Raw genomic sequence first — 87,679 nt, forward strand, 5'->3', positions numbered from 1 at the left:
CGGATGGCTTAATAAATTCACGCGTCCGGTGATAATAGTCCACATCGGTCGAAATAAGCACCTTTTCCGGGCCATGCACAAGACAACGCTTGAGCATATACATACGACCATTTTCCTCGATAATTTTCGCTTCCGCTTTGCGATAACAAGTAGAACAAATGCTGTTCGTCAATTCATGGTATAAATACGGACGGTTTTTAGCCATTTTTTATTCCTCCTTTATACTGGTCGATCCGTTGGCAATCACTTATAAATAGTTATGAAACGGTTTTAATTTCTGTCGTTCGGCGCCGAAATATACCCCCACGCCCTCTCGTAAGCAGCCAGCCGTAATAAAGCAGACCGGCGATGCAAGCAAGTTGAATATTGTTCATCCCCCAATACGGATGTAGCGTCGGCTTAATATAATCGATCAAAAACCGGAATGATAAATAACCGAACATAAACCACTGAAACAAGCGCCCTGATACATAGCTGCTCGCTGAAGCGACAACCGCTACGTTCACTTGTGACGACTTATTCCAGCTTGCCCGACTTTGACGATAAAGCGGATACAGCGCAATGCCAAGCAATAACAAAAAGCCAATCTCATATAACTGTGTCGGATGCCGCAACACCCCATCGCCAAAGTCGACACCGGTAAACCAGGTCGTTGCGATCCCATATGTATGATCTTCCAATCCGGTCAAAAAACAACCAATCCGTCCAATCGCGATCCCGATCAACAGCGGATAAGCGAAATCATCTCCAGTTGAACGATTCCAACCCGCCCATTTTTTGGAAAGCTCTACGCCGATTAGTCCACCGAGCAGACCGCCAACAATCGTTTTGCCGCCCCATAACCAATGCCCCTGGCTAAGCGCTGTCCACGTCGCCGCCGGGTCTTCTAGCCAAAATAGCAGCTTGGAACCAAGCGCTGCACCCAAAATCGTCCCTGCGAGAATTTGCAAGCTAACCAGCTTAGACATACCGCTCGGTCTACGTGTCCACAAATAGATGCGAAAACCGATAAAATAAGATAATGTCTCAAACAGTACATGCGGATGAATGCGCAATGAACCGAGATGAATATACACCGGAAACTCCATAGCGTTCCTCCTTTAATAAGAAAAGATCATCGCTCCGCAAATCGCCAGAAACAATAAAGTAGCGCCGCCGATTACCGCCAAAATCGAGACGATAATTTTCCAAGCGATCTCGCCCGGTCGATCTCTCGGCGGAGGAGGTGGTGGTTGTAATGGCTGCAAAGCACGATTTGCCTGCGGTGTGATCGCATGATTGCCGTCACGACAGCCTCCGACTGCCGGATCATAACATTCCGCACATAGCGTTTTGCCGCATTGTATGCATTGATGCAGTGCCGCTCGATCCGGATGATTGACACAACGAAACATCTCCATCATTTGACCTCCTTGACTGTTTCCGATTGATAAATAAGCAGAAATGGTCTTCATTTACATATTCGCTTTATGTAAGGGTTTACCTTCTAGTTATTGCCAAATAAGATTAACTTTATAACATAAAAGAACTCCACAAAACTACAAAAAAAGCAGCCTATATCGGCTGCTTCTCCTTCCATATATTCGACGACACTTCACGCCGGATAATCGGCGCTACTTCGATCGCAAAACGTTCCAACTGCTCTTGCTGCTCGCTCGCAGTCAATCCGTCCACACTAATGCCTAACACTTCGTGTCCAAACCACTTTTGATAACGCAAAATTTTCTCAGCTACCTGCTCGGCACTGCTTACCAATGCAGGGCCATTTGCAATATAATCTTCTAAGCTATCAAATGGGCTAGCATTATGTTTTGCCGTATCTGTACTTTGAAAAGAATCATAATACGGACGATAGCGGCGAACCGCTTCTTCCGCTGTATCGGCAATGTATAGCGCTCCCGCTCCTGCGCCCACAATAGCGCTCCCAGGATCATAACCGTAATATTCCAGCCGCTCACGATAATGATCGATCAACTGTTTGTACTTTTCCGGTCGATGAAACGTGTTGGAGGAGAAAATCGGTTCGCCATACCGTGCAGCAAGCTCGGTTGAACGAGCGCTTGAAGCGCTGCCGTGCCAGATCGGAATCGGCGCTTGTAGCGGACGCGGCTGACTTGTAAATTGCCGCAAAGCTGGACGATATTGTCCTGACCAATCGATCGCTTCCTCCCTCCACAATCTGCGCAACAACTCATAACGCTCTTGCAGTGAATCCCATTGTTCCTCCTCACGCAAGCCGAATAGCGGATAATGACGTGGATCATTACCTTTGCCAATAATTAATTCCAAACGTCCACCTGAAAGCTGATCAAGTGTCGCATAATCTTCTGCGACCCGTACTGGATCAAGCACGCTAAGTACAGTTACTGTCGTCAGCAGCCGTATATGCGATGTGTGTGCAGCAATCGCGGTTAGCATCACTGCCGGCGATGACGACAAAAACGGCTCACCATGCCGCTCTCCAATCCCATACGCGTCATAACCAAGCTGTTCTACCCATTGTGCCTGCTGTAAGACGCTGGCAATTTTTTGCCCATCCGTCCAGCGCTCGCCGGTAATAGCATGCGGCAGATTAGCCATTAAGCTAAAGACGACAAATTTCATAGACTTCTCCTTCGGATCGGATGATTGCTACTCGTAAGCTGCTCGGTACACAAACGTACGAATAGCTTGACCGCATTTACTATTTATTTGGAATCTACTGCACGCTCACAACGAACAGTTATTCAGAACCGTCGAAACGATAACAATTGCCGTTGTACAGACCGACTACCACCAGATGCCGCTTGCGCCAATTCGGCAGGCACATCAGCATTCGATGATGCAGCTTGTTTTAGCTCCTCATACAGCGCAAACCGCTCTGGATTGACGATTTTGCGCAATAAGTGCATAACGCCATCTCCTTTGCCGGCATCAAAAGCAAGCAGTCGTTCATAGCCCCAGCGCTCATACATCGGTAGCAACCACGGATGCTTCTCAGCTGTAGCAAGCGTCACCGCAGGCGCGCCCAGCTCCTTGTTGATAATCTCTTGCTCTACCCAGTGTAGCAACTTGCGTCCCCAGCCGCTTCCTTGCCGCTCCGGGTCAACCGCAAACCACATCACAAACGGCAAATCCATCTGCTCTGCCAGCAGCTTTAGCCGCTGCGGGTCAGCTAACGTTACGGTCGCTACGATCTGTCCATTGTGCTCAAGCACATAGCATTTGTTGGCTATAATATTAGCGCGAATTTGCTCCACATCGGCATGCGCAGCAGGCCACTGCAATTGCAGTTCACGAATCGTTACATAAGCGGCATGTGTAATGCGCTGCACGTCAGGTGCATCGTCCGGTACAGCTAGACGGTATATTTCGGTCATATTGTACACTCCTTATTCCGACTATTTCAATCTATTTTATATGATTATAATTTAACACTAGACATGGATCGTGACTAATCAAAGTTTTCTATAACATTGTATAGAAAACTTCGATTGGTATATTTCGCTTCGTATAGACACTCCATCACATCCGTTGCTGTCTATTTTTAAATGATCGCCGATTGCATGGACCGCTTTCACTATTATCTTTACATCCACAATCTCTCCTTATTCGATCTCTCCTTATTTATAGTTGAAACCTATGCAACGTCAAATTGTATAGTTCAAGCGGTCGGCGTACTATGCGTTCATCATCCGACTGTACAACGAATAAAAACACCGCCACTGCTATGCAAACGGTACTTGCAAATGTATACCCGTTCACCAATAAGATGACGACTATACATCCAAAACGTACCGTTCACAGCAATCGCGGTGTTTGCCTGTAAGCTCTATTCGATTCCATTCAATCTATTCGATCAAAAAGCCATTCTCTTTATCGAGTTTCAGCTTTTCAGGAGTAACATCATTGCCTTCAGCGTCCACAACGGTCAGACGGGAAAAGGTATGGAGCACCTGTCCGCGAATTTCGCGCAAATATTCTTGACGAAGCACATGTTGTTCTTCTTTTTCAATATCGGTCAGGCCCTGCTCACGTTGTTTTTTGGCGAGTTCGTTAATTCGGGTTAAACTTTTGATCATCATTATAATTATTCCTCCTTCGCAGCGAGCCTGTGGCAACTGCTTGGTAAATATCTCAAATTAAACAATTATCTATTTAAGATATTTTCAGTATAGCAGATTGACTGGAAAATGCAACCAGTGAGTGTTAGCTGGGTTAATACAAACCAGTTGACGATTGAATCCTAATATCGTAATATTACGATATTAGGATGTAGAGAGGAATGATTGCAGTTGGAAGCAGAACGATTTGATCTCAAAGATATGAAGCAATACGATGAGCCTGCCAATTTGCTCAAAGCGTTATCACATCCGGTTCGCTTGTGCATCGTCCGTGGGCTAATGCGCAAACCAAAATGCAATGTGTCATTTATGCAAGATTGTCTCGGTATGCCGCAATCGACCGTATCTCAACATTTGCAAAAGCTACGCAGTGCAGGCATTGTAACTACTGAACGCAACGGTCTGGAAGTTAACTATATTTTGGCGAACGAGCGGATCGCCCATATCGTGACTATTTTACTGGGAGAGGAAGATGGTGAGCATGAGTAAAAAGGTTATTATTGTCGGTGGTGTGGCAGGCGGCGCGTCTGCCGCTGCTCGTCTGCGTCGTCTCGATGAACACGCAGAAATTATTATGTTTGAAAAAGGGCAGCATATCTCGTTTGCCAATTGCGGATTGCCGTATTATATCGGTGGAGCGATTACAGAGCGTGAACGGCTGCTCGTACAAACGCCACAAGCAATGAAGGATCGCTTCCGGATCGATGTGCGTACCGAAAGCGAAGTTATAGCGATCGATCCGACAGCACGCACTATCACCGCCAATCATCGTGAACACGGACAATATACCGAATCGTATGATGAGCTGCTGTTGTCACCTGGCGCGCGTCCGATCGTTCCAGCAGTTCCTGGTTGTGATCATCCGCTGCTGTATACGGTGCGGAATGTGACCGATATTGATCGTGTCAAACAACAGGTACAACGGATTGCTGGCGGCACTGCAATCGTAGTAGGCGATGGATTTATCGGTGTGGAGATGGCGGAAAATTTACGTGCAGCCGGTCTTGCTGTGACACTCATTGAAGGCAATTCACAGCTACTCGCTCCATTCGATCCGGAACTGGCTGCGGCATTGGCGGAAGAAATGCAGCATAATGGCGTCAACATTGTCTTTTCAGAGCGTGTGCAAGGCTTTACATCGCCGCCGCATGGCATCGGCGTACAGCTTACAGATGATAAAGTGCTGGAAGCGGATATCGTTATCGTTGCGATTGGCGTGACACCGGATACCGCCTTTTTACAGCATACTGGTATTGCGCTTGGCGCACGTGGTCATATTATCGTTAATGAAGCGATGCAGACGAATGTACCGCATATTTATGCAGTGGGCGATGCGGTGCTGACCCGTGATTTAGTGCTTGATATGCCTGCTGCGATCCCGCTTGCTGGGCCTGCTAACAAGCAAGGTCGTATCGCTGCTGATCAAATCGCCGGTATCCATTCCACCTATAAGGGTTCACAAGGAACAGCGATCATTAAAGTGTTTGGTCTTACAGGCGCTTCCACTGGCAGCAATGAGAAAACGCTACAACGTCATCACATCGACTATCAATCGGTTATCGTGCATCCAAGTTCTCATGCCAGTTATTATCCGGGGGCAAGCTCAATGATGCTGAAGCTGCTATTTGCAATAGACGGTCGCATTTTGGGCGCACAGGCGGTCGGTTATGAAGGCGTAGACAAGCGGATCGATGATATTGCCGTGGCGATCCGGCTAGGCGGTACAATAACCGATTTGAGCGAGCTAGAACTAAGCTATGCTCCACCGTATTCATCCGCCAAAGACCCGGTCAACATCGCCGGCTATGCCGCTGAAAATATCCTTAGCGGACGCAGCGACGTATTCACTTATGATCAACTTGCCGATTATGATGCCGAGCGACAACAATTGCTCGACGTACGCAGCAGCTTAGAGCATAGCAACGGGCATATTCCCGGCTCACAATCGATTCCAGTTGATGAGCTGCGTCAGCGCCTACATGAGCTGGATCAAAGCAAAGAACTGCTCGTTTATTGCCAGGTCGGTCTACGCGGTTATACAGCTGCCCGTCTGTTAAGCCAGCACGGTTATCGGGTGAAAAATTTAAGTGGTGGATATAAAACATACAAACAGGCACAGTTTAAACCGGACGATATTTTCGCGGTAGCTACTGACATTACGCCGTCAAAAGATTTCATGACCACGATGAATACGACACAACCAGTAACGGCTACGTCACCGCTTGCTACAAGCATCAGCCACGAGCTCAACGTATGCGGCTTAAGCTGCCCTGGCCCACTCATTCAAGTGAAGCAGAAAATCGACAGCATTGCCGATGGACAAACGCTGCGTGTGCTCGCCTCTGATCCCGGCTTTTATGAAGATGTAAAAGCATGGTCACAGATGTCCGGTCATTCACTGCTGCAATTAGAACGCGGCAAAAGTGGCACGATCGCAGCGACACTCGCCAAAAACGCCAAGTCGCCAACCGCTACTAGCGCAGCTCATCGATCACCAGCAGAACCTGCCAGTACGATGGTCGTGTTTAGCGGTGATCTGGACAAAGCGATCGCTTCGTTTATTATCGCAAACGGTGCTGCCGCCAGCGGACGCAAAGTGACGATGTTTTTCACTTTCTGGGGTTTGAATATTTTGCGTAAACATGAACCGTTACCAATACCCAAAAATATCATTAGCCGCATGTTTGGCATGATGATGCCGCGTGGTAGCCAGCGACTTGGTTTATCGAAAATGAATATGCTCGGCATCGGACCAAAGCTCATTCGCGGCATTATGGGCAGTCAAAATATCGCTTCATTGGAAGATTTAATGCGTAGTGCAGCCGAACAAGGCGTCGAAATGGTCGCCTGCCAAATGTCGATGGATGTGATGGGCATCAAGCATGAGGAACTAATCGACGGCATCAAAATCGCCGGTGTTGGCTACTATCTCGGACAGGCGGATCGTGCGGGTCATAATTTATTTATTTAAGCAACGTACTGGAACAACAAAGCAAACGAAATAAAGCGTGCAGTCGCTCTCTAGTAGAGGTGTGCACGCTTTTATGATGTTAAATCGATAGTATTCAACAGGATCGATACTGCTCCTTCAGCCGCTCATTCCGGCTTTATTATTCATATCCACTCATTTAAGCTTATTGCATTGCAAAATAGCTTACACGTATACGATCAAGCACAGATGCATGTCGCCGCTATACTGTTTCATTTTACTACCCGTCTTGCGGTCACATAACGTTTGGCAAAATAGGAGTCGGACAGGCTGCTGATCGTTACGCCTGTACTACTGCCAGCATGAATAAAATGGTTATTACCGATATAAATACCAACATGCGAAATACCATAACCCAACGTATTAAAAAAGACCAAATCGCCAATCGACAAATTTCCTTTATATACAGGCATGCCAACATGCGCTTGCTGACGCGCTGTACGCGGCAATGTTTTATGCATTTTTTTGTATACGTATCGGGTAAAACCAGAGCAGTCAAAGCCTCTCGTACTTGTACCGCCCATTACGTACGGTGTGCCGATGACTCTGGCAGCTTGAGACTTAATTTCACTTTTAAATGAGGCGGTGCTGGCCGATGCGCCGGTTGGTTGTGCTGTACAAATGACAGCCGCAGCCAGCAGAGACAATATCGTTTTCTTCAAAAAAATACTTCTCCCTTCGGTGCTTGCGGAGTTGATTCCAGAGAGTCCAGGTACTGACATGGCTATGTATTGCCCAATCCCGTATGTGACCACCCGCTGCAAAATAATGTCATGTCTAGAACGTCGTTATTAACAAAATAAGATTCATTTTATATGGTCGGTATATAACTTGAGCAAAAATGAAACACTTATTAATATTTTGTAACCTTTATCACCTTAAAACATTTCGAGTACATTTGTCAAATTCCGTCGTAAATCGTTCGATTCCGGTTATAGGTACTATTTACGTATTTATGTGCTTAAGACCTATTTAAGACTAACAGTCCTGTATCGTTTTCGCAACTTTACGCATTTACGCCATTATTTTAAGGCAAAAAAAATCCTGTCGCACGGTAACATACGACAGGATTAAGGCATCATTATAATTAAAATTATTGGTATAGCGCAGCATACTAATGTGCCGATTATTATAACATTTAAACATCAGCAAATTATCGACGGAAGCGAACTTGCTCCTGAAGGGCGTAGCGAATGATATGATTGCGATGCTGTTCTTTGATATCACTGTATTTTAACGCGATCTTGTAACGATCGTCATCTACCTGATTCATATACACTAGATCGGCTTTGAACGGCAGCAGCAGTTCGTTATTACCTTTGTACAAGTAGAGTGTGCCCACATATTTATTATTTTGGATAGGCTGACGACTGTAAAAAGACAATCCGCCACCGCTAATATCATGCGTATAAATTTGCAGTTGTAATTGTTCTTCTGTCTCTACTGCATTGAGATCACAGCGAAGCGAGCTGCTAATCCGCAAATAATCACGGTTTTGGATTTTGATAATATCGTCTACTTCCGGACTTTGCAAATGAATCTGAAACTGCTCTGTGTCCGCACGCGTAACGACCGTTCTAAACTGATACTTCATCTTGTCATTGCCGACAAAAACAGCATATGCTTCTTTGTTCAACATTTTGCTCAGCGGTATTCTTTCCTCCGCGGATGTCATCCTATCAAGCCGCGTAATATTCGCCAGCGTAATAACTTGTTCATCAAATGTATCGACACGACCGACAAACATATTGCCTTCATCATCTTGCACATCCAAATACTGATTGGCAAAAATATAGTTTTGCAGCTTCATCGACCTACTCCCCCTATTGATAACATGCTTATCAATATCAACGTACGGAACCGAACGCTATATTTCTAACACGTTTACATTGCACTGCCGTTTATATTTATTGCCGACGCAATTTGTCTGTTATTACTTATATAAGCCAGTAAATATGTTATACCAATAATAACACAAAAGACCTAATAAGCGAATAGAAAAAATGTATATTTATGGTTAAAAAGAACTATTTAACATATCGTATTCATTTTAAAATAAACTGCATATGTATTGAAAATGTAAAAATAAAGCCCTCATTCATAGCTCTTATGGGCTACTTATTTACTGTATTTGTTAAAACCAAGTTTACGATCCCGTCGCAAGTACTATCACAGTATACAATAAAATAGTTCTGCATGTAATCAAGTAGCAGTTTATAATTTCAATTTCTTTACAATTCTGTTGTTAGACGAACACGATATGCCAAAAAAGCTTTTGCAACTATCAAGCATGCAAAAGCTTTTTAAAGCGAAAATGACGGATCGTACACGCTAAAATTTCAGTTAGGCTATCGATGTGCTGTTATGGTCTAATCCGGATGATCGTTTGCGCAGCCGCGAACTGTCCAAACGCAACACACGCATCGCATTCAGTACAGCGAGCAATGTAACGCCAACGTCGGAGAACACCGCTTCCCACATCGTCGCAATGCCAAAGGCACCGAGCAGTAAAAATACCGCTTTAATGCCGAGTGCAAACATAATATTTTGCCATACGATCCGACGGGTACGACGAGCAATCTCGATCGCAATCGGCAGACGGGACAATTCATCATTCATAATGACTACATCGGCTGCTTCGATTGCCGCATCCGAGCCAAGTCCACCCATCGCTACACCGATATCCGCCTGCGCCAGCACAGGTGTATCGTTAATACCGTCACCGACAAAAATAATTTTCTCTCCGCGCGCTCGCAGCTCAGCCAGACATTCCAACTGCATCACTTTGTCCTGTGGTAACAACTCCGCATGAATCTCGTCCACACCAAGCTGCCCTGCTACCTGCTCTGCCGTCTGCCGTGTATCTCCTGTCAGCATCACGATGCGATGTACGCCTTGCTGTTTTAACTGACGAATCGCTGCGGCAGCATCGTGTTTAATTTCATCAGCAATGACGATCGTTCCGGCAAACTGTCCGTCAACTGCCAAATATACAACCGTTCCGCCTAACGATTCCAGTGCCGCTTCAATCCCTGCCCGCTCTAGCAAACGATAATTGCCTGCCAATATATGCTGTCCATCCAATGTCGCCTCAATCCCATACCCTGCCGCTTCGCTATACTGCTGCACACGCGCTTCGTTCAGCTCGCCCGCATAAGCGTTACGAATGGACTCTGCAATCGGATGACTGGAATGCAGCTCGGTATGAGCAGCCATTTCCAGCAGCTTTTGTTCCGTATAGCCAGCAGTCGGATGAATAGCGGTGACGGCAAACGTGCCTTTAGTTAGCGTACCGGTTTTGTCAAACACAACGTATTTGACATGATTCAATGCTTCCAAATAGTTGCTGCCTTTGATGAGAATACCGTTTTTCGACGCAGCGCCGATGCCGCCAAAAAAGCCGAGCGGAATCGATACGACTAGCGCACACGGACAGGAAATGACCAAAAATACAAGGGCACGGTATACCCAATCACTAAATGTCGCTCCACTAACTAGCAACGGCGGTACGATAGCTAACAAAGCGGCGATGATGACAACTGCTGGTGTGTAATAGCGAGCGAACCGGGTAATAAACTTTTCCGTCTGCGCCTTTTTGCTGCTCGCATTTTGTACGAGTTCCAAAATTTTGGCTACCGACGATTCGCTAAACAAACGCTCCACTTGCAACGTCAGTACACCGTTTTTATTTACAAATCCAGCTAGTACTTCGCTGCCTTGTTTCGCTTCGCGTGGCACCGATTCACCGGTCAATGCCGACGTGTCTAGCATCGAGCTTCCTGCAATTACAATACCATCCAATGGCACCTTCTCGCCCGGGCGAATTACGATTTGATCGCCAATCCGAACGTGTTCAGGGGAGACTTGACGAATGCCTTGCGATGTTTGCAAATTGGCATAATCGGGGCGAATATTCATCAGTTCGGCAATCGAGCGACGTGAACGCTCCACCGCTGCGCCTTGAAACATTTCGCCTAGCTGATAAAATAACATAACCGCTACCCCTTCCGGGTATTGCCCGATCGCAAACGCACCAATCGTCGCCACCGACATGAGGAAGTATTCGTCAAACACTTGTCCGCGTGCAATATTACGTAGCGCCTGCCAGACGATATCGCCACCAGCGATCACATAAGCGGCGAGAAATACGGTCAATTCCAGCGCCGGAGACAGCGGTAATAACAAACCTGCTGCCATCAGTGCACTACCGCTAAGCAAACGGATTAGCAGCTTGCGCTGCTGTCCTCCATCATGATGATGCGTATGTCCGGCATGCTCATGCCCTTCGGCATCATCATGCTGATGTCCATGTTCACGATGTTCATCGTTGTTAGTTTCGCCATATTCGTATGTGCCTCCATCGTCCGCCTGCGTCTGTCCTACATGTGTATTTAACTTTGCTTGTGCCGATGAATAGGCGCTATTTGCAGTAGATGACGTCATTGAAGCTGCATTCCTAGCTATATGTGTAGTGGAGCGCTCGCTTGCGGGCAGTTCAGTAGCGGTATGACTTGCTATTGGCGTTGTTCCCGCTACTGGCTTTATCCGAACACGGATATGCGGCTCGATCCGCTTTACCGTTCGCAGCGCTTCGCCAGCAATATGTTCCGCCTCTGTTGACTCGGCTTCTAATGTTAACGTTTTGCTGACAAAGTTGACCGAACATGCAGAGACGCCTTTAATTTTGCCGACTCCTTTTTCAATTTTCATCGCACAATTTGCACAATGTAGTCCATCGAGTGTTAATTCGCGTTTACTTAATGCGGCTGCGTGTCCCATATGTAGCCCTCCCTTTGCTCGTCAGTAGTCGAAGTGATCGATTGTAAGCGTGAGTGATAAGCATCTGCATGTATAGTTGCGATAACATAGTGAAGCAGGATGCTGATTGATCGTAATCATAATCATTTAAACAAACACATGAGTAATTGTTCATATATTATACCCAGTATAGTCCGATTTATAACCGTTGTCAAAATAGGATCGATTACAAGTTCACTTGATTACTTACGTGCGCTGGGCTGCCAATCATCGTTATTAGTCAGCAACCAAAAACTCCGGCTTACTCTGTAGGAGCATAAGCCGGAGTTATAGTGCTACATGAATTCAAGAAGTGTACAAACATAAACAATGCGGGTCAACTGCTAGTTCACTACAAGTCAATCGCTATATGACTTAAACATGCTTGACTAGACCAAATCGCGATTAGTGCGTTCGATCCTATGTTATTATCCCGACAATCATCATTTTAGCAGCGCTTCGTACATTAGCCGCCTTATGTTTATCCATATTTAACGCCCTACGACTTACCCGACGATAAGCAGCCATACATACAGCCCCAACAGCGTAAAAAACAGCGTCGGAATCGTCAAAATCAAGCCGATGCGGAAATACGTGCCCCATGAAATGCGAATGCCTTTATTGCCGAGCACATGCAGCCATAACAATGTGGCGAGCGAGCCGATCGGCGTAATTTTCGGCCCGAGATCAGAACCGATCACATTAGCATAAATCAGACCTTCCTGAATTATACCTTGTGCACCAGAGGAATGAATCGAAAGCGCCCCGATAAGCACTGTTGGCAAATTGTTCATCACCGATGATAAAATGGCGGTCAAGAAGCCCATACCCATCGTTGTCGCTAACAATCCGTGTGCCGAAAACGCTTGAATCCAATTGGCGAGAATAGCCGTTAGTCCTGCATTACGCAAGCCGTACACAACGACATACATGCCGATTGAGAAAAAGACAATCGCCCACGGCGCATTACGGATCACTTCACGCGCCTGTACGACCGTACTGCGATTCGCCATAATAAGGAAGAAAATCGCAATCGCGCCTGCGACGACCGATACCGGAATTTTCAAAAATTCACTCACAAAATAGCCGAATAGCAACAAGCCAAGCACCCACCACGACAGGCGGAACAGCTTCGGATCGCGAATTGCCGCAACAGGCGGTTTCAATTGACTCTCGTCGAAGGTGCGTGGAATGCTTTTGCGAAAATATACATACAGCACGCCAATACTCGCCGCAAGCGCAAACAAATTCGGTACAAACATGCGACTCGCATACTGCATAAACGTAACTCCAAAATAATCCGCCGAGACGATATTAACCAGATTGCTCACCGTCAGCGGCAATGAAGTCGTATCCGCGATAAATCCGCCCGCAATAATAAACGGGAACACATACTTTTCCTCCAAATTAAGCGCTCGTACCATCGCCAGCACGATCGGCGTCAAAATAAGCGCAGCGCCATCATTAGCAAACAGCGCCGATACGACCGCACCGAGCACAGAAATGTAAATAAACATCCGCACTCCATTCCCATGTGACAGACGTGCCATATGCAAAGCCGCCCATTCAAAAAAACCGATCCGATCTAGCACAAGCGAAATAATAATAATCGCCACAAAAGCAAGCGTAGCATTCCAGACGATGTGGGTTACATCGATCACATCTTGCCAGCCGACCACACCAGTCAATAGCGCTACGGCAGCACCGCCGCACGCCGACCAGCCGATCGACAAATGACGCGGTTGCCAGATTACTAGCGTCAGCGTCAACACAAAAATTACAATTGCAAGTACAGTCATTACCACGTCAACATCCTCCAGATCATCTGTTATCCATTTTGCCAGTGGTCATCTGTATACGATCCAATAGTGAACAGTAATGCAGCCAGCAAGCAAAAGAACGACCTATTGCTTTCAAACTCCTATTGCCAAGCATGCTGTAGACGATCGTCTGTCAAAAATAGATAGTGCATTGTCTTACTCTAATTGTAGGTATAAGCATCTCATTTGAAGTTTATGTTGTAGCTTCTAATGAATATGTTTAAGAGCGCCCAAACCCGCTATTACAGTGAGGCAATTTACCAGTAGCTTTGACCAACTCCAATTGAAAGTCTGATTTATTTTAACTTATAAAATATACCACTGTATCGCAGCATACGCTCGTCTTTGCTATGCCATATCAAACTTTATAGTTAGCTTGGTCAAAGTAAGCAGAGGTGATCGCATTCTATCTGTCTTTCTAGTACAGCCTGTCTACAGCATAAAGCATAGCTGCACAATATGCGTCTATTCGTTTACACAAGACGGCATATAGAGCACGCTATGCTATTATTTACATCCTAAATGCATACGCTTGAATCAGCAAGACGTAAATTATTATCGATTTTACATTATAGCAAGCAATCAGCTATTATTTGTACAAAATATCGATTAAAATAGGCGAAAACTAGGCGGTATATCAATCGATATACTAATCAGTATAATCGATCAGCTATCCGAAACGAGTGCTATCCATCAATCCGTCAGAAGCAATATCACTCTGCTGATCAAATTGATCGTGCAAACTAATCCTACTATACATCAATGGATCATATTGTGCATAAATGGAGTAATCTACAGCTATGTTGTGTATAGTATCGGATGTAGAGATGACGGGTAAGCGTTTATTATAAAGCGTACAAGCGGTATGAACAGTCATACCGTACGTCATCAGCGTCACAGATGAAAATGAATATTATTGGACCGAAAGCGAAGGTTCGCCACAGTCGCAGCTAACGATTTTATCGTAATTGCGCAGCAGTTCCTCACGACCGGGTAAATGGCGCAATACCGCTTGAATATGCGGCTTATCGTCGATATTAAGCGAATAATATACCCATTGTCCGCGCCGTTCTTCCTTCACAATCCGGTGTGATTTGAGCTTGCGCATATGCTGACTAATCCCTGGCTGCGAAATATCAAAAATTTCCACAAATTCGCATACACACCATTCTCGTTCCTGTAATAACGCTAGCATCATAAGCCGATTTTTGTCTCCAAGCAACTTCATTTGCTCTGCCACTTCTTCTATATGATGCAACGCCGAAACGCCCACTTCCGTTTTCATCATGTTTCCTCCTATTTGCTCTCCTAAAACCGGAGCAGGATCAATCATCAGCTTTGCTGCTGCTCCAGGGCGATGTCCTACTAATAATAAGGAACACCGTGCAGTAGCGATCAGCTGATATGCTTTGATTGTACATGGTCAGCAGCGTATCGTCACAGTTTAATATAAGAATATACTTATGTATCAATAAATGATACAGTCGGTCAAAAATTTTGTTGTGCTGCTGGATCGCTTAACTGTGCTAACACAAATGGAGTAACACGATAACATCGCTATAGCAGCTAGAGCAGTACGCTGACAAAGTTAAATTTCAATTTTGATTGTGTACTGACATTGTTAGTTAATAAGACCTTAAACTAGCTTCAAAACTTAAATTAATCCCGGTCGATACAGTAGTATGCTATCTCAAGTGAAAGTCTACTAGTACCTTGACCAAATTAAATTTTAGGATAGAGGTGTTTGAGTTTCCCTCGGGCTTGCTTGTTCGTAAAGTGCCATTCCACTCCCTTGACCTGGTGGTTGCGCTCGCGAGCCCACGTCGTCACTTCCTGTTGTAACCGCTCCATCGAATCGATGCGACGATGTAAGCACTGAATGGTAAGTGCACTGAGTTCAATTTCAGCGATGTTGAGCCAACTCCCATGTTTTGGGGTGTAATGAATCTCTAAACGCTGGGCTAAAGCAAGGGCAATGTCGGGCGAGAACGCTTCATAGAGCGATGAAATCGTATGCGTATTGAGGTTGTCCATGACCAAACAAATCCGTGGGGCTTGGGGATAGTGAATCTCCAGTAAGTCTCGAATTTGATGCGCCCAATCGATTTTGGTTCGTCGCGCACTCGCGGTCACCAGACGCCATCCAGCTAACGGCTCCGTGAACATAAAGAGGCTGCAACTTCCTTTGCGTTCGTATTCGTAATCTTCTTTTTGGACGTTTCCTGATTTCATCGGTTGAGGGGGACGCGTGTGCGCGCAAAGTTGAACCGGTTGCTCATCCATACAAATCAGCGGACAATCCGGATCATACGGGCGGGCATACGTCTCCAAAATGTCTTCCATCCGCGCGACAAATTCAGCATTGGCTTTCGGCGGGATGCACCACTGCTTTTTCACGTGAGGTCGAAGTTGTGTTTTTTTAAACAGGTTCGAATGGTTTCACGTCCGATTTGGTCGACGATGCGAAGTTCAATCGTTCGGTGCGTGAGTAAGCGTACCGTCCAGCGCGCATAGCCTTCGGGCGGTTCCGAACAAGCTAAAGCGATGATTCGCGCTTCTTGTTCGCCCGTCAGGATCGCCGGATGACCCGGACGTTCGCGCTTTCGGTACGTTAACGTGGCTTCTAAGCCGGACGTGCTATATTGTTTCACGGTAGAATAAACCGTCACTTCGCTGACTCCGATTCGCTGAGCGACTTCCGCTTGTTTGGGAACGATTCCTTGGCTTTCGTCCATCCACAACAAAATGAGCCCGCGATTTCGGATACCTTGAGCCGTTCCCTTGCGATGAAGCAGCTGCTGAATGTGTTGACGTTCCTGTTCTTGGAGTTCAACTCTATATTTTTTGTTCATGAATAACCCCTCCTATTGGATCGTATAGAAAGAGTGTAAAACTAAGATTAATCTCGGTCAAGGTACTAGGGCGTGTCTTCAAACGACTTTACAGATCGTTCGATACGGGTAAATTGCGTCAGACTAAGCTGTACAGGGTCTTATTTCTACCCTTTGTGAACAATAAATGATACGTAGAACAGTTGGAAGACACCACCTAGTATTACGTTAACAAACATAAATTTAAATGTTGCACTATAGCAATGTCAGCACATCATCAACATGAATATGTACCACGGTTAATGTAGTAGATTGTCTTCAGAATAAAGCGATCGTAAAATAGGCATACTATAAACTAACTGGACACTAGATAGTCGTAACATAATCTCTAGCGTTCCCATCGTGTTAAGGTGTTTCAACGTGCTATTACATCGCTGTTTTCGCCAGTTATAGCACTGAATAAATCCGCTATTCGTAATCACAACGATTTTTGGTATAATCAAATTATGACGTTACACGAGGAAGGTGATTTTCGTGAAGCAAGAAGCTTTAATTGAACAATGTGGACATTGCCTGAATGCCAATGAAGCTTCACAGCAGGCACTTGCTCGTATGAAGCAGGAGCTAGTTAGCAATGATACGGCTTTATCGATGGCTGAAATGTTTAAGGCACTCGGTGATCCGACACGTGTGCGACTGATTTACGCCCTGCTCCAGCAAGAGCTATGTGTGCATGATATATGCGAAGTGCTAGATATGACCCAATCTGCTGTCTCACACCAACTGCGGTATTTGCGCAATATGCGGATCGTAAAACCACGTAAAGTAGGCAAAACGGTCTTTTACTCGCTCGATGATTATCATGTAGAAGAAATTTTCAAGCAGACGTATCAGCATTTGAATCATAGTTAAGAAGTCTCGTCTGTTGCATACATGGATAGGTTTTAACAACAACAAAGCTCCAAAGCGTGGTTATCCATGCTTTGGAGCTTTTATCAGATTAGGTAGAGTATAGTTGCCTAAACGGGCAAATTGCTGTTATACAGCCAGCTTAGTTGTACATATTGCGGTTGCACATGTCTTCTATCTACACTCTATGCATTAGATTGAACAAGTTAACTATTGATTTTAATTGAGCACTTACATCTTTATAACTAAAAGCTTGAGCCAACTTCAACATTCAAATTAATATTGGTCAAATTACTATATTGCTCTACAATCCGGTTAATGTTGATTGGTCGTGCAGGCGATATCCGCTGTTTCCAGTTGAATCGTGACATGACCGATACGATACTGTGCTTGCAATAATGTACGTGCTGCCTGCAACACCGCTGTTCCTTGTGCCATATTGTCGATGCGCAGATGACAGCTAAGCAGTGGTAACTCGGATGTGAGTGACCATACATGCAAATCATGCACGCCAAGTACATGCTTGATCTTTTTCAAATCAGACGTCATTTGCGTCGTATCGATATTTACCGGTGTACCTTCCATCAAAATATGAATCGAATCCCGTGTCACTCGATAAGCGCTAAAGAGCACAAGCACTGCTACGATCACACTAGCAATCGGATCAGCCAAATTCCAACCAAACGCCATAATGAGCAAAGCCGCCGCAATCGCGCCGACCGAACCAAGCATATCGCCCATCACATGCAGCAAAGCGCTGCGCATATTCAGATTGTCAGAAGACCCTTCCCCTCGCATTAGCACATACGCAGCAGCAATATTAACGAGCAGCCCGATGACCGCAATAATTAGCATACCTGTACTAGCAACACCCGGCGGATTGCCAAACCGCTGAAAGGCTTCCCAGAAAATATAAAGCGAGATTACCGCCAACGCAATTCCGTTAATAAACGCAGCTAGCACTTCAAAGCGTTTATACCCATACGTTTTGCTAGTGCTCGCCTGCCGTTGTCCCCAAATCATCGCTAGCAAACTAAGCCCCAGCGCCGCCGTATCACTAAGCATATGCCCAGCATCGGACAATAAAGCAAGACTGTTCGTTACAAATCCACCGATAACTTCCACGACCATAAAGCTGGCGATAAGGAAAAAGGCGATAGTGAGTGATTTTTTGTTACTAGTATGGGCGTGAGAATGATTGTGCCCGCCATGACCGTGACTATGTTTGTGGGCGCTTTTGCCAGTGTGCTGGTGAGGATGGTCATGGGAGTGGTCGTGATCATGGAAATGCTCATGATCATGCGTCGATGTGGAGGATGGAGTTGGACTGGTGTTGGAGGATGGCTCATTAGAGTAGGTTGTATTTTGGGTATTAGATGGCATAGGATCAGCTCCTTTGTATAGGTTTTTTTATTTTCATTTTAATATATGAGCAATTGTTCATGTGTTTATTATAGGAGTTGTTGATAAGGATGGCAAGTGTGATTGGGTGAATAGGCAGCTATTTCGTTGAGAGAAATTATAATAAATGTATGAATAAGCCCAATGTAAATTAACTTAACTATAGCTAGCTTATGGAGAGTAACTATGTATTGTTTTGAATTACTTATATCCGATCAAAATGTATTAAACTCCTAATGGTTAGGATGAGTACGCTACTAATTACATAATTTTATACTTATCTTGAACTATAGTGGCTACCAAGTGACCAGAAAGATTTCAATCCACACTCCCGCACAGGGAGTGACTGTATCCCCTCTCAACCGTTGCGCATTAACAAAAAATGAATCTGAAGCACAAATTTCCCTTCTAGCCTATTCAAAATACACTCAAAAACAACAAAAACCCCCGCCCCCTTACTAGGCGCAGGGCACGAACCTCCCAAGGATTGGATATAAGCTTGGGCGGTTCGCGCTATAATCCAGAAAAGAAATACTCTTTTGTAGCTCCACCTTATCTCCGCGAAGCAACATAAATCACATCATCTGCAAGCCGATCCGGCTGCTTTACGCCGATCATCTGTACATGATCAAATACAGTTTCTAATCGCGCCTGAAACTCCATTGAAGGGGCAGCACTCCAAAACGAGACGATTCCACCCTCATACAAACGGTCATGTAACAGTTCCAGCCCATTACACTCATACAGTCTATCATTTGAAGTAAATACCGTCCAGTCTGGGCCATTATCGATATCCAGACAGATCACATCAAACATTGCCGTCGTCTGCGGTAGCCATTCCAGCAGATCGGCATGAATGATGTTCGTTTTGGGATCGGCAAGCGCATTGCCGGAAAATGGAGCGAGCTCCCGACGATTCCAGGCGATGATGCGCTCCTCAATCTCAATCACGGTAACTGCCGCAACGAGCGGATGGCGCACAGCGGCACCAAGCGAATAACCGACTCCGAGCCCACCGATCAATACGCTGCAATGTTGTTTGCCGCACGCGTCGACAGGCGTATCGACGAGCAAGCGCTCGGATTCGCCATTGTATGTAGCCATCAGAAAAGTACCATTACTAATAATTTCATAATCGTTATGACGGCGCTGCAACTTCAATTCTCCACGCACAGTTGTACAACGTTCAATCGTTTCCGCTTGATTCAGATGCAACATATTCCCACCTCATCTATTCATTGGAATCGTTATTGGATGTATTGTAGCCGAACTGAAGCGTGGATTCAATATGTAGGCGGAGCGTTATTTGCACAGTTGGCTTCAGCAGCAGAGTAAATTGAATCGACGTGCCACTGACAACAGAAATAAAATGGATCGAACTTACAAATGAATCATCTGATAAAGCTTAACACCTATAGTCTATTTAAATTTTCGTCTCAGCAATACACAATGTTTTCAGATGACAATATGCAGTGTAATGGGTATGGAGGTTTTATTTTACATATTTATTTGCTAATGTTTAAAATGCAAACGTTATGTAGCAAGCAACCGCATGCGAAGATGCGTGCGATTATAAAAGAAACTAAGCTGCAAACTAAACGCACGCAACAGAAGATACAGTATGCCCCCATCTATCGGATGACAACTTCTACTAACTTCATCCCAAATGAGAGCCCTATCACCAAGCTCAGACTTATCCGTTCTTTAACAATCGCTTTTAGTTCAATGACAGGAGTGTGAACGTACATATGGTCGAATTCCTTACCGGTATGCCACCGATGTGGCAAGCTTTTCTAGCTACTTTGTTCACATGGGGCATGACAGCGCTCGGTGCTGCACTCGTCTTCACCTCGAAAAAGCTTAATCAAAAAGTGTTTGACAGTATGCTTGGCTTTGCCGGTGGTGTGATGATTGCTGCCAGTTTCTGGTCGCTGATCGCGCCGGCGCTGGAAATGGCGGAGCAAAACAGTACGTTACCTGGCTGGATTCCAGCGGCAATCGGTTTTATGCTCGGTGGGTTATTTTTGTGGGGCGCGGATAAAGTCATTCCTCACCTCCATCCTACACTGCATCCAACTACCGATGGTCATGCACCGGAAGGGATGGGCACACGCAACAGACGACGCAGCACATTGCTCGTATTTGCGATTACATTACATAATATACCGGAAGGGCTGGCAGTTGGCGTCGCTTTTGGTGCCGTCGCCAACGGTACATCAGGTCAATCATTAGCTGCTGCCATTGCGCTAGCAATTGGCATCGGGATTCAGAACTTTCCAGAAGGGCTTGCCGTATCGATGCCACTGCGCGGGGAAGGGATGAGCCGGCGTAAAGCGTTTTTCTATGGTCAATTATCCGGTATGGTAGAGCCGATTGCAGCGGTCATCGGTGTACTTACCGTAACGCTCGTTACGCCGCTGTTGCCATATGCGCTTTGTTTTGCCGCTGGTGCGATGATTTTTGTCGTGGCAGAGGAAGTTATTCCCGGTTCGCAGGAAAATGGGAATAAAGATTTAGCTTCGATGAGTCTGATGATCGGGTTTACGGTGATGATGGTGCTGGATGTGGCGCTCGGTTGATCCGTGTAGATGAAGCTAGTACTTTGACCGAGATGAATTGGAGTGTTGAAGCTATTTTAAGGTCGTATTGATCACGATTTCAGTACACAGTCCAAATTAACATTGAACTTGGTCAGAGTACTGCTACAAATAAGGACATAAAATGGATTCAAAGCAAATATTGAAAGCAGTCAAGGTACTAATAGCTTGTCTCCAATAAATTAACGGTATGCCTAGTTCATAATTGCTTGACAATGAACACGTTTAGGTAGGTGCGAACCTGATTTTATTTGAGACAGCGTACTAATGGTCTGTCTCAAATGGAAATTGTGTTTAAACGTACCTTAACCGATTCATCATCAAGCAATGGTTAGATCGACAAACCGTAAATGTATTTGATGCAAGCTACTAATAGGCTGACCGAGCTAAATATGGAGTTTAATGTCATCCAAAAAGCTTACTTCCCCATACCTAATAGCCTTTGGCATCGTCTCCCACATGGGACGGCGCCGAAGGCTATTACTTTGACTACTTTAAATATTTATTTTGAATTCGCCTGTATGTCGTTATAAATGGTGAAGACACGCTTAGCTTATTTCAAATAAATGATAATGTGTTGATCGAATTATCGCTTGATCTTAAATACGCTCATTTACGTTCAAACTTGGTTTCCACTTAGGACAGCCTATTATTCGGTCTCACTTTAATTGATCGTATGCGTATCTCATTTCATAGTTAAGCTGAACACAGCTTAGCACCTTCAATCGATAATTAATGAAACACCAGCCACACAACTAGCGGCGCAATGACCGATGCTACAATCGCACTAATCGTCATCGCGATCGAGCTAAGCGATGACGCGCGTTCACCGATTTCTAGCGCTTTTGCCGTTCCGAGTGCATGGCTGGCGCTGCCCAGTGCGATGCCGCTGCCGATTACATGGTGAATGCGGAACCATTTGAGTACTGATAAGCCTACAACAGCACCGGTAAAGCCTGCAATCATTACAAATACCGAAGTCAGCGAGGAGTCGCCGCCGAGATGATTGACGATCTGAATCGCTACCGGTGTGGTGACCGATTTGGGTACGACTGACAAAATAAACGGACGGCTAAACCCAAGCATAAGCGCCAGCAACATCCCGCTTAGCATACCGGCAAACACACCAGCGAGCGAACCGCCCACGATCGGTAGCCAGTTGGCGAGTAACTGCTGACGCTGTTTGTACAGCGGATAAGCGAGCGCAACGACCGCCGGGCCGAGCAATTGATTGATCCATTGTCCGCCGATCATATACGTCGAATACGGAATATGCAGTGCGAGCAATACAATTACAATTGCCGCTGTCGCTGTTAATGCAGGCATTAGAACAGGTAGCCGATAACGCTTATACAAAATCGCCATCAGCGCATACATGAATACCGTACCTACCACGATCACGATTGCTAATAGGATCGTCATAGCTATGTTCCCTTCTTTCCGTATAATGTGGATGTGCTGTTGTGATGGGTGTGCGAGGTGGACGATGTTTGTGAAGGCATTGCGGTTGGCGCATTCGTCACGCTCACTTTACCTTTCGTCTCGCTCACTTTGCTATCGTCTGAATCGGTCTGTTCGATCGGATTAGCACTGCTGTGCGTATTACCCGCCCCAGTTGTCTGTTGCTGCGTTTCTGCTTCTGTCCACGCGTGCTGTCCACGGCGATGACCGCTCTGCTGACCGCGCTCGCTCCATTTTGCCAGCGACTGACTGATATGACCAGCTACGATAATCGTAATGATCGTACTCGCAATAATGACCGCTACGAGCAGCAACCCTTTGCCTGCAAACAGATCAAGATGATTCATAACACCAACCGTCGCCGGCACGAAAAATAACGGCAAATAAAACAAAATCGTCTTACTGCCCGTTTCAATCCATGTAACCGGCACGATCCGACAGACTAGCAGCACAAACAGCAACAGTAGCCCGATAATGCTGCCGGGAATCGACAAATGCAGCCATTGCTGAATCGCTCCGCCTAGCCACGCAAATGCATATAATAGCGCGATTTGGATCATTATTTTCATAAACTTCATTGCCTCATGTCCCTTCCATCCTGTCTCATCATTGCTCTCTATTGGCTGTCCTTATGCATATGTATATATAGCTTAACAGATTTTGCGCATCAGCCATATACGAGCGATACATTGATAACGCTTACGTGTTACAAAATATTGTCGGTCGATGTGTGTATGTTATGATACGCGTCGGCTGTATAGCTAACGTTAGTTGTGGCACTCCAATACAGATTGATCCAGCAAAACATAGCAAAAGCCGCCCTGCTCCATATGGAATCAAGGCGGCTTAAAAAGGATAAAACATTTTATAGCTTGCAACTGTCATCCTACACTTACACGTTCACCATTTACGCCTTATCTGAACGGAGTGGCTTGACAGATGCAGTCGGATTCGACTTACGCTTTTTGGATGACTTAGACGGTTGTTTTGGCGTATTTTGGGCAGCATCCGCTTCCACCGTCGCCAACACTTCCGCCTCAATCGCCTTGGCTTCCTCCACTACAGGAGCGGAATCTACCGGATACATGCGCTGGAACAGCAGCGTTTGCAAAATAAGGAATATGCCGCTGACCATCCAGTACAGCGGCATCGCTGCCGGTGCGCTAAACGAGAAAAACGCCATCATCAACGGCGAAATATACGCCATCAGCGCCATTTGCTTTTGCTGCTCTGGTGTCATCGTTTTTTGCGATAACTTTGCCTGTACAAGGTACAATAAAGCAACGATAATCGCCATGATCCAGTCCGGATGGCCGAGCTTGAACCAGAGAAACGAGTGCGTAGACAGCTCTGGCGTCAACCGAATTGCCGTATACATGCCCGACAAAATCGGCAACTGAATTACAATCGGCAGGCAGCCGATATTGAGCGGGTTAAACTTATGCTTTTTGTACAGCTCCATCATTTCCTGCTGCATGTTCTGCTGATCTGCGCGTTCTTTTTTGTTTTCGTATCGTTTTTTCAGCTCATCGAGTTCAGGCTGCATGCGGCTCATAATTCGTTTCATCGCCTGCTGTGATTTGGACTGTCGCATCATTAACGGCAATAGCGCAACCCGCACGATCAGCGTTAGCACAATGATCGCCATCCCGTAACTGCCACCGAACCAACCGGCAATATGCTGCATGCTGTAAGACAGCGGATAAACGACATAATGATTAAAAAAGCCTGGTGTGCCTGCATCAATTTCGGTCACATTGTTACCACAGCCTGCAAGCAACATCATCAATAGCATGACGAGCATTAGCCCGTAAATGCGACCTCTTTTTGCTGTAATTGCAGTGAATCCCTTAAATACGTCCATATTGTTCCTCCTCGTTGATGTATAGAACTCGTTGCCATCAACGGAGAGCAGCAGTCCGAGCCATCATCATCGGGCGCTTCTTTGCGGCGTATCATTCGGGATAGACGAAGCGGTGCCGGATGACTCGTAATCGAAACGATAAGCGGAAATACGATATGCGCTTGGATGCGATTGCCAATCAGCCAAAAACGTGCCACATCACAATACAACCGCAACATGAGCGAGCATGTGAGCACGACGATGAGCATAATCGACAGCACATAAGGCAGCCAATCTTGAATATCCTCCACGGGATTCACCTCCTGTTCCGTAGCTTATTTATGAATATATCGAGTATATCATTTTCTACACATGAAGTAGAAGACAATTTTCGACAACAGTAGCGGCAATCTTGTGAACGAGCGACATATTATGCGCAAAACTTGAAAACGCTTTTAGCATCGTATACAATATAATGAGCAACAACAACATATCAGAGGATTGTTACTGGTGATGCAGGCAAAACCTAAATTGGCAACAAAACCGGCATATCGATGCTGCTTTTGTTCCGGTTTAGGTTTTTTTTCGTTTCATCGGTCATTCCTTTATCCATCTTACACAGAAAGAGGTTATGCAGATGGCACCAACAGGATTTCCGACAAACTTTCTCTGGGGCGGCGCTACGGCAGCGAACCAGCTGGAAGGCGGTTACAACGAAGGCGGCAAAGGCTTGTCCAGCGCGGACATGATCGCTTACATCCCCAAAGCTGAACGTAGCCAAGAGCTTTCGCATGCGATGGAAATTACATCTGAACGGATCGAAAGCATTTTGAGCGGCGAGTTCGAGGCACGTTTTCCGAAGCGTGATGGGATTGATTTTTATCATCGTTATAAAGAAGATATCGCTCTGTTCGCTGAGCTTGGCTTTAAAGTGTTCCGGTTGTCGATCCACTGGTCACGCATTTTCCCGAACGGTTATGATGAGCAGCCGAACGAAGCAGGCTTGCAATTTTATGACAATGTGTTTGATGAGCTGCTCAAGCATGGTATTCAGCCGCTCGTAACGCTGTCTCACTACGAAACACCGCTCGGTTTGACACAAAAGTACAATGGCTGGGTCGACCGTGAAGTCGTTGGACATTTTGCCCGTTATGCGGAAACGGTATTCAAACGTTATAAACATAAAGTCAAATACTGGCTCACTTTTAACGAAATTAACGTCATTACGATTAGCGCCTTCACTGGTGGCGGCGTTGTGGTTGACCGTCTGGACAATAAGCTGCAAGGCATGTACCAGGCGCTGCACCATCAGTTTGTTGCTAGCTCTATTGCTACGAAGCTCTGTCATGAAATTATTCCAGATGCGCAAATAGGCTGTATGTTGGCACGGATGGAAACGTATCCGAATAGCTGTAATCCGGAAGATATTCGCAAAGCACAGCTGTCCAACCAGATGAATCTGTTTTTTACCGATGTGCATGCACGCGGCGAATATCCGAAATTTATGGAGCGTTATTTTGCAGAAAACAACATCGTGCTGCATAAAGAAGCAGGTGACGATGAGCTGCTGAAACAGTATACTGTTGATTACATTTCGTTTAGCTACTATATGACGATTACCGTTGCTGAAACTCCGACAGGTGAAGCAGGGGTCGGCAATCTTGTCGCTGGCAGTGTCGTGAACCCGTATTTGGAATCGTCCGATTGGGGCTGGCAAATCGATCCGATCGGTTTGCGTGTCACATTAAATACGCTGTATGATCGTTACCAGAAACCGCTGTTTATCGTGGAAAATGGTCTGGGCGCATATGATAAAGTGGAAGCGGATGGCTCGATTCATGATCCGTATCGCATCGAATATTTGCGCAAACATATCGAGCAGATGAAAGAAGCGGTTCGTGACGGAGTTGATCTGATGGGCTACACTGCATGGGGTCCAATCGATCTGGTGAGTATGTCCACATCTGAAATGTCAAAGCGATATGGCTTTATTTATGTCGACCAAGACGATGATGGCAACGGTACACTCGCTCGTTCGAAAAAGGATTCGTTTCACTGGTACAAAAAGGTGATCGCTTCGAACGGCGAACAGCTGTAATCGTACATCGTTCGCTGTCTGTATTCATTTATTTCATCAACCATCCGAAACAGGCGACAGCTCCGGTATATCCGGTACTGTCGCCTGTTATCGTTAGGTGAGCGGGTGATTTGATATCATTCGCTGCGTATCTAATATCATTTCGTGCGTGTTGGCATCATCTGATTCGTATTCGTATCGTTTGCCTTATACGCCATCCATTGTATCATTTGTGCAAGCTATGCCGTTCATTAGTAGTAAATGGCACATTGGTATCACTGGAATGAGTAACATCGCGATTATGATGATCGTCATCGTCTCTATGTTCTCGATTGCGCTCGTCTGCGCCTGTAATCGGAACGATACGCTGCATAACCGATTTATGAATCCATAGCATAAGTTCGATCACTAGCAATATCGCAATGACCCATGCTCCTATATTTAAAACAAGACGGTGCAATAACTGGGTAAACGGCATCGCCGCCGCAGCCTGAGCTGTATGCAATGTAAGAAAATAAAACATCCCTAGCGTAAACAATCGTGTCCACTGCGCTGTATGATAACGCCCTACACCGCTGCGCCAACCGTGCTGGCGCATACGTTTTGCTCCGTAAATTGCTTCGATACTTTCGATACCGATTAATAGCATCAATGCAGCCCACCATAACGCATACGCAACACTTTCACTCCATGCCCCAGTTAAGCTAATCGCCGCCCCGCTGATCGCCAGCGCTCCGTATACGATGCAATTCGTCGCTTTCCATGTCTCCATTCCCCATGCGGAGGAACGACCTCTGCGCTGAATCATAATGATGATCCCGACGACATAACATAATAACCCTAACATAATAAAGCTGCGCGTAAACCATACATTAACCGATAGCGCAAACACCTCATGACAGAGCAATACGATCGATTGCGTAGCGACCGCTGGCAGCAAAATCGTACCGTCAATGCGTGGCGCTTGTGCATCGGTTGCTAATCCATACCAGCCGATGACAGCCAGACACATATAAAATAACCATAGTCCAATATTAAGGGTCGCCATAATATGAACGGTTTCATTTAGCCAGTCCGAATTAAAGCTGGCATACAAATTAATAAGCACGGTCGATGTGCCTGCTACCCACGTTCCGACCGCAAAGCGCTGCACCGGATTAGCAATATGATCCCGGTAAAAAGTGGAGCGACGAATGGAAGGTAAATAACTGGCAAGCAAATACAACCATGCGAGCACGATGCCAATCATCAGCACGCGCGAGGCGACGCTATATGGAGGCTGACCGGATAAATAAACCCAGCTTCCTTGCATAAAAATGCCCAGCGCCATGACCATGCTGCCTGCTGCGGTAGGGGCGGCAGGCAGTTTTTTGCCAAGTGCAATCAACACGATAATGATGCAGCTAAGCAATAAAATCATAAACATAATTTTCTATCTCCTTTATTATTCAACAGACACTTCTCCTTACAAACGGTAGCCGTTGCGGTTAAAACGGGTATTGCACGACGACAACCACATTTTCGAGCGCCTTGCGTACCTGTTAGCGATTCGGTAACGACACCATCGAGTTTGTTCCTATCTTCCAGTACAAGGTCACGTTACACAAGTGATGTTACAATTTTATCATCGTTGACGGCAATATAACAGCTATATCCGGCAGAACAACTATTACAGATGCTGTACACCCAGCGATCTGCCTTGTCCTGGCTGTAACAGTCATATCCGTTCCGTTCTTGTTGCCAGCTTATACGTTCACCTCTGGATCGGTATAGACAGATAGGATTACAAACTTTAACGCCGTTTGTCCGAACGATTGTACAAGCTATGCGCCGGCGGCTGACTTGTAAGCGCTAGTGGACAGCGTTAAAACGGTGTTGGATATCATCATTCGCTTCCGTGTCAAAGGGCGTTATCCAGTGTGCTGCCTGCACCTATGCACGCACGGTTAGTTCGCTTATTTACTAGTAGGCTGACCGCATTAAATAAGTAGTTTGATATTGCAGAGCAGCGATGTTCTGAGGCTACAATTCCAGTGTTTCTTTCATAAGACGTAGTCAATCAGACACCGAATTTAAGCTGGTCAGCCTACTAGTAGATTGTCTCAAATACATTTACAGTTTGTCGATCTAACCATTGCTTGATGATGAATCGGTTAAGGTACGTTCAAACACAATTTTCATTTGAGACATCCTACTAGGCAGTGTCTTCAAACCTTCCGCGTGGTCATTTTATTATTCAAGTGGGTCGCGTTTTAAGTGAGTTAAGCTGCGTATACAAGCGTAATCTAATAAAAAAAACGCAGCGAACTGCCTGCGAAGCCGTTTGCAGACACGCCCTAGTTTGGATACAGGTTCGATCGTATCCAGCCAAAGCGAGTGCTCTGTCATTTCGGCGCAGTCTGACACGATTAACATTGCGTTTATAAGCTATTACCCTGTTTGTAGGTTATGTATGCCTAAACATAAAACACATCCATCTGCTTAGGCGGTAATATAATCTTCACTACCTCGACAACGATCAACTGCACTTGAAAATAACGTTCACTTCACGCTCCGCCTGCAATTGCACACTTATATACTTTCTCATCCCGCTGTTTTGTACAGGCACATCTACGCCATCAATCGAAGCGGTTAGCCACGGTATGCCTGCGCTCAGTTTAAGTGTATTTTCAGCAAGGAGCGCATATAAACGCACCTGAATGAAACCGGAGTCGATATTCCATACTAATTCATTCACTCTTATTTGCGAACGTGCCATCAGTCCGTTAATGCTGCCTGATGTCCAATCGGGAATAAGAGCTGGCAGTACTTCAATCTCGCCTGTATTGGAATAGAGCAATGCTTCATGAATTGCCGCCACCACACCAAAAGCGGTGTCTGTACAATAACAATGATTGCGGCGATTCGTATCGTGATCGGTCATTAGTGAAGTGTAATAACCGTCGCCAGTCATCATCGGCAGTAAAGCTTGCTGGACGCCTGCGCCATTTTTTAGCCGTGCATGTACAAGTGCTTTATGCATCCAGCCATGCCCTGCTGTAGCGTCTGCGGTGTTAAAGCGGTCACGGTTTTGCAGTGCGATCGTGGCAGCTGTGGCAAGTTCGGGATCGGTCTGTGTGTCATAAGCAGGCCATGCGGCATATAGATGGCTAAGATGACGATGATTGTTATTTTCGAGATAATTGGGCATCGCCCATTCGCATAATGCACCGTCTGTATCATACGTATAGACTGGTAGCTGGACGAGCAATTGTTGCCATTTTGCTATAGCCTGTTCATAACCTGGACGTTTCAGTGCTGTTTCCGCCTGTATGATCATCTGTAAGCCGTCGCGTGCTGCTGCAATATCCATCGTGACATTGGCGGTAATCGTACTGTTGTATCCGATCGGGTAATTTTCAGGCGAATACGCAGGCAAAATAACATAATGTTCACCAGGCTGTAAGCTTGTTTTGCCCGGTTCATAACATACTTGCCCATTTTTATTCGTAAAGTATTCCGGTGTACAAATCTGTTGCCAGAAATTAGCTTGCTTAGTGAGCAGTGGCACCAAAATATGCTGGAGCAGTTTTAATGAACCATGCTCCTTTAACATATGAAATTCCTCATCAGACAGACCATTATTGTCTGGCGATAACAGCGATTGCAGACGATCGATATTCATCTCGTCCACGATCGGCAGCTCCATATCGCCAAAACATTGCCAGTATTCAAACATAGGCAACAAACACCAGCTTGCCCCCGCATTCCAATATTGGAACGGATAGTCATTATCATATTCCACATGCATCGCCCGATCGCCGTCGGAGTTAACACTCACTTGAATCGCATCGTGCATACCGTATGCCATCTCAGCGTTCCGCTGAAAATCCGGTGCATTACGTAGAAAAAAGCAAATATACCCGCGCTGTGCTGCGGTTAGCTGTCCGGTATTCATCGCTGCTACTTGTAAATTCACATTCGCATCAAGTGTGTATATGCCTCGCCAGCCCGGATTCCATTCCCCTGTCCACATGCCATACAAACGGGGAGCACTCGCTCCGCTGCAACAGATCATCGCATAACGCCCTTGATTGTAAACCTGCTCCAAAAAAGCAGGCTCGATGCGGCTCAGCGCAGCTTTCTGCAATTCAATCAATGTTAGATTATCCATCTGTTTGTCAGGCTTATCTTCAGCTAGTGACAACTGTACGGCATTAAATTCAGCTCGCTGCCATGCGCTATGAGTGGCGAGCGCTGCTTCATAATCGAACGAACCGTCTGCCGTTTTATATTGCTGCACGACTTGATCTGTCTGCTTGAATAAATGATCGATCAGTTCATAATGCGAACATGCGGCAAAATGTGCAATCGTGCCCAGCGTATGCGTACGTGCCGATGCCGTAATAAGATATATAGCATCTACATTGTTAATTTCAATAGCAGGGTTTGCTGGCTGTCCTACATTCATCGTCTCACCGGAATCTGGCAGTATGATCGCTCGCTTGGTGCCGTTTACGACTACGACCTGTGTCACGCCTGCATAACCTCCATCACGCAGTTCACTGCCTGGATAGGACGGATAATGTGCAATTTGCGCGATATATCGAGTTTCAGCATCGACTATTTTTTTGTATTGCAGCGCATGCACGTCGGACATTCCACCCTGCGCTCCACTCATATGCGCGATATCATCGATATACAATGTCATATTTAATGGGCTGCCTTGATCGGAATGTTGCAAACGGGTAATCGAAACATTATCCCGCCGGGATGTAAAAGAAGTTCGCATCCATACTCCTTGTTCATTACGATAACGGACACCGGTCTCGGCTGTCTCATAATTCGTCCAGCGTACATAATCCGAAACAGCTCCGCTGTTGACAATGCTTAGACGAAGCTGGTGACCCGGATGATAGCTGTAATAAAATGTTCTGTTGCGGCGTTCACCATTGGCGTGTTTGATCGTCCATCCATCATTGTGCTGCCATACATTTTGTCTTGCTTCTTGCAATTGCGCGGTCAGTTCTGTCGGAATATGCCGCGGGTCTGCGGACGGGAAATTAAACCACATATGCTGAAAAATAAAGCTGTCATAGTAAGGCGAGCCGGATGTAATGTACCCGTTCGTTCCATTTCCACTCACCATGCCATCTCGCCAGGCAGCAGCCGGTTCATGGATGCCGATCTCGGTATAATGAAACGCATGATTTCCTTGGTGATATAGCGGTATTGTCCAATTATTCATCGCATTGTCCTCTTTTCCTAATCGATGCGGATTGCTTATAATTATAAAGGTGAGCAGCCATAGACGATATGACAGAAGCTGACTCGAATGAGATCATTATGTCGCATCATGACAGAGGAGAATGGATGCTAAACTTGCCCCCGCTGCAGCTTGACGATATCGATATGAAGCTAAAGTTAGATGAACTTGTGTTGAATGTATTGTATGTAAAATTCGGTTATTTTTATCAATCAATGCCTAAGCATAGCCATAGCCAGGGCAGTTACGAGCTGCATTATATTCCAAGCGGCAAAGGCATTTTGATTGCTAATGGCATACAGTATACGCTAACACCGGGTACGCTGTTTATGACCGGGCCGGAAGTAGAGCATGAGCAAATTCCTGATCCTGCCGATCCGATGGCGGAATATTGTATCTTTTTTGAAATCATATCCGGTCAAGCTTCGCTTTATGAACGTGATGGCAGCAAAGGCGAACGGTTGTCTCAATGGCTAGTTAACTATCCATTTTGGATCGGTGTGGAGCGGGAAAATATGCTGCTTTTATTCGAACTGCTTGCTCGTGAGGCTGGGCTACGGCAAATTGGCTTTCATGCGATGATAACGAATCTATTGGAGTTGATCATTACGCGTACGATTCGGCAATATCATGAAGATCGTCTGACATCCGCCCCGATCCCGGTCAAAACATTGGACGACAGCAGACTCGTCACGATCGAAAACAGCTTTTTGTATGAATATCATTCCATTACACTCAAACAGCTTGCCGACCGGATCGGCTTAAGCACAAGGCAAACCGAACGAACGGTGTACAAACAGTACGGCATATCCTTCACCGCCAAAAAGCTACAGGCTCGCATGGAAGCTGCCGCACAGTTGCTGGCGACGACAGAGCAAACGATTCGTGATATTGCGAGTGCAATCGGGTTCACTACGCCAGAGCGGTTTAGTCATTCATTTAAACGATATTTTCAACGCTCCCCTTCCCAATATCGCCGTGAACAGGGGCATGACAGTTAAAGCTTCCGATCGATCAGTTGATTGGCGGCATACAGTTGACAATATAATTGGCTTGCTCATCCGGATCGTTTATGTGCACCTTATTCGATTCATGCAGAGTTATTACAGTTGATATATTCATGCAAAAAGCGCCCGAATCATCGGGCGCAATAAGCATACGATAGCAACGAATAGGTGAGAACTATCCAACTATACGAGCAATTGAAATATGAAAAGCGACAATACCGTTTGACCGGAATAGCTTGTGCTGCTTATTTGACATTTTCTTTTGTTATTAAATTAAGCGGTGCCGGAATGAACGATGCAACCTTTTTGCCTTGTAGTACATCACGTGCAGCCTCCACTGCCATTTGACCGATTAGCTTCGGCTGTTGGGCAACGGTAGCGGTCAACTGACCCTGTTTGATCGAATTAATCGCATCTTTGCTTCCGTCAAAGCCAATGACTGGAATATTTTTACCTGCACTTGCAATCGCTTCAATTGCACCAAGTGCCATTTCATCATTTTGCGCAAATACACCCTGCACATTCGGATAAGCTTGCAACAAATTTTCCATCACATTTAATCCTTCGGTACGGTCAAAATCAGCTGACTGGCTAGCGATCACATCCAGCTCACTATCTGCCACTTCGTGGAAGCCTTTGCCACGTTCACGGGTCGCTGATGCGCCTGGTACGCCTTGCAGCTCGATCACTTTGGCGCCTTTGCCGAGTATTTTCACCAGATATTCGGCTGCCATCTGTCCACCTTTGACATTGTTAGATGCTACGAGCGTTTTCACTTCGCCTTTATCGGCAGAGCGATCGAGCGTAATGACTGGAATGTCCAAATTGTTCGCCGCTTGCACAGCCGACGAGATCGCTGCGGAATCAGCCGGATTGATCAGCAGCGCATCGACGCCTTGTTGCAACAGATCGTCCACATCATTGTTCTGTTTGGCAGAGTCATTTTGCGCATCAACGACGATCACTTTCATCCCCAGCTTTTGCGCTTCGGCAGTTACGCCATCTTTTAACGATACGAAAAATGGATTGTTCAGCGTCGAAATCGATAACCCGATCGTCATCTCTCCGGTAGTTGCTTTTTTCGGTTTTGCCCATTCCGGCGGCTTCATCGAGCAGCCTGCCAGCAATAACACAGTCAATATGACCGCTAGTAGCCCATTGATTTTTTTCATACAATTCCCTTCTTTCTGTAAAATCATCTTCATCTTATTACAAAAATAACGAACTGATGACGACTAAGCCGAACGCTTACGGTCGATCAAAACAGCGATAACGATCACGACACCTTTAACGACCATCTGGTAAAAGGACGATACGCCAAGCAAATTCAAGCCATTGTTCAGTGTGGCGATGATCAGCGCACCGATCAGTGTGCCAACGATGCGTCCACGTCCACCGGACAGGCTTGTCCCGCCGAGCACTACCGCAGCGATTGCATCCAGCTCATACGATGTGCCCGCTGTTGGCTGTGCCGAGTTCAAACGCGATGTCAAAATTGCACCTGCGAGCGCGGCAAACATGCCTGCGAGCGAATAAATCCATATTTTAATGCGTGTCACTTTAATACCAGATACGATCGATGCTTTTTCATTGCCGCCGATTGCATACGTTTTGCGTCCAAATGCCGTTTTATGCAAAATGACCCACAAAACCGCAAATGCGATCATCATCGTAATCGCTGGCACTGGAATACCGAAGCAATAGCCGCGTCCAAACAATTGAAATGCCATACTATCGCCCAGTCCAGTGATCGGATTACCACCGGTATAGACAAACGTTAAACCGCGAAATATAGTCATCGTTGCTAGTGTAGCGATAAACGGTGCCATTTTGCCTTTAGTGATCATTAGACCGTTGACCATGCCCATCACCCCACCGGCAAGACAGCCGATCACAATTGCCAGCACTGGGTCCATACCTGACAACATCAAATTCGCCATAAATGCGCTCGATAATGCCAAAATCGAACCGACCGACAGATCGATCCCCCCGGTTAAAATAACAAATGTCATCCCAAAGGCGATCAACGCATTAACCGCCACCTGACGCAGCAAATTCAAAATATTAAGCGGTTCCAAAAATGCCGGATTCAAAATCGATACGATCATAACGAGCATAATAAATCCGAGCAGCGGACCAAGCTTTTGTGTGAATTCGGACAAGGTACGGCTGGCAGATTTCGTTGGTGATGCAGTTTGCATATTATTGGCCTCCTGTAGCTAAAGTCATAATCTGTTCCTGTGTCGCCTGTTGCCGTGGTAGTTCTCCGCTAAGCTTACCTTCATGCACAACGATAATCCGGTCGCTCATGCCCAAAATTTCCGGCAGCTCGGACGATACCATAATGATCGCTACACCGCGCTCGGTCAGCTCATTCATCAACTGGTAAATTTCTCGTTTTGCACCCACATCGACGCCACGTGTCGGTTCGTCCAGAATGAGCAGGCGGGGACCGATGCCGATCCATTTGGCAATTACGACTTTTTGCTGATTACCGCCGGACAAACTGCGCGCAGGCATTTCCACTGATTGCGTTTTGACTTGCAAACGCTTGATCAACGTATCGACAAATTGCTGCTCTTTTTTGTCGGAAATAAATCCGTGTGACGTGAAGCTAAACAGATTCGGCAATGCCATATTATCGCGAATCGAAAAGTCGAGAATCAAACCTTCATTTTTACGATCTTCGGTAATAAAACCGATCCCATGCCGTACCGCATCATCCGGGCGGCGAATGCGCACTCGCTTGCCGTGAATGCAAATCTCACCGCGATCTAGCGCTTCCAGTCCGAATAGCGCACGCATAATCTCGGTGCGTCCCGCCCCCATCAAGCCGGAAAAGCCGACGATCTCGCCCGCTCGCACCGTAAAGCTTACATCGCTAAATTGCCCCTGTTTGCTTGCACCTTTTACTTCCAGTACGACTTCGCCTAGTTGGGCTGTGCGCGCCGGATAACGCTCGGTCAAGTCGCGTCCGACCATTTTGCGTACAACCTCATCAAAGTTGGTCGCCGCAATGTCGGCCGTATCGACCGTACGTCCATCACGCATGACCGTAATGCGATCACATAACGCAAAAATTTCCTCCATCCGGTGCGAAATGTAGACGATCGACACGCCTTCTTTTTTCAGTGCACGAATAACGGCAAACAGCTTCTGAATTTCACGCTCGGTTAGCGCTGCCGTCGGTTCGTCCATAATGATCACTTTGGCGTTAGTCATTAACGCTTTGGCGATTTCGATCATCTGCTGCTGACCGACCGAGCATTGCCCAGCTTCTTGCTGTAACGGTAAATTGACGGACAGACGTGCAAACTGCTCTTTTGCTAACGCTTTCATTTTGCGGCTATTCAGCCAACCAGCCGCTGAAGTGAGCTCCTTACCGATAAACAGATTTTCCAGCACCGTCATATCGGGCCATATGTTCAGCTCCTGATGAATAAAAGCGATACCTGCCTGCTCCGCCTGTTTGGGATTAGTAAAATACGTTTCAGTGCCGTCGATGACAATCGTGCCTTGATCACGCTCATGCAGACCGACAACAATATTCATCATCGTCGATTTGCCAGCGCCATTTTCGCCCATTAGCGCATGAATTTCACCGTCTCGCAGCTCAAAATCAACGCCGCTGAGCACCTGATTCGTGCCAAATGCTTTGTGGATGTTATGCATTTGAATGTGCATCCTTGCTCCTCCTTGTTCGTTTTGTCATGTTACTATACACAAACCGGATCGTTTTGATGTAAGTCCATTGATGTGCAGACAACGACGTATAGGCTATATGCGATGGATCAGCATATCATGTATGAGTATATGTTGGAAAGATCATCTATCTGTTGTTACAAGATGATAATTAACCAAAATACACACCGGATTGTAAAATACAGTTCGCATACGGCTTCGCTTCCCCTGTACGAATGATCACTTTAGCGCTGCGTGTGAGCTGCTTAAACTGCTCATGACTGCATTGCTGTTGCTCTGCTTGCGCAAAGCGGCTGTTCATATAGTGAAATGCTGGCGCATTATGCGTTGCCATCTCGGTAGCGATGATCACCTTTTCCACTTCCATATCAGCAGCGATCGCTTCAACGACCTGTTGGAAGCTCGGTACGCCCAATGTTAGCGCCAAATCGATTTTGGGTACGCCTTCCGGCACAGGCAAACCGATATCGCCAATGACGATATAGTCGGTATGCCCGAGGTCTGCCAGTACTTTGCTAATATGGCTGTTTAATATACCATGCTTTCTCATAATAGCGCTGCCTCCACTTCTGCTCGTGTTGGCATGCCACCTTGTGCACCAAATTTAGTTACCGACAGCGAAGCGGCACGATTGGCAAAACGCAAACTTTCCTGAAGCGATTGTCCTTCGGCAAGGGCGACAGCAAGTGCCGCATTAAATGTATCCCCTGCTCCGGTCGTGTCCACTGCATCCACTTTAAATGTCGGCACGACACATTCTTGTTCACCATCATAATAACGAACCCCATTGCTGCCTTCGGTAACCAAAAGTCGCTTCGGATAGCTGCATAGCGCTTCCTGTAAGCTCATACCGTCAAAAATTACCGCTGCTTCATGTTCATTAGGCGTAATATAGGCAGCATATTGTAACACCTCAGCATCCACCGTGCGTGCTGGTGCCGGATTCAGTAACAGCGGAACGCCTGCATCCGCGCAGATGCGGCTCACTACAGCGACCGTTTCCGCAGGAATTTCCTGTTGAATCAACACGATATCCGCATTGCGAATCGCGGCAGCAGCATCTTCCACATAAGCCGGGGTCACTTCATTGTTCGCTGCCGGCACGACGATAATGCTATTATCGCCTTCGGCAAGTATAATATGAGCGGTTCCACTTTCCATATCTGTAACCGGTTTCACATACTCGGTACGAACTTGATTTTCTTTGAAATTGTGTAAAATCGCTTCGCCCAGATGATCATCGCCTACCCGTCCAATCATCGTCACATAAGCACCAAGTCGTGACGCCGCCACCGCCTGATTCGCACCTTTACCACCGGGAACCGTTTTAAAGCTTTCGCCCATTACCGTTTCCCCGGCACCCGGACGTCGGGACGATGTAACGACAAGGTCCATCGAACAGCTGCCGACGACGCAAACTTTCGCTTGCTTGGATTGTGAATTTGTCATATATACAGCTCCTTATGATGTCATTTTATCGATCTGTTATGTGTCGATGCTACTGCGCCAAACTTGGCGCTGACAGCGAATTTGTTTATTCAACCATTAGTTTAGCCATTGGGCTGAAGGATCATTACCCGCTCGTGCGATCGATTGTATTTACGTATAAATGTCCTGAACACGATTCATTTGTTAACTTAAACGAAAGTTCCCTAATGCGGCACAGCTACACGTAACCGACTCTATTATGCCACAGAGTCGGTACAAGTGCTGACTGCATCCTGACATTGTACATTTCAATTCATAATTGCTTCTATTCCAACATTCGCTAATGCGGTCATATTCATGTACTCTATGTACCGTACCGATCAGCTGTATGGGTAACTACGCAACTATCGTTATTTTACGGAACTTTGTGTGTCGTCTCCCGCTCTACAAAAGCAACCGGCATTTGGATCGTATGCTTGATCACCGGAGCGCCTTCCACCAGATCGATCAGTAGCTGGGCTGCCGCACGTCCCATATCATAAGCGGGTTGCCGAATCGTCGATAGCGCTGGTGACAGCAAACTGCTAAGCGGAATATCGTCAAAGCCGACTACTTGCACGTCATCTGGTACTTTTTTGCCGAGGCGAAGCGCTTCATGCAGCACAGCGGTCGCCACAATATCGTTACTGGCGATCACCCCATCGGTGTCGGGATGACGATCAAATAGCTGATGCGCCCATTTTTCCGCCTCGACAAATGCAAACGATTCGGTGCGCACGATATCATAATGAATCCCCATCCCCTGCAACCATTCCGCCGCTCCACGAAAGCGATCCTGTGCAGTTCGAATATGTTCCGGCCCTTGCAAAATCGTAATCCGCTTACTGCCACGCTGTACAAGCGCTTCGGCAGCAAGCCGTCCGCCTTCACGCCCATCCGCATACACCGACGGACGATCACTCGCAATCCGATCCAAAAACACAACCGGCAAATTCAGCTCGGCATACACCTGACTATCAGGGTCATTCGTTGAGCTAATCAAGCCGACGACATTGTTTTGAATAAAGGTTTGGATATAATCTTGCTCTTTCTCCTTACTCTCGTCGCTATTGCCGAAAATAAGGCGAAACCCGCTTTCCTGCATCCGATCTTCTACCCCACGTGCCAACTGTGGAAAATACGGGTTCGTAATGTCCGGCAACAGCAGTCCAATCAAACGCGACTTGCGTTTATACAATGAACGTGCCACTTCATTAGGCGTATAATTCAGCTCACGCACCGCCTGTTCCACTTTGCGGCGTGTATCTTCGTGCACATATCCTGTTGCGTTAATGACACGCGATACGGTCGCAACCGATACCCCGGCATACTTTGCTACATCTTTGATCGTTGTCACTAATTGTTCACCTCAATGTGTAACCGGTTACAGTGATAAATTAACATATGAATTATGTTTTGGCAATCTTTTTTTGCGCGTAAATGCGTTTGTAAGGTTAGTAACATACACAAGCCGCAGACGATAATCAAATGATCGTCTGCGGCTTGTGTGCACAATAAGTAATAGATCAACCTACAAACAGCTTATATCTGTCCGACCCAACCCGCTTCAGCGATCTGGAACCAGCGCTGACGGATGCGGTCAAACTCCTCTTTGGACAGCTCGCCTTCCTCAAGCAAAGCGGCATTTTCCGCCCAGCGCGTTGGACGTGTCGTACCGACAATCATCGTATCTACACCCGGAATGCTCAATGTAAAACGTAACGCCTGCTTAATGCTCGTCTGTACATCCTGTTCTTCTAGAAACGGATAATTCAGATCGCGTAAACGGTTCCAATAAACGAACTCGTAATCGTCCGCTTTGACGTCATCTTTGGTCCATGCTGCATTCGCAAGTGGACGTTTTGCCACAATGCCCATACCGCGTTCACGTGCTTTAGGTAGCGTCAGCGAAATCGCTTCTTGATCGGCAATATTGACCGACGTTTCCAGGCTATCGAATGCACCTGTCTCAATCGCATACAGCGCATCTGTACTGTCACCGCTATAACCGATATAACGCGTTTTGCCCTGCTGTTTAGCACGTTGCAACACTTCGATCACATCGCCGCGCCGCAGCACTTCTTCCGAGCAGCTATGCAGATGGATGACATCTACATGATCGGTTTGCAAACGGCGCAGACTGCGATCGATACTTCGCTCTAGCATCGTTTTATCCCAATCTGAAGCGTCAAATCCGGCTGCATGTCCGCATTTCGTAAACAAATAATAATCGTCACGTCGGTCGGCAAGCGCATTGCCGATCAGTTCCTCGCTATCACCATAACATTCCGCCGTATCGATCACATTCAAGCCCGCATCCAGTGCACTATGCAGCAGCTCGTTCACATCTGCTTGCGCTACACCTCTGCCAATTTCAGAACCGCCAAAGCCGAGTATGCTTACTTTCATATCTGTATTGCCGTATTTACGCTGTTCCATAATTTGCCTCCGTGGATAGATGGATTTGAGTCTGCTTGCAGGCTCAGAGCTATCGCGCTGTATATGTATTACCCGCTTTGAAGCCATTTGCGGCAGATGGATCGATACATTATTCCGTTTGTTCCATTTTGCCTATAAATAGCCAATGCATAAACACCTCCAAAACCCGTGTCAACATCGTATCCGCTAGCAAAATATATTCCCCGATCGCAAAGCTCACTTCAATCTGTATCGTTCTCATTCATCGTATAGGTATCGTCTGACCGTCTAACGATAAAATGGTTTAGCTACACATCACTTCACACAGCAAAAAGACGAATTCCAAACGGAACCCGTCTTTTAAAATTTGTTATTCTAACCTAGCTCGACATCCAACATCATCGACGCTGCTCGGCAGTCTCTGACGGATGGCGTGCCATACTAATTACATACCCGCCAAGCGCACCGATCACCGCTGGCAACACCCAGCCCATCCCGATCGTATACATCGGAATATAACCGCTCATAAATGTATCTAGCCAGTTCAGATGGATTGGTGTTTCGCGCAATCCATCCGGAATGCTAACGAGAAATACGAGCAGCATACTGCCTTGATAAACCAACCGATTGCCTTTGAACAAATGATGACAAAATGTAAGAATCATCAGCACAATTGCAAGCGGGTAAATAATTTTCAAGACGGGCACCGAAATCTGAATCAGCTCATTCAAACCGATGTTGGCGATAATCGCACTGAATATACACATGCCAACAACGAGCTTTTTGTACGATAAGCGCGGCAGCAGCTTGTGGAAATAACTGGCACATGACGTAATCAAACCGATGCTTGTCGTCAAACAAGCGATCGTAATCATCAGCCCGAGAAATACGCCGCCTAATGTGCCAAAATAATAGCTCGACATACGCGCTAATATTTGCCCGCCATTTTCAAGATAACCAAATGCGGTTACACTGGATGCGCTAATGTATGACAGTGATACGTACAGCACTGACAATATAAGCGCCGCGATGCCTGCCGCTTTCATCGACACCGTAATGACCTGCTTGCGACTCGTTGCTCCACGCGCACGAATCGCCTGAATGACGATAATGCCGAATACAAATGATGCCAGCGCATCCATCGTCAAATAACCTTCCTGAAAACCTTTGAATAGCGCATTGCTCGCATACTTCGCTGTAGGCGGCTGCAATGCACCGATCGGATACAACAATCCCGCAATAATCAAAATACTAATAAAAGTCAGCTTGATCGGCGTCAACACTTTACCGACCAGATCAACGATACGCGCCGGATTAAGCGAGAAAAAGCAAGTGATCCCAAAAAACACGACCGAAAACATAATCGATACTAGCAAATGCGAGCCGTCAGCGAGAAATGGCTTCACCCCAATTTCAAACGATACATTGCCCGTGCGCGGAATTGCAAACAGCGGTCCAATCGCCAAATAAAGCACCGTCGTAAACACGACACCAAATACCGGATGCACCCGGCTTGACAGCGACTGCAAATCCTGTTTGCCAGATACACCAAGCGCAATCACGCCAAGCGTTGGCAAACCGACACCGGTAATAAGAAAGCCAATATTTGCCGCCCAAAAGTTCGTACCTGACGATTGCCCAAGCAATGTCGGAAAAATCAGATTACCCGCTCCAAAAAAGAGCGCAAATAGCATTAATCCGATCACGACGATAAATGAAAAAGGTACTTTTTGCTCCAACATATAAACCCCCGATCCATTGTGCCTTTACATAATTAATAATAAAATAATTCTTTGCCACGAAGACGCAGCAACGCGAAAAGCTATAAACAAACATAGCTGATATACCAATCCGTTCCCTTCCACATGAAAACAAATGAAAATATCTCACGCACAGTGATATATTTTAGCGTAATTTTCACAATGTCACAACGATAATGAGCAACAATCTTTTGAACGATACATTATAATCGTGTCAACTATGTGACAGCAGAACGATATTGGACAATTAGGCAGCATTACAAACTCTAATCTATAACCATTTTCGCCTTTTAGCCAAATTATATTTAATTTAAGCATGTGATAGCTGTACAAAAGAGTAGGCTTGCACATATCCGCCGCTTTCAAACGAGTGCACACCTATCTACATACAAACAGGCATACCTGCTTTATCGCCAAGTACGCCTTAAAAGTTCTCTATCCCAGCCTGCAATACTCATAATTACTGCCAATGCTGTCAATCGCTCCGTCCAAAATGCAAAAAGTACAGCTTCCCATTCGTAAAAAACAGAAAGTCATCCCATTCCAACTCGTAAAACGAATCCGGTTGGCTATCCACACGAAAAGCGGTCGTTGTGCTGCCTTCCCTGCTTAACCATTCTTTTAATATATGTATAAACTGGCGGCTCGCCTGCTCTTGATCATCGTACAACATACTGCTGTCGACCGCGCGAGCTTGTTCATCATAGCGTCGGTAAAAAAACCAATGTGGCAGCAGCTCCAACAACGTCTGCTCCCATGCACTCAAGCGATCAAGACTCACCTGTGTCGGTGCAAGTTGCATATATGCACAAACGCTTTCCACCAACGTACCTGTAGCCGGAATCTCATCCAGATCATAATCAAGCGAGCAATGTGCACCCATATTCAGCTGGGCAATGCCTTGCAAATACCCTTTAATATAGTCTTGTGTCCATCCCATATCCCTTTTCCTCCTGCCACCGCTTCTGCACCCCAGCTTCACCGCTGGCGAATATTGCTGCTGATTGGATCACCATGTTTATGTTTCTAACTGATCCACTCCTACAGCATATCGGTATCGGTGTGTCTGTTGTCTAACGCATATTGTAGCATGCGTCTAATTATGATGTCTGTTTTATTTATCGTAGTATGATATGTCTACAAAGCGCAAACGCTACAAGTTGTCTGTCCATTGTGCATAGTTCCTTTTCAAAGTCATATTCAGTTCGTCTATTTTAGTTTGCCTATTTCAACAGCATATTCATCCTTTGTATATAAAATGATGAACGATATTCAAATTAATATTGTATACAAATTAATTTAGCGCTATAATCATTATATAGACAATATACATGGACGTAAGCGGGATAAAATAATTCATGTTGGACAAGCAAATGATCGACTCTCGTTTCTTGCGCCCGTATAAATTGGTTAATACAAAGTATACCTATTATCGATAAAGGACAGGTGAGTGCAATGAGAATCCAAGTATCCGAATTGGCAGACCGCAAACTAAGAGCACAGTTGCAAGATCAAACAGGCATGTACAAACTGCTGTATGATACCGGTGAAGGCTGTGGTTGTGACGGTATTCCGGTGCTGCTTATCGTCGACCGTCAAGATGCTAACGATGAAGTGATCGATACAAACTCCGTTCCGATTCTGATTGATCGGCAGCATGAGATTTATTTTGAAGCTTCGATGTCACTTGATGCTGAACTGAACTTTACCTCATTTAAATTGCGCAGCGATTCCATGACGTACAGCAACAATGTGAAAATCCGCGATTTACGCGGTCTCGATGTGCCGAACACTCAAGCGTCTAACTCTTGTGCATTGCGTTGATTACTTATACATTGCGTTAATCAATCGTTAGTACGGATAAAATCAATGTCCAGTAAATGCTCCACACTTCAGTTCCATTTATAAAATGAGCAAAGCGGGAACCGTGTTACACGGTTCCCGCTTTGTTGTCGTTCGTTTTGGTTGATTTGGAATCCGCTGATTACGCCTCGTCCGGCATCAGCTGATCTAGCACTTGCAGCAGATCAGTAGCGGTTCCCGGCTTATAACCTTGCACCGCAAAACGTACACGTGCCTGCCTATCGAGCACGAGCACAACCGGACGCTGCTCGCCTAGCACAGCAAGCTGCTGTGCCAGCGTACCGGATAACGCATGTAACGCCTGTAGACGCTCATCCAAGCGAATGACAGACTGCTCGGGTAATAGATTATGCTCCAATAGCCCCTGTTCAGCGGCGCTTTGCAGCAGCAATACGATCGGCTCATAACGCCCGCTAAACAGTTGCTGCAATTCGGCAAGCTCGCGCAGCACATGCTTGGTCGGTTCGCGTTCCGGTTCCAGCCATGCGATAACTGTAGGATAAGCTAGTGGCTTAAGTTCTGTACCCGCCGCAGCGATATCATACTGCGCTTCGTCTCCCCACACTTTCGCCAGCACAGCCGTCGGCAACGTTTGCGCCAAAATCGGCACCGCTTCCTCCGCCCGCCGCAGTTGAAGCTTGATCTCAATCGTCTGTCCAGGCTGCACTTGGAAAAATGTAAATCGTCCGAGCACGCTTCCATCGCGCAATCTCGTGCCTGTCGTCAAACGATAACTGCCTGCTAACACTTCATGCGTCTGATCGGTCATCATCTGATCCCCATACGGAAATTGCAATGTTTCATACAGCCCATTGTTCAGCAGTGCCAGCGTAAAATCCTGATAATAAGCAACAGGTGCCGTCTGCATGCCGGTAGCAGGTTGTTCCAACTGCACACAAATATATCCTCTGTTACTCGCACCAGCTTCATTCATTCCCCCCGCAACAGCGGGCGTTGCATGTGCTATGCCGAGCAAATTCTCCTGTTCAGTAGCCGTCTCGGTAAGTAATGGCAGCTCATTCGCGGCATCTTCGGCAACGCCACGGTTTGAATGACGGGATCGTTCATCGGTAAAATGGGCATCTTGCCAGCGACCTTCCTGCCAATATTGCGGCAATAGATAAAGCGGTTCAAGCCGTGCGGCAATGCCGAGCGTACGTGCAGCAGCGACAAACAAAATCGCACGGCTTAACGAATCAGCGACACCTAGACGATGGCTACCGACTGGTGTTGCCATCCCACTATACCGATCGATATCGTTTAGCAGTGTGACTTCTTGTTGCAATTGTGCGGCAAGTCGCTGTGGCTCAGCGCGAAATTGCTGCTGCGCTGCCATTTCCCAGCGCGAGGACAAATATTCCCGATACGGCGCAATCATCTCCACATGTACACGCGGACAGAGTATATAACGTTGAAATGATAGCGCCGTTTGCGCTGTATGTTCATGCTGTACATACGGCACAGCTCCACGCAGATGATCATTCAATGTGCGACAATTCGTATCTTGCCAATCTTTCGGGCGTAACGACTCTAACAATTGTAAAGCAAGAAGCCGCTGCTCCGGCTTCGTTTGCTCCAGAAAAGCAGATAGCTCGGCTCCATTGCCACGCGCTGTCTGCAATACAGTCAGCAGTCGCTCGGCAGGCAATTGCCAGCGTGTAGCGAGTTGTACAATCGCCTCAGCCGTTAGAAACGTTTGCTCATATGCAGTACGCATTGCCGTTCCTTCCTGTACACGTTGTTCCTGTACATGACGTGCTGCTTCGCTCACAGCAGGACCAGGTTCCGGTGTAGGGGCAGGGGGCGGTTGCACGATCCAATCCATCGTGTACGGTTGTGTTGGCGAATCCGATAATGGTGTTGTTGTGTCTAGCTTTTCCAGTTGTTCCGGTGCGACTATAGCGGCTGTAGCCAATCGCTTAAGTGTGAGCGTCATCGAAGTTTGTCGTGACGATACAAAGCTCGCGCCGCCATAGGCTCCGTCTGGCGTACGAGCATGCAGCAGCAAATCGCCATAGCCGGTAGTGAGCGCTGTTTTGCCGCTCTGATCCGTTTGCAGCGTTGCTAGCGGATGAAACTCGGCTGCATTGTATTGTTGGAATTGTACTTCTGCCACGATCGGTTGCCCGTTTTCATCATTCGTTTGCACGTGTAGACGTTTAGTGTCAGCATAACTCGTCAACAGATTAATTTCCGTATACCACGGATGAGAGGAGCAGACTTCTTCCGCGCCGTCATAGTCGGCAGGCACACGGGTATGAATTAGCATCGCGCGTTTGGCAGGTAAACGGAACCAGCCTTCATTCAGTACCGCTTCCGGCTCGCACGCGCCGAGATAATGCCATTTGCCATCTGCCCATGCTTCCACCCAGGCATGATTGGAATCACAATGTGCCCAGCGCGGCGTGTAACATTGGCGTGCCGGAATGCCGATGCTGCGCAATGCCGTCACCGTCAATGTCGATTGCTCGCCACAGCGACCTAGTGCTGTGCGCAGCAGTGTAAGCGCAGATACCGTCCGGATATCGGTGCCTGTATAAGTCGCATGCTCATGACACCAGTAATTGGTTTCAATAATCGCATCTGTCATCGATAACGAACGGACACGGTCTACCAGCAAATGATAAATCACCTGGCGGCTATCATCGATATTTTCATTGTTGACACGATAGGGCAATACATATTGAACGAACAGCTCATCCGGTATCGTTTGTCCCCAGTGCATGTGCTGGCGCGTTTGCAACACATGGCGCACATGTTTGGCATAAACGTCACCATCATAATCCGCCAAATCATGCAGCGGCATATATGCATACAAATAGGCGAGCAGTTCGCGTTCCTCCGGTTCTGTCATCTGATCCAATACAGCGAACAGCTCTTGCTCACGCTGTGATGCCTGCTTGCGCTTCCATTCCAGTCGCTGCTGGATGTGGATGCGTTGTGTATCGAGATATGCGGTGATGTTACTCATGTATAGATGTGCCCCCTGCTTCATTATGGTCAATGCTAGCCTAGCATAAGCTCTATTGTACCCACTGAGGCAAGCAGCGTAAATATGGCATATTCATACCGCCTAATATGTAAAATATGCCATCAACTCATTCCGATCCACCGCGATAAACAACATAAAAGCATAATTAGCAGCACACCATCCGTAACAACACGATCAGCACCAACAGCCGCAGCCTGATCGACTGCGACTTGTACTATAAAAACCTGCGCTAGTCTGCCCTACACTACAGCGCCGTAATTTTCAAAACGATCGCTGGCTGCTCTGCAAGCTGCGGCGGCAAAGGTACTTCAAGTCCAGCTTCCGTACGTTGCCATACCGGTTGCTCATCCACGCCCAAAATATGCACACTGGCGATCTGCCCTTCATACCAACCTGTTATCGACAAACTGGTGATTACAGCATTTCCATCTTGCGGCCAACCGAGCAACAGCACATACAGATAACCATTACGCGTCGTAAACCGAATATCCGCACCAGTATAGGCAGTACGCCGTGTATCATTAAATGTGCCGTCGACGACTTCAGTCGGTCCTTCACCATGTATTTTCCACGGTTTGGTGCCATAGATCGCCTCGCCGTTTACATGCAGCCATTTACCGATATCAAGCAAAATATGTTGCTCCTCCTGCGCAATCGTGCCATCGGCACGCGGCCCGACATTGAGCAGCATAACGCCATTTTTGCTCACAATATCAATCAGATCGCCGATTAGAAATGCCGCTGTTTTGTAATCCGGGTTGCTAATATGACACCATGCGGTTTTGCCGATCGATGTGCACGTTTGCCATACATGCGGCTGGATACTAGCAAGCCCGCCTCGCTCTATATCATACACCGCCGTCCCTTTTTCAAACGCGTCAAATTTATAATTAATAACGACCTGACGATTAGACTCGGCAGCCTTATTGTAATAATAAGCAGCAAGTCGCTGTAAATAAGGCTTAAATTCCGGTTGCTCAATCCACCAGTCAAAATAAAGCAACTGCGGCCCATACCGGTCAATTAGATGACATGTACGCAGCAACCAATCTTCCAAAAACTCATCGTTTGGCGGTAGCATCGCCACCGGATTGTTGCGCTCATCAAAGCATGGCTGCGCCGCACCATACAAATCGGTATATCGATAATCTTGCACATCGCTCGGAAATTCACGTCCGCCATTGTAATACCACCAGTTTTCTGCCCGATGCGTCGACACGCCAAACGTCATATACCGTTTGCGCACCGCATCAGCAAGCTCACCGATCACATCACGCTTCGGGCCCATCTGAGCCGCATTCCAATCGGAAAAAGGCGTATCATACATCGCAAACCCATCATGATGTTCTGCCACCGGCACGACAAATCCAGCTCCGGCACGTTTAAACAAATCCGCCCACTCGTCCGCATCAAAACGATCCGCCGTAAAACGCGGAATAAAGTCTTTATAACCAAACTGATCTTGCGATCCATAGGTGCGCCGATGATGCTCATATTCCGCTGACCCTTGTATATACATATTACGCGCATACCATTCCGTTTGAAAAGCAGGCACAGCGTATACGCCCCAATGCACAAAAATACCAAATCGCGCCTGCTCATACCAGATCGGCGCACTATAAGATCGCAATGAATCCCAGTTCGCTTGAAACGGTCCCTGCCCAATCGTCTGTCTGACTTCGCTTCGCCACTCTTTACGTAATGTATCCCGTGCTGACATGCTATTCTCCCCTTTACCTGATCAGCTAAGCTCCGGCATAAGATCGCTTTGCATCGAAGGCGAATGGTTATGATGAAATACTCGCCGCAACTTGTCCCCTTTCGGGTTGGAACCTATTTTAGCGTAACCTGATTACATCGCAATCCATAATGTGACAGTATAGTATGTTTTTAGGTAGATTATACGTTATATTTCCCGATTTTTATTTAAAAGTGAACAGACTTCGGTTTTCTTTTATTATGATTGCATGCTGTCCAGCTGGCGTAAAACTGCTGTTTACCAATTACCTTCCAATGTTAAACGATAGCCGTGCCGAATTAGCATCCGATCCGCTTCTTCCCACATCCGCAGTTGGCTAAGACACGATTCAACCGTATGGTCTAGCGTTTCGATCACAGTGTCCCAATCTAATATTTCTAGCGGCTGTTGCTCGGCTTGCTGTTGTGCCGTTTGAATATCGGCTTTAAGATCGTCAACCAACTGCGGCAAACATGTTAAATCCGCCTCCGCCATTGGCAACACTTTATGCTCCAAATCGGTATAAAGCAGCTGATAATGTCGCATTAAGCGTCCACCTAGACTGTTCAGATCACGTTGATAACATTCTTTAACATCCGTACGCAGTAAATGAGAGGCATGCTGAATAGTAGGGATATATATTCGTTTGATCCACAGATCATCTGCCAATAAATGAAAATAATAGCCGATATGAAATAACGATCGCTGCTCACGCAAATAGCGCGCCACAAATCGCTCCAAATCAAAAAATCCTTCTCCTACCGAATCCAGTCGTACAAAGTGCGACAAGCGCTTATTCTGGTCACGTACGCCATATTCCGCAACATCAGGTGCGAGATTTCCAAGCATAAATTCCGGGCTATGCCAGCCCAGTCGACTCTCGATCAGTGCAGCAATACAGTAATGCATCAGGCGCGAACCCATCCGCATCCCTCCTTCGTTATGTATACGCTCACTTACGCTCTATTCATCTTTGACGGTTGGTAACTGTAAAATATCATACCACGTTATTTTAATTTGCACATATCCTATCGTCAAAAAGAAGCGCTTATTCCCGCAGGAACAAGCGCTTCTTTTTGACGATTACAATATAAAAAGGCGAATCCGCAACGACCCGCCGGAACCAAAGTTAATGGTCGTACAAGCCTGTTTTCATATTCCAATGATCGTGTAACCCGTTTAGCAGGCATGCAGCAAAGCATAAACAATCTTCGCAATCCGACCAGACATAGCCAACTAACAACAATGCATCTATATGAAAGGCAGAAGTGCTTTGCCAGAGCGCTACCGCCTGAACAATCGTTTACTTGAAAATAGTGATGCTGGATCGAACATGCACCGACCTCGCTGCGCCAGCCTCCTACACACTCGCAGAAAGCTTTCAGCCTATATACGCTCCATATGGATCATATTGATCAAACTGTACACGTAAGACTGTACATTTCCAAATCCATTTATTCACAATTTTATCCCCTGCCCTTAAAATGGCAACGATAAATTTGCATACAAGCTGTATAGGGGCAAACAAAGTCGCAGGAGTTATTCCTGCAACTTTGTTTTGCGGTTACTTGTCGGACAGTCTCCACATCGTAATGAAACGAAAATGTAACATGCTGACTATTCATATTAACCGTATCGTGTATCGATTATTAACTTTTAATTTTACTAATAATTTGGCGGATTTGACGATTTAATTGTTCCACTTCTTCCGCACTAAGCCCGGTCGATTGCAATAACGACTGCGGAATGCAACCGGATTGCTCACGCAATGAAAGCCCCTGCTCGGTAATACGAATTTTGACGACACGTTCATCTTCAAGCGAGCGTTGACGCGTAATTAAGCCGGATTCTTCCATCCGCTTAAGCATCGATGTCATCGTACCCGAATCCAAATAAATTTCTTTACCGAGCTCTTTAATCGTACATTCCTTTTTGTCCCACAACACAACGAGCGCCAAATATTGAGGATACGTAATGCCCATTTCCTCTAGCATTGGCCAATACATGCGTGTTATCGCTCGTGAACCTGCATACAACGAAAAACAAAGATGTTCATCTAATGATAATGCTTTTTTATCTTCCACTGTTCTCACCCTTTAGTTGGTACAGTTCTTAGTTTGCATACGTACTATTTGCTTTCATTTATCATATCATATTCATATATATTGTCAACAATTAATTAGTAAGAAATTATTATAGCCTCTATATAATGGTGGCGTAATTATAACGATGTAGGCGATGGAGTTAACCGTTTCCTACACGAAAAAGCACAGCCTTCATCACGAAAGCTGCACTTTCCTTTATGAGCATACATTGAACTACACGCTGACCACCATTACCATTTTCAAAAGCCAAAGATCGACATCCCACCATCTACCATCAGCGTCTGACCGGTCATATACGCTGCCGCATCGGAAGCGAGAAATACGACCGGGCCGACTAGCTCCTCCATCGCACCAATCCGCTTTAACGGTGTACGATTCAAAATATCTTGCATATACTGCTCATCTGCCAGCACCGATTCAGTCAACGGGGTACGGAAATACCAAGGGCCGACACCGTTAACTTGAATTCCATAATCCGCCCATTCCAGCGCCAAAATTTTGGTCATCTGGATCAGCGCTGCTTTAGTAGCACCGTAAGCAACACCGGTGCGCATCGCCATATGTCCGGCGACAGATGCGATATTAATAATTCGACCACCGCCATTATTTTTCATGCCTTCGGCGGCAAGCTGGGATGCGATCAATGCGGAATGCAAATTTGTTTTGACGATCATATCCCATTCCATATCAGTTACATCAAGCGCACGGCTGCGAATGTTCATGCCTGCATTGTTTACCAGAATGTCGGGCGTACCAAATGACAGCTCAAATCGTGTAAACGCTTCCTTCATCTGCTGCCGATCAGTCACATCGGCAACTAAACAAATCGCTTGGCGACTACTATGCTTTTGAATCAATTGCTTGGTCGCTTCTAGATCAGAGCCGGTACGCGAAATCAAGCCCACATCCGCTCCCGCCTGCGCAAGCCCGATTGCAAGCGCTTGTCCAATGCCTTTGCCTGCGCCTGTAATAATCGCTTTTTTATTGGATAACGAAAATGTCGGTAAGTACATAATGTGTACGTCTCCTTTGCAGATTATGTCCTGTTTGCGGTTTCAAGCTTGATGTTATTTACACAACAAGTCATACATGTTAAGCAGCTAGACGCTTTTAATGTCAACATCGGTCATCCCAGCTCACGAGCGGACGTAAAATACTGGCTTGGCCCGCCATGATCCGGCTCCAGCTTTTCCACATACCGCTCTCCGGTATACTCACCGATAATACACCGCCAAAATGCCTGCGCAGCCAAATTATTGCTCACCTGCGTCACTTTCCAGCGCCCCGGATAACGTCGAAACAACTCATATGCCGCCCATTTGCCAACACCAGCACGTCGATATTTATGCAAAATAAAAAACTCGGTCATATAATAATCGACTTCCCCATTATCCAGTCGATCGACCAGCGCAAAACCGGCAATATGAAAGCCCGAATAAATCAAAAACGGAAATTTGCGTCCCGGTCGACTCCAAAACTCGTCCAAATCAGGATACTCGGGAAATCGTCCTTTCTCCGTCAATTCAATATTTAAATAATATGTAAAATCATATAAATAAAATTGCATCATTTCACGGATCACCCGCTTTTTGCTTCGCGGTACTAATTCCAGTGCCAGCGCCATACCTGTCCCTCCGTCGTCGAAAAATACACTGCCTCTAAATGGAGCAGGCGGCAACATCCAGAATGGATGTTCTGCCTTCCTATCACTATATACCCTATTCACAGGGGGAAGCAAATCATACATCCATTTTATGATACAATCGGAACATGAGGTGAATGAACGATATGACGATACAAAAAATACAAGATCGACGTAAGCTTGATGAAAAGCTGCCGACCATGCCTTGGTATGTGGAACAATTTATCAATTACAAATTGCCTGATCTCTCGCCTTCCACATTGCTCGAATACATACGGGATTATGAGTCATTTTTGGGCTGGATGATCGCTGAAGGGTTATCGAACGCAACGCAGGTTGGCGATATTGCGCTATTGGAGTTAGAAACGCTACGTATGGAAGATGTGACCGCCTATCGGCTTTATTTGACAACACGTGCTGAAGGTGCGAATACGCGTGTCACCGTATCACGCAAACTGTCCTCACTGCGTTCATTATTTCACTATTTAAGCCAAATTGCCGAAGATGACGACTTTTACCCACTGCTCAAACGCAATATTATGGCAAAGATTGAAGTAAAGCGGCTGCATAAACCGAAAGATACCGCTGCCAAGCTAAAAGGTAAAATTTTGGAGGATGAGGAGCTGCTCGAGTTTGTCGGGTATATTTTGGAAGGTCATCGCGAGACGATTGCTGGCAACAAGCAGGCACTATACTCGTATGAACTAAACCGCGAACGGGATGCGTGTATTGCCAGCTTAATTTTAAATTCAGGGCTGCGTGTGTCCGAAGTGGTCAATCTGAATTTGCACGATCTGGACGTCAATCAGAAAATGCTCTACGTCTCCCGCAAAGGCAACAATGACGAGACATTCAAAACACCCGTCTATTTCCGTGAACAAGCGCGTGATGAACTGGTCAACTATTTGCAACTGCGTGATACACGTTATCGTACGCCACGCAGCGAACCGGCGCTATTTGTCGCCAAACCAAACGGGCAATCATCCGGCAAACGGATGACCAAACGCGCCATACAAACGATGATTATCAAATACGCCAAATCATTCGGCAAACCTTATTTAACCGTACACAAGCTTAGACATTCATTTGCAACCGACTATTATTTGCAAAATGATATTTATAAAACAAAGGAACAGCTCGGACACGCTTCCACCGAGACGACCGAAATTTACGCCCATCTCACCGACAAAACGATGTCCGAAGCGATCGAGCGGCGTAAAGATTAATGCATTGAGCATATGCTCACACCTAAACACTAGCGCATCCGACTACAGTACGCACTAAAGGTGCATACTACGTCTTGTACATTACAAACATATAGACTGCGATTAATTTTAAGTCTGCTGTAATCTCTAAAATAGGGCAATATCGGCACATAACAAAATGTCAAATCGTCAATGTAACGGTATCTAATAAGTTGGAGTAACCGCTATGGCTAGAATAAGTTACAAGTTCAAACATAATAAAACCGCCTTTTTCACAATAGAAAAGGCGGTTTTATTATGTTTACGCTTGACGGTATCGTATAATAAATCTACTTTTACCGATCAAAAAGCAACCTACTAGCTTGACTGAATACCGACATTCATCATTAAGCTGCAAACCTAAACGTATGCATTCTTTCCGCTCAAGCAACGCGTCTCATCACCGTTCAGACCTTTACGCTTAAAATACTTGGTTCAGCTTTTCAGCCAGTTCGGCAAATGCAGCTACCGCTGTGCGAATGCGCAGCTCTGCACCTTCATCTACAGGTGCGCCCTCTGCATCAAACTCGCGCTGCGCGCCACCGATCGAAATCCATTCCGGGCAGTTAATGCCGTGCAAATTGCGTACGATCGTTTGCAAATGCAGCAATGATGCTGTACCTACTAAGCCACCGGCAGAGTTGGCAGACAGTACCGCTTTGTTGTTAAAAAAGTCGCTGTTCAGAAAATCGAGTGCATTTTTCAGCACACCAGACAATGAGCCATGATATTCCGGAGTGGCGAGTACGAGTGCATCTGCGCTTTTGGCGGCGGCAGACAGCTTTTGTACTTGTTCATGACCGTAAGCTTCGCCCGGGCCATACAGTGGTAACACATGTTCCTGCAAGTTGAACACTTCGGTTTCATGCCCTTTTTCATGCAGCAAGCTGGCGATATAATGGCATAGCTTTGTCGTTGATGCGTCAGGACGTGTACTTCCGGCAATCAATGTTACTTTCATTGTTGTTCTCTCCCTCTCTATTATGGACTGGACATTGCTGCTTTTGGAGCCAACGAGCAGGCTACATTCATCATCGACTGGATTGTATGTAAGCATATAATGCAATGAACAAATCCATAATACCATCTTTTCCGGCTGAAATAATAGGTATCTGTCTTAAATTTAAATCATCTGTATGTTTGCAAAATGCGGCGACTTCCAGCGGTTCAAGACGAGTATACGTCCAGCGAATGTCCGTCAGCTTCTGCAATAGCTCCATGTCCTGCTCATGCGCGACGAGCACAACTTTCGGATAAGCTTCATATTTGAAGCCTTCAATCAAGATCAGATCATAAACGGCGCTGCTGCCACCTAACAACTCATCGATCAACTGCTCTAGTGATGCCGGTTGCTCACGAATAATCGCTGTTCGCAGCGGCGAAGTAATCGCAATCGCAGCGGCACCAGCTTCGGTATGTGCATACGTATCCGTACCGGGATGATCCATCTGAAATTGGTGGGCATCATGTTTGATCACTGCCACCCGCAAGCCTTTTTGCACGAACAGACGCAGCAAGCTGGTGAGCAGTGTCGTTTTGCCAGAATTTTTGTAACCGACGATTTGCACGATCGGCGTGCTTGGACGAGTGACAGTGTTGGCAGCGACCGATCTGTTGCTCATCGATCCGATAACCTCAATACATCAACTATCGTTCCGGCAGCTAGCGGCTCACTTGTTGGCGGAATCATAATCAGACAATCGCTATCTTTAATCGTGACCATCACATTCGACTCATCGAGCAGCGCAGGATAGGCGATCAGCCGACCTTGCTTCATGTCCAGACGACCGCGCACATAACGGGTAAAACTGTTCATTTTTGTATATTCACGACCAAGCTGCGCCTGCCATTGTGGCAAATAATCATGGCGCGAACGCATCATCTGCCGAATCGTCGGACGCACAAGCAGCTCACAGCCGACAAAACAAGCGCCCGGATTGCCAGATAATGCAAACAGCAGCTTGCCATCTTTCACCGCCCCGGTCGTAACACTGCCAGGTCGCATCGAAATTTTGTTAAACAACATATCAACTTCACCGCTGCGGACGAGATCGCCCATAATATCATAATCGCCTACCGATACACCGCCACTCGAGACGACCAGATCATATTGCTCCAGCGCATTCATCATCATCGATCGTGCCAGCTCCAACTTGTCCTCGATCGCTCCCAGCAACACCGGTTCACCACCTGCTGCCGTAATTTGCTGAGCTAACATCAGCGAGTTGCTGTTACGGATTTTGCCTGGTGCAATCGGCTCCTCTACACTAAGCAGCTCGGTTCCGGTGGAAAACACCGCTACCCGTGGCTTGCGATACACCTGTACCGTATGCACACCAAATGTAGCCAATACACTAATCTCGCCCGCCCCAATCTGTGTTCCCTGCTCCAATAACAGATCACCCTGCTGTACTTCCAGTCCGATTGGCGTAATATTGCGTCCACGTTCCACTTGACGTTTTATGCCTACCCATGTACGCTCGTCTTCGGTACGCAGCTCCGTCATTTCCAGCATGACGACCACATCCGCACCATCTGGCACCATCGCCCCTGTCATAATGCGTGCCGCATAACCTGACGTAATCGTACGAGCTGGCGTAGCTCCGCACGGAATATTATCGATTACTTCCAGCCAAATTACCTGCTCACTCGAAGCGTGCGTCAGATCAGCGGCTTGTAGTGCATAACCGTCCATACCGGAACGGCGAAAATGCGGATACGGATGCGGTGCCGTAATCGTCTGCGCAAGAAACCGTCCTCCCGCCTCATGTAGCTTTACTTCCTCTATCGTAGCAGGCTGTACATAAGCAGCAATTTTTTGCTGTGCCGCCGCTGGTGTAATCGGCTTACGATTAAATTTTCCATTATTCGATTGTGTCGATGCAGTTGATGCGTCCGACCCGGATTGTGATGTCATTTACCTGTGCTCCTTTCCAGTATGAATCCATCGTTCTTTTGTCATTGTACATGATCAGCGCCAGCTTTGCAGGTTAGGGGTTCATTTTCTAGTTGCTGTAAAATGATAAGTCGTTTGGAATGCACGTATAAAAGGTAATATATTGACCGAAATTAATCTCAGTTTCGAAGCTGGAGCAAGCTCTTATTTATAACAAGTTTAATACACATTTAAAGTTGAATTTAACTTAGTCAATATAGTAGTACGTTGACCAAATTAAAGTGTATTTTAGGCTGTAAGCTAGTCGTGTCTTCAAACGATCCTACGTATCATTTTATCGTGCACAAACGTCAGAAATAAGACACTGTACAGCTTTGACGCAAACTACCCATATCGAACGATCTGTACTGTAAAGCCGTTTGAAGACACGCACTAGGTAGTGTCTTCAAACCTTCAGCGTTGTTATTTTATTGTTTAAGTGGATCGTGTTTTAAGTGAGTTGAGCTTACTATACAAGCGTAATCTAATGAATAAACGCATCGAACTGCCTAGGAAGCCGTTTGAAGACACGCCCTAGTATTGCTATCGCTAAAAGCTTAAACCAGCTTTGAAACTCAAATTAATCTCGGTCAAGGTATTCATAGCTTGTCTTAAGTACATTTACAATATGTCGATCTAACAATCGCTTGATTATCAATAGGTTAAGATGAGTTCAAACAAGATTTTTACTTGAAACAGTCTACTATGAGGTTTTGCGTTGTGACGGTTTGTAGTATGAAGACTAGTGATCTTTAGCAACTTCATTTAAAGATTGATGAGGACACGTAAATTCGTTAATTCTTTTTCTTTTGTGAATTTTTCATATGATGTATTTTTAATGTTTAAAAACCATACTCTTACTGCAATTTTTCATCCCCCTTTCTCTCATCAAAACATCTCACCCAAATCCTTTTAGCCTCTAATGTAAAACTATCTATCATCCATATAAAAATACGCACAAACAGCACGATAACCACCGATTGGTGCTTACAGTGACTGATTATGCGTACTTATCATTCATTACAATAGCTGAAATCAAACCTGCTCTACAAAACATATAGCGTAAACTCATCAACGATGCTAATTTGCAAATCATTAATTAACAGTACAAACGAATCGACTCCACATTCCACCTATCGACCCACACAACATATTACTTCACCCATACGACACTTTCCATATTTCAATCCTATAACTTTTCCTCCATGTACCTACACCTACCTAAGCGTCTGCCCCAACCTCCCCATTCAACGCACTAATCCGCAGCGTATCCCAGCGAACTACCTCACCACCAGCATGATGTATTCCAATCGTCCGCCGCTCACCTGGCAACAGATCAAAATAATTATCGTCCATTCGTAACCGCCCTTGCGCCAGATCGATCCGTATCATCCGCGCCAGCACCGCTCCGTTCGTAATCGTCACCGTTCCTTGCTGTTCGTCGACCATGCTTTCCCAGTTCGCTGTCGGTAAATGAAGCTGCAACGGTGCACGCAAATAATATAGATTACGCCGAATATCCGGATGCGTACACGATAACACAATCACTACCCCGTTTGGCATAGCCTTTCCTTGCAACAGCTCCGCTTCGCTCCACGTACCGATACAATTCGCTTCATTCGCCCCGATCTGCGCATCCGCCGTATGACGGCTAATGACCGTCCCCTGCCAGTCGATTACGTCCACCATCACCTGTGTTTGCAATTGCTGCAATCGATCATTTACGATCCACACATGAAATGGCTGCCCTGGATCATGATCTGCACACAACAATAATGGATGATAAAAGCCGCGTGCATAAAAATAAGCCGCTTTTGGCAACAACTCATAATCGACAATCGACCAGCTTGTACCAGGCCAACTATCGTTAAGCTGCCAGATTAGACTGCCACCATTGCGCTGCTTATGGCGACGATAATGCTCGATGCCGTATTTCAAGCCTTCCGCCTGCGTAAGCATCGAATAGTTAATATACTGCTCGATATTGTGCGGAATGCCAGTATAACCTTCCATTAGCAAAATGCCTTTGCGATGATTCGTATCTTTATTCCGATATGCCATTTCCGCGCTCCCCCAATAAAACGATTCGGCTGGAACATAACGGGACAATGTATATGGATTCGCTGCCGCATGCATGCCAAATTCACTGCTAAACAGCGCCAGATCAGACTTGTAATGATGGAAACCAACCCCTTCAATGCTATAATCAAGCAGCGGCACATCACCATAGCTGCGCGGATAAACCGATCCATGCCATACTTGCCAATTATGCCGATCGCCAGCATTAGGATCATTCGCATCATTACCATCGTACGGAGACGAAGGCCAATACGGACGGTTCGGATCAAGATAAGCTAGCGTATCCGGAATCAGTTCATGATAGATCGCTTCCCCGTAAAATGGACTGCGAATATCGCCTGATGCGGTTTTCATATCATATAGCCAATCGATCTCATTATTGCCACACCATAATGCCAGTGATGCATGATTGCGCAATCTGCGCACCTGATCTTCCACTTCTGCACGCACATTGCGCCTATAGTCATCATTAAAATCAGGAAATAACGCATTCGCAAACGCAAAATCTTGCCAAACTAAAATTCCCAGCTCATCGCATAGCTGATAAAATACTTTCTTTTCATAAATGCCACCTGCCCATACTCTCAGCATATTCATATGAGCGGCAGCAGACAGCTCAATCAGTTCCCGATAGCGATCATCTGCAATCGCACCGATCCGGTTATCAGCTGGAATCCAGTTCGCCCCACGCGCATACAAACGAACCCCATTCAGCACAAAAGCAAAGCTCGGCTCGCCCTGTTCATTGCGCTGCTGCAACTCCACTGTACGTAGCCCGATCGACTGCTGCGACCGATCCACAATTTCCGTTCCAGCATAAAGCGTAATGACGAGCGTATACAAATAAGGTTCACCCAGATCATGCGTCCACCATAGCTGCGGCTCTGTAATATGTAACTGCAACTGTACATGTTCTGCGGACGAGCCACCCATTCCGTGCGGCTGATTGGCGGAAATCGGCACTGTTCGCTGGCTCGCCACTTCCCGCCCGTCACGATCATAAATAACAGCCTCCAGCGCTAACGGCAGTGGCTGACGTTGTTGATCATGTCCTGCAACGCTATCTTCACGCTCATTATGGCTGCTGGCAGACAGAGCTGACAGCGCGCTAGACATAACACTAGGCACATTAGCTACTGCCCCCGAATTTGTCTGATCACGTGCTGCTACCGAGCGATAGACATTAAAACCGGTATATCGAAGCGGCGCTATACGCTGACATGCTGCATTCACATGCAATACAGCCTGCTTGCCATCCGCCTGCACAGTATACGCATACACATCTGTCAATTTCGCCTGACGATGGCGACGAATTTCTACACGATCCCAGATGCCGACCGTAATTAATCGTGGCCCCCAATCCCAGCCAAAGTTCATTGCCGCCTTACGCAGCCAAGGACGTTCTTTTGTATAAGATGACCAATCAAACTGCTCTTTATGATCATAATGCAAATGGAGTGGATCAAACCGAATCGCAATACTGTTCCAACCGTTACGCAGCACACGTGTCACATCAAGTACATACTGGCGATGCATATTAGCAGTGCAGGCAATTTCATGCCCATTTATATAAACGGTCGCAAATGTATCCAATCCATGCAGCACCAGCTCATGACGTTCATACCGATCATCGGTCAGCTCATAATCAAATGTCGTACGGTACCACCATTCGTTCTGCTCTACCCAGCGACAAAGCTGATCTTGATGCCCATAATACGGATCAGCAATTAGACGATGCCGAATGAGCGTTTCATGCACATCACCTGGCACGTGAGCAGTGATCCAATAGCGATCATCCAGCCCTGCTGCCGCCACTTCCAACGGATTCATTTCCCCTGGACGATAATGCTGCAATCGCCATATCCCATCCAAATAAAGCACATTCGTTTCATCAAAACGTGCTAGCCCTGCTGACATGTATACTCCCCCTCTGCTATTCATAATTGAAAACGCATACATTTATACATTAGCATAAACATTCCCCGCCTCCAACCCGGTTTTGCCTTGTAACACTGAAGTCCGTCCTCTACCATTATTCCCTTCCCTCCGTTCCCTGCTTCTAGCAACATACGCGTTTATGTACACTCCCTAGTACTTATACAAAATAAACCTCCCCTCTACCCGCAAACGACTATCGTTTACAGCTAAAAGGGAGGCTATTATCCATGTAGACAATCGGTTAATACAACCATTCAATGCTCATTTTATACAGCGATCATTATAAAAGCTCCATTCTCCTCTCTCCTCGCTACCATCCGCCCACCGCTATCTTCGCCCACGTTTGCGAATTTTACCGGAGCCAAAACTGGACTTTGGCGCACTATGACTAGGCGAGAAAAAGCCACCGAATTGGTTCGACGAGCCGCTACCACGGTTAATCGTACCGCTGGAAGGGGAGCCACGATTGGTCACATTATCACCATAGCCGGAACGCTTCGATGAAGACGAACTTCCACGTTTAAAAATGGAACCGGATTTGTCCACCGTTAATGGCGGTGCCTGCTTCATCTCCTGTGCGGAAGGCTTGTTATATTGCGTTTTGGGTGGATACACATTTTGCGATGTATAGCCACGGTAAGTACCGCCACCGTAGCTGCCATATCCACCATAACCGCCTGATCCAAACAAACTATGCAAAATCGAAGCGGTCAAATACCCTTGCAAAAAGCTGGAACTGTAATTTTGCTGTACATATTGCTGTGAATCGACTTCAATTAGCGTATCAGCCGGCTTCGCTGGATCACGCTGCACCTGGATCAGTTCGTCGTTGTAAACGAGAAACATTCGCTCTTGGCTTTGCGCGGAAATCTGTTGCGGTTTGCGCTGATCTGCCAATTGTTCAGCTACAGCGGGAACGGTTTGATTTGCCGCACGATATACATAAGAGGTAGAATTTCCGTTACGACTGACCGATTCCAGCGGATACGTAATTTTGTTATTGCTGCCAAAGCCGCAGCCAGACAGCAAGGACACGACCAGACTGAGTGCCAGTATAATCTTTGTCCATCTGGACATCCGCTCTTTCATCCGTCTTCGCTCCTAACTGGCACGAATCACGCGCACATCTGCGTTCAATATCCATTCGCCTTCGTATAATGTAAACCGTCCACCTTGCCATTCGATACGTAGCAATTTGCGATCATCCGACTGATGCTGCCATACGTATTGTTCACCATTGGCAGCTCCCGGCAATACCGGCGTACGCCCGGTGCACATAACTGTACCGCTATATTGCTCATCCAAATAATAATCCGTACCATCCATCTCGATATGCGTCGGCACTTCATTCGGATTGTCCAGCCCACCATCGATCGGCTGATAGAGCGCATACCGGAGCTGCTCTTGCAGTTCCACATGCAAATAGCTAATGCTTGCTCCATCCTGCAATGTGAGCATGACCGTATTGCGTGCACGATTGCGCGCTGTACCTACGACTTCATACGTTACTAACGATACTTCACAAATATCGCCCACCTGCAAATCAAGCGGGCTTTTTTCCGGCTTTGGCGGCTCCGGTTTGGATATCAAATTTGTAATTCGTTTCCATAATCCCATTACAAGTCTTCCTTTCGCATCATCTCGGTCTTATTTATGTTCATGTATCTACGCATTGTCGTTTGCGTTTCTAGCTCCCTACCTAACTTCCAGCATCTATTACAACGACGCCGAAATAATAAACGCACCGACAAGCTGCAAACTACCACCCATCATGCCATGACCGAGCAATCCTTGACGTGTACCTTCATCCAGATCAAGCCCAGCAATCGATTTGAGCAGCAAACGCGCCGCCTGTTCCAAAATAAGCAGGATTACAAATGCAACGATCGATACAAGCACAGCTTCCCATAAGCTCCATGACGTATTAATCGATACCGACAAAATATAACCTTGTGCAAACAGCTTCATCACTAGCCGAATTGCAACCGCCGTATTGCCGGCTTTAATTTCAGCAATATCTTTATACTTCGTAAATAACGAATCCAAATACATCAGTACAGCTAGCAGCACTGCACCTACACCGGTCCATACTAAAATTTGCAGCAAAATATCCCAGCTCATCCGCCTCAGCCTCCACATCATTCATCAGTTGTATCCATGTCCATATTTGCAGTTGTCCAACATCGTGTTTAATGAAAAAATTTTGCGCAGCAACAAAGTATAACATTATGTTCGATGGCTATGTTCGATAACAAAAGCCGCAAAAAAACGAAGGAAGAATCGAAGGCATGTTACTAATTATGCTCGTGACATGCTCATTCTGCTTCCTTCGTCCATTATGTTACACCGCTATTCAGCTTATATCGAGATACAGCTTCGCTATGTGTAATATGCTGTTATGACAGCGCAATATGCAAGTTGCGGATCGTCAAGATTTTTTCTCGTACTGCTTCATCAGCGCAGACAGCTCATCTTCAACTTCCTTATTCGTGCCAAGCGCCTGAATTTCATCATCCAGCGATTTGCCTTTTGTGTTCATTTCGTTGCTTGCTTCAGCATGAGCTTCCATTTGCAGCATTTTATCTTCCATCCGCTTCATACCAGCTGTAGCCGAATCGGCGCTGAAACCGTTCATCGCTTTGTTAATCTCAGTTTGCGCTTTGGCTGCATTGTAGCGGGCAACGAGTGTTTCGCGTTTGTTTTTCAGCTCGTTTAGCTGCTTGCGCATCTCGTCCAGTTTGGAACGAAGATTGTCGGCTGCCGCCTTGTTTTGATCAAAGTTTGCTTTATACTCATCACGCTTCGCTTCCGCACTTTTCTTTTCTTCCAGTGCGCGACGAGCGAGATCAACGTTTTGTGCCTGTGCAGCGATATGCGCTTGTTCCTCGCGCTTTTTCACCAGTGCATCTTGTTCTTCGTAAAGCTGTTTAAAACGTTTCTCAATCGCAATTTGCGATGCAACCGCTTTTTCCGCATCCTCCAGATCAGCCGCCATATCGCGGATATACTGATCCGTCATTTTGATTGGGTCCTCTGCCTTTTCGATTAGAGCGTATACATTGGACAGAGTAAGATCACGCAAACGTTTGAAAATAGACATAGATTGTTCCCTCCACATTAAATAATTAAGATGCAAAACATAATGCAGCCTACCGAATACATGCAAAAGCAGTATGACTTGCTATAGGAGTTATACGGACAAATATACATAAGGTTCCATGTAAGCTAGTATACCATTTACATGTGCACCAATCTACATTCAGTCCATTTGTTATCCAATTAGGAAACACAGCTCAGAACGATAACATTTTCTGTTTGAATATATTATGCTGCAATCGTATTCAAAAGTACTATACATTTACCCAATATAGTATGCGTTTGATTCGGGTTGGATTCATTTTAAATTATAATAGGACTTTAGTCTATATTAAACTATGAAAATTAACATTTTTGCGTACATATGCATATTGAAATCGATCCTTCACGATGATTCGTTCATGATGATTTGTTCCTAATTGTAAGGGCAGTTTGTCTATACACAAAAAAAGGGAAACGGCTGGGGGACCGTTTCCCTAAATGTTTGGCTTCATGGGAAAGCCATATATTCGGATAGTTGGATGGTCGTTACGCTCTGCCCCTCTGGACATGGAGAAGGCAAAGGTCATGCATCGTACAATCTGCAATCGATCTTAGGCATGGAATTGCAGAATCACACTAGACAGCCAGAATTCGATGAATTGGTGAAAATTTACGTTTAGCCTGTAATTCGCTGTGACTCCATCATGCTACACTTACATCGATTTGGTCAGTGTAATGGAACCGTCAGCCGTATTCCATTTTACATTCCAACCGAGCAGCTCGGTGATCGAACGCAGCGGCACTACCGTTCTACCGTCTTTGTTAATCATTGCTTTGGCAGACAGTTTCATGTTTTTGCCATTCACGACAACGGTATCTTTGCCGATCCAGAATTTCATAGTGTCAGAACCTGCCATAACTGTAACTTCATTAGCGGCTTTGTTCCATGTTACTTTAGCGCCGATGCCTTCACCCAGATAACGCAATGGGATATACGTTGTTTTACCAACTTCCATTGGTACGGTATCCATCATTGTTGTTTTGTCACCGATTTTCAGTGTTTTGCTGTTCAGCTTCATCCAGACCATCATCTTGTTATTCATCGATGTGGATGGTGTAGTTGTAGACGGCGTTGGCGTCATGGAAGCCGTTTTGAATTTATCAGGGAACTGTTTCACAATCGCGCCACCAAGCGCTTCACCGATACCAAACATCGTTTTGTAGCCTTCACGGTCAGCTTTGTACTCTGCTGCATAGTCTTTGGCTGCATAATCGTTAATAACTGCTTGTACTTGACCTTCATGCAGCATCAGTGCTTGTTCAGCTGCGGAAGCTGGCAAATTGTTAGCTGTTGCTGTACCGAGGAAAGTAGCGAATTCTTTTGTAAATTGATCGATCCGGTTTTTCACGGAATTCAGTGCGGATTGGTCATCTTTTTTCAGTGCATCGACATAATCGCTTTGTGCTTTAATATGATTCGTTACCCAAATTTGTTCAAATTGGTCGGCACCTGCTTGACCATAGATCGAAGCGATCGCTGCTTTGAAATCAGCCGTATTGCCTGCTTCCGCATTGATCCATGCGTCCGATGCTTGTGTTTTGCCGTCATATTGCTGCTGCATTTGCATGACAGACAGTGCAAAGTGTTCAGCTGCCAGATGGTTCAGTGCAGAGCGCAGATCAGCTGCTGGTGTATCGACACTGGTGTTATCAAATTTCGCTGGATTTTGAGCAACGATCGCGCCGGACAGTGCTTTACTTACGACGAACATCGTGTTCAAACCTTCACGGTATTCTTTGGCAGCACCTGTATAATCACCGGCTACATATTTTTCAAATACATCTTGTACTTCGTCTTCATGCAGACGCAATGCTTTTTCGGCTGCTGCTTCTGGCAATTTATTACCGGTTGCTTTAGCCAGGAAAGCGGCGAATTCATCGACAAAACCTTGTACTTTTGCTTCCGCTTGTTTTACGGCTGCTTGATCGTTCATTTTGGTCGCTTTGACCAGTTCATCTGTGTATTGGTTGTGAGCACGGAAAATACGTTCGAACTCGGTAGCTGCTTGTTTGCCGTAGATAGATTCGATGGCAGGTCCCATATCGATTGCATTTTGATCCAGTGCTTTATATGCTTCTGCTGCATCCGGTGCACCTGCATAAGCTTTAGTCATCGCTTCAACTGCCAGCTTAAAGTGCTCGGATAAAAGATAGTCCAGTCCAGCACGCAAATCCGCTGCTTTTGTGCTTACTGTTGGTGCCGTAGTCATCGTTTGATTCATGTCTGCCGCATACGCTCCGGCTGCGGGTACCATCAAAGATAAGCTCAATACAGGTGCGATCATTTTTTTCATTTTCATGTTGTAGGCTCCTTTGTTAAAAATGATTGGTGTTGACTGTTCCTATCTCTATCAACGCGGACGGTTTATGTTTGGATCACTTCTTCTACAAAAAAGATTTCAAATTTTTAACCGATCGCTGCAAATACTACCCCAAAATCGCACAACTGTGCCGGATTAGCGGGGTTTAATTTTTTTAAAAAAAGTTATTTTCAAGCGATCAATCGATATAGCAAAAAAGCCATTATTCCGAAATTACATAGAATAATGGCTTTTGTTAAATTCGTTTTTTAGATTAAATATGCTCGATTCAAATAAATAGCAGTAGTAAGGTTCCTGAGTTCTTACGACAATTACACTTTTCTAAAACAAAAATACAAATATAATAAAATAAAGTGTATGCCCTTCCAGCTAACTAAGAAGTTCGTTTCTATAAACAATACAAGCCTCGAATGATCTGTATACGATATGACAGCTCATTTGTTTGGAGCATTTCAACTATTTGAGTATAAATTATAGCTCGTCTGATCTAAGTCATAGCTCGCTCTGCCCTAGTTTAATGCTAGTAGAGCCTATCCAATTGGCATCATGTAAATGACTACCCTTCTTATTAACCAAACTCCATTACGTTCTACCAGTTTCCCTATCAAAAAAAGCAGTTACACGATAGAAAACAAAAAGCAGTTACACAATGGAAAAGAGCAGCTACACCCAATTGTAGTGTAGCTGCTCGAATTGATCGACTGATCGTTCACTTGCTTGGATGATCCATTGCTTTGTGTAGCGGATCACAACGATTCATTTAATGATAACCGCGCAGATAAGGCACCGGCACATCGGCTTCTGCGCCGAGTGCTTTAGCAGCATGGACAGCCCAGTACGGATCACGCAACATCGCGCGCCCGACCGCTACTAGATCAGCTTGCTCCTGTTCCAGTACACGTTCTGCATCGGTATATTCATCTAGCAAACCGACAGCGATGACCGGCATATGAAGTTGTTGTCGCAGCGTCGCCGCCATCTCTACCTGGTAAGCCGGGCGTACTTGCATCGCTCCTTTACGTGCAGGGCCTTCGCCGCCAGACGATACATGCAGCAGATCGACACCAGCATCACGATAACGGCGGCATGTTTCGATCATGTCCACTACCTCATAACCGCCTTCAACGTATTCGCGCGCTGATACACGCATAATGACAGCCATATTTTCCGGTACAGCGGCACGAACCGCTTGTACGACACGCTCGCCAAATAACGGCAAATCTTGACCGTATTCATCGTCGCGCTGGTTGACAAGTGGAGAATGAAATTGATGAATCAAATAGCCATGTGCACCATGAATTTCAACGGTATCAAAACCAACTGCCACCGCACGACGTGCTGCTTCACCATATGCAGTAATCAGTTGTTCGACCTCGGCGCCAGTCAGCTCATGCGGCTCCTTATAACCATCACCATCATAACGCACCGCCGATGGAGCGACCGGAGGATTGGCATCCTCTGCTTTACGACCTGCATGTCCAAGCTGAATACCGATCGCGGTGCCATAGCTATGAACGCCATCGACAATATGACGCCATGCTGGAATAAAATGGTCAGCCCAAATACCGGTATCCTGATTCGTAATTCGTCCGTCTGGGTGGATAGCCGTCATTTCAGCAATGATCAGCCCGGTGCCGCCAACCGCACGGCTAATATAATGAACGTTATGCCATTCGCCCGGCATTCCGTCGTTTGTCTCTACAGCATACTGACACATGGGTGGCATGACGATCCGATTTTTCAAGTTCAAATTTTTCAATTGATACGGTGTAAATAACTTCGCCACAATACGTCCCTCCAATGGAATACATAAATATCGTTCTGCAATGGTAATTATTATATACTATATTACGAAAAATAACAATAAACAGACACTTCCACTTCCACTTCCACTTCCACTTCCACTTCCACTTCCACTTCCACTTCCACTTCCACTTCCACTTCCACTTCCACTTCCACTTCCACTTCCACTTCCACTTCCACTTCCACTTCCAGCATAATGGTGACGTGAACAATAGATGGAATACAAGTACATAACATGATGTGCACTACAGATACATAAATCAAAAAAGCACATGATCCCGCAAGCTATAATAGCAGCAGAATCATATGCTTTTTAGTTAAATTTGCACATACGGTAGACAGGTCAATGGTAAGCCTGTTGCGTATTATAAAACATTTTGAGTCGTAAATAACTATTGCCCATCTCATTTATAATAGTACAGGCAAATCATAAACCGTACACTTTTTTACAACACTTTACTTAAGAAATCCTGTGTGCGCGAATGGGATGGAGCACCAAATACTTGCTCTGGCGTACCTTGCTCCACAATCTGCCCGCCATCCATAAAAATAATCCGATCGCCTACTTCACGCGCAAAGCCCATTTCATGAGTCACGATGACCATCGTCATGCCCTGCTGCGCAAGCTTTTTCATCACTTCCAGCACTTCGCCAACCATTTCCGGGTCAAGTGCAGACGTTGGCTCGTCGAATAACATCACATGCGGTTGCATCGCGAGTGCGCGTGCGATCGCAATCCGCTGTTTTTGTCCACCGGACAACTGGTTCGGATACGCATCCTTTTTGTCGGCAAGACCGACCGTTTGCAGCAAATCGAGCGCAATCTTTTCCGCTGCCGCTTTATCGGTCTTTTTCACTTTAATCGGAGCGATCGTTAAATTTTGCAGCACCGTTTTGTGTGGGAACAGATTAAAATGCTGGAACACCATACCCATTTTACGACGAGCACTGTCAATATCATATTTACGCGCCGTAATCAGCTCATCTTCAAAATAAATCTCACCATCAGTCGGTTGTTCCAGCAGATTGAGGCAGCGCAAAAATGTACTTTTACCCGAACCACTTGGTCCGATCACAACTACAACTTCGCCCTGAGCGATTTCGATATCGATGCCATTCAGTACTTCATTTTTGCCAAACGACTTTTTCAGACCTTTAACGTTTATCACTTACACTCCATCTCCTTTCTACCATACCGAGCAGTTTCGATAATACAAATGTCATTACAAAATAGATCGCTGCCGCAATTAGCAATGGGTACAGTGCGGAATACGTAATACTGCGCACCGCTTGCGCCTGAAACATCAGATCAGCGACACCGATAAACGACACGATCGACGATTCTTTAATAATGACGACAAATTCGTTACCGATTGCTGGCAACACGCTTTTGATCGCCTGTGGAACAATAATATGGCGCAGTGTCATCCCATAAGACATACCGAGTGAACGTGCCGCCTCCGTTTGACCGCGATCAACGCCTTGAATACCGGCACGGAAAATTTCAGCCAAATACGCCGAGCTATTGATCGACAGCGTAATAATACCGGATTGCAAGACGCTAAATTCAATATGGAACGTTTGCGCGATCCCATAGTGAATAATGAGCAATTGCACAAGCATCGGCGTACCGCGAATGACTTCGATATACGCCATCGCGATCCAACGCAATGCGCCCACATTGGACAGACGTAGCAATGCAACGATCAGACCAATCAAAAAGCCGAACAATACGCCCAATGCAGATAGTAACAACGTGTACTGAATGCCTGTTGCATAATAATGACGATAATCCCAGAAAATACTGAACATATTGTCCGGTTCTGCTTTTTCGTCCGAATTTAGGGCAGTCGCTGCCTGTACAAACTTTGCTACCGCATCGGTCTTTTTCAATTCTGCCAACGTGCCGTTAATTTGATTCAACAGTGCGGTATTGCCTTTTTTGACCGCGATCGCCATTTCGGTATCGCTATTCGGAATTTGTGCTGCCGTGATCGCAAGATCGCTATGGTTAGCGACCTGACCGTCCGCTACCGGGCCTTCCATTACAGCAGCGTCAACCCGTCCGGATTGCAGCTGTAACACGACATCGGAAATTTTATCGACCGATGTAAGCTTGGCACCTTGTATGTCTTTGGCGATGCCTTCTTGAATCGAGCCTTTTTGCACACCGATCGTAATACCTTTTAGACTATCAAATGTCGCATATTTATCTTTATCTGCCGCACGGGTCATAATGACCTGACGTGATACATAGTATGAATCCGAGAAGTCGACATTTTTGCGACGATCTGCTGTCGGCGTCATACCGGAGATGATCATATCGATTCTGCCGCTGCTTAGCGCAGGTAGCAAACTGTCGAACGGAATATCCTGAATTTGCAATTGCGCACCCATATCAGCGGCAATGCGTTTCGCCAGCTCCACATCGGAGCCTACAATCTGATCTTGTCCATTGATGTTTTTGTGGAATTCATAAGGCGCAAAATCCGCGCTCAACCCGACCACAATCGTCTTGCCGGAACCATCTGCGGCAGACGCCATTGTCGGTACAATCATAAAAAATAGCATCAGTATGCTCATCACGCATCCTAGCCACGGTTTAAGTACTTTCAACCTTCTATCTCCTTTACATCCATATAATTTTGATACGCTTCATTAGCGCTTTTTCCCGGTAACTCATAGGCAACCGGGTTATTATAAATGAATTTGTATGATTATTCAATGGTTTTATCATTAAAAATGTGAATGAAATGTCACAGCAACACTATGTACATTTTAATCACTTGATACACGACTTGCCTAAGCTTGCATGCTATACTGATAGCAGAAAACACGCTCTGATTTTCTACATAACAGTTTTAAAGGAGAATTTCATCATGAATACGACGCTACTCAAATCACAGCTTCAACAAGCGATTCGGCAACACGAACTAGAATTCAAATCGGTATCTATGTATATCGGACAAAACCCCGAACTGGGCAATGAAGAATACAAAGCATCCGCACGACTAAAAGAACTGCTTGCTGCACACGGCTTTACCATCGAATCATCTGTGCTCGGAATTGAAACAGCATTTATCGCCACCTATACCGCCACCAAGCCCGGCGCAACGGTTGCACTAATGTGTGAATATGATGCGCTGCCTGAGATTGGGCATGCATGCGGTCATCATCTGATCTGTATGATGAGTGCTGGCGCGGCGATTGGCTTGAAATCTGTACTCGATGAAATTGGCGGTACGATTCGGGTGTACGGTACACCTGCCGAAGAAACACGCGGTGCTAAAGTGCCGATGGCAGCAGCCGGTCTGTTTGATGATTGTGATTTTGCGATGATGGCTCATCCATATTATGCGTATGAGGAATCCGGCATTTCGCTAGCGATGGATGCGCTACAATTTGAATATTTCGGCAAATCCGCTCATGCAGCCGCTAGCCCGCAGCATGGCATTAACGCGCTTGATGCTGTGTTGCAATTGTTTAATGGCATTAATGCGATGCGTCAGCAAACCCGCAGTGATACACGTATCCACGGTATTATTAATCAAGGCGGTGTAGCGGCGAATATTATTCCAGATTACGCTTGCGCGCAGTTTTACATTCGTTCTGCCAGTCGCACGTATACGAATGAGCTAGTCGAACGCGTCAAACAGATCGCTCATGGTGCCGCACTCCAAACAGGCTGCCGCATGGACATTTCCAATTACGAATATTCATATGATGAAATGGTAACGAATCAAACGCTGTCCGCCGCATTCAGTCAAAATTTGCTTGCTCACGGTATACGGCGCGAAGACATCCAATCCGGCAAAGATGCAGGCTCACTCGATCTTGGCAATGTATCGGTTCGCTGTCCAGCTATCCATCCGTATATTAAAGTGACCGATGAACAACACGAGCTGCATAGCATCGGCTTTCGCGATCGTGCACAAGAGCCGCAAGCATTGGAAGCGATGCTGTTCGCCGCGATCGTATTAGCGGAAACGGCATTTGATGTGATGACCGAGCCGGCGCTATTACAGCAAATCCGTAACGAATTTCAGCAGCGGACGGAACAGGTATAACCGCTAGCCGATGTCAAACAGCAAGCATACGATTTAATCTTATTAGCTTAATCGTACCAACAATGCGGCTCATCCATTATGAACACAGGAGGCTATCGATGATGAAAACGATTTTGATCATTATTGCGCTCATGTTAATCGGTTATATAGTGATTCGCAGATGGAACACACCAGAACGCCAGGCGGAAAAGCGCATACGGGAAAATGAGCGCTTTTTTAATGCAATCGATCCACCCGATGCGCTCGTTCCTGCCGGACATCCGTGTGAAGCGCTTGCCAACAAGCTGGAAGCATCGATCCCTGCGCATTATACAGCGCAACTATGGCAAAGAATCCAGAGCAAGCATCCGCATATGTCGGATCGTGAATTTGAATGGCGCTGGCATGAGATGAAACGTTATTTGCTTATTTGTGCCTTGTTTCGTGAAGTTCCGATGTTCAGCTCGCGCATCGATGATATATGGCATGAAATGCTGATGTTTACGCGGAAATACGAGCAGTTTTGTCAGCGCTTTTACGGCTATATGCTGCATCACTCTCCACATGGCGGCAGTGTTTCACAGCCGGATCAGCGCGCTCTGTTTGACTGGGCATATGGTGAACTGTTTCCACTCGAACGAGCCAATACGAAGCTGTGGGGCAGCTTTTTCCGTCATCCGCTCCCTTCATCGATAATGAATGAGCTGCTGGCATTTAGCGAACATGATCCACAACAGTCGCTATTTAACAGCAATATGTTCCAGCGCAGCCCGGAAGCACGTGCAGGCATATTGTATTTGCACCGCCGCTTTGTTGCACAAAGCCAGGCAGCATTGCGCGGAGACAGACCGGACAGCTCATCGCCTATGTACAATAGTAATAGCTCTAGCGATATGTACAACAATTCAGTGTACGGATTAAGCGCTGCCGGAGCGGCATGTGTGTATTATTCGTATTTGCCACCAGCAGATTTTTCCACTTGTGTCGATCCGTTTCTGCCTAATGAAGCGCGCGAGCAGCAACCAAATGGTGGCACAAGCAGTTCATGCGGCACCGGTTTTACTAGCGATCATTCCAGCAATAATAACCATCATGGAGGTGGGCATGACAGTGGTGGACATAGTCATTCTTCATGCAGCAGTTCATCTTGTAGTAGCTCGTCTTGCAGCAGTAGCAGTTCCTGTGGAGGCGGCGGAGGCGATTAAGCGGAAATACGTAAGTGGGCAGCTGATTTGGATTTTATAGTAGTACTACCCCGTTACGCAACAAACAACCTCCTACATAAATTAGGAGGTTGAAACATACGCTCGCTTCATTAAAATTGCATATTATCCATTTTACTTCGTAATCCTTAATGTAAAGACTTCCACATTTTGCGGAACATTAATGCTGTATGTCAGTCCATTCGCAGTCACTTTGCCGGAAATCGTTTTTTTCTTTTTGCCTGGGTTTACTTTAGGTACTTGATTAATTAAAGCGATCACTTGCTTTTGCACTTGTTCGACTTGAGCTTGCGGGTTCAAAATGTGAACGAGCGTAATGACTATTAACAAACGCTCAATGCCGATATCACCCACTCCATCTTCCAATTCAGGGTTATACTTGTCAGCATAGTACATATCCGATTGGAACGTCAGGTTTTTCAAACTATGGTCTGGATTCACTTCTCCGAACAATTTATATCCGCCTGTTGTGTCATCAAATGTCGCACTAAATTGCTTCACCCCATTGACCGTCTTCACATCATATTTTTTGATATGGTAAAAAGAACTGGCAGATTGCTCATTATTGAACTTTTTCACAAAATTGGGCACCGAGCTATAAATAGACGCTGGCTTGTTTGTAGCAGCATGAATTGTACCCATCGGACTAAACGCAACGGACAACAAAATACTCAAGGCGATCCATACATAAAACAGTTTTTTATTCATTGTGTCCCCTTTTCCAAGCTGAAATTTGCATACACGCTACTACAGTCAATTGATTGCGATCCCGTACTGCATTTCGCAAACTTTAAACATCCTTTTCTTAAAACATATACTTGATGCACGCAGACCGATTGTAGCTGGAGGGCAGCAAATTGGCATACACTTAGCTTAGAGCGTATACGCAAACTTAGCACATTAGGTCAGCGACCACCGCGGTACGCAGCCTATGTTTACGTACACAATTTAGTAACTTGCCCCGCTTACATGCAATGTCTGATGGACTACATCGTATGAAAAAACACTGGAATCGTAGCCTTAGAACAGCTCTGCTCTGCCATATCAAACTACTTATTTAACGCGGTCAAGCTACTAGTACTCTGACCGAGATTAATCAGAGTGTTGAATCTGTTTTAAGATCGGATTGATCAAGACTTCAGTACACGATCAAAATTAACATTTAACGCGGTCAAGCTACTAAGGCGTGTCTTCAAACGGCTTCGTAGGCAGTTCGCTGCGTTTTTTTATTAGATTACGCTTGTATACGCAGCTCCACTCACTTAAAACGCGACCCACTTGAATAATAACATGACAACGCGGAAGGGTTGAAGACACTGCTTAGTAAACGATTATTTTTGCTATACACAAAGCGCATCTTCACCAATTTGTGCATACGCCCTCTACTCGCTGCTCACCTAACGATCTGTATACATCACTTCAAATGCTCAGTCACTTAATTATAAAGAACATCAACATAATATAAAACAAAATAGTTTACGATCATGGCATCAATTTGAATATTATTGATAAATATGTAGTGTTTATGCTTAATTTTGCTTGCTTATAATCCATTTATTGGCATCATTGATGTGGACAACGAGCCTAGTACTACATTTATACGGCTACTACAATTCAATTATGTATGCAGCAAAGAAACAATAAACACTGTTACTACAAGCATCCATCCCAGCTTCACGAATAATTGTTGTAACCGACTATGCGGCAAATTAACGATAACGATTAGCAATACTACAGCTGCGCCGATCATAGCGGCAATCGCCCTTAATAAAGGGTAGATCGTATCAAACCATTGCCCCCAGTCTTGTCCATACATTCAGTAGTCCCTCCTCATTAACTGTTATCGACATGAACAATCCGATTTGCCAATCAATCGAACCAATGATACTGCCATATATCTCATCTTATGTGCACTAACTTACAATTGAATTATACAAAGCGTTAACGTTTAGCTAGGTGACAACATATAGTGCTGGCGCATGATCCGATCTGATTTTGCACAACCAAAAAGGCAACTACTTTTTACAGTCGCTGCTTAAGATCAAAGTGCAGATCAGCCATTATAAGCAATAATGTGTTGCATTAACTTCGTCTGTTTTCATCCGCTGGATAGCATGGCATCACATTAGCGCATTGCACATTGAGCCTTAGCACCAATCCCTTAACTTCAGCTTGGGCAAGCTTAAACTTTTTATAATTTATAATCTATAATCTTCATTTCTATGCTGGATCGATCAGCTTGTCTCTTGACATGCATCATGCAGCACATCGTTTGCCTGTTCGCTGATTGAAGCTGCAATTTGTGCACGGCTCCTTAAACTTCCAATCGTGCCGTCTGCTTCAATATCGCGCCGGATATTTTGTACAATTTTGGCACATTAGCTAAATTCCATTTATTAATCTACACAGTACATTATGATGATAAAGCATAGTAAATAAACGCACATAATACTGTCCTATTTTATACTTGCGGTACACTCAAAAAATAGTGATAAAACTCCGTATCTTTTACAAAGCCAAACTTTTCATATAACGCTTGCCCGTTTACATTATCCGTAGCAGTTGATAAGGCTACGCCTTTAGCTTTAGTTTGTAGTGCCCATTGCTTCCCCTGCTGCAACAACTGCTCGGCAATCCCTTGTTGGCGATGTTCTTCTCGTACATACAAATCATTTAACACCCATAATCTTTGCATCGAAATAGAGGAAAACGTCGGATAAAGCTGCGTAAACCCGACAGCTTGTCGATCCGCAAGCGCCCGTGCGATAAATATAACGGACTGTCCATAATTAAAACGTTGCCACAAAAACTGTTTGGCTCCCTCCACATCGGAAGGCTGTTTATAAAACATACGATACCGATCAAATAATGCTGCCAAATCATCCAAGTCATGGATCGTAGCTTGAGCTACCGTATACGCTAGGTTCATCGGTAAAATCCATCCTTTCTACGAATCAGTTACATTTCTCTGTTACCAAATCATTATAGTTCTGACTGCTCACCTACAAATAAAGTATAAACGAGTAGCCTAATTTGATAAATGATTGCTATTGCATATGTAAATGGCGAACAAGCTATACTATTAACTGCAAATTGAATAAATGCCTGATCCAATCAAAAAGACCAATCTTAAATTGGTCTTTTTGCACTTATTTATAATATGAACTTGGATAAATAATCGTATCACTACGCTCGGCTGCAGCAATCGCTTGCGCAGAGATTTCTAATTTATTAATTCCAGCAAGATTGATTTCCACTTCTGTGACACCGTTAGCTTTGGAAAATATTACTTTTTGCAATGATTTATGCGTGTCTCCATTTACAAAGCTAATGATCGAGTCGGCATTCATCGCTCGAATATCCAGTACCAACTTCTGGTATTTACCGGCTGGCGTAAGATCGATCCGATTTGCGCTGCGAGTCAAACGAATGACCTGTTTGTTAGCGTTACCATCTGAATTAACAAACACTGCGTCTTTCGTCAGACCCGATCCAAAAGCATACTCAATCGGTTCGCTTAACAATGGAACTTGATCCAATTTCTCGCCAAAATTAATAACGCCTGTTTTGGTGTCTGCTGTAATCGCGGTGTCTAACGCTTCACTAGCCACATCAATCGGAATATACACCATATTATTAATAACGATCGGCTGCGATTTCGCAGTCGTTTTCATCGCGTATCCGTTTACATTATATTTAAAACTTTTAAAAATGCCTTGCACGGTACTGCTTGAAGCAGCATATGTACTCGTACCTCCCAACAGCAAAGCTGCTGACAATAACGCAATCGTTTTTAATTTACTCATTTACTTAGCTCCTCTCTTTTATATATCGATTATAGTTTCAGCGAACTATATAATCAATCTATTTATACTGTTTTTTTAACCAGTTCAGCAATTAATTGTTAGTTATAATTTTTAACAATAAAATACGTATGATCCCGATTTTATCCATATACAGGATTGAAATGGACTTCCACTACCGTTTATGATGTAGTGGACAATACACATATTGTAAATTCGCCATCACTTTATTAAGCAATCATTCCACAAAAACGGAACGAGGTGAGCTATTTGTATGCTAACGAACCTTTAAAAAAAGACAGTCCGCCCAAAACTCCTGCTCCCGTATCAGACCCTTCTCCTGCAATCCATTCAGGTTTTAAATCGTATCCTCTACGCCAACTTCAGCAATATATAGGGAATCAGGCAACACGACATTACATACAACGAATGTACGCCGGTGAAGAAAAACAAGCAGAACAGGAAAAACAGGAACAAGCCTGGACACAACCTTATCATGTCATCTTTGAAAAATTAAAAGCAATCGAAGCAGCGCTATCAGCTGAAGATAAACAAGTAGCTTCCAAATTACAAATGCTTAAACAAACATATGATCAGGCTGCAAATACAATAGAAAAATTAAAAGTAGCAGACCAATTATCCGCTGACTCCAATGCATTTTCTGATGACGCAGCTAACAAACCATTGCAAGAAATAAAACGAGTGCTCACCAAATTTCCACATGTTATTTTAGAAAAAGATGATGCAGTCAGCTTAGGCGATTTAATAACTTATATCGATGCAATCGATGTTACTAAAACGAGAGAAATCGGCTTGTTAAACATAACAGACAACGAAAAGAAATCCCAAAGAATGGGACTTTTTATCGGTCCTAACAAACCCGGGCTTGCAGGTGCAGGCGCAAGTGTAGGTGCACCTGGTTCAAGCTCACTAGGATTCGAAAACTACAGTTCCAACTTTATTGCGCATACTCATCCTCGTACACTTGCCACGCAAAAGGCACATACGCAAGAATTAGCAACAGATATACAAGGTGCTCAAAGTATGGAAATTGTTCGTGCAGCAAGTGGTGAAACGCTGTTTTATGATCAAGAAGGCGCCAAAAATCAGCCCGCAACAGACCGTCCTGGATTTACTTCTGAGTTAAGAGAGCCTACCCAGACGAAAGATAGGATTACTTCATTCACTAACTTGCCATCATCTAAAAAATACAAGCCCGACATCCCTGAGCCTAAAGATGAAGATAAGGACGCTTATATAGCAAAAGCAAACCAAGAAGCTAAGGTCATTTGGCAAAACGTAATGAAGGCACAGAAGGCTATAACAGAAGATCGTTTAACAGTCATTCAATTCAACGCTAGCTTGTTGGAAATGAGCACAAATTACAAAAAACTGGAAGATGCTAATCTTGAAACTTTTAAAGAGTGGCGTGAAAAATTCCCAACCGAAGATAAACCGGTTGACGTAGATGAATTTGATCCACTTGATCCATCAAATTTTGCGGGTGTGAACTGGGATTGAAATTTATATCATACACGCACTCCCTATGCACAATAACCCTAAAGGGCTATTGTGCATTTTTTCACTAAATCGCCTTAAATCTTTGATTTTTATTTGAAAATTGTAGCAAATGTCACATCTAACGCTGCAAAATTGCTACGCTATGCTCATATTGAATCGCCATTATGCCACTACGAAAGGATTTCAGATGATGATGATTGATACGGTATTATGGAGTCGGTTGGTGACCGGATTAACGCTATCGTTCCATGTGATTTTTGCAACAATCGGTGTTGCCCTCCCATTGATGATCGCCATCGCTGAGCTGGTAGGGATACGCAAACAAGATTACCATTACACATTGATGGCTAAGCGCTGGACAAGAGGCTTTATTATTTCAGTCGCGGTCGGCGTTGTGACCGGTACAGCGATTTCGCTTCAACTAGCGCTCGTCTGGCCGAACTTTATGCAGCTTGCTGGTAATGTGATCGCATTGCCGCTGTTTTTGGAAGTATTTGCGTTCTTTTTTGAAGCGATCTTTTTAGGCATTTATTTGTATACGTGGGAACGGTTCCGCAACCCTTATCTACACTGGTTGTTAACGATCCCGATCGTGCTGGGCGCTTCGATGTCCGCCTTTTTTATCACTACCGTGAACGGCTTTATGAATCAGCCGGACGGATTTGTATTACAACACGGGCAATTTACCGCTGTTTATCCGCTGCAAGCGATGTTTAATGCAGCTACACCGTCCAAAGTTTTTCATGTACTCACATCCGCTTATATGACCGGTGCTGCACTGCTGGCAGGCATTGCCGCTTTTTCGATCTTGCGCAAAGGGACTTCAGAATATACGAAAAAAGCGCTCAAGCTGATGATGAGCGTATTGCTTGTATTTAGCTTTTTGACGGCAGTTGCAGGCGATACGGCGGCAAAGTTTCTCGCGCAGTATCAGCCGGAGAAATTAGCTGCTGGCGAATGGCATTTTCAAACCGAAAAAGGGGCTGACCTGATTTTCCTCGGCTGGCTGAATGCCAAGCATGAAATTATCGGGGCATTGCATATTCCGAAGGCGCTCAGCTTTTTGGCATTTGGTCATTTTAATGCTGAAGTGAAAGGTTTGAACGAGTTTCCTGCTAATGAACAGCCGCCATTATGGATTCATTATATGTTTGATTTTATGGTCAGTATCGGCTTTATATTGCTGGCGATTTCAGCGATCTTTTTCTTGTTTTTGATTTGGAAAAAGCGCAATGAATACAATCGTTGGCTGTTGCGCTCCATCGTGCTAGGCGCACCGCTCGCCTTTCTCGGTATCGAATTTGGCTGGTTTTATGCCGAAGTAGGACGGCAACCGTGGATCATTCGTGGTTATATGCGGGTTGAGCAAGCCGCTACTACATCACCAAGCATTATGCCGCTCTTTTTCCTGTTTTTGTTGCTGTATATTATACTCGGCACATTATGCATCATTGTACTGCGCCGCTTGTTCCGCAACAATCCAGCCGAAGTAGAATTGGAAAAAATAGCAGCAACACGCGCACAGATGCTGAAAGAAGAAGGTGAACCCCGGTCATGAATTATGAAATTATCGGTATTTCGGTGTTGTGGATTTTTTTGTACGGCTATTTGATTGTCGCTTCGATTGATTTTGGAGCAGGTTTTTTCGCTTTTTATGCGCGTGCAACAGGCAATGACCATCTCATTAATCGGCTGATTGCTCGTTATTTGTCACCGGTATGGGAAATTACGAATGTGTTTTTTGTGTTCTTTTTTATTGGACTGATCGGATTTTTCCCGGATGCAGCGCATTATTACGGCTCGTCATTGCTCGTACCAGGCAGTATTGCGATCGTGCTGATCGCTATTCGTGGCTCGTTTTATGCGTTTGAAAATTATGGTTCCAACAAGAATATCGTGTTTCTATTTTTGTACGGCGCTACTGGCTTGCTTATTCCTGCCTCGCTGTCGGTGGCGCTTGTGCTGTCTGAAGGCGGATTTATTGTAGAGCAAAACGGCATCGTGACACTTTCATACATGAAGCTGCTCACAAGCCCACTGGCGTGGAGTATTGTCGCGCTGGCGATTACGTCGGTGCTGTTTATTAGCGCTGCCTTTCTTACTTTTTATGCCGAGCGAGCAGATGACCAGCCTGCGCTAAAATTGTTACGTAGTTATGCGCTTTTTTGGAGTACACCGACAATTATTGCGGCGTTTACCGCCTTTTTATATTTAAGTCAGTACAATGCACGTCATTTTCAAAATATGATGAATTTATGGTGGTTGCTCGGATTGTCGGTCGTATTTTTCCTAATCGTATTGTGGCTGCTGTATAAGGAACGTCATTATGGTTGGGCATTTATTAGCGTTATGCTGCAATTTGGCTGTGCCTTTTTCGCTTATGGGATCGGGCATTATCCGTATATTTTGGACCCGTACATTACAGTTCAAGGCAGCGCTACTGGGGAGGCGATGGGCATTGCTTTAATCGTCGCATTTATCGGTGGGTTATTGTTGCTCATTCCGTCGCTCGTGCTCGTATGCCGATTGTTCTTATTTGATGCTGATTATGTGAAAGGCAAACGTTAAGGAGGGATAAACGATGAAACCGAAAGCCGGACTGTTATACGAATTGATGCAGACACAGACAAAACGTACCGGCTGGATACGGCTATTGTCGGTCGCACTCGGTCTGATGACGATTTTGCAAGCTGTGCTGCTGGCGCAAGCGGTGCAGTACATTTTTGTAGACGCTGCCCCTGTACGGTTATGGCTGCCTGTCATCGCAGCATTGCTTATCGTAATGCTGCTGCGTACAGCGATTGCTTATCGTAACGGTGCTATTGGGCTACGGATTGCAGCTGATGCCAAACGTACATTGCGCTCCACATGTTTGCGCTCGTTGACGTCACAGCCGCTGCTGTTCGCACGGCAAGGTCAGACGGGCAGCAAAATCAGCATTGCGATGGATGCGGTCGATGAAGCCGATTCGTATTTTAGCCAATATACACCGAAAATGATCGAAGCTTCGATCGTACCGTTGATGATTTTGGGATGTGTCTTTCTGTTGCATGTTCCGTCCGGACTCATTTTACTGTTTACAGCTCCATTTATTCCGTTGTTTATGGCGCTGATCGGTATACAAACTCGGCAAAAGTCTGTCGAAAAGTTTCAGCAATTGGCACAATTTTCCGGTACGTTTCTTGATTCGGTACAAGGTCTGCTCACCCTAAAACTGTTTGGACGCACACAGACGCAGCAAGCGCAAATTGCACGATATAGCGGATCGTATCGTGATTCAACGATGGGCATTTTGAAAGTTGCGTTTATGAATACGTTCGCCCTTGAAACGATTGTGATGCTAGGCATTGGCATTGTCGCATTGGAGCTTGCTTTGCAGCTCGTCGTATTCAAAACGATGACGTTTCATATCGCCTTTCTCATTTTGCTGCTCGTACCTGAATTTTACAATTTGCTCAAAAATGTCGGTATCGCTTTCCATAGCGGACGCACCAGTCTGGGGGCGATTCGTACGATTGAAGCGCTGCTGGCAGAGGAGCCACAGATCGTTACCACAGCGCAACTTATACAGCCACCAACACAACAACCGAACAACCAGAACCAGATTTGCTCTGACACGACGATCCATCATTGTGCAATTGACGATACGATACATCGGTTACAGCCATCGTCTTTCAGTAACGATTGTAATGATGCAACCTATACTATAGGACAGCATCAACAGCAGGCAGCTTCTTCCATCATCGCATGGCAGCAGCTTCGCTTTTGTTATGGCAGAAATGAAGCAGCTTTTGTACTGAATGCAGGTTCCTTGCACATTCCATACGGGCATAAAGTAGCGATTGTCGGTCAAAGCGGAGCCGGTAAAACAACGCTGTTGCATCTGATTGCCGGTCTGCTTCAGCCTTCCTCTGGTGAAATTCGTTTTAACAATCAACCGTTAACACCGGATCGAGCAGCAGACGGGTTGGCACAAATGAGTTATATTACCCAGCATCCGTATATTTTTGCCGGGACGCTGGCGGACAATATTGCGATCGCTACAGATCGTGACGTATCGCGAGCTGAAATCGCTGCCGCTGCCCAGTCTGCCGGGCTGGAAACGCTCGTGGCAGCGCTTGAACACGGCTATGATACGGTCGTAGGCGAAGGCGGACGCGGATTGTCAGGCGGTGAGCGACAACGATTGGCTCTGGCACGAGCTTTTTTGAAACAACCATCATTGCTTCTGTTCGATGAACCGACGGCTGGGCTTGATTTGCATACAGAACAAATTTTACTGGAATCGATTAACAAGCTGGCTCAGCAGGCAACCGTCATTACGATTGCTCATCGCTTGCATACGATTCGCCATGCCGATCTGATTCTGTTTATGGAGCAAGGCAATTTGCTCGCTACCGGTACGCATGATGAGCTACTCGCCACATTGCCACAGTATGCGGCAATGATTCGTCTGCAACGACCGCATCTACAACGTCAGGAGGTGTTGTTATGAACGAATTATCGATCTTTGCACGCGCGATGGTACAAGAGCGTAGGGACGTTGTAATCACGATTATGACCGGCTTTATCGCTGGTATTGCCGGGGTTACATTATTTTCCTTAAGTGGATATTTGATTTCCAAAACGGTCTTTCTGCCTCCGTTATATACACTTATTTTGCTCGCTGCGCTCGTAAAATTACTCGGTTTGGTACGCGCTGCCAGTCGGTATGGAGAACGTCTGTATTCCCATCGCGCGACTTTCTCGCTGCTTAGCCGTTTGCGCACGACCTTTTTCGCCAAACTTATTCCGTTGTCGCCGCAATGGTTAGGTCGGCAGCGCAGCGGCGAGTTGCTGGCGAAAATCGTTGGCGATGTGGAAAGTTTGCAGTTTTATTTTTTGCGTGTTGCTTATCCGCCGCTAATTGTAATCTCCGTTTTTTTGACGACCGTAGCGGTGACGTCGTTCATTTCGGTATGGATTGCACTCGTCTTCGTCGTCGGTATGATCATAATCGCATTTGGCGTACCGGCTATCGTTCGGCGCAGTCAGCATAAGCAAACCGACGCGGTACATCAGCTATGTGCTGCACTGGCGACCGATTCAGCAGAGATGATGTATGGATTTATCGATCTGAAATTATATGGTCGGCTAGCTGCACAAGAGCAGCATATCGAACAGATTGCAGACGAACTAGCTGCTGCACAACAGCAAGCCGCTACTCGCCTATTACGTGGGCAGTCGCTGCATTCATTTATGACCTTTTTTATCTCATGGCTCGTCTTGCTCGTTGGTGCAATATTAATTATGCACGGCTCGATGAATGGACTTTTTCTCGCCATGCTCATTATGACCGCGATGACTGTATTTGATGAAGCGGCAGCGATGGCAACATTGCCTGCTTACCAAAAAGATAGCGAATATGCTGCCAAACGACTCCACACTGTACTATCTGACATGAAACTCACCAAACGAGCATCTGCATCCAAACAACTGCAACGTCACCAGCCTGTTCGTATCGATATAGAAGACGTTTCCTTTCGTTATGATGAAGACTGGCGCTGGACATTGCAACATATCTCACTGCATATTCCTGCCGGTTCCAAAACCGCCATCGTCGGCGCAAGCGGTTCGGGCAAAACAAGCCTGCTTGAATTGTTGCTCAAACTCCATCCGCTTGAGCAAGGACAAATTTGTATGAATACGATCCCGCTTGAGCAACTAAACGAGGAAAGCATTTGGTCGAATGCCCGCGTACTGTTACAGCGCAATCAGTTTTTCAATGGCACTGTGCGCGACAATCTGTTGCTGGAGCAAGACGGTATCCCTGATACTCATTTGCTAGCGTTGTTGGATCAAGTTCAGCTTAGTCACAAAAAACTGGATGATCCAATCTTGGAAAAAGGCGAAAACCTGTCTGACGGTGAAAAACAACGTCTGGCATTAGTGCGCATTCTACTGCGATCCGGTTCGTTATGGCTGCTTGATGAACCTACATCTGCGCTCGATTATGCAACCGAACAGCGTGTATTGGAATTGTTGTTTCAACAGGCTCAGGGAGATACAGTCATTATGGTCAGTCATCGATTGACCGGATTGGAGCAGATGGATCAGATTATTGTCATGGATCAAGGGCGAATTGCAGAAGCGGGCAGTTATGATGAGCTGATGCAGCGTGGTAGTTATTTGTATCAATTGAAACAATTGGAGCTGGAAATGATCGGATAAGTGCGTGGTGTTATGCTTAGACTGGCTAGTAGCTTGTATCAAATACATTTACGGTTTGTTGATCTAACCATTGCTTGATAATGAATAGGTTAAGGTACGTTTAAACACCATTTCCATTTGAGACAGCCTACTGGCTAGTTGGATGTTGGTATAAATGAACGAAAGCCGAATGAGTGCGAAGTCCAGCTCGTTCGGCTTTCGTTATGATTTGGAATAGTATGTGTATGCTTCGTACAATTACGTCACAATGTTATTTTGAACAGGTAGATAGATTGCGCAGGCTGCCTACGTCCACGCCCAGAAAAAACCATCTCGATCCCAGGCGATTCTGCCACCATGTTGCTTGCGGAAAGCTTTTTTGATCTCTTTGGATAACGATATATTTCCGCCTTCACTCGTAAATAAGTATGCTTCGCCATACTGTGCACGTACGTAAGCAATCGCATCTTCTTGTTTTAATGTCCCCTGATTTTTGGTCTGCTCGACCATCCATTCAGCGATATGTTGTTCTGTCGTTTTGGCATCTGTCATTGGTGTTGTCCCCTTTAGTTGGTTGTATGGATTGTGATCTGGATATTTGAGGAGAGTCGGATACTCCTCTTGAGAAAGTATACGTTAGTATTGGTATTTTGCAATATGGGGGCAGTGTTAGGGCGTTTGTTATTGTATGTTTTGTCTTGTGTTCTCAATCAATGCGATTTCTACGAACATGTTCTCAACCAGCGTCATCTCCTGTTTGAACGTTAGCTCTCCACATCTCATCTCCTTTTTTATATTACAATCTAAATGCTCGCCTATCAGTACTGCTATAACCAATAAGTGTGCCATTCTCTGTAATCTCTTTCGCATTTGGTCCAACCCAAGCCCTACCTACTTCCCATACATCTGCTCTAGTTGAACTTCTTAACGTAGATAAACCTTTTGGTGACTGTTAGTCAAGTCAACCCTTCAAAAAACCAGTCATTGTTTTATCTCTACTTTTACTGCTGGCATCTCATTTAATTTTCTAGGCATAGATTTAGGGTTGGTCATAAATAAGCCAGTCATACATTTCGTAAAAAATGAACAGCTTATAATAAAAATACGTAGAAAATGCCTGATTTTGCATTGTTCAGCAGATTGGAAAGTAGTCTTGTTCTATTTACGACCGCTGCCCAATTCATTCGGCACTGGGTGGGGCTAAAAGAAAGACCTTGAGGAATTGCAGCCCCAAGGTCATTAAACATTATATTAGTTAATAGATATGTTTGTCTTAAGTCCCAATTTGGGACTTATATTGATATAAACTGCTCCCTGTTCATCAATAAAGAAAGCCTTCCAATCATAATTAGCTTTTTGATCCAAATAAATCGAAATCTCAACACAACTACTTCTTATTTTTGTTATGCCATTGAATTGAATGTCGTCCCGTATTGAAATTAAATTTTCAAATAGGTATTGATACTTTTCTTCGCTATATCCTACAGTTTTTTTTAGTATCTCTTTTCTCATTGATTCTAATTCTAATTGTTCAAAATAGATTCCACTTGATAAAAACCAATGACAAAGAATATCGGAATGATTAACAGCAGTTATATATTCTTTATCATCTTCAAAGTCATAACCAAGTTCATCCCATAGTTTCATTAAGCTGGATTTGGAAAAGATTATTTGTTTTGCATCTCTAAACTGCTCGTTTACAGGTAATAACAGCAAATAATCTTCTATATTCTTCATACGGTACAAATACTCTACTCCTGATAAACCGAAATTTAGCTTAAATTGAAGAACACCATCTACGGAAGTTACTAAACTATAAGCGTAACCCTCATAGATCATCTGTGAATCTACCTTTAAGGTAACTATTCTGTCTGTACCTTCACCTTTTATTGTATAAGTTAAACTATTCATCCTACACCTCTCAATTTATGGAATATCCTTCAATGAAGGAAGGCTATTTGCTTTTGAAAATCTCGCCCAGTCACTACTAGGAATAAACACCCTGTGAATGATTGTATTATCCGATGGTCTAACAGTAATATGGTAAACTCCATCTTTACCATTCATACTACCAGTTAATAAATATTCTTCCCTTCCATCTGCACGTAATAATGTCGGCTTTTGTGAAAGTATTTGTTTGTCAAAAGATGTCGGGAAGTTATGAGCTGTAGGGTCTTTTTTCATCTTCTCTAAGACTGACGGGCTATAAGAAGGGAGACAATCACCTCCAATATTATGAACCCAAATACTCAAGTTGCTTACAAAGTAGGTATGGAAGTCAGCAACAGTAAAGTTGTAGACCTTGACCTTTTCTTCGTGCTTAACAATCTTGATGTTATGAATCGTCAAGGTATTTCCATTGCTCTGTTGTAATCTATCCCCCACCTGCAAGTCTAACGCTAGCACCCAACCCTTACCATCTACCCAAAATGGATGATTATCCGTAGTCTCAATAATTTGATTGCCCACCGACAACTTATAGGTAGTGTCTTTCTCATTGCGATGAAGGGCAATAACTTCCTTGTAATCCTGTTCACCTGTTACTTCATTCTTCGAGAGAACCTTATCTCCGACTTGAATGTCTTCGATATTCTTCTCCCCTTCGTCTGTTTGGACTTTGGTTCCTGCAGTGAAGCAATTGCATCCTTTCGCTGCCTTAGCAATCGCTGTAT

At 45.5% G+C, this 87,679-nt stretch carries 72 protein-coding genes (1 of these 72 only partly in view); 15 read left to right on the forward strand and 57 right to left on the reverse strand.

Annotated features, from left to right (window positions below; genetic code table 11):
• The 6 genes from U1I11_RS10805 to U1I11_RS10830 form a co-directional block, all read right to left on the reverse strand.
• Positions 1–205, reverse strand: the 5' end (the start) of a protein-coding gene (locus U1I11_RS10805; protein WP_322906116.1) for a radical SAM protein. It extends 1,208 nt beyond the left edge of the window; only the first 205 of its 1,413 coding nucleotides appear in the window; its start codon is at positions 203–205; the stop codon falls past the left edge of the window.
• Between the two features lie 52 nt (positions 206–257).
• Positions 258–1,088 (reverse strand): prolipoprotein diacylglyceryl transferase, encoded by an 831-nt coding sequence (locus U1I11_RS10810; protein ID WP_322906117.1) that lies wholly within the window; start codon positions 1,086–1,088, stop codon positions 258–260.
• A 12-nt stretch (positions 1,089–1,100) separates the two neighbouring features.
• Positions 1,101–1,403 carry a hypothetical protein gene (locus tag U1I11_RS10815; RefSeq protein WP_322906118.1) on the reverse strand — a complete coding sequence of 101 codons (303 nt, stop codon included), beginning with the start codon at positions 1,401–1,403 and terminating at the stop codon, positions 1,101–1,103.
• 151 nt (positions 1,404–1,554) lie between these two features.
• Positions 1,555–2,604, reverse strand: coding sequence for an LLM class flavin-dependent oxidoreductase (locus tag U1I11_RS10820; protein WP_322906119.1), 1,050 nt, complete (start codon positions 2,602–2,604; stop codon positions 1,555–1,557).
• A gap of 122 nt (positions 2,605–2,726) precedes the next feature.
• Positions 2,727–3,359 (reverse strand): GNAT family N-acetyltransferase, encoded by a 633-nt coding sequence (locus U1I11_RS10825; RefSeq protein WP_322906120.1) that lies wholly within the window; start codon positions 3,357–3,359, stop codon positions 2,727–2,729.
• A gap of 471 nt (positions 3,360–3,830) precedes the next feature.
• Entirely contained in the window at positions 3,831–4,061 is a 231-nt protein-coding gene (locus U1I11_RS10830) for a DUF896 domain-containing protein (RefSeq protein WP_322906202.1), read from the reverse strand.
• A 243-nt stretch (positions 4,062–4,304) separates the two neighbouring features.
• Between U1I11_RS10830 and U1I11_RS10835 the strand changes: the two genes are divergently transcribed.
• Together U1I11_RS10835 and U1I11_RS10840 are read left to right on the forward strand one after the other, a co-directional pair.
• Complete coding sequence (locus U1I11_RS10835) at positions 4,305–4,592, forward strand: ArsR/SmtB family transcription factor (protein ID WP_322906203.1); 288 nt, start codon at positions 4,305–4,307, stop codon at positions 4,590–4,592.
• Positions 4,585–7,074, forward strand: coding sequence for an FAD-dependent oxidoreductase (locus U1I11_RS10840; RefSeq protein WP_322906121.1), 2,490 nt, complete (start codon positions 4,585–4,587; stop codon positions 7,072–7,074). The genes U1I11_RS10835 and U1I11_RS10840 overlap by 8 nt, the downstream gene beginning before the upstream one ends.
• 230 nt (positions 7,075–7,304) lie before the next feature.
• Here the strand turns inward: U1I11_RS10840 and U1I11_RS10845 are convergent, their stop codons facing one another.
• From U1I11_RS10845 to U1I11_RS10875, 7 genes are all read right to left on the reverse strand, one after another.
• Positions 7,305–7,754 carry a C40 family peptidase gene (locus U1I11_RS10845; RefSeq protein ID WP_322906122.1) on the reverse strand — a complete coding sequence of 150 codons (450 nt, stop codon included), beginning with the start codon at positions 7,752–7,754 and terminating at the stop codon, positions 7,305–7,307.
• Positions 7,755–8,245: 491 nt separating this feature from the next.
• On the reverse strand, positions 8,246–8,902 hold the full coding sequence (locus tag U1I11_RS10850; protein WP_322906123.1) for a PilZ domain-containing protein: 657 nt from the start codon (positions 8,900–8,902) through the stop codon (positions 8,246–8,248).
• Between the two features lie 533 nt (positions 8,903–9,435).
• Complete coding sequence (locus U1I11_RS10855) at positions 9,436–11,871, reverse strand: heavy metal translocating P-type ATPase (protein WP_322906124.1); 2,436 nt, start codon at positions 11,869–11,871, stop codon at positions 9,436–9,438.
• 524 nt (positions 11,872–12,395) lie between these two features.
• Complete coding sequence (locus tag U1I11_RS10860; RefSeq protein WP_322906125.1) at positions 12,396–13,694, reverse strand: arsenic transporter; 1,299 nt, start codon at positions 13,692–13,694, stop codon at positions 12,396–12,398.
• A gap of 928 nt (positions 13,695–14,622) precedes the next feature.
• A complete protein-coding gene (locus tag U1I11_RS10865) occupies positions 14,623–14,994 on the reverse strand; it encodes an ArsR/SmtB family transcription factor (protein ID WP_322906204.1) in 372 nt (123 codons plus the stop codon).
• Between the two features lie 437 nt (positions 14,995–15,431).
• A complete protein-coding gene (locus tag U1I11_RS10870) occupies positions 15,432–16,106 on the reverse strand; it encodes an IS630 family transposase (protein WP_322906126.1) in 675 nt (224 codons plus the stop codon).
• The gene (locus U1I11_RS10875; RefSeq protein WP_322906127.1) at positions 16,103–16,561 is read right to left on the reverse strand and encodes a helix-turn-helix domain-containing protein; all 459 of its coding nucleotides are present in this window, start codon (positions 16,559–16,561) and stop codon (positions 16,103–16,105) included. Before U1I11_RS10875 ends, U1I11_RS10870 begins: the two co-directional genes overlap by 4 nt.
• Positions 16,562–17,074: 513 nt before the next feature.
• On the opposite strand from U1I11_RS10875, the gene U1I11_RS10880 reads away from it, so the two are divergent.
• The gene (locus tag U1I11_RS10880; protein ID WP_322906128.1) at positions 17,075–17,452 is read left to right on the forward strand and encodes an ArsR/SmtB family transcription factor; all 378 of its coding nucleotides are present in this window, start codon (positions 17,075–17,077) and stop codon (positions 17,450–17,452) included.
• 312 nt (positions 17,453–17,764) lie between these two features.
• Here the strand turns inward: U1I11_RS10880 and U1I11_RS10885 are convergent, their stop codons facing one another.
• Both U1I11_RS10885 and U1I11_RS10890 read right to left on the reverse strand, forming a co-directional pair.
• A complete protein-coding gene (locus U1I11_RS10885; RefSeq protein ID WP_322906129.1) occupies positions 17,765–18,832 on the reverse strand; it encodes a cation diffusion facilitator family transporter in 1,068 nt (355 codons plus the stop codon).
• Positions 18,833–19,402: 570 nt separating this feature from the next.
• Entirely contained in the window at positions 19,403–20,068 is a 666-nt protein-coding gene (locus U1I11_RS10890) for a spermidine synthase (RefSeq protein ID WP_322906130.1), read from the reverse strand.
• Positions 20,069–20,598: 530 nt separating this feature from the next.
• Here U1I11_RS10890 and U1I11_RS10895 point away from each other — a divergent pair.
• On the forward strand, positions 20,599–21,429 hold the full coding sequence (locus U1I11_RS10895) for a ZIP family metal transporter (RefSeq protein WP_322906131.1): 831 nt from the start codon (positions 20,599–20,601) through the stop codon (positions 21,427–21,429).
• Between the two features lie 750 nt (positions 21,430–22,179).
• Here U1I11_RS10895 and U1I11_RS10900 read toward each other — a convergent pair.
• From U1I11_RS10900 to U1I11_RS10915, 4 genes are all read right to left on the reverse strand, one after another.
• Positions 22,180–22,869 (reverse strand): LrgB family protein, encoded by a 690-nt coding sequence (locus U1I11_RS10900; protein WP_322906132.1) that lies wholly within the window; start codon positions 22,867–22,869, stop codon positions 22,180–22,182.
• Positions 22,870–22,871: 2 nt separating this feature from the next.
• The gene (locus U1I11_RS10905; protein ID WP_322906133.1) at positions 22,872–23,477 is read right to left on the reverse strand and encodes a CidA/LrgA family protein; all 606 of its coding nucleotides are present in this window, start codon (positions 23,475–23,477) and stop codon (positions 22,872–22,874) included.
• 338 nt (positions 23,478–23,815) lie between these two features.
• Positions 23,816–24,772, reverse strand: coding sequence for a membrane protein insertase YidC (gene yidC, locus U1I11_RS10910; RefSeq protein WP_322906134.1), 957 nt, complete (start codon positions 24,770–24,772; stop codon positions 23,816–23,818).
• Complete coding sequence (locus U1I11_RS10915; RefSeq protein WP_322906135.1) at positions 24,712–25,062, reverse strand: hypothetical protein; 351 nt, start codon at positions 25,060–25,062, stop codon at positions 24,712–24,714. Before U1I11_RS10915 ends, yidC begins: the two co-directional genes overlap by 61 nt.
• A 320-nt stretch (positions 25,063–25,382) precedes the next feature.
• On the opposite strand from U1I11_RS10915, the gene U1I11_RS10920 reads away from it, so the two are divergent.
• A complete protein-coding gene (locus U1I11_RS10920; RefSeq protein ID WP_416235614.1) occupies positions 25,383–26,849 on the forward strand; it encodes a glycoside hydrolase family 1 protein in 1,467 nt (488 codons plus the stop codon).
• Positions 26,850–27,054: 205 nt separating this feature from the next.
• On the opposite strand, the gene U1I11_RS10925 is transcribed toward U1I11_RS10920, so the two are convergent.
• Both U1I11_RS10925 and U1I11_RS10930 read right to left on the reverse strand, forming a co-directional pair.
• Positions 27,055–28,254 carry a TDT family transporter gene (locus U1I11_RS10925; RefSeq protein WP_322906137.1) on the reverse strand — a complete coding sequence of 400 codons (1,200 nt, stop codon included), beginning with the start codon at positions 28,252–28,254 and terminating at the stop codon, positions 27,055–27,057.
• Positions 28,255–29,346: 1,092 nt separating this feature from the next.
• Positions 29,347–32,055 (reverse strand): glycosyl hydrolase family 95 catalytic domain-containing protein, encoded by a 2,709-nt coding sequence (locus U1I11_RS10930; protein ID WP_322906138.1) that lies wholly within the window; start codon positions 32,053–32,055, stop codon positions 29,347–29,349.
• A 68-nt stretch (positions 32,056–32,123) separates the two neighbouring features.
• On the opposite strand from U1I11_RS10930, the gene U1I11_RS10935 reads away from it, so the two are divergent.
• Positions 32,124–33,074 (forward strand): AraC family transcriptional regulator, encoded by a 951-nt coding sequence (locus U1I11_RS10935; protein WP_322906139.1) that lies wholly within the window; start codon positions 32,124–32,126, stop codon positions 33,072–33,074.
• A 251-nt stretch (positions 33,075–33,325) separates the two neighbouring features.
• On the opposite strand, the gene rbsB is transcribed toward U1I11_RS10935, so the two are convergent.
• The 10 genes from rbsB to U1I11_RS10985 form a co-directional block, all read right to left on the reverse strand.
• Positions 33,326–34,252, reverse strand: a complete 927-nt coding sequence (gene rbsB, locus U1I11_RS10940; RefSeq protein WP_322906140.1) for a ribose ABC transporter substrate-binding protein RbsB — start codon at positions 34,250–34,252, stop codon at positions 33,326–33,328.
• Positions 34,253–34,315: 63 nt separating this feature from the next.
• A complete protein-coding gene (rbsC, locus tag U1I11_RS10945; protein ID WP_322906141.1) occupies positions 34,316–35,281 on the reverse strand; it encodes a ribose ABC transporter permease RbsC in 966 nt (321 codons plus the stop codon).
• Between the two features lies 1 nt (position 35,282).
• Positions 35,283–36,764 carry a sugar ABC transporter ATP-binding protein gene (locus tag U1I11_RS10950; RefSeq protein ID WP_322906142.1) on the reverse strand — a complete coding sequence of 494 codons (1,482 nt, stop codon included), beginning with the start codon at positions 36,762–36,764 and terminating at the stop codon, positions 35,283–35,285.
• Positions 36,765–36,933: 169 nt separating this feature from the next.
• The gene (rbsD, locus tag U1I11_RS10955) at positions 36,934–37,332 is read right to left on the reverse strand and encodes a D-ribose pyranase (protein ID WP_322906143.1); all 399 of its coding nucleotides are present in this window, start codon (positions 37,330–37,332) and stop codon (positions 36,934–36,936) included.
• Entirely contained in the window at positions 37,329–38,231 is a 903-nt protein-coding gene (rbsK, locus tag U1I11_RS10960) for a ribokinase (RefSeq protein ID WP_322906144.1), read from the reverse strand. The genes rbsD and rbsK overlap by 4 nt, the downstream gene beginning before the upstream one ends.
• A 394-nt stretch (positions 38,232–38,625) precedes the next feature.
• On the reverse strand, positions 38,626–39,606 hold the full coding sequence (locus U1I11_RS10965) for a LacI family DNA-binding transcriptional regulator (protein WP_322906145.1): 981 nt from the start codon (positions 39,604–39,606) through the stop codon (positions 38,626–38,628).
• A gap of 185 nt (positions 39,607–39,791) precedes the next feature.
• Positions 39,792–40,688: an aldo/keto reductase gene (locus U1I11_RS10970; protein ID WP_322906146.1), complete on the reverse strand. Its 897-nt coding sequence runs from the start codon at positions 40,686–40,688 to the stop codon at positions 39,792–39,794.
• A 109-nt stretch (positions 40,689–40,797) separates the two neighbouring features.
• Entirely contained in the window at positions 40,798–40,929 is a 132-nt protein-coding gene (locus tag U1I11_RS10975) for a hypothetical protein (RefSeq protein WP_322906147.1), read from the reverse strand.
• Positions 40,930–41,065: 136 nt separating this feature from the next.
• Entirely contained in the window at positions 41,066–42,406 is a 1,341-nt protein-coding gene (gene brnQ / locus U1I11_RS10980) for a branched-chain amino acid transport system II carrier protein (RefSeq protein WP_322906205.1), read from the reverse strand.
• A 496-nt stretch (positions 42,407–42,902) separates the two neighbouring features.
• Positions 42,903–43,367 (reverse strand): hypothetical protein, encoded by a 465-nt coding sequence (locus U1I11_RS10985; protein WP_322906148.1) that lies wholly within the window; start codon positions 43,365–43,367, stop codon positions 42,903–42,905.
• Between the two features lie 515 nt (positions 43,368–43,882).
• Between U1I11_RS10985 and U1I11_RS10990 the strand changes: the two genes are divergently transcribed.
• Positions 43,883–44,251 carry an iron-sulfur cluster biosynthesis family protein gene (locus U1I11_RS10990; protein ID WP_322906149.1) on the forward strand — a complete coding sequence of 123 codons (369 nt, stop codon included), beginning with the start codon at positions 43,883–43,885 and terminating at the stop codon, positions 44,249–44,251.
• Between the two features lie 160 nt (positions 44,252–44,411).
• Here U1I11_RS10990 and U1I11_RS10995 read toward each other — a convergent pair whose 3' ends face one another.
• The 6 genes from U1I11_RS10995 to U1I11_RS11020 all read right to left on the reverse strand — a co-directional run bounded on the left by U1I11_RS10995 (position 44,412) and on the right by U1I11_RS11020 (position 52,749).
• The gene (locus U1I11_RS10995) at positions 44,412–47,261 is read right to left on the reverse strand and encodes a transglutaminase-like domain-containing protein (RefSeq protein WP_322906150.1); all 2,850 of its coding nucleotides are present in this window, start codon (positions 47,259–47,261) and stop codon (positions 44,412–44,414) included.
• 265 nt (positions 47,262–47,526) lie between these two features.
• Positions 47,527–49,002, reverse strand: coding sequence for an alpha-L-fucosidase (locus U1I11_RS11000; RefSeq protein ID WP_322906151.1), 1,476 nt, complete (start codon positions 49,000–49,002; stop codon positions 47,527–47,529).
• 276 nt (positions 49,003–49,278) lie between these two features.
• Positions 49,279–49,944: a hypothetical protein gene (locus tag U1I11_RS11005; RefSeq protein ID WP_322906152.1), complete on the reverse strand. Its 666-nt coding sequence runs from the start codon at positions 49,942–49,944 to the stop codon at positions 49,279–49,281.
• A gap of 725 nt (positions 49,945–50,669) precedes the next feature.
• Positions 50,670–51,026 (reverse strand): MarR family winged helix-turn-helix transcriptional regulator, encoded by a 357-nt coding sequence (locus tag U1I11_RS11010; RefSeq protein WP_322906153.1) that lies wholly within the window; start codon positions 51,024–51,026, stop codon positions 50,670–50,672.
• A gap of 338 nt (positions 51,027–51,364) precedes the next feature.
• Positions 51,365–52,138, reverse strand: coding sequence for an SDR family NAD(P)-dependent oxidoreductase (locus tag U1I11_RS11015; protein ID WP_322906154.1), 774 nt, complete (start codon positions 52,136–52,138; stop codon positions 51,365–51,367).
• A 113-nt stretch (positions 52,139–52,251) separates the two neighbouring features.
• On the reverse strand, positions 52,252–52,749 hold the full coding sequence (locus U1I11_RS11020; RefSeq protein WP_322906155.1) for a GNAT family N-acetyltransferase: 498 nt from the start codon (positions 52,747–52,749) through the stop codon (positions 52,252–52,254).
• A gap of 164 nt (positions 52,750–52,913) precedes the next feature.
• On the opposite strand from U1I11_RS11020, the gene xerS reads away from it, so the two are divergent.
• Positions 52,914–53,993: a tyrosine recombinase XerS gene (gene xerS / locus U1I11_RS11025; protein ID WP_322906156.1), complete on the forward strand. Its 1,080-nt coding sequence runs from the start codon at positions 52,914–52,916 to the stop codon at positions 53,991–53,993.
• 439 nt (positions 53,994–54,432) lie between these two features.
• Here the strand turns inward: xerS and U1I11_RS11030 are convergent, their stop codons facing one another.
• From U1I11_RS11030 to U1I11_RS11090, 13 genes are all read right to left on the reverse strand, one after another.
• Positions 54,433–54,972, reverse strand: a complete 540-nt coding sequence (locus tag U1I11_RS11030; protein ID WP_322906157.1) for an NADPH-dependent FMN reductase — start codon at positions 54,970–54,972, stop codon at positions 54,433–54,435.
• 70 nt (positions 54,973–55,042) lie between these two features.
• The gene (gene mobB / locus U1I11_RS11035) at positions 55,043–55,633 is read right to left on the reverse strand and encodes a molybdopterin-guanine dinucleotide biosynthesis protein B (protein WP_322906158.1); all 591 of its coding nucleotides are present in this window, start codon (positions 55,631–55,633) and stop codon (positions 55,043–55,045) included.
• Positions 55,630–56,928: a molybdopterin molybdotransferase MoeA gene (locus tag U1I11_RS11040; RefSeq protein WP_322906159.1), complete on the reverse strand. Its 1,299-nt coding sequence runs from the start codon at positions 56,926–56,928 to the stop codon at positions 55,630–55,632. Before U1I11_RS11040 ends, mobB begins: the two co-directional genes overlap by 4 nt.
• A 1,239-nt stretch (positions 56,929–58,167) precedes the next feature.
• Positions 58,168–60,942, reverse strand: coding sequence for a glycoside hydrolase family 2 protein (locus U1I11_RS11045; protein ID WP_322906160.1), 2,775 nt, complete (start codon positions 60,940–60,942; stop codon positions 58,168–58,170).
• A 348-nt stretch (positions 60,943–61,290) separates the two neighbouring features.
• A complete protein-coding gene (locus tag U1I11_RS11050) occupies positions 61,291–62,052 on the reverse strand; it encodes a DUF4247 domain-containing protein (protein WP_322906161.1) in 762 nt (253 codons plus the stop codon).
• Between the two features lie 12 nt (positions 62,053–62,064).
• Complete coding sequence (locus U1I11_RS11055; RefSeq protein ID WP_322906162.1) at positions 62,065–62,580, reverse strand: DUF4178 domain-containing protein; 516 nt, start codon at positions 62,578–62,580, stop codon at positions 62,065–62,067.
• A 99-nt stretch (positions 62,581–62,679) separates the two neighbouring features.
• The gene (locus U1I11_RS11060) at positions 62,680–63,084 is read right to left on the reverse strand and encodes a DUF350 domain-containing protein (RefSeq protein WP_322906163.1); all 405 of its coding nucleotides are present in this window, start codon (positions 63,082–63,084) and stop codon (positions 62,680–62,682) included.
• 307 nt (positions 63,085–63,391) lie between these two features.
• Complete coding sequence (locus tag U1I11_RS11065; protein WP_322906164.1) at positions 63,392–64,063, reverse strand: PspA/IM30 family protein; 672 nt, start codon at positions 64,061–64,063, stop codon at positions 63,392–63,394.
• A gap of 691 nt (positions 64,064–64,754) precedes the next feature.
• The gene (locus U1I11_RS11070; RefSeq protein WP_322906165.1) at positions 64,755–66,401 is read right to left on the reverse strand and encodes a copper amine oxidase N-terminal domain-containing protein; all 1,647 of its coding nucleotides are present in this window, start codon (positions 66,399–66,401) and stop codon (positions 64,755–64,757) included.
• A 781-nt stretch (positions 66,402–67,182) separates the two neighbouring features.
• Positions 67,183–68,208 carry an NADH:flavin oxidoreductase/NADH oxidase gene (locus U1I11_RS11075; RefSeq protein WP_322906166.1) on the reverse strand — a complete coding sequence of 342 codons (1,026 nt, stop codon included), beginning with the start codon at positions 68,206–68,208 and terminating at the stop codon, positions 67,183–67,185.
• Between the two features lie 62 nt (positions 68,209–68,270).
• Positions 68,271–68,489 (reverse strand): hypothetical protein, encoded by a 219-nt coding sequence (locus tag U1I11_RS11080; RefSeq protein WP_322906167.1) that lies wholly within the window; start codon positions 68,487–68,489, stop codon positions 68,271–68,273.
• Between the two features lie 182 nt (positions 68,490–68,671).
• The gene (locus tag U1I11_RS11085; RefSeq protein ID WP_322906168.1) at positions 68,672–69,394 is read right to left on the reverse strand and encodes an amino acid ABC transporter ATP-binding protein; all 723 of its coding nucleotides are present in this window, start codon (positions 69,392–69,394) and stop codon (positions 68,672–68,674) included.
• On the reverse strand, positions 69,381–70,841 hold the full coding sequence (locus U1I11_RS11090) for an ABC transporter substrate-binding protein/permease (RefSeq protein ID WP_416235615.1): 1,461 nt from the start codon (positions 70,839–70,841) through the stop codon (positions 69,381–69,383). The genes U1I11_RS11085 and U1I11_RS11090 overlap by 14 nt, the downstream gene beginning before the upstream one ends.
• Positions 70,842–71,104: 263 nt before the next feature.
• Between U1I11_RS11090 and U1I11_RS11095 the strand changes: the two genes are divergently transcribed.
• Together U1I11_RS11095 and U1I11_RS11100 are read left to right on the forward strand one after the other, a co-directional pair.
• Positions 71,105–72,292, forward strand: a complete 1,188-nt coding sequence (locus tag U1I11_RS11095) for a M20 family metallopeptidase (RefSeq protein ID WP_322906169.1) — start codon at positions 71,105–71,107, stop codon at positions 72,290–72,292.
• A gap of 98 nt (positions 72,293–72,390) precedes the next feature.
• On the forward strand, positions 72,391–73,476 hold the full coding sequence (locus tag U1I11_RS11100; RefSeq protein WP_322906170.1) for a glycine-rich domain-containing protein: 1,086 nt from the start codon (positions 72,391–72,393) through the stop codon (positions 73,474–73,476).
• Between the two features lie 132 nt (positions 73,477–73,608).
• On the opposite strand, the gene U1I11_RS11105 is transcribed toward U1I11_RS11100, so the two are convergent.
• The 4 genes from U1I11_RS11105 to U1I11_RS11120 form a co-directional block, all read right to left on the reverse strand.
• Positions 73,609–74,202, reverse strand: coding sequence for a hypothetical protein (locus U1I11_RS11105; RefSeq protein WP_322906171.1), 594 nt, complete (start codon positions 74,200–74,202; stop codon positions 73,609–73,611).
• A gap of 910 nt (positions 74,203–75,112) precedes the next feature.
• A complete protein-coding gene (locus tag U1I11_RS11110; protein WP_322906172.1) occupies positions 75,113–75,310 on the reverse strand; it encodes a hypothetical protein in 198 nt (65 codons plus the stop codon).
• Between the two features lie 645 nt (positions 75,311–75,955).
• A complete protein-coding gene (locus U1I11_RS11115; RefSeq protein WP_322906173.1) occupies positions 75,956–76,423 on the reverse strand; it encodes a GNAT family N-acetyltransferase in 468 nt (155 codons plus the stop codon).
• A 220-nt stretch (positions 76,424–76,643) separates the two neighbouring features.
• Positions 76,644–77,300 (reverse strand): hypothetical protein, encoded by a 657-nt coding sequence (locus tag U1I11_RS11120; RefSeq protein WP_322906174.1) that lies wholly within the window; start codon positions 77,298–77,300, stop codon positions 76,644–76,646.
• A gap of 267 nt (positions 77,301–77,567) precedes the next feature.
• Here U1I11_RS11120 and U1I11_RS11125 point away from each other — a divergent pair, with 267 nt between their 5' ends.
• The 5 genes from U1I11_RS11125 (at position 77,568) to cydC (ending at position 85,028) form a co-directional block, all read left to right on the forward strand.
• Positions 77,568–78,818, forward strand: a complete 1,251-nt coding sequence (locus tag U1I11_RS11125; protein WP_322906175.1) for a hypothetical protein — start codon at positions 77,568–77,570, stop codon at positions 78,816–78,818.
• A gap of 190 nt (positions 78,819–79,008) precedes the next feature.
• Positions 79,009–80,376, forward strand: a complete 1,368-nt coding sequence (locus U1I11_RS11130) for a cytochrome ubiquinol oxidase subunit I (RefSeq protein WP_322906207.1) — start codon at positions 79,009–79,011, stop codon at positions 80,374–80,376.
• A complete protein-coding gene (locus tag U1I11_RS11135) occupies positions 80,373–81,386 on the forward strand; it encodes a cytochrome d ubiquinol oxidase subunit II (RefSeq protein ID WP_322906176.1) in 1,014 nt (337 codons plus the stop codon). Before U1I11_RS11130 ends, U1I11_RS11135 begins: the two co-directional genes overlap by 4 nt.
• A gap of 13 nt (positions 81,387–81,399) precedes the next feature.
• Entirely contained in the window at positions 81,400–83,313 is a 1,914-nt protein-coding gene (gene cydD / locus U1I11_RS11140; protein ID WP_322906177.1) for a thiol reductant ABC exporter subunit CydD, read from the forward strand.
• Complete coding sequence (gene cydC, locus U1I11_RS11145; RefSeq protein ID WP_322906178.1) at positions 83,310–85,028, forward strand: thiol reductant ABC exporter subunit CydC; 1,719 nt, start codon at positions 83,310–83,312, stop codon at positions 85,026–85,028. The genes cydD and cydC overlap by 4 nt, the downstream gene beginning before the upstream one ends.
• A gap of 285 nt (positions 85,029–85,313) precedes the next feature.
• Here the strand turns inward: cydC and U1I11_RS11150 are convergent, their stop codons facing one another.
• The 3 genes from U1I11_RS11150 to U1I11_RS11160 all read right to left on the reverse strand — a co-directional run.
• On the reverse strand, positions 85,314–85,559 hold the full coding sequence (locus tag U1I11_RS11150) for a DUF6953 family protein (protein ID WP_322906179.1): 246 nt from the start codon (positions 85,557–85,559) through the stop codon (positions 85,314–85,316).
• A 699-nt stretch (positions 85,560–86,258) separates the two neighbouring features.
• The gene (locus U1I11_RS11155) at positions 86,259–86,918 is read right to left on the reverse strand and encodes a hypothetical protein (protein WP_322906180.1); all 660 of its coding nucleotides are present in this window, start codon (positions 86,916–86,918) and stop codon (positions 86,259–86,261) included.
• Positions 86,919–86,933: 15 nt separating this feature from the next.
• A partial coding sequence (locus U1I11_RS11160; protein ID WP_322906181.1) for a polymorphic toxin-type HINT domain-containing protein occupies positions 86,934–87,679 on the reverse strand: 746 nt, incomplete at its 5' end.

The sequence above is a fragment of the Paenibacillus campi genome (assembly GCF_034659835.1).
GTDB classification, from domain to species: domain Bacteria; phylum Bacillota; class Bacilli; order Paenibacillales; family Paenibacillaceae; genus Saccharibacillus; species Saccharibacillus campi.

What these genes read in the sequence shown, in the direction of transcription:
- U1I11_RS10925 (WP_322906137.1), bottom strand. Translation starts at nt 28,254, where the DNA reads ATGTTTATGATTTTATTGCTTAGCTGCATCATTATCGTGTTGATTGCA.
- U1I11_RS10900 (WP_322906132.1), bottom strand. Translation starts at nt 22,869, where the DNA reads ATGACGATCCTATTAGCAATCGTGATCGTGGTAGGTACGGTATTCATG.
- U1I11_RS11045 (WP_322906160.1), bottom strand. Translation starts at nt 60,942, where the DNA reads ATGTCAGCAGGGCTAGCACGTTTTGATGAAACGAATGTGCTTTATTTG.
- xerS (WP_322906156.1), top strand. Translation starts at nt 52,914, where the DNA reads ATGACGATACAAAAAATACAAGATCGACGTAAGCTTGATGAAAAGCTG.
- U1I11_RS10875 (WP_322906127.1), bottom strand. Translation starts at nt 16,561, where the DNA reads ATGAACAAAAAATATAGAGTTGAACTCCAAGAACAGGAACGTCAACAC.
- U1I11_RS10970 (WP_322906146.1), bottom strand. Translation starts at nt 40,688, where the DNA reads ATGGAACAGCGTAAATACGGCAATACAGATATGAAAGTAAGCATACTC.
- U1I11_RS11050 (WP_322906161.1), bottom strand. Translation starts at nt 62,052, where the DNA reads ATGAAAGAGCGGATGTCCAGATGGACAAAGATTATACTGGCACTCAGT.
- U1I11_RS10935 (WP_322906139.1), top strand. Translation starts at nt 32,124, where the DNA reads ATGACAGAAGCTGACTCGAATGAGATCATTATGTCGCATCATGACAGA.
- U1I11_RS11135 (WP_322906176.1), top strand. Translation starts at nt 80,373, where the DNA reads ATGAATTATGAAATTATCGGTATTTCGGTGTTGTGGATTTTTTTGTAC.
- U1I11_RS11030 (WP_322906157.1), bottom strand. Translation starts at nt 54,972, where the DNA reads ATGAAAGTAACATTGATTGCCGGAAGTACACGTCCTGACGCATCAACG.
- U1I11_RS10930 (WP_322906138.1), bottom strand. Translation starts at nt 32,055, where the DNA reads ATGAATAATTGGACAATACCGCTATATCACCAAGGAAATCATGCGTTT.
- U1I11_RS10825 (WP_322906120.1), bottom strand. Translation starts at nt 3,359, where the DNA reads ATGACCGAAATATACCGTCTAGCTGTACCGGACGATGCACCTGACGTG.
- U1I11_RS11020 (WP_322906155.1), bottom strand. Translation starts at nt 52,749, where the DNA reads ATGGCGCTGGCACTGGAATTAGTACCGCGAAGCAAAAAGCGGGTGATC.
- U1I11_RS11060 (WP_322906163.1), bottom strand. Translation starts at nt 63,084, where the DNA reads ATGAGCTGGGATATTTTGCTGCAAATTTTAGTATGGACCGGTGTAGGT.
- rbsK (WP_322906144.1), bottom strand. Translation starts at nt 38,231, where the DNA reads ATGACAAATTCACAATCCAAGCAAGCGAAAGTTTGCGTCGTCGGCAGC.
- U1I11_RS10810 (WP_322906117.1), bottom strand. Translation starts at nt 1,088, where the DNA reads ATGGAGTTTCCGGTGTATATTCATCTCGGTTCATTGCGCATTCATCCG.
- U1I11_RS10815 (WP_322906118.1), bottom strand. Translation starts at nt 1,403, where the DNA reads ATGATGGAGATGTTTCGTTGTGTCAATCATCCGGATCGAGCGGCACTG.
- U1I11_RS10975 (WP_322906147.1), bottom strand. Translation starts at nt 40,929, where the DNA reads ATGAGAACGATACAGATTGAAGTGAGCTTTGCGATCGGGGAATATATT.
- U1I11_RS10990 (WP_322906149.1), top strand. Translation starts at nt 43,883, where the DNA reads ATGAGAATCCAAGTATCCGAATTGGCAGACCGCAAACTAAGAGCACAG.
- U1I11_RS11055 (WP_322906162.1), bottom strand. Translation starts at nt 62,580, where the DNA reads ATGGGATTATGGAAACGAATTACAAATTTGATATCCAAACCGGAGCCG.
- rbsB (WP_322906140.1), bottom strand. Translation starts at nt 34,252, where the DNA reads ATGAAAAAAATCAATGGGCTACTAGCGGTCATATTGACTGTGTTATTG.
- cydC (WP_322906178.1), top strand. Translation starts at nt 83,310, where the DNA reads ATGAACGAATTATCGATCTTTGCACGCGCGATGGTACAAGAGCGTAGG.
- U1I11_RS11040 (WP_322906159.1), bottom strand. Translation starts at nt 56,928, where the DNA reads ATGACATCACAATCCGGGTCGGACGCATCAACTGCATCGACACAATCG.
- U1I11_RS11150 (WP_322906179.1), bottom strand. Translation starts at nt 85,559, where the DNA reads ATGACAGATGCCAAAACGACAGAACAACATATCGCTGAATGGATGGTC.
- U1I11_RS11095 (WP_322906169.1), top strand. Translation starts at nt 71,105, where the DNA reads ATGAATACGACGCTACTCAAATCACAGCTTCAACAAGCGATTCGGCAA.
- U1I11_RS11015 (WP_322906154.1), bottom strand. Translation starts at nt 52,138, where the DNA reads ATGTACTTACCGACATTTTCGTTATCCAATAAAAAAGCGATTATTACA.
- U1I11_RS11070 (WP_322906165.1), bottom strand. Translation starts at nt 66,401, where the DNA reads ATGAAAATGAAAAAAATGATCGCACCTGTATTGAGCTTATCTTTGATG.
- U1I11_RS11115 (WP_322906173.1), bottom strand. Translation starts at nt 76,423, where the DNA reads ATGAACCTAGCGTATACGGTAGCTCAAGCTACGATCCATGACTTGGAT.
- U1I11_RS10820 (WP_322906119.1), bottom strand. Translation starts at nt 2,604, where the DNA reads ATGAAATTTGTCGTCTTTAGCTTAATGGCTAATCTGCCGCATGCTATT.
- U1I11_RS10985 (WP_322906148.1), bottom strand. Translation starts at nt 43,367, where the DNA reads ATGGGATGGACACAAGACTATATTAAAGGGTATTTGCAAGGCATTGCC.
- yidC (WP_322906134.1), bottom strand. Translation starts at nt 24,772, where the DNA reads ATGGACGTATTTAAGGGATTCACTGCAATTACAGCAAAAAGAGGTCGC.
- U1I11_RS11110 (WP_322906172.1), bottom strand. Translation starts at nt 75,310, where the DNA reads ATGTATGGACAAGACTGGGGGCAATGGTTTGATACGATCTACCCTTTA.
- U1I11_RS10905 (WP_322906133.1), bottom strand. Translation starts at nt 23,477, where the DNA reads ATGAAAATAATGATCCAAATCGCGCTATTATATGCATTTGCGTGGCTA.
- U1I11_RS10850 (WP_322906123.1), bottom strand. Translation starts at nt 8,902, where the DNA reads ATGAAGCTGCAAAACTATATTTTTGCCAATCAGTATTTGGATGTGCAA.
- U1I11_RS11065 (WP_322906164.1), bottom strand. Translation starts at nt 64,063, where the DNA reads ATGTCTATTTTCAAACGTTTGCGTGATCTTACTCTGTCCAATGTATAC.
- mobB (WP_322906158.1), bottom strand. Translation starts at nt 55,633, where the DNA reads ATGAGCAACAGATCGGTCGCTGCCAACACTGTCACTCGTCCAAGCACG.
- U1I11_RS11130 (WP_322906207.1), top strand. Translation starts at nt 79,009, where the DNA reads ATGATGATTGATACGGTATTATGGAGTCGGTTGGTGACCGGATTAACG.
- U1I11_RS10890 (WP_322906130.1), bottom strand. Translation starts at nt 20,068, where the DNA reads ATGTTGCATCTGAATCAAGCGGAAACGATTGAACGTTGTACAACTGTG.
- rbsC (WP_322906141.1), bottom strand. Translation starts at nt 35,281, where the DNA reads ATGCAAACTGCATCACCAACGAAATCTGCCAGCCGTACCTTGTCCGAA.
- U1I11_RS11120 (WP_322906174.1), bottom strand. Translation starts at nt 77,300, where the DNA reads ATGAGTAAATTAAAAACGATTGCGTTATTGTCAGCAGCTTTGCTGTTG.
- cydD (WP_322906177.1), top strand. Translation starts at nt 81,400, where the DNA reads ATGAAACCGAAAGCCGGACTGTTATACGAATTGATGCAGACACAGACA.
- U1I11_RS10840 (WP_322906121.1), top strand. Translation starts at nt 4,585, where the DNA reads ATGAGTAAAAAGGTTATTATTGTCGGTGGTGTGGCAGGCGGCGCGTCT.
- U1I11_RS10830 (WP_322906202.1), bottom strand. Translation starts at nt 4,061, where the DNA reads ATGATCAAAAGTTTAACCCGAATTAACGAACTCGCCAAAAAACAACGT.
- U1I11_RS10835 (WP_322906203.1), top strand. Translation starts at nt 4,305, where the DNA reads ATGAAGCAATACGATGAGCCTGCCAATTTGCTCAAAGCGTTATCACAT.
- U1I11_RS10885 (WP_322906129.1), bottom strand. Translation starts at nt 18,832, where the DNA reads ATGCCATCTAATACCCAAAATACAACCTACTCTAATGAGCCATCCTCC.
- U1I11_RS11010 (WP_322906153.1), bottom strand. Translation starts at nt 51,026, where the DNA reads ATGTATTGGCCAATGCTAGAGGAAATGGGCATTACGTATCCTCAATAT.
- U1I11_RS10950 (WP_322906142.1), bottom strand. Translation starts at nt 36,764, where the DNA reads ATGCACATTCAAATGCATAACATCCACAAAGCATTTGGCACGAATCAG.
- U1I11_RS11000 (WP_322906151.1), bottom strand. Translation starts at nt 49,002, where the DNA reads ATGTCAGCACGGGATACATTACGTAAAGAGTGGCGAAGCGAAGTCAGA.
- U1I11_RS10855 (WP_322906124.1), bottom strand. Translation starts at nt 11,871, where the DNA reads ATGGGACACGCAGCCGCATTAAGTAAACGCGAATTAACACTCGATGGA.
- U1I11_RS10895 (WP_322906131.1), top strand. Translation starts at nt 20,599, where the DNA reads ATGGTCGAATTCCTTACCGGTATGCCACCGATGTGGCAAGCTTTTCTA.
- U1I11_RS11005 (WP_322906152.1), bottom strand. Translation starts at nt 49,944, where the DNA reads ATGGGTTCGCGCCTGATGCATTACTGTATTGCTGCACTGATCGAGAGT.
- rbsD (WP_322906143.1), bottom strand. Translation starts at nt 37,332, where the DNA reads ATGAGAAAGCATGGTATATTAAACAGCCATATTAGCAAAGTACTGGCA.
- U1I11_RS10865 (WP_322906204.1), bottom strand. Translation starts at nt 14,994, where the DNA reads ATGAAAACGGAAGTGGGCGTTTCGGCGTTGCATCATATAGAAGAAGTG.
- U1I11_RS10995 (WP_322906150.1), bottom strand. Translation starts at nt 47,261, where the DNA reads ATGAGTAACATCACCGCATATCTCGATACACAACGCATCCACATCCAG.
- U1I11_RS11100 (WP_322906170.1), top strand. Translation starts at nt 72,391, where the DNA reads ATGATGAAAACGATTTTGATCATTATTGCGCTCATGTTAATCGGTTAT.
- U1I11_RS11105 (WP_322906171.1), bottom strand. Translation starts at nt 74,202, where the DNA reads ATGAATAAAAAACTGTTTTATGTATGGATCGCCTTGAGTATTTTGTTG.
- U1I11_RS10920 (WP_416235614.1), top strand. Translation starts at nt 25,383, where the DNA reads ATGCAGATGGCACCAACAGGATTTCCGACAAACTTTCTCTGGGGCGGC.
- U1I11_RS11155 (WP_322906180.1), bottom strand. Translation starts at nt 86,918, where the DNA reads ATGAATAGTTTAACTTATACAATAAAAGGTGAAGGTACAGACAGAATA.